This window comes from Vulcanisaeta sp. JCM 16161 (genome assembly GCF_001316285.1).
On the sequence record NZ_BBDO01000005.1, the window covers coordinates 108,406 to 218,981 of the forward strand.

The following is a 110,576-nucleotide window of genomic DNA, read 5'->3' on the forward strand; positions in this document are numbered from 1 at the left end:
TCCTCGCCTAAACCTGACAAGTAATTGGCCGTGCTTACCCCATACCCTTAGCACGTTACCTATTATTTCAGTTCCTTTTTTTCGACCTCCACACAACCCTGGCATTAATGAACTTAGCCGCATCCACCGCTGTTTCAACACCCGGCACTATTATTATCGCATCCCTTGAATAACCAATGGCACCCCTCCTTATTGAGTATATCCTTGCCTTAATACTCCTTACCTGCGTCGACACGGTACATACCACAACCCAGAATTTTTAAATGCTACTTTCGTGAATAATCGTAGCCAGGTCTTTGGAGGAATAATGCTTAAATTCTACAATTAACCTTTGCCTATCGAATGCCGATAGCGAGACTCATTGAGTATAAGATTGCATTGCCATCAGAGCATGCCTTTGACCTATTGATGAATATCGGCAATGCCGGATACTTCATGCCAATAACCAGGCCGGGAGTAATACCCGCGCCTAAGGTGCCTGGTAAGTATTCAGAGAAGATTAGGAGGGTTGAGGATATATCCAGGGAGTTAGGTAGGGTATTGAATCAGTACTCAATACCACCACCAGCGACCCCGCATGAGGTTAAGGTAGGCCTATTTAATGAACTTCTTGAGTACATAATTGAGGATGGTGAGGACCTACTCACGAGGGTGAAGCAATACCTGGATTCCATTGAGGGTATTAGGAATGAGTACATGAAATTGAGAGGCATCGTCGATGTCGTGTCATCCGTCGGCAGCATCATTATGGAGAGGTTAAGGCATTTTCTAGTCGATATAGTTCCATTAAGTGAGGAGGACTTTAGTGAATTTAGAAATGCCATTGTTAATTATGGCGCTGAGGCGCTGCCTGTGAAGGTTCAGGACAGGTTCTATGTACTGGTGATATACCCTGAATGGGCTAGGCAGGCTTATTGAACGCATATAAATTGTTCAATACGAACCGCTTGAGGTGCCTAGCAGTATTGACATAAATTCCATGAGGAATAAACTGGCGGAGTTGGAGGGTAGGTTGAGGAGGCTTGAGCAGGAGTTCCGGGACTTCCTGGTCAAGGTTAGTGATAGGGCCTACGCAATTATTGACCTTTCAGATACAATAACAAACATAGTTAGGCAATACATGGATTCAGCAATACCTGAGGGCAAGGACGTGGGTGATAGGCTAATGCAGTTGGTTAATTCCGTAAGTGACACTAGGAATAGGATTAGGGAGTTGGAGGTAATACACGAGGCCCTGGGGTATATGAAAAAGGCCGGGATATCCCTTGAGGGCCTTAGTAGGCTTAGAATTAGGGTGTTCGCAGTTAGGGGTGGTGTGAATGAGGATTACATTAAAGGGTTTATGTACATTAAGCGTGATATCGAGAATACAGACCTATCAATACTCACGCTCATAGAGCCTCCGGAGAACCTAGACGTGAGGTCACTGGGTAAGGAGGTTTATGAAATAAGTAAGGATTACCTAATCGATATTAAGTCAGCCTTTGAATTAACGGGTAGGGAGTTAACGGACTTAAGGTCGAGGCTTAAGGACCTGGAGAGGGAGTATGAGGAGTTTGTGAGGGAGTTTAATGAGGTCTCTACTTATGGGGTTGACGGCATTGATAAGGTCGGTAGTGATATCGTGACGATAGCTGGTTACGTTAAGGAGAGCCTATCGAGCAGGTTCGATGACTTGCTAGCATCATTACTTAGTAAGTTAGCTATAGATGCCAGGGTTAGGAAGGAGAGTAAGGTCGTGTATGTCAAGGAGATAGAGCCGGAGAAAGCACCAACGCTTGAGGAGTATCCGAAACCCATCGATGCCTTTAAGAAGATAACGTACATGTACGGAATACCTAAGTACACGGAGATAAGCCCCATAATACTAACCTTCATATTATTCCCAGCCTTCTACGGCTGGATGTACCCAGACCTGGGCCACGGCATAGTACTATCCCTATTCGGCTATGCCCTATACAGGTCGCGCTATAAGGGCCCCAACGCTTCCTACGATCAATATTCGGCGGAAAGTACTCAATGTGGGGGTTGGTATTCCTGATGGCTGGTATTTGGTCAATAGTATTTACATTTATTGAGAGCGGCACAATATTTGGGATAGAGGTATTACCTGCACCCTTTAGGCTAGTCCACGTTAGTGGTACGGCATTGGAGGTCCTTTCAAACTCGATCTATGCCATGTTAGCGGTATCGATTATGGTCGGTATAGTATCGCTGCTACTGGCCTTCATTCTTAAGGCCATCAACGCCTACAGAGGTGGTGAGAGGGATTTGGCCATCGGATTTTACGTGCCACTGTTCTTCTTCTTCCTATTCCTCGTTCTAGCCCTTATGGGTCCCGGGTTCGTACCAGTCATAAGGATTGGTGAGAAGACTCCATTGCTGCAACCGCTGTATCCCCTGTTCAATGCAATAAGCGGTCTAGTGTGGTATTGGGTGTATGCCGTATTTGCAATGCTTGCAGTACTAATTTATTCATTGTTTTACTTCAGGGCTAAGTATAGGGGTGTTCCTGGGTTTAGTGCCGCCCAGTTGGCTGTTGAGGTTAGTGCCGAGGCTGCGATACCGAGCCTCACAAATACCATATCATTCATGAGGCTGAGTATTGTGGCTATTATGCATGCGGTGTTCACGGCAATGACCTATGCTGGGCAGTCTCACTGGGGCTGTTCACGCCGGCTGGCTTAGCCGTGTTAATAATATTCAACTTATTAATAATACTTGGTGAGGGATTCGTGGCCTTCGTGCAAAGCCTAAGCTTCACTCTACGAAATGTACACCAAGTTCTTCAGTGGTGCCGGTATACTATTCATACCATTCACGCTTGGCCTGAGGTGGGTTAGGCTCCTCATAGTCTAAATCTAAAAAGTATATATAATGCCCTAGTACTTATTAATTAATGGCAATTCCACGCGTTAGGGATGTGATGAAGGAGGTCCCCATAACGGTGAGGGATGATGAGCCATTGACCAAGGTCATTAAGATTATGAATGAGAGAAACATTGGGTCAATAATAATAACTGATGAGGAGGGAAAGGCCATTGGAGTATTTACCGAGAGGGACTTACTAAGGTTGGTCGCGAATAACATAAGCCTCGACGCATTGACTGTTGGTGATGTTATGACGAGAAACGTCATAGTTGTTGAGGAGGATGCAAGCCTCATAAAGGCTGTTCATATAATGGCTAAGCACGGTATTAGGCATTTACCGATCATTGACGAGGGTGGTAAGGTCATCGGCATAATATCGATTAGGGACGCCGCAATAGCGCTGGCGAGATTACTCGTTGATATGGATGTGGAGAAGCTGGGCGTTACAGAGGAGGAGGTGGGCATGATTAGGGATCTCATAAACATTGATGAGGGGATTTAGGGTCATTCGATCGTGATTACATAAGGTAACAATTCAGGAAGTACCATTGTTATTACGAAACCATTAATAAACGCTATGAAGCCGCCTGTCTCGCCCATGTAAAGCCTATAGATTGGTAGTGTGTCGTCCATGGTCGTCGCACCACCAATCGACACTAGGGACGCATCCCTAAAACCGGCAATTACTATTAAGGGAACCAATAGGTATGTTAATTGCTCCCTGAGGAAATTAGCCAAGAAGGCCAGGTGCCCAAGGCAGGCCCGAACCTAACACTAAGGAGAGGCCCAGCCAGTGAGTACCAGCCCATCCCCATTGATATTCCAAGGGATGCCGCCAATGGTATTCCAACAAGGTAATGCAGTATTAAGCCACTAACGGAACTACCCAGTAATGATGTGGTCGCGATTACTATACCGAGATATCCCTGGGCGAGCAATGACGTGTTTACTGATGAACCAATGTCAAGGCCGATCACCAGTATCAATATGAATAGTTCAGACGCTATTAGGTAGTTGAGGATATTGTTTACCGGCTTAGGCTTAACGTAATAACCAAGTATCCAACCAATCATTAAGATAATTAGCAGTATCAGTGGTAACCTAGTATTGGCATTAGAACCATTACTTAGGCTAACCTCACTTACCCATTTCATATTAATGACTAGGCCTATGGGAATTGTAAAGACTAGGCTCATTACTATGGAGAGTATGGCGTAAACCACTGAGTAAAGTATTATGTAAAGGACGTAGTTACTGGCCACAATACTGCCGGCCCAAAGGGCCATTGTGAATATTAATGCCATGACTACGTACTGCAGGTAATTACCAATACCGAGTCTCCTAACCCTACCCCTAAATGCATAACCAATGGCCATGGTTATTGGAAACACCACCAGGAATAGACCACTAATTATGCCGGCGATGTTCAGCACATGATCCTTCTAAAGACCTTACTTTTAATTCTTAACAAATACCTATTTATTGTTGGATTGCGAATTAATAAGTTGAGGAGAAAATGCCCCAGGAAAACATGGATCTGGAGGATTTGGAGGGTATTGGACCAAAGACGGCGCAATTACTTAAGTCTAAGGGGGTACTCAGCGTTAGGCACCTGGCGCTTTTCAATCCTGAGGAGCTCATTGAGTTAACCGACATGACGCCTGATAGGGTTGAGAAGATACTAAGGTCCGCAAGGGACATAGTATTCGGCAGTAATAGGGTCTCAAGGGCAACAGACCTTGCCAAGAATTTCGAGGGTATCACTAGGTTGAAGACCAACGTTAGGGCTATCGACGAATTACTGCAGGGAGGCCTGGAGCCCAAGGCTATTTATGAATTCGCCGGTGAGTTCGGCACTGGTAAGACCCAGCTTTGTCATCAATTGTCAGTGACTGTTCAATTAGGCCAGGATAAGGGTGGTGTCGGTGGTGCCGCTGTTTACCTGGACACTGAGGAGGCCTTCTCACCAAATAGAATTATCAATATAGCCCAGAGGTTTGACCTGGACCCTAATGAGGCCCTGGATAATATATACGTCATCAAGGTGGTCAATGCCGCGGACCTTGAGGATAGGATTAAGTTCGATGTTGTTAAGCTCGTTGAGCAGGCGAATGTCAAGCTTATCGTAGTCGACTCAATAATAGCCCTTTACAGGGCTGAGTTTAAGGGTAGGGAGAGACTTGCCGAGAGGCAGCAAAGGCTTAATTACATACTTGATTGGCTGATGAGGATTGCCAAGGTTTATAATGTATACGTCGTCCTCACAAACCAAGTCCTCGACGTCCCAATGGGCTATATTGAGGTTAAGAGACCTGCCGGTGGTAATGTACTTGCCCACGCAGTTACACATAGGCTCTTCCTCAGGAAGTCTAAGGAGGATATTAAGGTCATGGAGGTCCTGGATTCGCCAAGGTTACCATTTAAGGCTAGTGCCATGTTTAGGATCACGGATAAGGGGGTTGAGGACGTCTAGCTTCGGTTCGTAAATTATTTAATCCATAAATTAATTATATAACCCTAGTAATGCCTGCGAACCTGCCGCCTGAGGCTAAGGCTAAGTGGTTGAAGGTAATGGAGGCTAAGACGCCTGAGGAGAAGTTGAAGGCGCTAGAGGAATTCCTGAGCGCAGTACCTAAGCATAAGGGTACGGAGAACCTAGTCCACTGGGCCAGGAGGAGGATGGCTCAGCTTAGGAGGGAGATTGAGGAGAGAAGGGTTAAGGAAAGGTCACTAAGGTCTGGCGGTGGTGCTAACATCTATGTCGAGAAGGAGGGTGATGCCAGGTGGTTATTATTGGACCGCCATCATCGGGTAAATCAAGTCTCCTTAGGTGCCTAACAAACGTTAAGGTTGAGCCTGACGATATACCATTCTCGTCAATGGAACCCATACCTGGCATGTTCATTTACGACAATGTCTATTTCCAACTTGTGAAATTACCCTCAATTAATATTTATGATGTGGACTCGGACGTGAACTCAATGGCGCTCTCGATGATTAGGAATGCGGATAGTGCGGTAATAGTCCTTGATGCGAGTAGTGACGTTGAGGCTCAATACAGCGCCTTAAAGAGTATCCTGAGGGAGAATGGAATATACATAGTTAGGCCTAGGGGCTTCGTGACCATAGAGAGGAGACCCACAGGTGGTATTCAGGTTATTGGTAAGTTAATTAATGGAACTGCCGATGACGTGAAGAAGCTATTGGTTAGTTACGGTATAAATAATGCCCTGGTTATGATATATGGTGAGGCCACATTAGATGATGTTGAGGAGTCCATATTCAAGGACATGGTGTATAAGCCTCCCTCCTAATAATTAATAAGATCGATCTGGCAGACAGCGACTATGTAAAGGATATTGTTGCAAAGCTAGGCAGTGAGCTGTTGGTATTAACTGCATCGCTTAAGAATTGCATCATTGATCCAAAGGTGCTTGGTGAGTCATTATTAAGGATCATGGACTTAATAAGGGTCTACACAAAGGAGCCAGACGCCAACACATACTCGCCAAAACCCTTCGTACTGAAGAGGGGCTCAACGGTGGGTGACCTGGCCAGGAGAATTCATAGTAGGTTTTATGAGGGGTTTAGGTATGCCAGGGTTTGGAGGATTGATAAGTACCCATCAGGCGTCAAGAGGGTTGGTATCAACTACGTCCTTAATGATGGCGACATCGTAGAGATTCACTCATCGCTATAATTATTTAACTACTCCTTAATTAATTAGCCCAGAGTGAATTAGGTAATGAGTTCGCAGTACAATGAGTGCATTAGGTTGATTAGGGAGGTTCTTGAACGTCTCGAGGCGATTGAGGGAGAGCTTGATCTCATTAAGGAGGAGTTAAGGGAATTGCGTGGTCAGGGAGTTACGCGGTCTCAGCAACCGCGGTCTCAGCAATTGGGTGGTGGCTTACTTAAGGCAATAAGTAATAATCTATTTCTTGATACGAGGGATATAATGGCTAAGAGACTCCTTAAGAGGTTAATAGATGAGGGGAAGGTGGTGCTGCTCAGGGATGAGACGGCGAATAGGGAGGTTGTCACGACTAAGGAAATTATTAGAAAATTGCTTAGTAAATTACCAATATCAATTAATGAAATTGATAAGCTTAACGATAGGGAGTACGAATTATTAACAATACTGAACAGATTAGGCTATGTGTTACTTAAGGATAATAAGTATGTGGCCTCAGAGGCTGCAAAAGAATTTATTTAAAGAGAAGAGATGTGAGAGAAAGAGAGTAGTGCATGTCGTCTGAGGAGGTACTGTGGGTTGAGAAGTATCGCCCTACGAGGATTGACGATATTATTGACCAGGACCACGTTAAGGTCAGGATAAAGGAGATGCTGGCTAACGGCAATATACCACATTTACTATTCTTCGGGCCGCCTGGTACTGGTAAGACTACGATGGCTCTTGCGATTGCCCGTGAGCTTTATGGTGATGCTTGGCGTGAGAATGTTCTCGAACTCAATGCAAGCGACGAAAGAGGTATTGCAATGATTAGGGAGAAGGTTAAGGAGTTCGCAAAGACCATGCCTACGGTTAAGGCCCCATTTAGATTAATAATCCTTGATGAGGCAGACAACATGACCCCAGATGCTCAACAAGCCCTTAGGAGAATAATGGAGATGTACACAACCTCAGTCAGATTTATCCTACTTGCGAATTACCCATCCGGCATTATTGAGCCTATACAATCAAGGTGCTCCCTATTCAGGTTTTCCCCTCTTCCTAAGGATGCTGTTCTTGGTAGGCTTAGGGAGATTGCTTCGAGGGAGGGTGTTAAGGTCACGGACGACGCACTCGAGGCAATATGGGACATAAGCCAGGGAGACATGAGAAAAGCAATAAACACATTACAGGCTGCGGCTTCATTAGGTGGTGTGGTTGATGAGGAGGCGGTTTATAGGGCGTTGGGCAAGGTCAGCCCAACCAGGGTTAGGGCAATAGTTACCGAGGCGTGATTGGCGATTTTGGTAAAGCGTTAAGGAGATGATGTCACTAATAAGGGATGAGGGTGCTGACCCGCTTGACATTATTAAGATAATTCATAGGGAGGTTGTTTCAGCAACATCGCAGTTGAAGGTCCCTGAGGAGCTGAAGCCTAAGGCCATCTATATCGTTAGTGAACACCACTATAGATTGCTCAGGGGGTCAAGTGGTGAGTTGCAGGTTTACGGTTTGCTAGCCAGAGTTAGAAGGTTGCTTCGTGAGGGTTATAAATAATTTTTTTTACGGAGAGAAAGGTTTATAAATAATTAAACAATACGCGAAAAGCTTTAATAGGGGATATTTATGTCTAACCCCGAACAGGAAAGGAAGGATCAACAAGGTAGTTCTAATTTATTAAGTAAGTTGAGGGTATCAGGTAAGATTATAGAATTCAAATCTGAAGGTGAGGAGAAGCTCGTATGCCCGTATTGCGGATCAACCACATTCATATTTGACTATGAGAATGGTCAGGTAATCTGTGCCAAATGTGGTTCAGTTGTTCTTGAGCATGTCATTGATTTAAGGCCTGAATGGAGGGCTTTCACGGCTGAGGAGAAGGAGGCTAGGGCGAGCTGGTGGTCCACTTAATAGGTTAACCAGTGAGGCGTTAACGACAACAATTGATTGGGCTACGAAGGATGCCAGTGGTAAGGAGCTCGACATTAAGAGGAAGCTTGAGATTTTGAAGTATAGGAAGTGGCAGCAGAGGGTTAGGGTTCAGACGAGTTATGAGCGTAACATCATACAGGCAATGAATGAGCTGAGTAGGATATCATCACAGTTAGGTATACCTAAGGCCTGTGTTGATGAGGCCATGGGCATTTACGAGCAGGTATTGACCAAGGGCCTGGTTAGGGGTAGGAGTGTTGAGGCTATTGTGGCTGCATGCCTGCACATGGCCTGTAGGAAGATCGGCATGCCAGGAGTCTTGATGAGATTAGTCAATACACTAGGGCGAGTAGGAAGGAGGTCGCTAGGTGCTTCAGGCTTATTGCTAGGGAGTTGGGTGTTAGGTTGCCGCTTAGTGACCCTAAGCTTTATGTTCCTAGGATTGTGGAGCAATTGAAGCTAAGTGGTGAAATACTTAAGGAGGCCTTGAACATACTCGAGCAGGCAAAGAGGAAGGGTTTAACGGCCGGTAAGGACCCGGCTGGCCTCGCCGCAGCCGCCGTATACATAGCATCCCTACTTAAGGGTGAGGTCAGAACTCAGAAGGAGGTGGCCATGGCAGCCCAGGTCACCGAGGTTACGGTTAGGAATAGGTATAAGGAGTTGGCTAGGGAGTTGAACATTAAAATACCAATAAAGTAGGTTAAAATCCTTAAAAATCAATAATTTTCTTAATCCCCCTGGGATCTAGGTGGGTTGTGAGATTTGTGAGTTGATGAGTAATGAGGAATTGATAATAATGAAAAACGAAAGAATAATAGTACTCCACAACCCACACCCATTTAATAATGGGCACTTAATAATAGCACCAATTAAGCACCAATCAATTAATGAAATAAACTTATCATTGCTTATTGAGCTCATGGACATGGCTAAAAAGTTCATTAGCATCCTAGGGAGGGTTTATAACCCGCATGGCTTCAACGTGGGTATTGCACTGGCACCTCATGTGAATATTCAAGTGGTTCCTAGGTGGAGTGGTGATGTCAGTTTCATGACACTCTTTTACAACGTTAAGGTTGTTCCAGAAACAGTTAAGGAGTCTGTGAGTAAGATAAGGAGTGTGGTGAGGGAATACGGTCTTTGAAATTATTGATTTAGTAATATCGATAATAATATTGATTATTGGATTTTCCATATTCACGGCATTAGTTAATGATTATAGGATTGTAGTAACAACATCGAGAATACTTAAGAAAAGGGTTAAGGTTTCGGCCTTTCGAGAATTGGTACTGCCGATATACCCATCATTGATCCATATGAGGATTGTCAATGTTAAGTCATTAACAGAGAACATAGATGTTGAGGTTCATGGAAATACGATAAAGGTTATTAATAAGGGAGGCATCATTAGCGACTCTGAGATAAAGATATTAATTGAGGCAGTGATTATTGGCCGTCTTGGGGATTACCCAGTTAGGGGCACTATCGTATTATCTCCTTACTAACTCTATTATCGTGACCGTCACGAGCACGTCAAGGATTATGTTTATGAAACATGCTGTGTATAATCCAATGGTGGATGCCGATGGTGTCATTATAGCTAAGACAAGCAATGCCGTGTCTGCACCTGCTACCGCCAGTACAAGTATTAATGTTATCCACACATTCATAATGAAGGAGTAACTTGCCACAGCCAATAATGAGTAAACAATCGCGGTCATCAGTATGGCTATTAAGAACTTATTTAATGGATTGAGCATACCCAGGTATGCGAAATCTAGTACTATGAGTATGAACTCCACGTACCGAATTAAGGCCATGTACGTGAATAACCTATACATTGCCCTAGACCTAAGGGCACTGCATTAATTAAGCATTCTCTCAGGTAATGCCATGGGCAGTATTAATACTTATAAAGGGGGTGTTGGTTACGTACGTGGGATGTCGCAGACAACGCAACCACCAGTATTACCACCACCGGACCCACTTGTTAAGCGACCTAGGTTGATTAGCAGTGGTGGCGTTTTAGGTAATGAGTGGAGGGTTGGTAGGGGTTACTCAATTGGTGAGGTTAGGGCCGTTGGCTTGACGGTTGATGAGGCTAGGTTATTGGGCATTAGGGTTGATGCCAATAGGGACACCGTTTGGGATATCAATGTTCAAAGGCTCAGGGATTGGTTAAATAAGATAATCAGGGGCGAGGCACTACCGCCCGAGCCCGCACTGCCCAGGGCTATTAGGATTAAGCGTAAGAAGGTAGAGTATTCAGAGCACTGACACCCGCTGGACGTAGAATGAGAGGTCTGATGAGTGTTGGATTAAGGGAAACCCATGTTCATAAGTGGAGGAAGAAGGCTAGGGAGAGGGCTGAGAAGAGGAGACATGAAGCCGTTAGGGCTAAGGGTGGTCATTAGATTAAGTGAGCTTACTTATTATCTCAGGCAACTGAGTCAATGAATCTATCTCGTAGAAGGGCTTGACCGGCAATTGCACATTTGTTCTCCTCACAAACACAACCTTTAAATCGAGGAACTTAGCGCCAATGACATCCTCAATTAAACCACTAACGATTAGTGCATCGCTTGGCGAAACACCAGCCCTGTTTAGGGCTGCCTGGAATATCTTGACGGCTGGCTTACCGACCTTCGTTAGGTCTGAGCTTACGACACCCCTGAAGTACCTAAGCAGGTTATTCCTTAGTAATATCTTCTTCGCAACGTCGTTATCTAGGTTTGTGAGTATGTACATGGGTATATTCATTTGAGACAGCGTGTCTATGGCGCTCACAACGTCAGGGTATAACTCCGAGGTCTCAACAACGAGTGATGATATTGCATTACCAAAGTAGTCAAGCTCCGCCGGGCTTAGGCTTAACGAGTACTTCTTTAGTAGTGATATCATGGTCTCCCTCGCCAATTGCCTTAATGACCTGTAAACACCCTTACTTATTAACATGTTATACTTATCCTCCCACTCCTTCCTGAATTGATTGGTCAACTCATCCAATGAGGCCTTTATGTTCAATTCATCCTTAATTAGCCTGGCACTTTCAGCCTCAAAATGCGTCAACCTAACCAATGTATTGAGTACCTCGAAAAACAGCGTCTTCATACGAAGACCCAAAACTCTAGCTGAATATTTAAAGATTAATGTGCATGGCACCAAACTCTTAAAACGCCGTATTATTAAATAACCATGTGAAGGCTGAGGTTTGGGTTGAGGTTAGGCCGACGGAGGATGAGGAGAAGGTTAGGAGGGCGTTAAGCAATGTATTTATTTACGATGAAATAAGGATTGAGGAGAGTGAGGGTAAGAAATACATAGTTGCCCTTGGGAATGGCTTCAAATCATTAATTAAAGTGCACAACCTAATCAAGGAGCAGGGGATCGAGGACAGCGCACGCACGGTCTTAATGAAGGGTATTGATGGGAATAGGGTTGTCTTTCACCTACATAAGCAGGCCGCATATGCAGGTGTTCTTACGTTTGTGACCGAGGAGAATGAGAGCCCATTAGGCCCCATAACGTTTATAGTCGAGACTAACGACCCCAAGAGACTCATTGATTGGTTGGCGCCTAGAACATCGAGGGGTAGGAGGCTCTATGAGGTTCAACCTCCTGATGATCCGTGAAGATAAATTCTAAAAAGGTAGTGGGTTACTCATTAGTCGTGGTGAAGTACCTAGTCGCGTCATTTCCCTGGTCCTCGGACGTGGGTAATGACATGGCTAACGCGCTGGGATTAACGCATGTGGTGCTTGAGACGAAGCAATTCCCGGACGGTGAGTCATACATTAGGTACCCAATCGATGTATCGACGTATGACGGCTTAATACTCATACAGAGAGCTTATCCCGAACAAAACACCAGGCTTATTCAGGTAATGCTTGCAGTACATGCAGCGCGCGACTTAGGCGTTAAGCAGGTCCACGTTGTTCTTCCTTACCTGCCTATTCAAGGCAGGATAGGAGGTTTAGGATGGTGAGCCAGTAAGCCTACAAACAATGCTTTCATTACTATCATCGCTTGGTGTATCATCCATAATTACCGTGGATGTCCATAAACCCGAGGCCTTCAGGATAGCCAATACGCAATGCATCAATATTGAGCCCTTCGAATTATACGCGAATAGGCTTAAAGGAGTTGAAAATGTGGTACTGCTAAGTCCGGACATTGGCTCGCTGTGGAGGGTTAGGAAGGTTAGTGAGTATTTAGGGGTCCCATTTAGTTATCTTGAGAAGTTCCGTGATAGGGTAACCGGTGAAGTTACCATGAAGCCTAAGGAGCTCGACGTCGCGGGTAAGGAGGTTTTCATAATAGATGATATAATAGCGACTGGAGGCACGATAATAGAGGCCACGAAGATCCTAAAGTCCCTTGGTGCAACTAGGGTTCACGCAATCGCGACGCACTGCCTATTACTTAATATGGCTGATTCAAGGATGTTTGAAACTGGGGTCTCCTCAATAACCTGCTCAAACACAATACCGACAAGGTACTCTGAGGTTAATGTGAATCAATTAATACTTAACGTGGTTAGGGGATTAATCACTTAGTGCCTTATTAACCATGTTGGGAAGTAGATTATGTGAGGACACTAAGGCAGGCGGTGATGGATTACCTAAGCAGGAAGGCGCTTGTTGGTGGTTATTCATGGAATATTAGTAAGATATCGTCGTTCATCGAGATCTTGACGTACTCGTTAATACCGGCGCCCCTCATCATGTACCTAATCACTAGGTCATTACTTCTATCACTAATTCTAACGCCAATACCAGCATTGCCTATATTACTTACTTTAACCTGGGCTTCATACTCTGTGGATGCCGTTAAGGAAAATATTGAGTGGGAGCTACCATTCTTCATAGTCCTACTGGACATAATACATGATGTTGGTGGTGATATAACCCACGCATTTGAGATAAGCGGTAGGGTTGGGCTTAGGTGGTTTGGTAGGGAATGGTCATTGATAAGGAGGTATTCATTAACTACAAATTCAATAACAAGAGCCATGCAATTGAGGGCAAGGCTCCATCCAAGTATTGAGTTTCAGAGGTTCATAAATGGTTACGTATCCGTATGGGGCTATAGCGGTGATGTGAGCAATTACGTGAGGAGTGTCGAGGGTACGTACCTATCAACGTTAAGCAACAGGCTATCCTCACTATCAAAGCAAATAATAGATATAGTGGTAGCCGTGGTATCATCATTGATAGTGCTAATACTCTTTGTGATAATAACAACAATACTCGGCATGAGCTACGCAATACTGTATATAATGCCCGCCATAGCATTGCTACTACCAGCAGTCATAGTGAGGGTGTATCAATCAATACCATATATAATACGTATAGACCTAACGCATGATAAAAACACGTACATCACGTTAGGCGTCTCAGCATTAATTACTGCCCTCCTAATAATGTACCTTGGAATCAGGGGGGTAATATCACTAATGCTACCGCCATTATTACTCTCCGCATTAGTAACCCGCAGGGTCAATGAATTGAGAAGTTCAATAATGGCATTACCTGACTTAATACGTGACGTGTCAGAGATGGTTAAGGCTGGGGTGAGCATAGGTGCGGCGCTTGAGAGGGTTCTTGACAATCCATACCCGCGTCCTTTAATTACGTATTTACAAAGGATTAATCAACTAAATAGTGACGCCAGGGTTGATGGTCCCTGGTTAATGAAGTTCGCAATAGGGGTCCTAAGGGAATTATCCAACATTGGCTCCCCATCAAAGGCTCTTGATAGGCTTGTTGAGGTGCTTTTAGAGCTTAAGACCATAACAATGGGTATTGAATATGGATCAAGGTCGTTACAATTACTTAATTATTCATTACCAGCAATATTTGCTGGGGTTACGTATATAAGCAGGTTCGTCGTTTCAACAATAAGTTCTATTCTCAATAATGCGCCTTATGCATTGGTTGGTTTGTCAATACCCAGTATTAACATGGTACTAATGCCTCTGTTAATCACGGCATACATAATAAGTCTATCCGTATCACTACTCACATCATTACTTGGTAACCTAACCATAAACCCAACAATTAAGCACGCGCTCCCAATACCACTAACGCTGGCCCTGGTCTTCATGGCCGTGGAAATACCCGTGTTGGCGTAAGACTTTAAAAGAGCTGGGAGTTAAGCGTAGTTGTGTACGTACCAAGGACCCTGGTTATTGGTAGATGCTGGAGATGCGGCAAGAAGCTTTTTAAGTATGATGATTACTACGTATGCCCCAAGTGCCATGCAATGTATTGCCCAACATGCGCAAAGAAGACCTTTTATAAGTGCCCAGCGGATGGAACACCACTAGAGGCTAGGTGACATGGCCGTCTTAACGGGCTTGATGTCCTTTACAAAGGGGCATGGCATTAGAGCGCTGAGTATTATTGGACCTAATGGGTTGTTCATATCACAGGCAGTGAATGGAGTATTACTCTCTGCGATAATTAATGAACGTAATTACGTAAAGCTTGATGGCGAACAATTTGAAAAGTTATTATTTGCATTCTCACCAATCATTAGTAAGGTAATCAAGTTAACAAACACGAACTATTACACATTCCTCGGCAGGTATACGTATAACGGTGAGAGATTCATATATGAGCCTTATGTAGACCTCATGAAGACCGTCACGATAAGTATTACGAGGAAAAGTGTGAGGATAGCGTATGGTGAGAATAAGGTACGTTTAAAGAGGACCAGGAAGGGCTACACGCCAAGTAGCATGCTTGAGACGTTGGGTTACATAGTCAGGAGGTTGCATGGTGGTAATGCTTAAATCATGTCACAATGATTAATCACAATGTCCCAGGGCATAAAGTTCGAGGTAATAGACGTACCAATCCCAGAGGGTACAAACGTAATAATAGGCCACAGCCACTTCATAAAGACCCTCGAGGATATCTACGAAGCCCTTGTAAACTCAGTACCAAACATAAAGTTCGGCCTAGCCTTCTGCGAGGCATCTGGTAAGAGGTTAATCAGGCATGAGGGCACAGATGAGGAGTTAAGGAAACTGGCCATAGAGCTCTGCAGAAGGATAGCCGCTGGCCATACGTTTGTAATTTACCTGAGAAATGCGTGGCCAATAAATGTATTGAATGCCTTAAAGCACGTGGTTGAGGTAGTGAATATACACGCCGCCACTGCAAACCCTCTTTCAATAATTGTTGCTGAGATAGCCCCTGAGAGGAGGGGTGTGGTTGGCGTTGTTGATGGTCACTCACCCCTTGGCGTTGAGGGTGATGCCGATATTAAGGAGCGTAGGGATTTGGTTAGGAGGTTTGGTTATAAGCTTTAGGGCATTGGGACTTAACGGCATTAATTATTGAAATTAGTCTCTCCCTAAAACCCTCCAGCTCCTTCATTAATTCATTAATCGCCTGCTCAACCAGGGCACCTGGAGCTGCATCTGAGGGTAGGGACCTGGCAACACCATCAAGGAATTCCCTGATGTCCGGCGGTAGCATCGGGTAAGCATTTATTAATTGACGGGCAACGGCATCATAACCCTGAACCCTCATTAACTCCTTAATGAAATACCTAACCCTGCTCTCCGTATTATAATACTCATCCAGTAAGTTCGTTAGGAATTCTAGGTCGAGGTTTACGGAGCACTCCTTGTAATTAAGGTCGATAAACCTCAACAACGTAACAATATACCTAATGCCTCTCTCACCAACCGCATGCCTAAACCAACCCTTACTGATTAGTTGAGCTACGTAATCCCTAGCCTCAATAACCTCATCAACCACGCAATGCCCAGTTAATGCCCAGTTAAATTCCTAACCATGGCTAAGCAATTCAGAAAGGGCCATGTGCGTGCTCTGCGTAAGTGCGTAGTCAAGGAAATCCCTAATACCATCAGGATAACCCTCACTCCTTACACCCTGCACATGCCGATAATTAGCATTATAATTATTGTGGTGAGTAAAACGGCCATTACATTACCAATGAGCCCAAAGGCAATGTTATTCTTATCCTCAAAATCATCTATGTAATTCCTAACATCATTATAAACAGTCACGTAAACACCGTGATCAACCTCAACAGGTTTCAAGAAACCCGGCCTAGCCCTCTCCTCTTCATTACCATAAATCAACTTAATCATGTAGGTCTCAGAGACTACACCAGCGGCATCAATGGCATCATCACCATCACCCTGAGAAGCAAAGAGAACCTCGAAGACGTCTCTCATGAAGCCTGCATTGAATATCCTCGATAATGAAATAACCAGGGAAAGCCTAGGGCCTTTACCCTCCCTCATGAGTGATGCCATGCCGTAGATGACGAAGGAAGCAACAGCATAACTAATCCTAATAACCTCCTTAACAACGCCATCACCAGCATTGCCAATTAATCCCTTAATAAACTCATCAACGACGGAACTACCCATCAAATAACTCTCGAGAACAGCAAAATAAATCTACCGCCCATATTCAATGAAAAAAAATTTATTTCCCCATAAACAATGCAAGAACAGGGACCAGGCCTGGAGGGCCTACCCAGCCCTCCCCTGGGCAAAACCCAGGCCGATGGGTTCGGAGGCCGAAACCCACGTACTGCCCTATGTGGTAGGTCAGGGACCGCCGGTACCTCGATGATAGCCGGTCCCCTGGGGCGTCCACGCCGTAGCCGGTCAACCGTAGGGTTGACTGGTTACGGAACCCGGCGAACCGGGTTAGGCCCGGGAGGGAGCGGCCCTAAGTCGGGGTGGGCGCGTTCAGGGGGTTGCCGGTTGGAGAATGGGCCGGCGAAATCCCTGGCCTGCCGTATAGGGTGGTACGTGGGGTTGGGTCCCGCCTTTATCATTTGATTAATCATGGGCATAATAATTCATGGCTCTCAATAGTAATTGGTTATGTAGTCCTTGTATTGAGATTTCTAAATAATTATTTATTGTTTCGAATTATTGAAATATAGAGCGTAGTTGGGTTTACTATTCCTTACTTAGGGTTATTTCCTCGATTTCATAATCATCATTGCCCTTCCTAAGTAGGTCTTCTCTTCTTGTTATTTCCTCGATTATGTTTATTCCGTAGGCTTTACTCAGCATCTTTAATTTAATGCTCCTCTCAATATCTATATCACCCGTGCTCGTTAATACGTTCCTAAACTCTATCGTACCATTATTTACCACCGGCTCAACAATGCTGATAACGCTTCTTCTACCGTTTCTTATGGTCATGAAGACGACGCTCGAGAGTAACTGTAGGTTGCCAACATTGACGTTTAATGGTGGGTTTGTCAGCCTTATCAATAGTTCCTCGGGTGTTGATGCGTGGAATGTGGTTAGCATGCCGTGACCGAGCGCTGAGGCTTGGAATAGGGCGTGAACCTCCTCACCCCTGACCTCACCAACTATTATGTAATCCGGCCTATACCTCACGGCTAGCTTAACAAGGTCGAACATGCCTATCCTGGACTTCTCATCCTCACCCTCCCTGGTGAACATCCTAATCCAGTGCGGATGCGGTAGTCGTAATTCGGGCGTGTCCTCTATCGTCACAATCTTTGAGTACGTGGGTAACTTACTGGCTATTGCACTGAGTAGTGTTGTCTTTCCGCTACTCATTGGCCCACTAATCATTATGAAGCCCTTAAGCTCAGCAATCAACCATAAGTAGGCAGCCGCACTAGGCTTAAGTGTGCCCCTTAGTATTAATTCCTCAAGGGTTAGAGGCTGTGGTGGAAACTTCCTTATGCTAAAGGTTGGCCCTATCGTTATTTCGCCAATAGTCCCAGTAAATCTATGACCCTCAGGGAGTATAGTCTCTAGGTATGGCTTTAACAACGAGACAGACCTTGGCAATCCCCTCTTACTAATGCTCATTATGAAGTCCCTAGCCTCAACCTCAGAGTTAAACCTAATGTTAGTTACTAACCTAACCCCTGGTAACTCCCTATGTACCACGGTTATTGGTACGTCCAATTATTGAGTTCGACCTCCTCAATATTTGGGTCGAAAAGAGGCACCGTTATTGGCCCATAACCCCTCAAATCCCTTAACAAGTGGTAAATCACCGACTCCACTAATTGCTTATTACCTAAGTCCTTCACCGACTCATTAATGGCATCAAGTATCGCCATACCTCTCTGCCTCATTAAATCAATGACCTTACCCCTTAAGTCCATGCACTGAGTATCGCACCTAGGTTCCTTAACAATGTAGTAATACGTATCGTCTTTCGTAACTATCGAGACAGGTATTCTAAAGGTAAACCCGTCTATACTAACATTAACTATGTAGTTGCTCATCAGTCATCATATCTCAATTGAAGATATAAGCCACTAACATGATTTTAACATAGAATGATTTAATTTAATGGCATTTTATTGAGAAATAGCTATACTCTCGGCCGCGACCTCCTGCCCACTACCCGTGTATCCCTCAACGACAACTATGTACTTATCACCCGTTATAAACTGTGTTGTTGATGTACCGACAATGCTCGTTGATTGCCCTGGATTTAACACGGTACTTAGTGACTGCGTTACTATGGGTGTTTGTGAGTTTTGTGGGTATATTGATATTGAGGTTATGGTTATTGGTGTTGTGCCTATGTTCTCTACGGTTATTGAGTAGACATTACCCGCCAGTTGCGGGTTGACTATGCTTATTTGTGCCTGTGTTGTTAGTACGGATGTTCTTGATTGGAAGTAATTATATAGCATTATTGCTGCTACTATTACGAAAACTATCATGAGTATTGTGTATATTGGTCCACTCAGGTCTCCTCTTTTTTTTGTCTGTTTATTTTTCTTGTATTATTTCCGTAATACATCAGTAGGTTAGTCTCAGGTTAATATTTAAGTCACTAATGGTTAATTAAGGCTGGGAAATCACGTATTGCGTTGTGTTTGTTTCGTAGATCATGCATACCGTGGTATTTGCAATGCAGAATTCGGTGTTGATGACACATTGCTGGTAGGGTATTTGCCTGGTGATTATTACGTAATTTCCAGGGGCTAGGTACGTGTCGTTCATGCCCATTTCCATGGCGTTGCCTGGCATTCCATGTACACACTCTTTAGATTTATTGATGTATGCCCATTATTATAGATTACAAGGTATAATTGGTTATTTGTTCCGTTAGTCACCACCACCGCGTCTGGTATGTATATGCTTGTGCCTGCTATTTGGTTTATGGAGTTCATTAACGAAATTGCCAGTCCCATGTGGCTGAGCACCATGAATAGGGCGTAGCAGGTATATCGAACCTATCAAGAGCATTACCTCGGCGATTAACCTATCCATCGCCATATCACTAATAATTCCCAACGCGCTTAATAAGGGACTGCTGTGTTATTTTCGGGTCCATCACCGGTGCGTGGTGTAAATGTTTTTAAATGGTTTAGTTATGCCTTTGCTCGATGAGTACTGAGTCTGTTGTTGAGGCTTGGCAGCCTAGGACATGGGTTGGTAGGTTGGTTAAGGAGGGTAAGGTGAAGTCGATAGACGATCTCTTCAGGCTTAACCTACCCATTAAGGAACCCGAGATCATTGACTTCTTCCTACCCAACCTCAAGCATGAGGTTGTTAGTATAAACATTGTGCAGAGGCAGACCGATGCTGGTGAGGTTAGTCAGTTCCAAGTAACTGTGGTTATTGGTAATGAGGATGGCTACGTAGGCGTCGGCATGGGTAAGGGTAGGCAAGTTAACCAGGCAATTGAGAAGGCTATTAGGGAGGCGAAGCTGAACATAATACCGGTCAGGAGGGGCTGTGGTTCATGGCACTGCTCATGTGATGAGCCGCATAGTGTCCCGTTTAAGGTCGTTGGTAAGAGTGGCAGTGTTAGGGTCATGCTCATACCCGCGCCTAAGGTGTTGGGCTTGTGGCTGCCGACGCCGCTAAGGTCGTCCTTAGGCTAGCCGGTATTAAGGATGTTTGGTCATACGCGTGGGGTGAGACGAGGACTACGCACAACCTTGTCAAGGCAACCTACGACGCCCTGAGAAAGACCTACGCCTTCTCCATCTAATTCCGTGGGGCTAAAGCTTAATAAATCATTGGTTTATTGGGCATTGACTATGCAGGTTCAGGAAAGTGCGCAGGCCGTTAAGGAGTCCCCATATGCGCGGATTGCCGTAATTAGGCTTAAGGGACTGGCGGATATGCCGCCCGATGTCGAGAAGGCACTCGACCTACTCAGGCTGAGGAGGAGGTACACATGCGTCGTCATTGATGAGAGGCTGTCATACATAGGTATGCTCAGGGTCGTTAAGGATTGGGTCACCTGGGGAGAGATAGACGCTGACACCCTAGCCGAGTTATTAAGGAGGAGGGGTAGGCTTATTGGCGATAAGCCCTTACCGATGACTGGGTTAAGAAGTATGGATGGTCAAGCATTGAGGAGTTTGCCCTGGCCTACATAACGGGCGAGGTCAATCAATTATCCTGCCCAGAGAATAAGCCGTGGCCGAGATCCGGGAATAAGGTACTCTGCATACCAGGCCTAAAGCCCTTTTTCAGGCTTCACCCACCATCTGGTGGTCTCAGGAGCGTTAAGAAGGGATTTAACGAGGGTGGTGATTTGGGTTATAGGGCATTGCCATTAATGAGTTAATACTCAGGATGCTGTAATAAGTTCGAATTCGAAAATAAACAATTTAATTTTTAGGGGTTCAATAACCCACCGTTATGTCTTGAGTACGTGCATAACATGGAGATATCACTCTTTATATACGTGATGAAGGGAAGGTCATAAAATTTATTAAGGGTTTCAATAGTCAATCGTAGTCATGGTTAGGCGATTTGAGAAGAAGTCCAGGAAGTATAGGGGTTCGAGGACGCATGGCTGGGGTAGGGTTGGCCAGCATAGGAAGAGCGGTTCCAGTGGTGGTAGGGGTAGGTCGGGGCTTCATAAGCATAAGTGGTCACTTGTGATGAAGTACGCAGAGGATTCAAGTGGTTACCCATTCTTTGGCAAGCATGGTTTTAAGCAGCCAGAGACAATCGTCGCCGCCAGGCTCGGAATTAATGTTGGTGAGCTTGACTCAATGCTCGATGAGTTGGTTAGTAAGGGCTTGGTGCAGGTGGTTGATGGTAAGTATGTCGTCGATTTATTAAAGATTGGCTTTAACAAATTGCTGGGTAGGGGTAGGGTTAGTAGGCCCATGATTGTTAGGGCCGTCTGGGTTTCGAGGAAGGCCGAGGAGAAGATCAGGCTGCTGGCGGTTCCGTGGAACTGGTGCGGGGGGTAGTGCATGGCTAGCGCTGGGCGTAGGTTCATTGATGTTGTGGAGCCGATACTACGTTACGTACCTACCGTGCCCAGGCCCAGGGAAGCACTGAGCATGGGTTCGAGACTATTCTGGACATTCCTCGCCGTAACCGTTTATCTACTGATGTCGATAACCCCACTTTACGGGTTAAGTCCCGTGACACCATCCTTCTTCCTATCACCGGCCATAGCGGCAATACTGGCATAACCTTCGGCACACTCGCCCAGTTGGGTATAACGCCGATAGTCGTGGCCGGCATAATACTTGAGATCCTCGTCTTCTCGGACATGATAAACATAGACCTCGAGGACCCCGAGGATCAGGCAAAGTTCAATGCATTATTGAAGCTCCTCGCAATAGTCTTTGGGCTCCTCGAGCGATTGCCCTGGTGACGAGTGGCCAATTAGTGCCAGTTAATGCCCTTGGCGGTGCATTAATAGTCATTCAGTTGTTTATAGCCACAATAATAATAATCCTAATGGATGACATGATATCCAAGGGCTGGGGCTTGGGCAGCGGTATATCGCTGTTCATCCTAGTGACAATTGTTAAGCAGATGTTTGCAATGGCATTTTCACCATTCACCCTGCCGGGTTCCGTAATACCCTATGGCGCAATCCCCGCGTTAGCCGCGGCAATCTACTACGCAATCGGCGGTAAGCTAACATACCTAATGAGCATACTATACCAGGTGAATCTACCGAGCCTAACGGGCTTGATAGCCACGATAGCCCTCGCCCTAATTGTACTCTACCTAGAGCTCATGGAGGTGTCAATACCGGTGGCGCTGGTGCAGTACAGGGGTTATAGGTACTCAGTACCACTGAAGTTAATGTATGTGTCAGTACTGCCCATAATATTCACGGCATACACTGTGTACCTAATTGGTGAGGGCCTAACACTCCTCTGGAGCGCCTACAATAAAGCCAATGCCAACCCACTCCTTAATTGGCTGGCATGTGCTCACATGACCTCGGTGGGCCTAGTACCATGCCCCAACTCACTACTTTACTACTTCACGGTGGTCCCCAGGAATATTGATGCCGCATACATAGCGGTTCACATAATAATGTACGCGGTATTATCAGTGGTATTCGCCATAGTCTGGGTCAACCTGGCGGGCCTGAGCGCCGAGGATCAGGCTAAGTACATCGTTCAGGGTGGCATGCACATACCAGGCTTTAGGCCCAGTCCTAGGGTAATCGCAAAATTCCTGGACAGGTATGTCAGGATGCTCACGATAATTAGTGGTTTGATTGTCGGCGTGATTGCGGCCCTCGGCGACATTGCCGGCGTCTTTGGCGGTGGTATTGGCTTGATACTTGTTGTGGAGATAGTCATACAGTACTACACATTGGCGCTGCAGGAGCAGTTATTCGAGATCTACCCAGGACTCAAGAGGCTCCTTGGTAAGGAGTAAGCTAAACGTGAAAAAGCTTATAAATCAAGGCCATACCTGTAATCCTCGTGGGTGGCAGACAAAGGACTAGCCTATTCATGACGAGCGAGGAGGAGGAGAGGAAGTTGGGTAAGGCATTAACCGAGACCGGTGGTTCATCACAACAACAGGGTAAGCAGGCCAAGGGAGGTAAGAAGTAATTCAAAACCATTATAGCCTTCTAGTGAGTTCAAATGAGGGTATTGAGATTAAAACCAATAATTGACATAGCAATACCCAGCGACTTCCTTGCAGAGTCTCCTGACGATAGGGAGGCCGTTAGGAAGATTGGCTATCTCGCAGAGGCGCCGCAATTTTCCAAGTGAGTAAGATAATAATTTATAGGCATAAATTAGCCGGTGAGAGGGACAGGGCAAACTTCATCCTGAAGAACCTTCAGTACCTGGCAACACCACCATACCTAAGGAAGGACCTCTTCAAGCTCGATAGAGACCTTAGGTACGCCGGGTTACTACCGCCGCTAAAGACACCCAACCACGCCCCAGAGGGCGTGCCACAAAGGGGTGAGTATAGGGAGGGCATTGTCGTTAGGTGGGACGGTTACTTCTCAATAATTAAGATTGGCGATGGTATCTACGCAAAGGTACCCAGGCCAATGCCCCTAGGCACCAGGGTTGTCGTTCAAGTGGATACTCCAACCACGAGGGGCGATACGTACAGGGCCCACGTCGTCCCCAGGGATCGCCTAAGTATTTACTGGGGCTTTGAGCCTGAGGTTGTGGAGCTTAGTGGGTTGTTCAGCGATTATGATTACGTAATCCTGACGGGTAAGGAGGGCATCAGCATTAGGGATGCCATGGAGCAGGTAAGGAATGCCCTAAGTAGAGACAGGGTTCTCGTGGTCTTCGGTTCTCCCTATCATGGTGTTGATGAGATCCTTAGGGCTGAGGGTATGGAGGACGCGCTGAGGAGGTACCCATTTATTAATTTCATACCTGGTCAGGGCGTCGAGACCGTGAGGACGGAGGAGGCCGTGATAGCGGTATTATCGATACTAAACCTGATTAGGTATTTGCATGGCTCGTCACCCTAGCCAGGGGGCTAATAATTTTTAAATAGGGTTGTGACTACGTAGGCTGAACTATGGTTTAAAGATTCATAGGCCCAAGCGCGGATCCATGGCCTACTACCCAAGGAAGCGAGCCGAGTCCCTAGTGGCCAGGTTTAGGGTATGGCCAGACCCACGACCTGGCAAGCCCATTCTGCTTGGTTTTGCGGCCTATAAGGCGGGCATGGCCCATGCCGTGGTCATCGACGACAGGCCCACCAGCCCATTCTACGGTAAGGAGATCGTTAGGCCTGTCACCATACTCGACGCACCGCCAATTAAGGTAATAGCCTTTAGAGCTTATACATATGATCCCTGGAAGAACCTAAAGCTGAGCCTCGGCGAGGTTTGGATGCCTGACGTGCCTAAGGATATCCTAAGGAAGATACCGGTACTCCCTGAGAAGTTCAATAAGGAGGAAATGATGAAGAAGATCCTTGATAATGTGGACGTGATAACCGAGGTAAGGGCCATCATAGCCACGCAGCCAAGGCTTAGTGGCATTGGTAAGAAGACGCCGGAGATCCTTGAAATACCGATTGGCGGTGTTGATGACATTAACCAAATAATCAAGTTCGCAGACTCCATACTTGGTAAGGACATAAACATCAATGACGTGTTTAACGAGGGCCAGTATGTAGATGTTGCGGCAATAACCAAAGGCAAGGGCTGGCAAGGCGTTGTGAAGAGGTTCAACGTTAAGATACTGCCCAAGTGGCATAAGCATAGGAAGGGCTATAGAAGGATTGGGGCCATTGGCCCGCAGAACCCTGCCCTAACATTCACAACACCAAGACCTGGGCAAATGGGACTGCACAAGAGGACTGAGTATAACAAGAGAATACTTAAGATAGGAGTGAACGGCGCCGAGGTAACCCCAAGCTCCGGCTTCCCGCACTATGGCGTGATTAAGGGGCCATACGTAGTCCTTGAGGCACAGTGCCTGGCGTTGTGAAGAGACTCGTAACGCTTAGGTTCCCCGTGAGGCCCAGGCCACCGACATACCCAACCGGTAAGGTTCAAATAGTCTGGTTATCAACACAGCCATTGCAGGGTGCATGAGCATGGTGTCCCTAGACCTATCGCCATTAATAAGGCCGAAGTACACCGTACCAACGACAGTGAAGGTACTCGACTTGAATGGTAATGCCATTAGTGACGTCTCATTACCTCAGCAATTCCTCGAGCCAGTGAGGCCGGACCTAATACTTAGGGCATACATTAGTGCCTTAACAGCCCGACTACAGCCCAAGGGCACTGACCCAATGGCTGGCAAGAGGACTACAGCGGTGAGTTTCGGTACAGGGCTTGGACTGGCCAGGGTCCCCAGGGTTAAGGGTAGCCTATGGCCCACGGCGAGGCTCGCACCAAACGTTGTCAAGGGTAGGAGGGCTCACCCACCCAAGGTTGAGAAGATCCTTCATGAGAGGATTAATAAGAAGGAGCGTAGGAAGGCCATTAGGTCCGCCATAGCCGCCACAGCCATTAAGGACCTAGTCATTGCCAGGGGCCACATTGTTGATAAGGTTCCCCAGATACCGCTTATCGTAAGTGATGATTTTGAGAGGATAGGCGTCATGGCCGATTTAAAGAAGGCCCTCACGTCACTGGGCCTTTGGGAGGATATTGAGAGGGTTGCCGAGAGGATTAGGATTAGGTCTGGTAAGGGCAAGATGAGGGTAGAAGGTATAAGGAGGGCAAGAGCCTGCTCATAGTTGTGTCAACGACCGACGCGCCAGTAATCAAGGTCGCCAGAAACCTGCCCGGCGTCGACGCTATTCCCGTGAGGAACCTTAGCGTGCTTTACCTAGCGCCTGGCGGTGTTCCTGGCAGGTTAACCGTATGGACGTTAAGCGCGATCGAGGAGTTACGTAAGGGGTTATTCATGGGGTGAGGGCATGATCGTGAGGTTCGTACTAACAGAGAAGAGCCTTAGGCTTGCTGAGAGGGAGAATAAGATAACGATTATTGTGCCGAGGAACGCAACTAAGAAGGAGATTAGGGATTACGTGGAGAAGACGTATAATGTTAAGGTTGAGAAGGTTAATACCTTAATAACGATGACTGGGGAGAAGAAGGCCTATGTGAAGTTAACACCCGAGTACAACGCATATGACCTACTTAGTCGTTTAGGCCTTGTATAAATCCCTCCTCAACCTCCCTGAGTAGTACTAATTCGTACACGGAATCTTTACCGTGTTGAGGTTTCGTCAGGTCGTGGGTTCGTCGTCACCAATCAGCACTTAAGTCCTTGCATCACTCAGAAGCCCTGTACTTATTAAGTATTATAAAAGTATTTATAATCCTAGGCGTAATGCTTTACCGCGTGATGATGCTTCACCCCCCTGAGCAGTGAGGAATTCTTTAAGTTCTGATGGCGCATCTAGGTAATGTCTATGTCATTGGATAAGGTTTATTAGTGCTTTTTAGTTATCGATGCCGTGGACGTGATTAGGGAAGTTGGTAATGATGACCTGAGGTTCATCTTTATTAAGGATGAACAGGCGGTCCTGGTGGAGGCTTTATACATTAAGGGATTCAGTGAGGAGAAGTATAAGAAGTTGAGGAGGTATATTAAGGAGAAGCTCGGTGAGGAGTTTTCAGGGATTATTAATCTTAATTCAGGTAAGGCATTGGCTAGGGTATTACTGGTGAGTATGGACCAGGTTGGGCAGTCATTTGTAAATGATGTTATAGATAATGAGGTTAGTAAGGTTGATTCATGGATTTCCAACGGCGTAATTAAGGAATTGATCGATAAAGTCTCAAGCGAGGTGAAGGAGACGAAGAGAAGGGCTAGGAAAAAGAAGAAAAGCAGAAAGAGTAAGAAAAAGGCGGGCAAATCAACGAGTAAGTCCAAGAGCAAGAGAAGGAGAGGGACTAAGAAGAAAAAAAATCCGGCGGCTCGAGGAGTAGTTCATGAACACCCTTAATTATTGAAAATAATGGGAAAAAAAGGCTTTTTATAGGGGTTACTTCCTACGAAGATAGAATGTCCGCAACACCCTTCGAGAAGCCACAAGGCACAGTAGAGGTACCACACATAGAGGTTGATGAAGAGACCAAGGAGATAATTAAGGAGATACTGTCGCAAATGAAGAATCCAGTCGAGATACTATTCTTCACAAGCAATACCTGCGGTAATAGGGATACGAACTGGTGCGTACCAACGGAGGAATTACTAGACCTACTAGCCGAGTTGGCACCACCGGGTAAGCTAATACTAAGGAAGATTAAGTATGAGGAGAATAGCGATGCCTTCACCAAGTATAATGTTGAGCCACAGAGGGTTCCCGTAATATACCTACTCGATGGTGCAATCAAGTACTTAGGCGCACCACTTGGTGAGGAGGTTAGGGCATTCATAGAGACTATAGTGAGGATTTCCGTTGGTGAAACAAAGCTAAGGCCGAGGACCAAGAAGGGACTTGAGGCATTAGTGAATTCTGGTAGTAATAAGAGGGTTGAGGTAATGACTGTCGTTACACCATCATGCCCATACTGCCCATACGCGGTCTTGATGGCTAATATGTTCGCCTATGATAGCAAGGGTAAGGTTGTTTCAATAACGGTTGAGGCATACGAGGAGAGCGATATTGCGGATACGTACCAGGTAACCGCCGTACCGACTGTCGTACTTAAGAGAGAGGATCAGGAGGTTGGTAATGTGGAGTTCATAGGTGTTCCTCCAGAAAGTGACTTATTAAAGAAGGTCCTTGATTATAGCGGCGTTAACCTACAGTAAGTTCCTTAAAATACTAAAAATCCTAAAATGATAGGTATGAGGATATTCTTCGTAACAAGTAATGAGGCTAAGTTTCGTGAGGCCTCCCTGGTACTTAAGGAATTCGGCATAAACCTCTCGATCGATACCAATCATAGGAAGGTCGAAATTCAAAGCGATAATCTTGAGGACATTGTTAGCAATGCTCTAAGGGGGATCTGTAATGGCGAGGTTAGTGACTATTTCGTCGTTGAGGATGATGGCCTATTCATAAATAAATTAAATGGTTTCCCAGGCCCATACTCATCCTATGTCTATAAGACAATAGGACTCGCAGGAATTTTAAAATTAATGAGTGGCGTTGACGATAGGACTGCGTACTTCAAGTCCGTGGTTGGCCTATGCGGTCCTAAGGTTGATATTAAACTGTTCACTGGCGTTGTATATGGTAGAATAGCGGTGGAACCTAGGGGTACGGAGGGCTTTGGCTTTGACCCAATATTCATACCGGACGGTTATGACATGACCTTCGCTGAGTTAGGTATTGACGTTAAGAATAGGTTATCCCATAGGGCCAGGGCGTTTAGGCCCTGGGTAACTGGCTATTGAGTAATCTCTAGGCGGTTAACTCTCGTAATTATTACTATTGCCTCATAAATCAATGCCGCGGCTATGCCTATGAGTAACGCCATTAGTAGGTAACTGCTACTTAGTGTTTGACTGTACCTACAAAGCATTGATGTTATTGGCTTGGTTGGCTGTACTACATAGATTATGGGCCTACCTAGGGCATACACTATATATATTGGTATTGATGGGGAGCCCGTATTGCATATTACGTTGCCCGTGATCGTTGGTATCACAATTGCGGAGTTTATCCTTGTCCCGTAGGTTAATAATGAACTTGAGCTGTTCGTTATTATGGGCGTTGATCCACTATATGATAATAACTCAATGAAGTAATTGACCCTTTGGATGGCGTAGTTATACGTACCCGATGCACTACTTATTGGTATTGTTGTTGAGTAGCAAATAACTGAATTACTATTTATCACTGTTATATTTACCTCATTAATTGGTAATTGATCATCAGCAAGTCTCATTGTGATTCTAACATTGTAGTTATTGCTCAGACTTAAGTCGAGTATTATTGTCGTGTTTGTCGTGGTGATGGTTCTCGTTACGATGAACGTTGTCGATGGGTTTATCCCACACCTGCTTAATGCTTCGTTAATGCTATTGTTTATTTGCATTATGAAGGAATTACTTATGGAATAACCCGTTAATGGTGAGGTAATTATGATTAGGGCTACTGTAAATAGGGCTATTGCGGTTATTAATCTATACCTAGTCATCACTAGGGAGGTGCGTTTCTCTGGTTTATTATAGTTTCCTCACTAGGGATCTGCGTAACCCTCAACATTCACTATCGATGTTATTAATCCCTCCCTCTTCATGTTCAATAATGTCCTTACTAGGTGCGTTCTCAGTATCTTGGCCCCGCAGTATGTGCAGTAGGGCTTTCCATTTATTAAGACCGTCACCTTCGTCGAACCACAGGCACTGCACTTAAGCATTAATCCACATCTTATGCCGGGTTAATATTAGGTTTACGTGATCATCAAAAGATAATATCTTAAGTAGATCTACACTTCTTATTTATAAGTTTCGTGGTTTTGACTTTCACTTTAACTGAAGCAAATGGTTTAAAACGGGTAGGGTTCATGGTGTTAATTGTATAGTGTCGGTGCAATGAGCAATTACGAAGTTAAATCCTCCACGTCAACTAAGGAGTTGGACGATGTTTATAGGTTACTTCACCCTATAATTCAGTCAGCGCTCGTTGAGAAGGGGTTTCTAAGGGCTACGGAGCCCCAGAGATTGGCTATTCCAAAAATATTGAGTGGCCGTAACGTGTTAATAATCGCGCCAACGGGTAGCGGTAAGACCGAAGCCGCAGTATTGCCAGTACTCTCAATGCTCAGGTGGGGTATGGATAAGGGCGAGTTTGCTGATAAGGGCATATACATACTCTACGTCACACCGCTTAGGGCGTTGAATAGGGACCTGCTTGATAGGCTTGTTTGGTGGGGTGAAAGGGTTGGTATTAAGGTTGGTGTTAGGCATGGGGATACTGACCAGAGCGATAGGGTTAGGCAGAGTAGGGACCACCCCAGATGCTCATAACAACCCCTGAAACGCTCCAAGCCATATTAGCTGGCAAGAGGTTGAGGGAACACTTAATGAAGCTTAGGTGGATAATCGTTGACGAGATCCACGAATTCGCCGAGGATAAGAGGGGTACGCAGTTAGCGTTGACTCTTGAGAGGATTAAGTGGTTGATTGGTAGGAAGCCGCAGATAATTGGTTTATCAGCAACCGTGGGCAGTCCTGAGGAGGTTGCGAAGTTCCTCGTTGGTGATGGTGACGATTGTGATATAGTGCAGTCAAGCATTGTTAGGGAGATGAAGATGGATGTTCTGCATCCAGAGCCTACGAGGGAGGATGAGGAGATGGCTAAGAACGTCTACCTATACCCAGACGCAGTTGCTAGGCTTAGGGTAATTAAGGACCTTGTGAGCAATAACGGCGCAACAATAGTCTTTGTCAATACGCGATCAATGGCTGAACTACTAATGTATAGATTCACAATGCTTGGTTATGACTCTGTGGGCATACACCACAGCTCCTTGTCCAAGGTTTCGAGGATAACCACGGAGAGGGCCTTTAAGGATGGTAAGTTAAAGGCCGTAATAGCAACGTCAAGTCTTGAGCTGGGCATTGACATTGGGCATGTGGATTTCGTGATTCAGTACTTATCGCCTCACCAGGTAATTAGGCTTGTTCAGAGAATTGGTAGGAGTGGCCATAGGCTTGATAAGGTTCCGAGGGGTGTGGTCATAACGGAGGACCTGAATGACACACTTGAGGCCGTGGCAATAATTAATAGGGCTAAGTCAGGGCTTCTTGAGGCTACTCAAATACCTGATAAGCCTACGACGTGCTTGTTCACCAAATAGTCAGTTTATTGATGATTAAGAATAGGTGGACCATAGATGAACTTTACGATTTAATAAGGAGGGCTTACCCATACAGGAAGTTATCGATTGAGGAGCTTAAGGGCGTGCTTAGGTTCATGAGTGAGGTCCTCAACCCAAGGCTTGCCTACTTCATTGAGGATGAGGGCGTCGTGCTTAAACCCAGCGGTGTTAGGGCTAGGAGGGAGATGTATAGGTACTTCTTTGACCAGATGTCCATGATACCTGACGAGAAGCACTACCTAGTCATTAATCAGGTGAATGAGGAACCCATTGGAGTGCTTGATGAGGCTTTCGTTGCTGAGTACGGAGAGCCTGGCGTCAAATTCGTATTTAGGGGCGGTGTTTGGGTTTTGCAGAAGATAGTTGGTGATACAGTCTACGTAGCGCCGGCTAAGGATACGATTGGCGCAATACCTTCATGGGTCGGTGAGGAGATACCTGTACCATTTGAGGTTGCCCAGGACGTTGGTAGTATTAAGGAGGAAATGAGCAATTACATAACTAAGGTTGGGCCTGAGGTGACGGCTGACGTATTCGCAATGAAGCTCGGCGTTTCTAGGGACACGGTTAAGTACGTGGTGGATAGGATAATGGAGCACATGGAGAGTGGCGTTCCAATACCATCGCACAGGCTCATACTCCTAGAGCGTGTTGGTGACTTAATAGTGCTTTATACTCATGGTGGTACGTTGGTTAATAGGACGATAGCAGGATACTCGGTGAGATATTAACGGAGAGGCTTGGTTACCCGGTTGGGGTTCAGCAGGATGCCTATGCTGTTATAATACAATTGCCAAGGCTGGTATTGATACGGCATTAATACTCCATACGATAATGGATGTGGCGAGTATGGATGAGAGGACATTCATTGACTACGCCATGAGGGCAATAACTAGGACGGGCATCTTCAAGAGGAAGTTTGTTCACGTGGCGAGGAGGTTCAATGTTGTTAGGAAGGACAGGGAATTGAGTGATTTAGCAATAACGAATTTGATCGAGCTTTATAAGGGGTCGCCAGTATTCACCGAAACACTGAAGGAGGTCCTTACGAGGGATTTCGACCTAGACAATACGTACATGTTCCTGAAGTCATTAATTAATGGTGAGAGGAAGCTAGTGACTGTTGAGAGGAGTGAGTTTAGCCAATGAGTAGGGAGATTGTGGATAAGATAAGCCATAGGCTCGAGGTAATGGCCCCAGAGAGACTTGACAAGTTGGTTAGGGAGAGTGTTAAGGCCAGACTATTAAATGAGTCAATGACACTTGTATGCCTCAACTGTGGCTGGGTTAGCTCGGTCAGGAATAAGGACCTACCGGACAGGCCTAGATGCCCCAAGTGCGGTTCAGAAAGGCTTGGTGCATTGAAGGTTGATGAGGAGAAGGTCAGGCAGGTCGTGGAGAGGTGGAGGGAGGGTAAGGCGAGGTCTGAGGATAATGAGGTCATTGAGTACATAAATAGGACAGCGGAACTCGTTAGTAAATACGGTAAGTTAGCCGTGCTCGCACTATCCAGTAGGGTTAGGATCGACGATATTGAGGAGTTCCTGCCAAAGATAGGCGACATTGATAAGCTGGTACTCGTGGTTCACGAACTCGAGAAGAGGGAGTTAAGGAGGAGGTTCATGGAGTGATATTTCGTAAACGGCCTTAATCAATGCCTCCTCATTTTCATTAGCCCTAGCCCTCCTCAATCCAACGAACCTCCTATAAACCTCCACGGCCTTATCTACCCTAAACCTCTCACATTCATTATTCACGCACATGCTGAAGGGCGGTATATCCCTCCTAATCAATCCAATAACGCTACTTCCCTGCCCGACGTACTTACCGCTCATTATTGACGTATTAATCCCCACCTTAACCCAATCACCTATTATTGAGCCCAGCTTAATCATGCCCGTGTCAACACCCATATACCTAATAGTGCCTATGGTATTCTTCAGATTCGAAGTTACCGAACCAGCCCCGATATTGACCCACCTACCCACGTAGGAGTCACCTAAGTAACTAAAGTGCTCCTTAAGACTATGCATGTCCATTATTGAATTCTTAACCTCACCACCAACAGCATTGTTCATGTATAGGACGGTACCCTCCCTAACATATGCATGAGGTAGCACTCGGGAACCTGGACCGAGTAGTGATGGACCTCTGATGTAGGTCAATGGCTCGATGATGGCGTTTATTGCTATTACATCACCTGCCTTCTCATCAATAATGGCATTACTCGGTATATCTGAATTAATTGCCTTATCTCCAATGATCCTTATTAAATACTTGGAATTACTACGGAGCAACTCGGTATTCCACTTAATTATTGACCAAATACCATCTGCCATGGGCAGGTCACAATTATTAATTGAATCCTTCATGCCCATCCCACGATCATTAACAATGCTGAGAAGTCCTATCACCGCATTTGACCTCGACCCCCACCCTTAAATCATTAATCAACCTATTCAGTAGGTCTATCTGTGGGACTAATGACGTATGTATGAGTAGGTTTACCCCATTAATATCATCAATACTACTTACATACCTTATTGAGTGCCTAAGGTTGAGTTTGGATAATATTGAATCTGCAATTCCCTGCCAATACCTAGCCAGGTAATCGCGAGTAACAACGTATATGCTAGCGTCATACCCCAGGTTCATAAGCCATAGCGCTACGTGTTCGTAGTATCGAAGGCCACCAATTATCACATCACTAAGTGGGGTACTTATTGATAGTGGATAGTAATTCCTATAATTATCCTCTGTTATGACGACATTATCGAACTGCACAATAGGTATTATAGACGTAATTATTAAGGTTTATTCACGCCCTGCTTCTCAAGCACCAACTCAAGGTATGTTCTTCTCTCAATCCAATCCCTCTTAAGGCCAAGCTTATCCCCGAGCTGAAGGACCTCTTCCGTGGCCTTGTCTATCAATTCCTTATCATTAACCATAGTCTCAACCTCAACGAAATTGCCTAGTCCCTCAACGGTATCGATATAAATCGTGAAGTTCTCATAGTTATAAATATCTCTCCTCTTCACCACCTTGGCCACCTCCTTAAACTCAAGTTTCCTGAGTATCTCAAGGAGGCTTTCAAGGTCGTTAACGGTAACGCTCAACTCCTCACGAGTTTTACCAACGTTACCAATACGTGGACCCTTATACGTCAATACCACGGTCCCATCCCCATACACCCTAACCCTAAGAGCCTCATCGGTCTTTGCAAAGTCCCTAACCGGACTATTAAAGTATATGTCAGTCTCCTCAGTATGCTCGAGAAATTTAGCATTTAACGCCTTCAATTTATCCCTAATTACGTCATGACTTGATACCTTATATTTAACCTCAACCTCAAACACGAAGGCAGGTAACACTTACTGGCTTATAAGTTATGCTTAACTTATTATTTAATAATTTGATTAAACAATAAACGGGAATTATGAACGGAGGATTTATAAATTATTTAAAATAACCATTATAACGATGGATAGGGAATACCAGGTCTTCGTTAGGGAGTCCACGGGCTTGGTTAAGGAGGCTGGTTTTTGGGATGCCGTTTCAATAAACATAGCCAACATGTCAATAGGCGCAGCCCTCGCATCAATAGGTTTTACCCTGGCGGCATTACCGACCGTGGCAGGTGCGAACCTCGTATATGCCTCACTTATTGCCGCCCTCTTTGCAATACCGCAGGTAATCGTCTACTCAACATTAATTAGATACATACCCAGGGTAGGCGGTGACTACGTATGGCTAGGCAGGGCATTAGGACCTAGGCTGGCTTGGCTAACTAATGGCCTAATTTTTGGCTTCATAATAGAAAGTCTCGCCTACTACGCACTAATAGCCCTCGCAGCAGCCTCCCAATTAGGATTAATATTACCAATACTTGGAATTAATGCGTCCCTTTCCACAATCGAGGAGGTGGCCCTAGGCATTGGCTTCTTCGCGGTTATAGTACTTACGAACATACTAAGTACTAAGTATGGCATTAAATTAATGACTGCATTAACAGCATTATCACTACTCGGCTTAATAGTGGCGATAATAGTATTATTCACAACACCTAAGGCTCAAGCCATTAGCGCCATATCCTCATTACTACCGGCTGGTTATACATACTCGAAAATAGCGGGTAGTTATACAGGGCCCTACTTCTCCATGAATACCATGTTAATGCTTCTGCCCTTCTTCGCAATTTATGTTTATCCATGGTTAAACGCAGGACCTGCAATAGCCTCTGAAATAAGAGGTAGGAATGCCCTGCATTGGAATATACATTGCCTTCCTATTCTCGCTATTATTCCTAACGCTTGGCTTTGAGGCTTTGTATTATTCGCTTGGTTTTAATTTCGTTACTGCCGCCCTTTCCAACCCAAACGTTAATGGGTTAGTGGGTGGGTATGTAAACTTCTGGACTATTGCCATGGTCATACCGCACAACACATTACTGAGTTGGTTCATTGGCATATCGTCAGTAGCTTGGTACCTGGCTGTTTTAGCGTATGGCGCCATCGTGGTTGTTAGGTACTGGTTTGCCCTCGCCTTCGACAGGGTCTGGCCAAGCCTCTTCGCCTACCTAAGCCCGAGGTTCGGAACACCAATATACGCACACCTATTCGACCTTGTGATAACGGCGGCATTAGTCGCCGCGGCCGGCTTCCTCTATAGTACATTCACTGCGTTATACGGCGCTGTTGTTGAGGCTATAATATACTACATGGTTGTTGGTATCGCTGCAATTATAATAGCAACCCTTAGATACGCGTCGTTCAGCATAAGCAATAGGTCAAGGATAATCCTAACAATATTTGGCGCATTAATGGCAGGCGTAATGGCGTATTTAACCTATGAGTTCCTTGCATACCCACAGATCTGGGTGGCAACTGGCTTGCGTACGGCGTCGAGCTCAGCGCCGTGGCGCTGGGCATGATTGTGTATCTAGTATCACGTCATGTTAACCTTAGGAGGTACGGTATAGATATATCCGTGGCATATGCCGAAATACCCCCAGAATGATTCACGGCTTATTTTGAAACTGAAAATTAATTATCAATTATCTGATATTTGATAAAACTTTAATACTAAGTTAAAATGTCTATTACGTATGGCGAGCACGACGGTATGGTTAGTCGTTGGTTTAATAGTGGGTCTTGTTATTGGCATAGCAATAGGTTATGCCGTTATGCCGCCTAAGGTCGTTACTATCACCAAATACGTCAATGTAACAACCCCCGTCACTACCACCACGACTACGGTATCAACGGCCCCCTTCGCAGTTGGTGCTGCTGGTACTCTAAAGTTCGCCTTCACGGACATACTCAACGTAATGCAGAGCATGTACCCAAGCATAACAATAGCCCCTGCCATGTTCAAGGGCAGTGGTGAGGTTGCCCACACTGAGGCAACAACCCAGCAGTTCAGTGTTGTGGCTTCTGCGGACACGACTACGATACCATCCGTCCTATTCCCCAACTACACGAATTATGAAATAGCCTTTGGAATAACGCAGATGGTCATAATAGTTAACCTAAACACCACGGCTGGCCAAGAGGTTTATCAGTTATGGAAGCAGGCACAGTCGTATCCACTAATGTCCGCGCAATACAACGAGACTTGGCAGAAGATTTGGCAGATAATAGCCTTAATCCAAGCACGGTTGTGGGTGTTTCAAACCCATTCACAGATCCCTCCGGCTACCAGGCCCAGTGCGTAGTCAAGCTAGCAGGCCTTGCGTTCTTCAATAATGCCTCATACCTATACGACGCGATTTACGGGAACCCAAGCAAGTACATGATGAGGAATACGGAGATAGACCTACTAACATTAATGGCCTCTGGGCAGGTGGACTTCATATTATCGGCTTACATGAGCAATGCAATACCGCAAACGCAGACCTATCACAATACTGTATTCATAACACTACCGCCATTCATAAACCTCGGCGATCTAGACTATGTTAATTATTACCACCAGGTCAGTGTTACCTGGACTGAGAATGGGGTCACAAAGACCTTCACGTGCAATCCTGTGGTTTACACAATAACAATACCATTCCAGGCACCGAATAAGCAGGCCGCGGAGTACTTCCTACTACTGCTCTATAGTCCAATTGGCCAGAAGATACTTAAGGAGAATGGTATTCAGCCCATAGTGCCCGGCATCGTCTACGGCAATTACAGCGCTGTGCCTAATGTAATTAAACCCTTTGTTGCGCCCCTAAGCCAGTACCCACAGTATGCGTCCATATTCCCAAGCCAGGGCTAAGGGAGTTAGGGGCATGAATTTATTAAAATCAAATATTCCCATAATCCTAATCCTACTGATCTCCATATTCATCTTCTCAATCCTCATAATATACCCACTGGCCCTACTTATAATTCTGGGCTTCCCAATGATACCAAGGGCCTTATCCGTGATTAGCTTCATACAGGCTATTGAGGTCACGGTGGTGATGTCGACTCTCTCAGCCATAATAGCCGTAGTCATGGGGACTCCAATAGCCTACGTAATGGCTAGGTACGATTTTCACGCGAAGAGCGTCATTGATGCTGTGATCGACATACCAATAATGATACCCCACATAATCGTTGGAATAATGGTCGTGCTAGCCTTCGCGTCTTACTATGGTCTCGGCCCATTCCTGAAGGCTCATGGCATCAACTTCATAAACACCCTTTGGGGTGCGACAACCGCTGTTGCGTTTCTATCATCCACATACTACATAAGGGTTGTTGAGGCATCAATCAGGATGATAAACCCTGAGATGGAGGCCGTCGCAAGGACCCTAGGCGCAAGCCCGTTGAGGGTCTTCACATCAATTATACTTCCCAGGGTTTGGAGGTCCATGGCCACGGGCGCCATATTATCATGGGCCAGATCCGTCTCTGAAGCAGGTGCCCTATTTATTGTTGCCTACTACGTGTTATTTGGCAAGAACCTCGTTTATCCAGCCTCGGTTTATATTTACGAGAGTTACGTGGGAATTGGCTTGGTAAATGCCGTGGAGTTTTCGGCAGCGCTTGTCGCCGTTATGCTCGTAATATTCATCGTCTATAGGGTCTTGGTTAGTTTGGGTGGTGGTCATGCCTGGTACGGTTGAGTTGAGGAATGTGATTGTACGGCTTAGATACTTCACGCTAGGTCCTGTAAGTACCGTTTTTGAGCATGAAACATATAACGTAATTCTCGGACCCACGGGGTCAGGTAAAAGTACGTTACTTAAGACAATAGCAGGTATTCATAGGGTTAATGAGGGTAGTGTGGTAATTGATGGTGTTGATGTAACTAGGGATCCGCCGGAGGCGCGCAATGTGTCTTACGTACCCCAGGGCTACGCAATTTTTGATCACATGACCGTCTATGAAAATATCGAGTATGGGCTCAGGTTTAGGGGTGTGCCTAGGCAGGAGAGGCGCAGGCTTGTTATGGAGATCGCCAAGGACCTTGGCATCGATTACCTACTCGATAGGAGGGCCATTAATCTTAGCGGTGGTGAGCAGCAGAGGGTTGCGTTGGCCAGAGCCTCGTTATCAAACCCAAGGTCCTGCTTCTGGATGAGCCCCTCTCAATGCTTGATAGGGAGACTAGGGATAGGATAATGTTGATACTTAGGGAGTTGCCTGGGAGATACGGTATTACTGTGGTTCACGTAACGCATGATTGGGATGAGGCATATTCACTGGCTGATAGGGTATACGTTATGAGCGTGGGTAAGATAATAGAGGAGGGAGAGCCTGAGCAGGTATTTAATAGGCCAAGGAGTGTCTTTACCGCTCGTTTCCTCGGCTTCCAGAACATCATAAGGGGTATTGCAAGGGGCGACCTTGTGATTATTAATAATGAGGTTGAGCTGAGCATTAATGGGAATGCGGATGGTGAGGTTTATGTTTGCATTAGACCTGAGTGGATAAGGGTTATGCCCTATGGCGGTATTGACGTGAAGAATCAAAATGTTCTTATGGGAGTTGTTAATGAGGTCATTAGGAGTAGAATTGGGTATCAACTATCGGTCTCGGTGAGTAAGGACCTGGTACTGACTGCATTATCTGCCACAGCCTTTAAACCTGGTGATAAGGTCCTGCTGGTCATACCGAGGGAGAGTATTCATGTTATTGGCGTCAATAATGCGGTCAAGATGTAGGTAATATTCAGTTAAATATTTTTCATGCAACTTCTATATTGGTCGATTGTCGAATTCATCTTCAGAAATTAATATAAAACCTTAGGCTTAATGTTGCGTGATGGGTGAGGAATCAAGCAAGTGGTTTAAGATAGCTATCGAGGCATCGAGAAGGTACGGAGGTAAGATAATGGTATTACCCAAGGTACCAGTTAGGAGCCTGCAGGACTTCTCGATCTGGTACACACCAGGCGTTGCCGCGGTCTCAAGGGAGATAAGCGCGGATATTGATAAATCCTTCGAATATACATGGAGATGGAATGCAATTGCGGTTCTTACTGACGGTAGTAGGGTACTTGGCCTTGGTAACGTTGGCCCAGAGGCAGCAATGCCAGTCATGGAAGGCAAGTCCCTCCTCTTTAAGTACCTTGGTGGCGTTGATGCAGTGCCACTACCCATTAGGCTAAGTCGCAGGATGACATCATTAATGTTGCAAAGGCCATAGAACCTGCCTTCGGCGGTATTAATCTCGAGGACATTGAATCACCAAAGTGCTTCTACGTACTTGATAAGTTGAGGGAGGAATTAAGGATAGCCGTTTGGCATGATGATCAACAGGGAACCGCAGGCGCGATACTCGCAGGTTTAATAAATGCCTTTAAGATAGTCGGTAAAAAGCTTGAGGACTCAACAATAGCGTTCATAGGCGCTGGCGCATCTAACATAGCCGCCGCAAGGATTTTAATTAAGTATGGGGTCAAGCCGGGCAATATAATACTCGTCGATAGTAAGGGAATACTGCACCCGGAGAGGGAGGATATGGATAAGTTAATGCTCACTAACCCGTGGAAGTATGAATTGGCGATAAAGACTAATGCCGAGAGGAGGAAGGGTGGTATTAAGGAGGCGCTTGTTGGTGTTGATGCGGTCGTTGCCGCATCGGTCCAGGGACCAGGCGTGATTAAGAAGGAGTGGGTTAGGGCAATGAATAAGGACCCAATAGTCTTCGCCCTTGCCAATCCAATACCCGAGATATGGCCTTGGGAAGCTAAGGAGGCTGGTGCTAAGGTCGTGGCGACAGGTAGGAGTGACTTCCCCAACCAGGTCAATAATTCCCTGGTATTTCCAGGTGTGTTTAGGGGTGCGCTGGACGCCAGGGTTAAGACGATAACTGACGAGATGATTATTGCCGCCGCCCAGGAAATCGCTAATTTCGTTGGGGATAAACTGAGTGAGGATAAGATATTACCAACTATGGAGGAGTGGGACTTCTATCCAAGGGTTGCTGCGGCGGTTGCGTGAAGGCTTCGGAGCAGGGTGTTGCCAGGAGGTCATTGACCTGGAAGGATGAGTATAACATGGCTAAGGAGATTATTGCCAATGCCAGGCTAATGATTGAGACACTTTATGGTAAGGGATTAATAAAGGACTTACTTAGTGACTTAGCGTAAAATTATACGGAGTCCTTAATTTGCTCAAGTAGTGAAATAACCTGCCAGAAGATAACCCTGCTAAAAAGTGGCATGTTTGGGTCTGCCAATGCCTCATCAAGTATACTTATGACGGTTGATGCCTTAAGACCTGGGCTCATGTTTGGATCCATTAAAACCCTAACAGCCTCGCTGGCTGCCCTCCTAATATTCCTGGGAATACCCATGTCCTGAACAACCCTCGTCAGGTAATACAGCGCCTGCTTTATTCTCTCATCCGTCTCATCCTTACTCAATCCAGGTGTTTGCCTGCTTGACATGACGCATCACCGAGAAGGGTTCTCTTTGCTGAACAATCGTTGATAGCCAATATAAAAACATTTTCTTTGCTTAATTCATTGAATACCCCATGATATTCATATTTTTTTCAGGGATTAAGCATGCATGAATTATTTATGTCTTTATGAACATCATAATGATTAATTGGTTTTTGAATAGGTGCGTGAGGAAGATAATTATGTAAAGTGATTAGGTGCGGTATGAATATTTTTATAACAAGCGAATGTTTTTTTAAATGAGTTCAGTGGGTACTTCATTGATGTCGATAACCGAGGAGATAGACCAGACTGATATTGAGATTTTAAAGATGTTGCAGGATGATTGCAGGATAACCCTTGATGAAATGGCTAATAAGTTAAAGATTTCAAAATCAACGGTTTACTATAGGATTAAGAAGCTTGAGAGGCTCGGCATAATACTTGGCTGCCATGCTAAGTTAAGCCTGAGAAGATGGGTAAGGATTACGTGGCCGTGATACTCGTTAAGGCTAAGTATGGCCCTGGTTACCACGAGAAGGTTGGTCAGAAGCTGGCGAGTATTGGTGGTGTAACAACGGTTTACTACATATTTGGTGAGTGGGACTTTGTGCTTCAGGTCAGGGCTAGTGGTAAGGATGAGATTCTCAGGATCCTTGAGCAGATAATGAACATGGAGGAAGTTGAGAGGACATCAACGTTAATAGTCGCTAAGGTCATCAAGGAGGATCCAAGGTTACCGATTTAGGGGCGATATTGACTAAGGCTATTTATTAAAAAGTCAGGAAGAGTAAGCTTAACATATTTGTTCTCCAACTGCTTAGTAATGGATCTGACATTTTGGTTGCTGGATATTACCTACGGCGTCGTAGGTAGTACGCCGGAGTTAAGGTTATTTGGTATTACTGACGATGGTAAGAGGGTTCTCGTTTTAGATAGGTCGTTTCGACCATACTTCTACGTAATACCCTCGGGTGATGTTAATGCCGTGTTTAATAACGTTAAGAAAAGGTTGGAGGGTAAGGTATTGAATGTGGAGGTTGTTAAGCGTAGGTTGTTTGGTAGTGAAATTGATGCAATTAAGGTGACTGCAACAATACCCGAGAAGGTTAGGGAACTTAGGGAACTCGCTGCCGAGGTTCCTGGTGTTGAGGATGTGCTTGAGGCCGACATTAGATTCTCACAGAGATACCTACTGGATATGGGCGTTAAGCCAAGTAATTGGGTTGTTATTGACCAATGCGAGGAGGTTAAGGGTAATTACCAGGTTGACCTGGTATGCCTTGCTAAGACAAGGCCTAGGATGATTGAGGAACACAAGCTACCTAATTTCAAGGTTCTCGCTTTTGACATCGAGGTTTATAATCCAAGGGGCATGCCTAACCCTGATAGGGACCCCGTAATAATAATATCAACAATGACGAAGGAGGATGGCGTTAAGATGTTTGTGGCTGATGATAATAGGAATGATGCTAAGGTAATTAGGGAGTTCCTAGATTACTTTAAGAAGTACGATCCTGACATCGTGGTTGGCTATAATAATAATGGCTTTGATTGGCCTTACCTAGTTAATAGGTCATCAAGAGTGGGTGTTCGATTAGCCCTATCTAGGATGGGTAATCCACCCGAGCCTAGTGTGTATGGTCACTGGTCAATAATTGGTAGGGCGAATGTCGACCTCTACAACTTCATTGAAGAGATTAATGAGATAAAGGTGAAGAGCCTTGATAGGGCTGCCGAGTTCTTCGGGATAATGAAGAGGAGTGAGCGTGTCTTAATACCTGGCCATAGGATACATGAGTATTGGGATGATAGGAATAAGCGTGAATTACTTCTTAAGTATGCCAGGGATGACGTAGTTAGTACTTATGGATTGGCGGAGAAGCTACTCCCATTTGCAATTCAGTTGTCCTCGATATCAGGGCTTCCACTTGATCAGGTCGGCGCGGCGAGTGTGGGTGCTAGGGTTGAGTGGATGATATTTTACGAAGCCGTTAAGAGGGGCGAGCTGGCGCCCAACCGTGAGGAGAGACCTTACGAGACATATAAGGGCGCGGTCGTGCTTGAGCCCAGGCCCGGCCTTCATGAGGATATAGCCGTAATAGACTTCTCGAGCATGTACCCAAGCATTATGATGAAGTACAATGTATCGCCAGACACATTGGTACTTGGTGATTGTAAGGACTGCTACGTCGCGCCAGAGGTTAACTATAGGTTTAAGAAATCGCCTGAGGGGCTATACCCTGGCCTACTTAGGGTTCTTGTTGAGAGTAGGCGCAGGGTGAGGGATTTAATGAAGAAATACCCTGAGAATAGCCCTGAGTGGGTCTTACTTAATGAGAGGCAGAGGGCGCTTAAGGTCATGGCTAACGCCATGTATGGGTACTGCGGTTGGTTGGGGGCCAGGTGGTATAGGCGTGAAGTGGCTGAGGCCGTCACGGCATGGGGCAGGAACCTGCTCAAGACCGTTATTGAGAAGGCCAGGTCTCTGGGCCTACCAATCATTTATGGTGATACTGATAGCCTATTCGTTAAGAACATTAGTGATAAGGTTGATGCGCTGATTAATTATATAAATAATGAGCTTGGTTTTGAGGTTAAGGTTGATAAGGTATATAGGAGGGTTTTGTTCACGGAGGCTAAGAAGAGGTATGTTGGCCTGACGGTCGATGGTGAGGTGGATATTGTAGGTTTTGAGGCTGTTAGGGGTGATTGGGCTGAAATCGCTAAGGATGTTCAGGAGAATGTCGCCGAGATAGTGCTGACGACGGGTGATGTTAGTAAGGCTGTTTCCTACGTGAAGTCCGTGATTGATAAGGTCAAGGCCTATCAATTTGATATTGATGATGTAATTATTTGGAAGACTCTTGACAAGTCATTAAACGAGTATAAGGTTTTAACGCCTCATGTTGCTGCGGCTAAGCAGTTGGTGGAGGCTGGTTATAAGGTTGGTAAGGGTGACATGATTGGTTACGTGGTTGTTAAGGGCGGTGGTGCTAAGTTAGCTTATAAGGTTAAGCCATACATACTTGTTAAGGATATTAGGGAGATTGATACTGATTACTATGTCGAGAAGCAAATAGTCCCTGCCGCAATGAGGATACTCGAGGTCTTGGGAATTAAGGAGTCACAGCTTATGGAGGGTAAGGCAGGTAAATCAATACTTGATTACTTCTCATAAAATTAAAAATCATCATCGCACCAATTTTTAATCCTAATTAAATTACTTCGTCCCTGCACTAACCTTACTTAGGTACTCGTCAATAGTCATTATTAGCATGTCAGTGGGTACCTTCGTTATATTACCTACTCTCGACATTATTAATAGCTTGACTCCCTTACTTGATGCTACGTCCACAAGGCGTTGTGTGCAAACTCCATCAAACACTACGGCATATGCATTGGGTAACTGCTGTAGTGTGTCAACGAGGTCCCTCACGGGTATTCTCTTTACCTCAGTCCAATGATCATCATATATTATTGCCTCTAGGGTTCCCCCAAGCTTCTTCATCTCATCAATAACGTTTGGAGGTAATTGTGGGAATTCAGGACTTAGTTGCTGAGGCTGGGGTACCTGCTGTGGTGTTGCCTGTGATTGTGCCGTCAGCGGCGTTGATTGTGCTGGTTGTGGCTGTGGCGTTACTTGAACCTTCTCTACCTGCTGTGGCTGTTCCTGTATTGGAACTTCTATGGCCTGTGCCTGCGGTATCTCCTGCTGGGCCTGCGCCTGCCTTGCCTCCTCAATCATCTTCCTCTCCCTCTTCTCAAGGCTTGCCAGGTACTCCTCAGCCGGTATCTTATTCCTGAGGGCCTTCGTTATCTCCTTAGCCGTTAATTGTTCAACCTCCTTACCCGGCGGTGCCTGGCTATGTAATCAATATCTGCATACTTGAGTAACTCCTTAAGTAGCATCTCGCCGCCTCTATCACCGTCAACAAACGCTATTGTTGTCTTCTTCTTGCTTAGCTCAATAACCGTCTTAGGAACACCACCACTTGAACCACCAAGGCCTATCACGTTCTTAAACCCATGCTTAACCAGGTTTAGCACGTCGGCCCTACCCTCAACGATTATCACGGTGTCCGCCGTATCAACCTCAGGCCCCGCAGGTAGTTTCTCCGGTCCATATTCAATGACCTCGGTCTCCCTAATGCTCTCCATGAATTTCGTAATTAACTCCTTAGTGTCAGGCAAAGCCTCATGCTCAACAAGCTTAAGCAACTCCCTTGCTCTATCAAAGATTTTCTTCCTCTTCTCCTCCCTCAGGTCCTTAATTTCAACTACCTGGACCCTCGCGTTGTAAGGCCCCACTTTATCCACGGTCTCTATCATCGCAGCCACGAGGGCGGTCTCATACCTATCGAGATTTGATGGTATATAGACCTTACCAACGGTCTTATCACCCTTATACTCAGTCTCAACCTCTATTCTGCCAATCCTACCACTCATTTGAAGTTCCCTCAGGTCAAGTTCATTACCCAGTAGGCCCTCCGTTTGACTGAATAGTGCGCCTATTATGTCATACTTCTCCACTGTTCCCTGAACCTCCACATTCGCGATTATCAAATACTTAGCCACTATGGTTAAGGCTCCCATTACGACACCAAGTACTTCATGACTAAAGCAGATTAAAATAGTTTCTCTTGACAAAGCCGATTACTAACAGGGCAAGGCTATTTAAAGGGAATCAGTGCGGCATACTACGTGTCCACGGACTTACTGAAAATTTATGAAAGACTCGGCGCATTGCAAGGGACGCCCTTAATTACGCAATGTCTATCGTGGAGCCAGGAATGCCAATACTTGAGCTATGTGAGAAGGTTGAGAATAGGATTAGACAGAGTGGTGCGAAGCCCGCGTTTCCTGTAAACATAAGTATTAATGAGGTTGCCGCCCATTACACAGCCACGATAGGCGATAAGTCGGTGATACCAAAGGGCGCCGTAGTGAAGATAGACCTTGGCGCCCACATTGATGGTTATATAGTGGATACCGCGGTCACGGTCACGTTTAATCAGATGTACAATCAATTAATTAAGGCATCGATGAAGGCGCTGGAGGCGGCGCAATTAAGCATGAGACCTGGAGCCACATTAACATCAATTGGTGCCCAGATAGAGAGGGCCATAAGGTCCTTTGGGTTTAAGCCGATTAAGAACTTAAGTGGTCATTTAATAAGGAGGTACGTGCTTCATGCTGGTAAGTCAATCCCTAATTATGATAATGGTGACAGGCAGAAAATAGTTGAGGGTGAGGTATATGCCGTTGAGCCGTTCTCTACGAATGGCGCTGGTTACGTAGATGATGGGCCGCAAGTCACGATATATCACTTATTCAAGAATCCAAGCCCTAAGGATCCTCATTACGACTTATTATCATACATAAGCAGTGAAATTGGTCCATTACCATTCACCCCCAGATGGCTTGTCCCGAGATTTGGCGAGGGAGTTGGTAATGTAATAAGTGAGTTGTTCATGAAGGATTACATTTACGGTTACCCGGTATTGATCGAACATGGTAAGGGCTTGGTGGCCCAGGTTGAGGATACATTCATAATAACTAGGGATGGGGCCATCCCGGTCGTGAACGTCCTCTCACTACTGAAGTGAGGAGGTTACCTACCAAATCTTCTTTCTCTCCTTGCGTAATCATCAAGTGCCTGCTTAAGGTCTTCCTTTGTTATTTCCGGCCAATACTTATTCAGAATGTATAACTCGGAATATGCAGTCTCATAGAGCAGGAAATTACTTATCCTATGCTCCCCACCGGTCCTAATTATTAAGTCAGGTTCTGGGTATGGCTCGTCACCAACGTATAGGTACTTAAACATTACATCCTCGTTAAGGTCACTAATGTTTAGCCTACCACTATTGTAATCAATGAGTATTCTCCTAACAGCATCAATTATCTCCTGCCTACCGCCATAAACCACTGCTAGGTTAGGTAATGATCGGAGTAATCTGCCGTAGCTTCCTCGGTAAGTTCAATTTCTCTACGAACATCCTCGGGAAGAAGCCAGGTCCTACCAATGACCTTAACCCTAACCCTATTTCTATGGATTCTATCATCTTTTCTAACCTTAATCAACTTTTCTTTTAATAATCTATACAATAGGTCCAACTCCAACTTGGATCTTCTAAGGAAGTTCTCGGTGGATAGTACGTATACGGTTACGATCCTTATTCCAAAATCCAGTGACCAGTCTAGGAATTCCTCAACCTTGTCTGACCCGATCCTATATGCCTCCGTTATCGATATTCCAACCTTCCTAGCCCACCTCCTATTTCCATCTGGTATAACGCCAATATGCACCGGCACTGTGGCTGGCATTCTATTTGCATTCTTGAGGGCATATTTACCCTTTTAAAGTTATGCACTACCTAATCTATGGTCTTAATCACTGAGTAATACATTTAACTTAAAGCATTAGTCCTGAGAATGACTGTGTAATGAGGGTGTTAATACTCGGTATTGATGGATACCTAGGCTGGGCGTTGGCGTTAAGGCTCGTCAGGAGGGGTCACGAGGTTATTGGCATTGATAACTTCTACACGAGGAAGGCTGTGACTGAGGTTGGCTCTGACTCTGCATTACCAATACTCCCAATGCAGGATAGAATTAGGGCCGTTGAGGAGGTCTTCGGTGCTAGAATTGAGTTTATTGAGGGTGATGTAACTAATTACGATCTTATGAGGAAGGTTATTGATAGGTATAAGCCCGACACCATAGTTCACTTTGCCGAGCAGAGGTCAGCGCCGTACTCAATGATTGATGTTGATCATGCCAAGTACACGATCATTAATAACCTGACATCAACACTAAACGTGGTGTATGCTGTCAGGGAGGTTAGGAGGGATATACACATACTGAAGATGGGTACCCTGGGTGAGTATGGTTACCCAGCCTTTAGGATACCTGAGGATGCCTTTATCGATGCTGTCATTCAGGGGGTTAGAGATAGGATTGTCGTACCTAGGTGGGCCGGCTCATGGTATCACTGGAGTAAGGTATTCGACTCATACATGCTCCTCTACGCAAATAGGCTGTGGGGGTTAACAATAACGGATTTTCACCAGGGCCTGTGTATGGGACTAGGACCACGGACATAGTTTCTGAGGAGTTATTCACGAGATTCGATGTTGATGATGTATGGGGTACCGTGATTAATAGGTTCTGCGCCGAGGCCGTGGTTAACCACCCATTAACGATATACGGCAGTGGCTTACAGAAGAAGGGCTTTACGTCACTTGAGGATACAATAACCGCATTAGCCGCATTAATAGAGAACCCGCCAGAACCTGGTGAGTTTAGGACGGTCCATCACTATAGGGAGATAAAGACTCTGAATGAGATGGCTGATTTAGTTAGGAGAGCTGCCAAGCAGGTGCTTGGTTATGAGCCTGAGATAGAGCACCTGCCAAACCCGAGGGTTGAGCCTGAGGAGGATCTCCTTTATGAGCCGGAGAAGAAGGTGCTACCTAAGCTGGGTATTTACAGGCTTACTAGGGTTATGGAGGATGAAATAGCCACAATACTTAAGGATCTCAAGCCATACGCCGATAGGATTAGGAGGATTGAGGCATTGTTTAAACCGAGGATAAGGTGGAGATGAATTCAATGCCTAAGTAACTAAATAAATTAATATTAGTTATTTCTGCCGTAGATTGATGAGATTATTATTCATACATGCAGAGGACTTCTCATACCAGGTTAGGGATAAGGCTGTTGAAAACCCGGAGCCACTAACGCCAGAGCTTGAGAGGGGCTCCGCTAAAAACGCGTTGGTGGTCTTCATGAGTGTTGAGGAGAGCGATACTGAGGATCCCAATTACGTGAATTACGTGGCTGATGAAATACTGGACGTACTCAATAAGGTTAAGGCCTCGCAAATAGTTCTCTACATACGCTCACTTAAGTCCCAACCTAGCCAAGCCTGGTAAGGCATTGAGTGTGTTACTAGCGGTTTATGACAAGCTGAGGGAGAAGTCGCCAGTCCCCGTGTCAAGGGCGCCCTTTGGTTATTATAAGGCGTTTGATATTAAGTGCTATGGACATCCACTGTCAGAGTTAAGTAAGTCCCTTAGTCCAGGCATGGTTAGTGCCAGGTAACCCAACAGCAGGTGGTTAGTAGGGATTACTACGTGATATTAACGCCGAGTGGTGAGGAGTATGATGCGACAAAATACCCATTCAAGCCCAATGAGGATGACCTAAAGGCATTGGTTGAGAAGGAGGTCTTGAAGAGAGAGCTTGAGGGTGGTAGGGAGCTAGGTACATTGATTACTGCCGTAAATTCGGCTTTGAGTGGGAGCCCATGAGTGACGTGGGTCACATGAGGTATGGACCAGCGGCTACATTAATGATGGAGCTCGTTGAGGACTATGCATGGAAGCTGGCTAATGAGCTCGGCATACCCGTGTTTAAGATTAGGGGCACCAACATGTTTAGGCGTAGTGAGAGGGCTATTGATGAGCATGCCAGATTATTCAATGAGAGGATGTACACGATCGAAGGTGACAAGGACGAGTTAATAATGAGGTATGCAGCCTGCTTCCAGCAATTCGCAATGATTAAGGACTGGGTGCTGAGCTATAGGGATATACCGATTGGAATGCTTGAGGTGGCCGATAGCTATAGGTATGAGCAACCTGGCGAAACGGTGCTATGCTTCAGGCTGAGGAGGTTCTACATGCCCGACCTTCACATATTCACAAGGGATCTCAAGAATGCCATGGAGGTTGCCCTGAAACTTCACGAAATTATATTTAGGGAGATTAGGAGGTTGGGTAGGGATTACGTGAGCCTGTACAACGTAACTAAGCAGTTCTACGACGAACACAGGGACTACCTAATTGAGTTGGCCAAGCGTGAGGGTAAGCCAATACTTGTCAGGGTAATGCCGGAGCAGAAGTACTACTGGGTCCTTAATGTGGAATTTCACATAGTTGATGAGTTGAGGAGACCTAGGGAGATAGCCACGTTCCAGTTCGACGTTGGTAATGCCCAGAGGTTTGGTATTAAGTATAGGGATGAGAATGGCGAAGTTAGGTACCCAGTGATTATACACACAGCCATAATAGGCAGTGTTGAGAGGTACATATACGCACTACTGGATACTGCGGCAATCGCGGAGTCAAGGGGCGAGGTTCCGAAGCTACCAACGTGGGTCTCGCCAATACAGGTTAGGGTGATACCAATTAGTAAGGAGCACCTGGCCTTCGCTAATGAAATAGCCTCAAGACTCGAGGATAGGATGATTAGGGTGGACATTGATGATAGGTTTGACGAGACGCTTGCCAAGAGGGTTAGGGATGCTGAGACCTTCTGGGTGCCTTACATCGTGGTTATTGGTGATAGGGAGGTTAAGACCGGTAGATTAAGCGTTAGGGTCAGGGGTGCTCAGAAACCCATCGAGTTGGGTATTGATGAGCTTATTGGCAGGGTTGAGGAGGAGATTAAGGGTTATCCAAGGAGACCACTTACAATGCCTAAGTACCTAAGCATGAGACCTGCAAGTATAATAACCTAGTCAGCACTCTTCCCAATCATCACGGAGATCAGGCAGCAGCCCTTATCCTCACCAACCCAGGTAATTATAAGGAGGAAAAATAAACTTTAATTTTGAATTTGAAGTAGATAGAGAATTGTTTACATTAGCCTGACACGCCATACCAGGGGACCCATTTACTCCAGATTAACGTATGCTTAAATACAGCGCTTACGCCTATGAAGAATGCCAAGATACCGGATAGGATTAGTAAAACCATGACAAGGACACCCACGTACCTACCCACATTACCCCTAGGTAGCATGGCACCTGGCTAATTAGCATGGCAAGTCCAAGCAGTATATACATGGCACCAGCGAATAGGGGCTCCGTAGTTAACCATGCACTAATATATCGGTCCCATAAACAATGACGGGTATGCTGAATAATGCGATGGGTAATGCTAAATACCTCAGGTCAGCGCCGACATACATAGCAAGACCAAGCATTAGTGATACTAGGCCAAATATTGGCCAAGCGTCAGAGAAGACCAGGTTATACGGACCTGGAAGTGGCCAGGTCATTGTAGCCCAAAGACCTGTGGCGAGTGCGTAAATCCCAACACTAATAAAGAAGAGACTTAAGCAATTATTCACATTAATGCAAACAGCGACCCCCTGAGTCCTCTCCACAGTCTCAACCCTAGATCCATCGGTGACTATTCTAGGTCTCCTAACAAAGTTCACGAAAACACCATACGCGGCGGTTATCAGTGTTATTCCAAGAATCATTAACCAGATGTCCAGCGTGTCCATGAATAGGCCTGCCATTTTAATCACCAACATTATATAAATCAGTAAATAGATGCATTTAATGCACTTATTTTTTTATGCTTAAAAAGGCAACATTCTATATTATATTAAATAATATGTAAATGAATGTTTATGAGCATAAAATTATTCATATGTATTCTTAATTATTTCGTATTTATGGCGAATTGATTTAAATTTCCTGGGTCTTAATTATTCTTAAGTGGTTAGGTTTAGTGAATTACCGCCTGAATTCTGGAGGGAGTTTAGGCTTTGGCGTAGTGTGGGTAATGAGTTTAATGGTTTGTCGCCACCTGGGAATTTTGTTGGTTCTGTGAATTACCCATACATTAATGTTGGTGCATTGGTTAATGATGGGAGTGATGATGCGGCAATACTCGATAATCCGGAGGAGTGGTTTAAACGTGGCTTTACCCAATGGGATATTGTCAGGTTAAGGTCTAGGATAATACTCAGTAGGACGAGGGCTTCAGTTAATTCACTTAATAATCCCATAATTAGTAGGATTCAGGAATTAAGTATTGGGCGTAATTCAGTTGATGTTGAGGTTAGGTTGAGGAAATTGGTGCTTAGGGCGTTGGCTGATGATTATCACGCACCGCTTGGTAATATTGGTGAGTTAAGGGATTTGAGGATAACGTCTAATGTCAGTGCCGAGAATATAGTTGAGCGGTTAATCAATGACTATGACGTGGACGCCGAGACGGCAGTTATTGAGCTTTACCGTGGTTCAATACCTGTATCCCGTATACAGCGCATGTTCGCGATTGGATTGTTAGGCAGTAGGAGATTTAGGAGGTTGGTACCAACAAGGTGGTCTATAACGGCTGTTGATTCAATAATTGGTGATTACCTTAGGAACAGGATTATTGAGTATAATGAGGTTGGGCAGGTAGAGGTTCACAAAATGGAGTACATGGGAAATAGGTATTTCGTAATACTCATACCTGGTCCCTGGAGATATGAGCTTATTGAATTGAAAATGCCTGGTTCAGTATGGAATAGAAATGATAACTCGCCTAGGGTGTTCACGGATTACGAGAGGACAAGGGGTATGAAGGGATACGCAGAGGATACAGGTGGTGCGTTTTATGCTGTTAGGCTTGGTGTCCTTGAGTATCTCGATAGGGTTGGTAGGCAGGCATCGGTGATAGCAATTAGGGAGGTAACACCAGAATACAAGGTTCCTGTCGGCATTTGGCAGGCAAGGGAGACTATTAGGAATGGCATGGGGGTTAACGTGAGGAGGTTTTCAGACGTTAATGAAGCAATTAATTACGTGAATGCTTCATTACTAACGGGTAGTTTATGGCTTAGCCATAGTCGCCTCATTAGGGAGTTCAGGAGTGACCTGGTTAGGTTCCTTATCTAATGAGTGATAGTGCCATACCGATTATTAGGAAGACCGTTAGTACGGGTGAACTCGCCTTAAACATTTGCCAGAATACCTCCCTACTGGCTTAATCATGGCCTTAACACTGTAATAACTGCTCCAGGCCGCCGCAATGAGTAGTATGATTAACCCAATGAGGTTTTTGAGAATGAGTATGTAGAGGAATATCATGTATATGTTCGAGAACACGTTGAGCAGCGCCACCATGATCATGGCCTTTTCCTCACTCATCTCGAGGGGTAGCATCTTAATGCAGGTCCTTGAGTAGTCATCCTTAGCCCTAATCACGAGACTCCATATGTGCGCGGGTATCCATAGGTATATGGCCATGGATAGTAGGAAGGCCTCGAGATCCAGGGGCCTCGCTACAGTCCACCCAGCCAGTAACGCTGCATTACCAGCAACACCACCAATCAGTATATTACTCCAGCTTCTGCACTTTAAGAACACCGTATAGATTATTGCGTAGAAGAGCCAGCCAAGCACTACGAAGATTGTGGGCCATAGGCCAAGCCATACGTATGATAAGGCGAAGCTGAGGATTGATAAAACCAGGGACTCTATTAACGCATTGCCTGGGCTCACACGACCTGCAGGTATTGGCCTATTCCTAGTCCTGTTCATCTGGCATCAATATCCCTCTCATAATACATGTTGAATACGGCAGAACCACCCGTGCTTAATAACCCAACAATAGCTAATTCACCTATGTAGGTTATGCTTATACTCGGTGCTGCTGCGAATACGTAACCGGCTATTGCGGCGAGTATGAGTAGCCAAATGACCCTGGGCTTCATCAGAAGTACGTAATCCTTAATCGCCACATTTAGCAATGATTAATTATTGCGTTAAAAACTTTATTTCAAAATCCGTGTTAAAGTAATTGGTAAGTCTCTGTTCAATTAATTTAACAGAAACAGCCCTACTCCTTATTTTATTTAATAACAATAAAGCCTAGGCAGTGCTCATTGCTTGTGTGAGGATTGGTGTTGTAATTAAGGCGCAGAGTCCCAGGGCATTTTGGTTTAGGGTATTTGACAATGTTGAGGATAGGGTAAACGTTGGTACATTCGTAACCCTAGACAATTATGAAAATATGGCTAACGGACCAATACTTGCTAGGGTGACCAGGGTCATTAGGCATAATTACCTAGTCGATGATAGGGTCATTGCCCAACTTGGTAATGAGGACGTAATAAACACATTCAGGGACTACGGGATAGACATTCAATACATTGCGCAATCAACGCTTGCCAGGGCATCAATCATTGGTTACAGTTGGTACACGATTCTCCAAACCACTAAAGCCTCCAAAACCCATGGATTTCGTATACCTACCAACAGAGGGTGAGTTGGGTAAGTTGCTTAGGATGAGTGATGATGGCGTTAGGCTGGTCATTGGCAGTATTAGGTCACTATCAATACCCGCAGAACTGGATGCCAATAAGTTAGTATCGCACCACTGCGCAATATTAGCGGCCACAGGCGGTGGCAAGTCCTGGCTGGCTGGTGTCATAGTCGAGGAATTGACGCTGAGGGCTGAAATACCGGTAATAATCATTGACCCTCACGGAGAGTACTCGGCAATGCAGGTTCCCAAGTCGTTAAGTGATGATGCTAAGTACGTTGCTGGCCTCGTTAGGGTATACGTACCTGGTAAGGTAGATACCACGAGTTTAGATGATTATTTCAGGGCTAGGTTTGGTGTTGAGAGGAGGTACGTGAGGTTTGGTATTAATCCGAGGTCGTTATCGCTGAGGCTCATGGAGGGATTGCTGGATCATTATTACGGACTTACCGACGCTCAAAGGAGAATTCTTGAGGAGGCTTGGCAATACATGGGCATGGATAATGAATTAACAGGCCTAGACGAGTTCCTTAGTGACCTGGAGAAAAGCGGTAGTAAGATTGTTAGGGGCTACGGCAATGAATTAGCCCTATCCACATTGCTGACTAAGGTTAAGATGCTCATTGAGAATAGGCCATTCTTCATAACAAGGCCTGGCGAGTTCTACGGGAATGAGCAATAAGGCTCTTGGACATTAAGGACTTAATGGAGTATGGAATACACGTGCTAGACCTTAGTGGTTTAGATCTAATAGATCAACAGGCCCTAGTGGCCCTAATACTCAACAATGTATTTAGATTATCAGCAATGAGGAGGAATAGACCAGTCTTCATAGTTGTTGAGGAGGCCCATAATTACGCGCCATCGATTGGTTCATCATTAAGCACGTCAACGTTGATAAAGATTGCTAGGGAGGGCCGTAAATTCGGTGTCGGACTATGCATAATAAGTCAAAGGCCATCTAAGGTACACCCAGATGTATTGAGCCAATGCCTGACCCAAGTCTTTAAGAGGATAATAAACCCGGTTGACCTCAGATACGTGAGAAATGTGGTTGAGTTCATATCTGATGAGGACCTATGGGAGGTAAGGGTACTTAATGAGGATGATGCCTTGGTAACGGGGTTGGCCGTGCCAATGCCGTTACCCGTTAAGGTTAGGGATAGATTAACAGAGCATGGAGGAGTAACACCAACTCTCACGCCGAGAGGTAATATTACTAAGGTGTAATTCAAGTATAATTTGGGTATAATAGGGTCAGGTAAAACTTTTATTGTACTCTCGTGATCGGTTGTTGTGCGTATAATCCTTGGTACGCCGGTGAATTCGAGGCCTAAGCCCTGGCTTTATTTTCGTGTACCGGCCATAATGGTTAATGCCTTCGATATTATGAGGAGTAGAATTGGTAAGAAGGAGCACGTTATAAAAAAACGTATTACAGTATGATGGCGAGGTTTGGATGGATAGTGGTGGTTTTCAATTTCTAAGGCATGGCAAGATACCAAACATTGAGGATTTAGCTAGGGTTTATGACCAGTACTGGGATGTTAGGTATTTCCTAAATCTTGATTATCCGCCAAGCCCCACCGATGATGAGCATGATCTAGAATTAAAGCTAAGGAGGTCACTCAGTAATTATGAATACCTAATTAAGAGGTTTGATAATGTCCTGCCAGTAATTCATTATCATTGGAGAACCGACGTAATTACTAAGTATGTGATCAAGTACCTGGACTTCAACCCTAAATGCATAGCAATAGGTGGCTTAGTACCATACGTATTAATAAGTAGAGGTGTGCCCAAGGACTCACGGAGATCAGCACTGAGGTTCTTACTAAGGGTTAAGCGGGAAACTGGCATGTGCATTCACGTGCTCGGCCTTGGATCACCGGTGATAAACCCAATACTTAAGCTCATTAATATTGATAGCACCGACACGAGTACCTGGAGGGTTAAGGCGGCCTATGGCAAGGTCGTCATGCCAGGTGGTGGTGAGAGGCATGTTAGTGGTAGGTCCATAAGTTTTGGGGGTAAGAAGGCCACGAGTGACGACTTAATGAGACTATACGCATTTCTTAAGGCTACGGGCTTTCCGATGACTGATCAATTTAACGAAATCGTAACAAGCTTTGAGTATAGGGCCCTGGTTAATGCGTGGGTTGTGCTTAACAGTTTTGAATTACCGGGCAGTGGCGTGTTTAGGTCCATATATGATGAATTGGCGGGAGAGGTTTCGGAGCGGGTCATCGAAAATGCACATTAGGGATTACATTTATTAATGCGTTTCACCTCTACGTAATTACCGTGAGGAAGGTTCAGAAGAATTGCTTAACGCTTGTTGTAGATGTGTGTAATGACACGTTGGATAGGTTTAAGGGATTCATGAATACGGTCATTAGGAGGGCTGGTTTTGGTGGTGCGGTGAGGGTCCTCGTTTATAAATGTAGGGAACTCGACTTCAATAAGTATGTTAGGGAATTGAATTCTGTGGTCGCCAATAACTTCTCCGTGTCGATATTTGTTTATGAATTCGACGATATTAATTCATTAATTAATGAGCTTAATAAGAATATATTTAGTGGTTGCGATAGTTACAGTGTATTATCAACAATTGATTTACCGATAGGTAATTATGAGAAATTGAAGTAATCAGCTTAGCCCAGCACATCATTGCTCAGGCCTTGCAAGCATCATCACTCAATACTGCTACTCAATCCAGTAATAATGATCTATAGACCTATTAAGTACTGGGTCGTAGAGCTCAATCTCGAAGTAACCACTGGGCTTTATCTGACCCTTTACTGTTGGTATTGTACCTGAGAAGACAACGACATTCTTTAGGTCAGGTACAACCTCACGTATTAGGTCAACGAGCTTTTCAGGTGTGAGTAGGAACTTCATGGTGCCCTCCTGATATAGAGTCTTCTTATCATCCTCAAGTATCCAACTCCTCAGTACCAAGTCATCCCAGTGATCCTCAATCTCCCTAAGTGGCCATGCCCTCCTCGCGACAATCTTTGGGTACATGTGCTTACCAGCAAGTATGCTGCATCTCTCGGCCTCCCTATCCGTGTGGTCGCTACCGACGGTTACGTAGATCTCATCCTCATTCTTAATTAACAATACATACTCAACCTCACCACTATGCAGGTCACTTACCTTCCTGATGTAGTTGCTCGTGGTTACCAGGTACGGCTGTAGTATGTATATTTCGGGTATGTTCTTAGGCCCACTAATGCCTATCCTACTTAACTCCTCAACCTCCTTCTTGATTATGTCCGTGGTCCTCCCAGACCAGACAAAGATTACTAAGTCGCTAACGGCAATTTCGATGTCTCTCTCATTACCGTTCTTGAACTCTATAGTTACATTAAGTCTATGCATAGACGAGCTCTGGTTTATAAAGCAATTACCTTATTAAATTTTTAGTTCCATATTCTGCCTAGGTGAACGGAAATACTAATAAAATCCTAACCCAATACTGGCGAGATGATTTCTGAAATAGTCAGGGTTGGCCTTGTCTCGGAAATTAGGCTAACAATACCAAGCGCCGATGACGCACTTGATTACCTTAGACTAATGCTAAATAACTTGATAGGCTGATGGCGTCAATACCCCCAGCCCTGGCCCAGAGCGTTAAGCCTGAGATACCAATATTCGTGAAGTCCGTTAATGGCGAGGCTGAGATATCAATACACTACTCACCCCTAATGCCACTAATAAGGATCAGGACGTCCAAGGACTTAATAAGTAAGGTGAGTGGTATCAATTTCATAGGCGTTGTGCTGGACTCGGGGGGTACCGTACTAAAGATGTATAGGGGCAAGGATGAAATGAGTAGGGATAGGGAGAAGATACTCCTTGTCTTCAGGGTATTCATGAACTCCGACATTGAGTTACAGCCATTACCAAGCGTGCCCCGGGGACAGGGCAGCGTCATTATTTAATGGCTTAATGAAATCACCAGTAGAAATGCTTTTATTTAGTTAAATGCTATGGTCCTTAATGCCGTTCAGCCATACAAAGATTGTAGGGCCCACGGGGAGGTACGGCGCTAGGTATGGAATGGGTGTTAGGAGGAAGGTACTGCAGATTGAGGTTAAGCAGAGAGGTAAGCATAGGTGCCCAAGGTGCAAGTCGCTGGTTAAAATGGAGAGGATAGCCTTCGGTATTTGGAGATGCCCTAAGTGCGGTTACACCTTTGCTGGCGGTGCCTGGGTTCCACAGACAATAATGGGTAAAACACTGGCGACAGAGGCCGCGGCCAAGCAAGCTACTAAATGAGTAGCCTCATAATGGGCCTTGTAGTACTAACGTCATCTAGAGATGCCAGTATTAGGATGAGGCAATTCCTCAATGAGTTGGAGTTAGTAATTCCGAACGCGATTAAGGTGAATAGGGGTAAGTCATCAATAGTTGAGATTGCTGGTAAGGCGTTGAGCCTGGGGGCCAATAAGATACTCTATGTGGGTTCTAGGGGTGGTAACCCAGGCTTCATACGCTTTTTAAGAGTTAGGGAGGGAATTATTGAGGTGATGCCGTACTTAATAAGGATATTTGGTGTTAAATTGTTGATGGACATGCCCGTTAGCATCACTAACAAGCAAAGGGCACGTAATGGTGTTATAGTGTCCCTGGGAGAGTACGTGGAGCTCATGGACGTACTAAGCGAACAACTTGAATTACCAAGCATGAGGGTTTATGATTTTGAGAGCATTAGGGGCATGTATGATGTTATTTTCCTAATTCACAGGGTTAAGGATGCCTACGAACTACAGGTACTGAATGGTAGAGACCTGGGCCCTACGGCCCATTTATGAGGATCAGTGATGTCATATACGTGAGGCCTAGGGTGATTCGAATTGAATGAGTGCGAGTTTAAAGCCGTATTTTCCCTGGAGCATGTAGATAAGGAATTGATAGTTAAGTCATTTAAGACGCTTGAGAAGGAAATGAGGTTTGGAAGAGGGTTTGTGAGTATTGATGTACGTAATGGTGATGTGGTAATAACGGTTTGTGCCAAGGACTTAACGAGCCTGAGGAGCCTAGTTAGTGGGGTTATGAAGTCATTGTACTTAATATTCAGGGTTGAGGAGCTTGGCTAATACTGCAGGTTCCACGCATGATTATTAATGTAGTACTGCCTATAACCACATGCGGATTAATATTTATTAAGGCTTAGATCAATGGCGCCTTAATGAGTTCATTACCACCATCACTACAGTCAGACCTGGAGAAACTCCAGGCACTGCAGGATCAATTAAATAGTGTTAGGGTCAGGAAGCAGCAATTTGAGAGCGAGCTTAAGGAGGTTGAGAGGGCTATTTCTGAGATTGAGAAGATCCCGGCGGAGAGCAAGGTCTATAAGATCGTCGGCTCGTTCCTAGTCCTGGTAACTAAGGACCAGGCACTTCAGGAGCTTAAGGATAGGAGGGAGCTCCTTGAGCTTCACATAAAGACTTTATCTAGGCAGGAGAGTATGCTTATGAAGCAAATCGAGGACCTAAGGACAGATAAATGAGGCATTGGCTAAGCTCCAGGGCACTGGCGGAGTCGCGAAGGGTGGTGGTTAGGGGTAATGAGTAGTAGTGATGAGGTGCTTAATGAAATAGTTAATGTGGTTGCTGAGGAGGTTTACAAGTACTTAATGCGTAGGCTTCCTGAGAAGCTTCTTGAGGATATCGTAATTAACGTGGGATTCACGGACATTAATAATTACACCCTCGAGATCAGCGTTGATGCAATGACAAGCCCACTATTGAGTGGGCTTGATGAGATCATTAATGGCGCCATCGAGTTTGGGTTTAAAATAGCTGACTACCTAATGGATAAGTTCAGGAGAGGTGAATTGATTGGCTTATCAACTGGAGAAATTGAGAGAATTGCTGAGGAATACGCAAAAAGCCTGCGTAATAACGCATAGACATGCCGACATGGACGCATATGCATGTGGAGTCGCCACCAAGGAATTAATTAATAAACTTGGTTACAACGCGTTCCTCGTAATCCCTGAGGGTCCTTCCCGCGAGGTTAAGTCCTTCATTAATAAACTCGGCATGAATTACCAGGGATTAGACAATTGCGATGAGGCGAATCTAGCATTTTTGGTTGATGTTAGTACGTATGCTCAATTGAATGAGTTTAGGAGCGTAATTGGTGATAAGCCCGTGGTGGTTATTGACCATCATGAAGTACGTAACATAATCCCTACGGTATCTCTCGTGGACCCAAGCGCTACGAGCTGTTCTGAGATAATTACACAGGTATTTAGGGAGTTTGGGTTTGAGCCAAGTGTGGAGACCGCCATCTTGCTCATTGGCGGTATACTGAGCGATAGTGGTAGGTTGAGTAGGGCTAGGCCCGAGACCTTCGAGCATTGGCCTGGCTACTTAGGTTGGCGGGTAGGGATTATAGGGATATTATCAATGCAATGACCGAGGAGGTAACATTTTCCGAGAGAATGGCTAGGGTTAAGGGCTGCTCAGGATGAGGCTTATAGAGCCGGTGATTACATAATATGCTTAAGTAATGTAAATGCCTATGAGTCATCACTTGCCGACATGCTGATCAAGTCAGGTTGTGATGTTGCATTGGTGGTTTCAGAGCATGATGGGGAAACAAGGCTATTCGGCAGGAGTAGTAAGAGGATTGCCGAGAGAGTCTCACTTGCCGAGGTCTTTAATGACTTAGCACGATATTTCAATGGCGAGGGTGGTGGTCATGCAATGGCCGCCGCCCTGAGCATTAAGGCGAAGATTGACCCAACAACGATATTGATAAAGGCTTTGGGTAATATTGAGGAGAGACTTGGTGTTAAGGCATTAAGAATAACTGATTAGTTTTTAATTACAGCCTTAACACCCGACCGGTTACACTCTCGATCTTATTTCCATAATGATCCTACTAATTAGGGGCATGTGCATGGCAGGTCTTCGAACTAAGTGCACGCCAGCATTAATGGTTACTTCATTAACGCTTACCGCAGTAACACTAACTCCGGTATTTACATTACCTGTTGCTTGGGCATTAATCACCTGGCCCGCCCTGGTGGCATCACCATTAAATACCTGCAACATGCACCATGAAACCTCACTCACCTGTGATTGATACGTAGGTAATAAGTATTGCGTGGGGGTTATCGGAATTACTGATTTATTAAAGAAGTCGTAAGCCTGTAAATAACCTCCAAATAATAATGAACCATTGAGTAGGTATAGTCCCATTGGGTAATTCTCGGTTTCATAAACTGGTATTGAATAACCGCTCTGCGTCACGTAATTAACCTGGAGCAGGTAATAAGTACCTGGTAAACAGGTTGGGTTTATTATCGTGCCATTGGGAAGCAGGAGTATTGGCGATACGTATATCACGGGCCCAAAGGCACAAGCCTCGGTCTTTGATATACCGTATAGCCGTAATTCGTGGTCTCACCAATGGTCGCATTAGGACTAAGGGTTAAGTGAGTGATTAATGATGAATTAACGTACTCATTAAATGAGTAGCTAAGGACCTGAAGCACCTCCTGGAAGCCCGAGCTAGGCCATGAACTTGCATTAATGCCCTGCCCAACCCACATGGTGAAGAGGCTTAGACCGGGCAAACCAACCTCGTAGTACTCACCAATACCTCCAGTGACTGGGTTATAACCATAGTAATAATTCCATAGGTGATACGGCTCACCATTAAGGGCTATTAGGTAACCGCCCACCGTACTTAGACCATTTAGTACTTGCGTAAGGCTTTCATTGCCTGTTTCGAAGGCGAAGACCACGTATTCAGCGCCATTTACGTCCTCGGTTATTATCACGTACCAATTGGCGTATACAGGCTGCGGATATATTAGGTATAACGGGACTTTTAGGGTCCATGTAATACCGCCAGTATCGTTGGTCAGTGCCGTTGAGTTAAGCATTACTTCCTGCTGTATGGTGGTTTCTGATGCATTGACTATGTATAGTGTAAATTCCCTATTGGCTGTGGCGACCCAAACAGGCGTTGTATTGGTGATTAGTGAATCTTCACGGTATGTTAATGGGTACTCATTAATTATGCTACTTAGGAACTGTGCTGTTGGTCTTGAGTCTGTCAGGTTCATAGTTATTACGTATGTCCTGTAAACTACGGGTGTAGGTGCTGGGCCATAAATAGTACCTGCGTAAGTAATAAATGAGACTAATATTAATATTATCACTAGGTATATCGCAAATATTATCCACTTATTAGTCATCATCACCATTTAATATTGCGCTACAATTATATATAAGTTTCTAATCATTAAGAGTTACTGAAATTATGAAGCAGAAAGTATTTTAGGGGGTTTGTTCCTTAATAAATTGAATGAGTTTAGACTTTCAGTTAGTAAAACCGGTTGGTCAACTCAAGGAGTTGGAGAGGTACCCATTATATGAGCCATTCGCGTATGCTTCAATAGTTCAGGATGAGAAGACTGGAGACATAATGTATTATCTCGAGGAAATAACGCTTGACCCCACCGAGCAACAGGTGTATAAGGAGTTGGTGAGGATTGTCATGCTTGAACTACCACCACCTGAGGAACTGATGAAAATGGGTGATGTGAAGAATTACCTACTTAATGAACTGAAGAAGATTGTTGGTAGGTATAGAAGGCTCTTTAGGAACGTGACTCCATCATCATTTGCCAAATTCCTATACTACATGGAGAGGGACCTACTCGGTTATGGGCCATTGATGCCCTAATGAGGGATGAGAATATTGAGGATATATCATGTGACGGCGTTGGCAGACCCATTTACGTATTTCATAGGAGGTATGAGTCCATACCCACGAATATTGTCCCAATGACTGATCAAGCCCTTGATGACTTAGTCGTTAAGCTGATACATATGTCAGGTAGGCACGTATCAGTAGCAACACCGATAGTTGATGCCCAGTTACCTGATGGTTCCAGGATAGCCGTCACATACAGGAGGGAGGTTTCACCAGGGGGTTCTACATTCACGATAAGGAAGTTTAGGAAGAACCCATTAACATTCACGGAGCTGGTTAGGTTCGGCAACATTAGCGCTGAGATCGCTGGCTATTTCTGGGTTATGTTGGATAATGGTAGGTCATTCCTAGTACTTGGCGTTACCGGTGCTGGTAAGACGAGCTTCCTCAATGCCATGGCAACATTCATTAGGCCTCACATGAAGATAATAACCGTTGAGGAGGTCCCAGAGATAAACCTACCGCATAAGAACTGGGTTAGACTCGTCACTAGGCAGAGCTACGGGGCTGAGAAGATAAATGAGATTACACTATTTGACCTGGTCAAGGCGACGCTTAGGATGAGCCCGACTACCTTATTGTTGGCGAGATTAGGGGTGAGGAGGCTTACGTCCTGTTTCAGGCGGTGAATACAGGCCATAGCGGTATATCGACAATGCACGCGGAGTCCTTTGAGGCCGCCGTTAATAGCTCATGAGTCCGCCAATGAATATTCCGCCAGCCTACATACCTGCCATGAACATCTTCGTAATGATTAAGAGGGTTAAGATTGGTGGTAGGTTGACGAGGAGGGTTACTGAGGTTGGTGAGGTTTACATGGATGGCGATAAGATTAGGTTCAACACAGTATTCAGGTGGAATCCAAGGACTGATACCCATGACTCATATGTTGAGAAGAGTATTTTGGTTAGGCAGATTAGTGATATGACGGGTAAGGACGTTGATGAGATCCTTAGGGAGATAGATACGAGGGCAAAGATTGTTAGTTGGATGGTGGAGAACGGAATATTCAACTTCGAGGATGTCTCAACATACGTACAGACGTACTATACAAACCCAGATAAGATACTTAATCAGGTCTTTGGAAAGGTGAGTGAAGTTGAAAGTATTACTCAGGTTTAAAGATCTCAACTCCTTGGTTAGGTATTTAAATGAAGAATTGAATAAACTACTAATAGCTAAGAAGATACTGGATGAGGAGGTAAAAAGGGATTCCCTCGTGGACATAATCGAGATAGGAACAATGGTAATGTTAATATGAGGAGAGATAGAATGTCGGAAATAATGAAGGGAGTAATTAATGAACTTGATAAAAGGATTGAATACATCAATTTACTACTTGAGGAGTTAAAAGATGAATTTAATGATAATAATTTCACGGGTATTGTATTGCTAGAATTCAATAATGGAATACCAAGCCGAGTGCTATTATCACAGCCTCTAGCCCTGGGTGAGTGTTCATGATAGTGCTGATACCTATATTAGTGATAATAATAATGATTGGAATGATAATACTAGGCCTAATTAGGCCTCCCCTGACGGTAATACTGCCTCTACTTGGCATTTACGTAATACTAATGTTGATACCCTACATATTACCAAACCTAGTAATTAATCAATACCTTAGCATTAAATACATAATACTCCCGGTAGTGGGTTTAGCCATAGGCTATGGATTATCCATATTAATGAGTAAGTACATGAATGTTGATGTACGTTCATTACTTGGGTTAGGGCAAAACAAAAGGAGGGTTAAGAGACAAAAAAACCGTAAGCAAGCAGAAGATTGAGAAGAAGCCTGTTCAGCCTGAGGATTTGGATAAGCTCATTAATGAATCAATCAGTGCATTGAGACTTGGCATATCAACTAACGAGGCATTGGGTAGCTGGGTTGAGTATTATGATGGATGGACAGACGCCATAATAAGTATTTCCAGGAGATTTATGGATATTAAAGAGAGTACCGAAGCCATCAATAAAGAGGCATTATTCCTATCGAGGATTAAACAGTATGAAAGTAGGGCATTAACGCTTGGCTTATCCCTTAGGAGGAATCAACCTTTAAGAAGCAGAGGAGATCGAGGGCTAAAGGCAGTGAGGAGAGGTTGGTGACCTACGTTAGACCCGAGGAACTAGCCAGTGAACTAATGACCACTGCGCAATTAATGAGCAGTTATGTTGATGAATTTAACAAAATATTTGAGAGATTAATTCATGATAGTGAGATTTCTCAGTACATGGTTAACTCACGAATACTCGTTCTCTATGTGGATGGAATACCCAGGAAATTCATAACAGTTAATAAGGGTGATTAGGTACCTCCTCATTCTGCATAATAATCATTGCGGGTATTGAATCAACGAGCAAAGCAATTATTGGGCGATTCTTATCAACATTAAGCATCTCTAACCTGTCAATTACTGACTTTATGATTGCTGACCTCCTCTGCACATAACCTGCAACGTCATTAATAACATTACTTTTCGTATTAGTACCTGGTTTATAAATAATCCTTAGGGAGAATACCTCTGAGGAACCATCAATAAACCTAATGTTCTCCGAAATCTCACTTGCTAATGCAGTATTGTTTTCGGAACCAAGTACCTCATTCCAATTCTGCTTAAGCATGTACATGAATCTATATGAATTGCTTAACTCACCCTTTAACGCCTGGATTAATTCATTCAGTGATTTAAATCTCTTAATTTCAATAATCATGGTAAACCACCAACCGCCTCCTCAATCTTCCTAAACTGCTCCGGATAATTTATATCGCTTAATTTAATCGTTGTTTCAAAACTCCTCGAATTATTATTGATTGCCGAAATTGCGTCGTCAATCATCTTCATAATCTTCGCCAACTCATCGGCCGTCAAACCAACAATGCCACTTAAAATACTTGGTACCTCAGTCGTCTCCCTAATGCTGGGTAAGTATAATAGTGATGTATCCGACATGTCAGGTAATGAATAACCTATTACAACGTCTGTCGATGTATCATCAATCATGACTATATAATCATCATCTATGCCGAGCTTCTCGGCAAATTCCATGACCTGCTTAATGGACATGAGTACGTTTGTGTAATAATTAATGGCATCCCTAATCACCTCCTTATAGCCATTAGCCGTTAATACGTATATTACCTCAACATCATCAACCTTCGTTGTTGTGCTTGAATTACCCCTAACATACGTGGTCTGTGACTTACTCCTTAATTCCCTAATTAGTTTATTTATGGTCTCATTATCAGGATTATACGCGTATATCTCATTTATGATCTGCATTATCTCGTTAAGCTTATTACCAAGATCCAGGGCTATATCCCTTAACCTATCACTTCTTAGTACTATCAAGGTCAATCACCACTAGATGGTACATCGCTGAAGTACCTAACCATGGCCTTAAACCCGTGATCCTTAAGCTTACCCAACCTAGTTTCAAGGACTTCGTAAATTGCGTATTCTAACTTGAGAAAATGAATAGCCCTTAAAAACAATTCCCTATAAGCTTCCTTTGACGGTTCTTTATATAGAATTATCGATATTGAATTAGGTATATCAATGACCACCCTCTCGCTCCTATCAGGTAGATTACTCTCGTTACTAATTTTACCATAAATTTCGTATAAATTCTTAACGTATTCAGTGACCCTCCTTTTATTCTCGAGTACCCTCCTGTATAATTCCCTCAGGTCAATGCTTACGTCAAGACTGGCGCTCATGGCATTATCACCAACTTCGTCTTCTTACTTGTGTAATCTATCATAATCATTACGGACGCATTTCTATCCTTAATCCCACTTAAATACTTACTTACCTTATCAATTTCGCCAACTACGTAGTTGATATTACCATCTATTGCATTTAACTTACTTAACAGCCACATTGAGTGGGGTGTAATGTGTATATTCAGTGCGTGTGGTATAGCCTGTACCGTTATTACCTGGTGGGATGGTTGAAAACCAAGTTTCGCAAGTTTCTCCTCTATGTCGGCATTTATTTTCAGTTTCTCCCTAATTATACCATAGCGTTCCCTTAGGTTTAATAATTGTTCTTTAATTATGTTCAATTTAGTTAATGCATCCTCAACAGTATTGAATAATAGCACTAACATTCAGATTCTCATTAATTAAGCTATATTTATTCTTTACTTGTGAAATTGATGGCGCATCCCCACGCAGGCAAATATACTAGGTCTTCTCCCTAATTAACCTAGAGATCTCACTTACGGCTTTATTTAAGTCCCTAATGTCATTGTGTATGGCCATTATTTCCGCTATTATTAATGAATTATCAAGACACTTAATCAGCAGATCGGCCCAACTCTTTGAATGATATATTTGCTTAAGCTTCTTTAATTCTTCATATTGCTGCTCATCAACCTCTATCACAATTCTCTTCCTGCCATTCTTAGCCATGCAGCCAATGGACCATTAACTAATTTTAAAGTTAACCTTCTAGAACTACTTGCTTCTTTTTTTGCGATTTCGTAACGCTGATCATGAATTCTGGTATTTCGACATACTTTACATAGTATTGAATGAGGACTTTAACTACCTCTCTAAGCATTAGCATAAGTGTTGACTTCCTAATATTAAGGACCTTAGCCGCCTCCCTCCATGGCCTCGCCTGCAACACCTTACAAATCAGCGCCTCCTCATAGAACTGGGGTAGGGCAATATTATCAATGCCTCTCCTTAGGTAATAAGTCTTCACTAGCTCTGTTATTGCATCTGCCGTGTTCTCATAGGTCATCGGACCCATGAATAGCTATTAAACGCCGGGTCTGGGCTTCCGTGAGCCTGGGATTATACTCAGGGTCAAGGGCTTGACCCCAGTCAGTAAGTAACATCCTAACGACGTCAGGTTCCATGTCATGAAACGGCCCCTGCAGTGAATTAAGCAACCTCAGCCTGAACTCCCTATTTGCGTAGATGGCGGCGTCTTTAGCCTATCACTTATTGGCTTAACAAGCAATACACTATACTCACCACTTATTGGATTCCTCTCAGGGCTTATGTGGACAGGCATGTAGCCATTCTTAATCCAGAAATTCAATAATTTGGCGTTAACGCCAAAGCCAACACCAACCCAGTCAATGCCCTTTTCCCTGGCCTCCTCCTCAATCCTCCTAAGCATCTCGGTGCCTAAGCCCTATCCTGAAGCTCAGGGTGTGTGGCAATCCTTATGATTCTCCAGCCCCTTAATTTCGCGAAGTCCGTGAGACCCCAATACTTAATCAACCTATCCGGTATTATATTTCCGGGCAATTTCAGCCCCCTCACAACCATGTCAATCAAATCATCGCTTATGCCACCCTCCTCAGCCAACTCCACCGAGACTACGATCTTCCCATTACTAAGTGTTAAAGCCCTTACGAAGTGGTGCGGCGCATCCATCATCATGCCGAGGTCATCAGGTTCGTTCCTATAGTGAGCCTGGACGTAAATGCCAAAGAATTGCCTAAGCTTATCCTCACTTTCCAGGAAAAACTCCCTGAGATTGGGTATTAGGTATTCGAATTCGTGCTTACTTATTAACTCATAATCCTCATCGGTTATCTTCGCGGGCTCAGCATCAAGTAATAAAGTATCAAACAACCACTGCTCCACCGGGTCATTTGGCGCGTACCTAATTGGTTCCTTGAGTTCGTACTCAACAACCTTCGTGTTCTTATCCTCACGCAAATACTTAAGGAACCTAAGACTAAAACCCCTACCTGCGCCCTCATAACCGTGTATTGTCGATGCGTATACAACCCTACTAAACCTCTCGTGTATTCCATAAAGCACGGGAAGCGGTATCATTGCAGCCTCATCAACAACCACGATATCCCTACCCTCCTCACTGAGCATGTCATAGGGCCTCACGTAATCTATGAAGATGGAGATGCCGACCTTAACCGAAACGACATCACCACCCCAGTAGCTCACGTCTACGTCGTAGTTCAATGCCTTGAGACCCTTTATCACGAACTCCATTAGTGTGGATACGTTGCTTGGGTTCATTGCCGTGACCGCGAACCTGGCCCTACCCTTAGCCTTCCTAAGCCTATGAGCAAGAGCCGCCAATGCCAAGCCAATGATTGCCGACTTACCCCTACCCCTATCTGCGATCAACACGACATTTACCTTCTTACCCTTCGGAGGTCTCTCCAGCAGTATCTCCATAGCCCTGAGAGCCTCAACCTGGTCCTGGGTCTTGGCCAGTTGGTATATTGCCTTTGAGAACCTAATCCTCTCAGGCATTACTATCTCCCTTGGCTTCCAGGCTGTGAGTCGCCGATGACCGGTTCCTTGATTAATTCATCATTATTAACATTAATTATTAACGCCTTACCCATACCCATTAACTTATTCCAAAACCTAATCTTCAGGAAATGCCTAACATCCTCAGGCCTGTACTGGGGAACCAATAGGCTTTGCTGAAACTTCGTTAATTGCCTAACCCACTCATCCAACGGCGGTACCATGAATATGTAAATACCGCCACCCCTAACAATACCCCCCAGCCTACCAACATCATTTGGCTTTAGGTCATTCATTAAGTCCAGGATCGCGAAATCTACAGTGGTGCCGAGGAGCTTATCCGTATCCTTATACGGCCTATAATCAATACTTGCGGAAACCCCCTCAATAAATTCCTTAAATTTGCCCATCCTTCTCTGTGCATCGGGATACTCGGGTTGATACATGTATAGTCCATGCGGCTCCTTAACAATTGATGAAAATACCCTGAGGACCTCGGCGGCATACTTGGCGAGTTTTTCCTCATCAGTACCTACGAGGACCACGAGCCTCCTATGGTTTGAGGATAAGCCTCCTTAACCAGGCCCTGCAGCAGCTCGGTCCAGCCCATATCCTCTGTACAACCCTACAACGCGAATTAGGGCTTATAAACATATGCGGGTAGTAATCATTGATGATTAGGCGCGTTGGTTCTGAGTAGTGATGAGTGACGGGCGAGAAGGATGACTCACCTCCTCGGGAATATTGACTTGCAGGGCACCTGACCCTTCCTAAGCATGCTCATGAATTCAACATACGAGTCATAGACATCCCTAATCCACGTATTAATACCCTTAAAGTACACGGGCTCCGTATTCAACAACTCGAGTAACTCATCAGCGCTTAGCTTATTTACGTAGTAACAGGGATCCTTAAGTAGTAATACCCTACGGTACTCCCTAGCCATAATCTCGGTCACCGGCGTCCCCACCTCATAATCGACATGCCTAATCAATGCCTCAACATCACTCAACGATATGTTATTCACGAAGCCCCTACGCTCCCACTCATCGATAACTGAGTAGAAGTACTTAACGAGATCCTCTAGGTATGGGCGCCCATTATTGAAGTACATGAGGACTATTGGGTGGTTGAGCCAACCAGTCCTGCCATCCCTAAGAATACCTAGCTTCCTAAATATTGCGAGTATCACCTGCTTAGTCTCAACCTCTGCTTACCAAGCCTTAAATCATCAAGAAACCTAGCCGACCTCCCATGGTCTATGTACGGTCTAAATACCTGCATTGATTACGTAATTACTGAATACCCTATTTTTAGCCCTTAAGGTAATAATTAATGAAGAAGGTAGTACTTAAAAATACGGTCTCTCCCTAAGGCACGTATGCTTATGAATAGTATCCAATTACATAGATACTACGTAAAAAAATGCATTAAAGGACCCATTAAATAATGGTGAATCGAACCAAGGTGATGAAGCATGATCCCAATACATAGCGACCCCGTATTAATAGCGTCATTAGCCTTACCCTTCATAGCCTCAGTAATAGCTGGGGCAATAGGTAAAAAAATTTAGTAAAGCAGCCATGATAATCACCTCGGTTTCTTTTGCACCACTTTTCGTATATGCATCATACCTACTAGCGCTCAGTAAAACTTACTTAATACCCCTTGGTTCCCTACCGAGACCAATAGGCATGATATATTTAATAAGTGACGGCCTTAGCAACGCCTTTGGCTTAGCAATAGCGCTTGTGGGGGTTGCACTAGAGATTGCCTCTTATCCATACATGAAGCATAGATTTCATGTTCTGGAACTACCTGAACAATTCGACGTATATTACCTACTCTTCACATTATGTGCTGCGAGCATGGAATTACTAATATACTCATACAACCTACTATTAATATATATAGCCCTTGAAGTATCATTAATAACGCCAGTCATACTAATCTATTACTATGGCTATGATACCCAGGGCAAATCAAGGCGCTGGATAGCACTTCTGTACTTCGTATATGGAATGCTAGCGAGCACATTATTCTTAATAGGCGCGGTCCTGGTAGCTTTGGAGAATAATACCATGGACCTCGCCACGATAAAGAACATATCACTCGTAGCATGGGCGCTGATGTTCATTGGGTTACTAATTAAGTTACCAAGCTTCGGTCCTCACGTGTGGATACCCTGGGTCCACGGTTCCCACCCAACACCAGTTGCAGCCCTGATATCGGGTCTCGTTGGTTTAATGGCTTACGTATTAGCAAGGATCTACATAATTTCTCCGTACTTCATTAATGAGTTTAGATTACCAATACTTATTTACGCCATAGTTGGTGGCATCATAATAAGCCTTGGCGTAATTAGGCATCAATATCATTATAAGTGGTTACTGGCGTATTCAACGGCGGCAAACTCCACATACCTACTAATAGGACTGGCATTGGGTTCTTACGGAATACTTGGATTAACAATGCATTATATATCACACTTATTCGGCAAAACAGTCCTCTTCATGACCGCTGCCTCAATAATTGTTTACTATGAGGAGTTTGATATAAGGAAGATGGGTGGGTTACAAACATACATGCCATCAGTCGGCGCGGCCGCAGTGCTTGGTTGGATGGCCCTCTCTGGAGTACTAACTCTATCGATGCTCGCCGAATTCTACCTATTTCTTGGCTTAGTGAATGTCATATTACCATCATACCCACTGTGGGTATTTATTGGTTTAGCCGTTGGTTTAGCCACAATATTCGTATTAACGGGATACTACGGATTTTGGACTCTGAAGCAGGTATTTTATGGACAACCTAGGGGTAATTATCATAGGGTTAATGTTGATCCTAAGCTCGTGATACCATTATACGTACTTGGACTAGCTGCAATAATACTTTTATTCCCACCAGCGTCAACGTATATCGTGCATTCAATATTAATGAGTATTAGTATGATAATGAGGTGATGAACATGTTCGAAACCTTACTTGGTGAACTAATGGGATTAATGCTATTATCGCCTATAATACTTGCTGCACCCATAGCTATCTATTGGTTATTTAACCAAGACCCAAGGAGGGCTAGACCGCTGGCCTACTTAGCAGTTACTGGCCTTGGAATCTCTGCAATAATAGCTACGTACATAGAGGTCGTATTCCCGTGGAAAATTATAGCTTATAATATACCATGGATGGCCTTACCAACCTCAGGTGGTGGTATTACCATATATGTGTCATTCGTAGTTAATTTCCTCAGTCGAAACATGGGCCTACTAACGGCTTGGTTAGCCTTCATAATCGGCATTTACAGCCTTGATTACCTAGCCAATGATTACAGGCTTGGTTGGTTCTGGTTCTTCTATAATCTCTTTGCCGCATCTATGTTACTCACGGTATATGCTAATGACTTATTGTTCATGTTCATTGGATGGGAAGGACTTGGTTTTAGTTCATGGGCATTAATAGGGCATTGGTACAAGGATGATGATGAGCTATCCTATGTTGGTAGATTTGGTGAGAAGTTAATTCTTGATAAACCGGCTTGGACAACGCCATCTTATGCAGCATATAGAGCTATAGCCACTATAAGGTTTGGTGACATGCCAATGCTCGGTGCAATAGCCGCAATAGGCATATTAGGTGGCTCCCTAATACTAACTCCAGTAAGTGGTGTTTCAGCCATAAACTGGTCTCATGTGATTTCAACACTCGGTATTGGCGGTACTGTTGCATTATTACTGGCATTCATGCTTGGCCCATACACCAAGAGCGCGCAGGTTCCGTTTAATGACTGGTTACTCACCGCAATGACAGGCCCTACCTCAGTCTCAGCATTACTACACTCAGCAACTATGGTTGCAGCTGGTGTCTACATATTTATGAGATTGACAGAGTCATTGTACATGGCTAGTGCGTTAACGAGTGCAGGTGTTGAAATAGTTTATTTAATAACCGTGTACATAGGGCTATTAACGGCATTGTTAGGGGCGCTGTTCGCGATAATGATTGATGAGAGGAAGGTTATCTTAGCAGGATCGACAATGTCCTCACTGGCTTTATGATGGGTGTGACCGCATTAACGCCATTCATACCTCAGGTGATTCATGTGGGTGAGTATATCGTGCCGTTGGCGGTATTAGTCGCGTTCTCATACTTAATAGTCCATGCCCTATCAAAGGCTACGTTATTCCTGGTAAGTGGGCACTTGATACATGTAACGCACACGAGGTTCAACATGGGCAATCTAGAGTTGGGTAGAAGGATGAAATTGGCCTTCTACGCAACATTAGCCGCAGCTATATCCCTTGGCGGCGTGCCGCCATTAGCTGGTTACTGGATTCATGCAGCAATGGATGAGGTGGCTATGGAGACTATATCAGTGGTTGGTTACGGCGCATACGTACTAATGCTATTGGCTAGCCTGGCCTATGTTGCCTTCCTGGCGAGGTTCACATCCCTAAACTTCATTAAGGGTGAGGCGCCGCACATTCATGAGGAGCATGGTAAGTATCCATTAATGGTGGCTGCCTATACAATTACGGGCACCACAGCATTAGCTGCCCTAGCAATACCCTTCGTATTAACTCCCTACGTATTTATTGAGGCAGGTGTAGATCCCGTGGTTATTGCCATAGGCATTGTTTTATGGGTAATTTTCGTAGTTGCACTGATGAAGCCTAGGGTTGGTAACTTAGGATTAATAACGAGGATTTTCGAGAGGAGGTATTATATACAAGCCTTTATGGATGTGGTTTTGGCAGGCTTAGGCTCCATACTAACGTTGGCCGCATTTTACATCTACAGGGGCATTGATATATTCTTCAACTTCATTATACCGGATGCAACGACTGCACTATCGAGGTACATAAGAACGATGCAGAGAGGCTACTTAAGGACTTACCTTGAGATGATTCTGGTTACGTTGGCCGTGGCGATACTGATAATATTAATAATAATTGCATTACTTTAAGGTTAAAGAACCTTAAATGATTACTTCTTCATTATTTGTTTTAGATATTCATTCTTAACATATAGTATCAATTTAGGTAAGTCAATGCCCATTGGACACACCTCCCTACAATTACCAGAATGCGTGCAAAGCATTGCGGCGGGGCCAGCCTCCATTATGCCTCTGGTCACCGCTGTCCATGGTATACCCATTGGTCCCGTATAAGGCGGCTTACCAAACCTCGGCCCTATTGCCCAGTAGGTTGGGCAGTGCATACTGCACCTGCCACACCTTATGCAGAGCAGTATTTCCCAAAGCACTGGATCCTTTGCGGCCTTTCTCCTCCCATTATCCACAAGGACCATGTGGAACTCCTTAGGTCCCTGGCAGGTGAGACTCTGTACATCTCAACATCAGCCGTGCTACTCGGCCCAGCGGTTAGGTTTACATAGGTTGGTGGGTAAAGCCCGGCGTATGCAGCCTGTACGAGGGTCTCGATCATCGCATGGTATAGAGTCGGTACTATCTTCTCAATGCCATCATAGACTATATGCACGGGGGGTAACACACTCGTCATCCTTATGTTACCCTCATTCTCAACAAGCAGTACAGCGCCCGTATCAGCCGCAATAGCGTTTGCGCCCGTAATACCCACATTGGCCTTAAGGAACTTCTCCCTGAGGAACTCCCTAGCCTCTGCGCAATGGCCACCGGGTCTGGTGGGACGTCTATCCCAAGTCTCTCCTTCATTACCTGGGCAATCCTCTCCTTGGTCATGTGCAGGGCAGGCGCCAGTATGTGGCTCGGCTCCTCATTGGCTATTTGCACCAGGAATTCGCCTAGGTCCGTCTCCCAAACCTCATTACCCAGCTTTTCCAGGTACGGTCTAAGCCCCGTCTCTGAGGCCACGTTATTCTTACTCATAACAATGACCTTACCATTACCAACTATTCTGCCCACTATTTCCTTAGCCTCATCAGGTGTCTCGGCCAGGTAAAACCTACCGCCTATCCTCTCAACAGATTTCTTTGTTAAGTCTATGTAGTAATCAAAGTTCCTAATTACCTCCTCCTTAGCCTTCCTAAGCTCCTTAGCTAGGTCCAACAGGTATGGATGCCTTTTTAGTATGTCGAAAACCGATGGTATGTTTGATGCCTTAGCCCTACCTATGGCTACGTCCCAATTCGGTGGTGCCAGGGACTCCATATAATTATCGCTGGTTATCATATATTTAAATGTGAAATCTAACAGCATGCATTACTTACCGTACTTTAAATGCCACAGTCTCATAACGTCATCCTCAATAAACCCATGAACCTCTCCCAACACCCTCCCATTACTGAGTAGGTCAATACCTGGCTCGCCATTTATAGTCTCACCAATCACCGAATAATTAATGCCTAACCTATCCAATCTACTTATAGCAACCTGCGCCTTCTCCCTCGGAACAGTGGCTATCAACATGCCAGAGCTCAGGGATTTAAGCGGATCAATGCCCAGCACGTTGAATATCTGGCTTGTCTCTGGCAATATCGGTATCTTATCCACGTTAATTCTCAATCGCACATTGCTAGCTTCAGCAACCTCAAGTAATCCCTGAAGTAAACCGCCCTCCGTTGGGTCGTGCATCGAGGTCACAACATCGGCAAGCTCGAGTGCCTCCCTAACAACGCTAATCTCCCTTAACAAACCTCTCGATCTATCAATAACCTCCCTAGAAACACCCCTACTCATTAGCTCATCTTCAAAATCACTGGCTAATACTGCCGTTCCCTCCAAGGCCACGTATTTAGTCACGAGTACTAAATCGCCTGGCCTGCGCCCGACGTGGTTACGTAATGATTCCCAATGCCTATGGCCGTGGTTGACGCAATAACCCTATCAAGGCCTGGCGTATACTCAGTATGACCACCAATCAGTGAACCGCCCAACTCGGTGAGTGCTTTATTAACGTCGGTCATTATCGTCCTAATACCGTCTTCACCAACATCGCGCGGCAGTAATAGGGTCAGGAGAAACCACCTCGGCTTAATACCCCTAACCGCTATGTCGTTTGCCACGATATTTATCGCCAACCAACCAATGCCCTCAACAGCGCCCGTTATCGGGTCTGTATGCACCGCCAAGTACTTATCACCAACCCTAACTATCGCCGCATCCTCACCAACCCTAGGCCCAATAATTACGTCATCGTCCTTGACACCCAAGTTCGTAAAAATAACCCTCCTCAAAAATTCATTACTAAGTTTAACCATTACTTAAGGCTCGCATTTAAGGTCATTTAAGTGTTCAGGTTAAGGTAAGGTTAATATAGATAACCAACGTATTAACTAGGTATGGTGACACCACGTGAAATATATGAAAGATCCCTTGAGGCTCTTAAGGTTATTAAGGAGGCCCAGGCTAAGGGTCTCATACATAGAACACCATTAATAAGGTCTGAGACCTTAAGTAATATAGCTGGTGCAAATATCTGGTTGAAGTTGGAGGCTCTCCAAAAAACAGGATCATTTAAGGTTAGGGGCGCCTATTTTGCAATTAGCAATATCGTTAATAAGCTCGGTGTTAAGCACGTGATTACGGCATCCGCGGGAAACCACGCACAAGGTGTCGCATACTCGGCGAGTCTCGTTGGTATTAAGGCGACGGTGGTCATGCCCCAGTACACGCCATGGATTAAGATAGCCAGGACCAAGAGGTATGGAGCTGATGTTATCCTTCACGGTGAATCCTACAGTGAGGCTGAGGAATACGCAACTAAGTTGGCTAGGGATTTAGGTGCGTATTACGTCCATGCGTACAATGACCCCGACGTGATAGCTGGACAGGGTACGATAGGCTTTGAGATACTCGAGGATCTTAAGGATGTTGACTACGTAATAGTACCTGTCGGTGGTGGTGGACTAATATCAGGAATAGCCTCTGTAATAAAGACGGTGAACCCTAAGGCGAAGGTCATTGGTGTTCAATCGGATGGCGCTCCAGGAGCGTACTTAAGCCTAAAGAGTGGCAGGATAGTTACGATAGAGAAGGTGGACACGATAGCTGATGGTATAGCCGTTAAGAAGATTGGTGATTTAACGTTTAAACTAATGAGTGAGTTACTTGATGATATAGTGTTGGTTAATGATCTTGAAATTTCCAAGGCCATATTAATAATAGCGGAAAGCGTTAAGGTAATCGCCGAAGGCGCAGGCGCGGTTGCAGTTGCTGCATTAATGAGTGGTAAGGTTAAGGTTAGTGGTAATGTTGTGGCTGTGGTTAGTGGTGGTAATATAGATATGAATATGTTATTTAGGGTAATAAGCAAGGCCCTGGCCTTAGAGGGTAGGATTGTGAAGATAAGTGGCTTATTGCCGGATAGGCCTGGAATGCTTGGTAAGGTGACATCGGCATTAGGCGAGCTGGGGGTTAACATACTCGATGTTTTTCATGAGAGGTTTGACCCAACAATAACGCCAGGTTATGCTGAAGTATCATTCATTGTGGAATTGCCTCCTGAGGAGGATGCCGCGAATAAGGTGATTAAGAGACTTAGGGAGCTTGGCTTCAATTTCAGTATTGAGAAGCCGTAATGCTTTAAAGTACGTAGCTCTATTCCCTAATAATGCCCAGGACAGTAGTATTCACGGAGAGGGCGCCCAAACCAATAGGTCCTTACTCACAGGCTGTGAAGGTCGGTAATACATTATTTGTTAGCGGTCAAATACCCATTGATCCATCTACAGGGCAATTAGTTAAGGGTGGTGTTAAGGAGCAGACCGAGAGGGTTCTCGAGAATATTAAGGCCATTCTAGAGACCGCTGGATACTCACTGGGTGACGTGGCCTGGGTTTTCGTGGCACTTAAAGACCTAAGTAGGTTCTCGGAGTTTAATGAGGTTTATTCAAGGTACTTTAAGGAGAATCCACCTGCACGCATCACCGTTGAGGTAAGCAACTTACCCGGTGGCGCCCTGGTGGAGATATCTGTTATAGCCATTAAGGATTAGGTGGATTTAGATTAAATCACAATTATCATGATTTATACGCTATTCTTATTAATGGCTTGGTAATTAACTGGCGTTGCTTGGCAAGTAACCTAGTGATTAGGTTTAATAGGGATTATGTAACGGTCTCCGAAATAGCCCAGCAACTATACTGCGAGTATAAATTGCATCTATCAATAATTGAGGGCAAGGTTCAAACGCCAGCCATGGAAATGGGAATAATAATACACGATGAGGTATTCAGGGGAAGGAGGGTTAATGAGGAGGAGTTCGTGAATGCCGTTAGGAATAACGAGGTTGTGATCGCAACATTACCATTAATTGCCAATATAGGTGGAGTTAATATAATCGGTATACCGGATGCCGTGGTATTCGTAAAGGGTTTTGCCAAGGCAGTCATTGAATTGAAAACAAGTAATAGGTGGTTAGATAGATTATTTGATAGTGAGTACGTACAGGCGCAGTTATATGCGTACTTAATTAACAAACTGGGCCTGGGCATTGATCCTCTCGTCATGGTAGTGAAGGTAAAGCGTGATGTGGGCATTACGGAGAGGCTGCGCAGGAACATATTCTCCACCGCAATTAAGTACTTAATGAATGCCGTGGAATTACCTGCCAAGGTTAGGTTCAGGGACTTCACAATATATATCAATGGGTTTGATAGATCAATAGAAATGCACCTTAGGTGGGCCCTTGATTATTGGTTAATGCGTAGGGAACCCAGGGCCGTTCCATCGTTTGGCAAGTGCGCCGTGTGCGAGTTTAATGATAGGTGCCCATTTAGTTTATAACCCTAGTACGGTGAACGCCTAATGAATTACTTCACTCCTCAGTAACTTCGTTGTACCTTTGGACTCGTTTCAGGTTCATGCGCCTCAGCATTGACAAGACCTGGTCAATGTATTTATTCACCTCACCTTCACTCAGCCTCTATCCTTAATTATCACATCCATAACCTTGGCATAGCTCTTGTACTCCTCATTTAATTTTCTCCAGGGTATACCCTTCAAAGAATTCATCAACTCCTCATTAATTGGCAATAACCTCTTAACCATTAGGAATGAAATTATTGGATAACCAACATAACCCCTATGTACTGTTCCATTATCTGTACTATCAACCTCCCTCCTAGATACATCCACATAGACCTTATACACCTCGTACCATCTGAGGACCTAACCACAGCCTCCTTATCATTAATTACCTCAACCCTACCATCGGCGAGTGCTCCAAGGGCCTCAAGGACCTTAATCCTGGGTGGCATTCTTAAATATGTGGAACTCACATAATTAATTATATCACCCTTATTTTTAAGTCATTTTAATAATCTGATTAAAGTTAAATGGCATAACAGCACTGGAGCTTTAGCATGGGGTTTAAGGAGACGAAGACCATTGATCAGGTACTTAATGAGGCCATTAAGTACATCAGGCATGTACCCAGGGTAATCGAGGTAAACTTAAGTGAGGCACTTAATAAGTACATTGCCGAGGATGTAACGGCAAGGTTTGATGTACCTGGATTTAACAGGTCGGCCGTTGATGGATATGCCGTGAGGAGCGCGGACACATTTGGCGCATCACCAACGAACCCAATAATGCTTAGGGTTATTGGCTTTATGGCCGTTGGTGATGAGCCAGGTAAGTACTCACTAAACCCAGGTGAGGCTGTCGAGATAAGCACAGGTGCGCCATTACCCATTAATGCGGATGCCGTGGTTATGTATGAAGATACACGTAGGTCCGGCGATTACGTTGAGGTGCTAAGGCCCGTACCACCCATGGGCAATGTATCAAGGAAGGGGGAGGATGTTAGGGCAAATGAGGTAATGTATAGGAAGGGTATGAAGATACTTCCTTGGGATTTAGGCGTGTTAGCATCAATGGGTATTTATAGGGTTAGGGTATTCTCACCGAGAGTTGCGATAATAAGTACGGGCAATGAGCTTATAGAGGTAACGGATGTACCAACTAGTGGACCACCACCCGGTAAGGTAATTAATAGTTCCAGGTTCGTGATTGAGGGGTTGCTTAAATCCCTTGGTTGTGAGCCCAATTACTTAGGTATCGTGGGTGATAATGAGGATGAGATAGCAAAGGTCGTAAGCGACGCCCTTAAGGATTATGACGCGGTCATTACGACGGGCGGCGTGTCTGTGGGTAAGGTTGATTACACTATAAGGGCCGTGTCGAGATTAAACCCTGAGTATTTAAATCATGGTCTTTCAATCAGCCTGGAAGGCCTAATAGCATTGCTGTGGTTAGCGGTAAGCCGGTATTCATGCTTAGCGGCTTTCCCGTGGCCGCGGCCACGGGGTTTGACGTGTTAGTACGACCCATATTGCTTCACATGATGGGCGCTATTGATGATCCTAAGCCGGTCGTTAAGGGCGTATTAACTAGGAGGGTTTCAACGCCCGTTAATACCAGGTCCTCGTTAGGGTTAGGGCTTACCTAGGGAGGGATGGTAAGGTATATGTTGAGCCATTGGCGTTGACGGGTAGTGGCATACTCAGTACTTTAGTTAGGGGTAATGGTATCCTCGTAGTGCCTGAGAATAGGGAGGGTTTTGATGAGGGTGATGAGGTTGAGGTCGTGTTAATAAGGTCGTTATTCATGGAAGGTCCGTAATAAAGATAACTTTTTAACCTACCCATTTAGTCCTTCCTCTTAGAGACGATGTCATCTTCTATTCCTGAATATTTGAGGCAGTCAGTTAAGGTTAAGGAGACGGTTGATGGGGTAGAGATTAACTCATTTAAGGTGCCACCGCACAAGTTCTTTGTTAATGAGGAAATAACATACCTAACATTACCCCTCAATGTCGATGATAAGGTAATCATAAATAAGATAAATGAGTTAAAGCTTGGGAGAAAGACTATCGAGAAATTATACGCGATAAGGCTGGATACAGAGCCGTGGCAGTACAGCGAACTTGAGCTACCAGACCTACTTAATAATGAGGTTGATGGCACGTCAATGGAGGGTAAGGGTAACGTCGTATACTCAGCCTATATTCACGTGAATGGCATTAAAAACTTCCTTAAAATAATAGCGTTTAAGTACGTAAGTTATGTGGAAGTGGACATAGTAAGGCTTGCCGGTTATAAGGGCATTGTTAGGTACCTCATACACTTCTAGAGTAAGTAAGTGAGATATTACGAGGTTAGTATTGTACGTCCTCAGCCTGAGGATTTAAATCAATGTTAAATGCCATGCCGAACCTCCTCTTTGTCTGAACCCTCAATTTATTTACAGCCGCCATGGCGTACTCAAGGAATTGATCCTCACCAAAATCAGCATACTCATGAGCAAGCCAAAGCAACTTATTATAATGTATTGGGTCCCTATACATATTCATTAGTAAATTTATGTGGTCATTAATGTCAACCTTATCATAAAATAGTTTCCAGGGAACTCCCTGATTAAACATTGGCCAGTCATAGTACGGAATCTCCACAGTAAGTGGTGTATCACTTTCATGGAATTTAACGTACATCATCACTATTCTTGGGAAGTTCATTAATACCCTCCTGACCCTATTCAATTCATCATTTATATCCAGGTTCCCATAATCATCAACAGCCCTCAATCCCTCACTATCCTCAATTCTATCCCTGATGAACCTCAGGAGGTTGTCCAATTGAATTAATGATTTATGGTTTAGGTACGCATCCATGGCTCCAATTAACAACTTCCTAGTCACGCCGACCCTGATACCCTGCATCTTCGCTAACTCCTCAAGAAGCATAACATCAGATATTGACTGACTAAGGGCGGTCCTAATGCCAATCCTTATCAAGTCCCTATGAGCGCCATTGTAACTCCGTGCCAACTCTATTAACTTACTCCTATAATTCCTGATCCAGACAATGCTATACCAATCAATACCCCTATTAAGTATGTCAAGCAACTCCTTACTGACATTAATAAATGGCACGTCGCTGAGTATTATCTCCTTAAGAGCCTTAAACAATATGTAGTCCTTAAAGATCTTCAACTTTGAGTCCTTAGCCACAAAAACCACATTAACATTAAGCTCCCTGGCCCTATCAAGCACATTGTATAGGCTCTCCAAAGTCCTTATGACCTCGGGCACGTAGTAAAGATCCAGGAAACCCTTCGTTAGTATTAACTCATGTATTAACGCAGTAATCTTAGCGTACAAACTACCATCTAGTAATAGGAAATCATATTTACCACTCTCCATTGCTCTCAACGCAACCTCACTCTCTATATATGACAGTAACACCCATTTAATGGCTGGCGTGAATACGGGAACCCAATTAACAATGACATCCCTTATTGGTTGCTCACCGATATTATTAACCGCGATAGCCCTCGCAATAACAATGGCACTCCCATCCCTAAGCTCAAGCTCCCTAACACCTCCATCAACCGCCGTCACCCTAACATCGCTGGACTTATTAGTTGTTAGGAGTGGTTTCCAGAGATCCTTAACATCACCTGCATCAACTATCTTACTTAATATACCATGCATTGCATTGGCTTTCCTTAATCCATGGTCACTACTCAGCTCCATTAATCGCCTATAATAAATATCATAGAATATGTCAGCCACTGAGCCATTAATGGCTCAACGCTATAATAGTTTTCGCTTACCCAAGTACTGCTGGGTTCAGCGTTAGTTTTAGAGCACTATGCAGTAGGTAAATATTTATTAATAAGGTCTGTGCGGGGCACCTGGTAATTAATTATGAATTTAAAGTACGTGGCAGTTGCCGTGGTTGTAATAGCCGTGGCAATAATAGGCGTAGTTCTTGCATTGCGTATGTTTTATAAGCCAATGGGGCCTACGTTCAATGAGTTATTCGCATATGCAAGTAATAATACTTATACGGCCAATTATAATTATTACATCTACTCGAACATAGCTGGGCAGGTAAGTACTGAGGATTACCTCTTCACGTATAGTCAGAGGGGCTTACGGATAGTACATAGTCGTCACAACAACGAGCGCTCCACAAATGAGTCTATACATAGTAACTACCAAATTAAGTAATGGCACCATAATACAATGCATAGCCGAGCCCCTATACGCGGGTTGTTCCTCCACCAACCAAACATTCAATTTAGTATACTTAGCACTCCCCATAGTTAATGCATCATCATTTACATTAATTGGTGAACAGAAAATACTTGGTTACAACGCCTACTGCTACGTATCGAGGAACACGACAATGCTGGGTAACGTGATGCCCAGTGCCGTACAGGCAGGCCTTGGTTCGGTACCCGTAAACGTAACGAGTGAGGTGTGCATGACGCAGGATGGCGTACCACTCCTAATAAGGCTGAGCGTGTTCACCACACTGAGTATAAGTGGGTATTCAGCGCCAATAAATATAACCCAGTCATTGCAAGCCATTAATGTTGAGGACGGCACTTACCTTAGTGGTAACGCCACGGCATTACTTAAGTCTCTAGGCGTTAATGAGACAGGATGAAAAATTTAATGCGAGGCGCCATTAGTTTAAAAATAGGTGTTTATTAATCGTGATGCCGTGAACACGTCTAATGTGGAAATATTCATACACCCAACATGCAGTACCTGCCATACATTAATTAAGCTATTAAAGCAGTGGGGCTACCTGGATAAGGTTAAGGTAGTGGATACGTCTAAAGACCCGTACACGGCAATGGAGAGGGGGGTTAGGTCTGTGCCGAGTATATTCATCAACGGCGAGTTGGTGTTTGCCGGCATAGTCGATTTCAAGAGGCTTAAGGCAATACTTGATGGTGAGTACACAGGTAATAAGTTCGAGGGCGACCTGAAGGAACTTGAGGAGAGATTCTTTAGGGGTGTCCTTGATAGTGTTGCGACTGCGCTGTGGTTATACGTTAATGAGGACTGCAATGCCTTCCTCAGGGATAGGGATTTCACGATGGCAATAATGAACATATCCATATATAGTAATCGTGATGAGGTCTACAATGAGCTACGCAAGTACTTAAGCAATCCAAGCACGTGTAGGGATGCCATAAAGAGTAGGGAGGATAGGTTCCTAACGGTGATAACAAAGAACTTCGCTAGGGAGGTATTCTGGTTGCATAACAAGTTCCTGGGTTGGAACGAGGTCTCGAAGGTATATAGTAAGGAGGTCATTGCCCACTGGATGATTATACGAAGCGCCCTTGGTAGGGTTGGCCTTAGGGCATACCCAATTAGTAATGAGAGGTTTAGGGAGAAGGTTGAGAGGGTTTATGACTTCATGAGTCGGAACTTTGATGAGTACATGAGGCAGGTCGTTGAAGAGCAAACAAAAATATTCAGCGATTCGGAGTATGTTGAGGTTATTGATAATGTGATGAAAAGCATAAAGGGCACCTAACCCAAATTTATAGGAGCAATGGATAGGGTAGTAATACTTGACGGCTATACCGACGAACCCGCTGGACTTGGAGTACCGCCTTACCTAGATGTTTATCCACGCTATATTGCCGGGGCTGTGTGGAGTGTCGATAAGTCAATAGATGTTAAGTACTTCACCATAGACAAAGTCAGGGCTAACTGGGCGGAATTCATTAAGATCGCCAACGAAGCCCGTATACTCATTGTTGTGGCAGGCATTGTAACGCCGGGCAAGTACCTCGGTGGTGAGCCGATAAGGCTTGAGGAAATTGAGAGGATTGCGAACATGGTTACTGGACCCATAAAGATCCTTGGTGGTCCAGTGGCTCGGTTCGGCTATGGTTCGGCGGGCGGCACAGTGGCAATTCCAAGGAGTAGGTTTCGGAGGTATTACGACCTAGTGGTTACGGGTGACGTGGACCTGGTGGTCTATGAGTTGCTGAGGAATAATTACCAATTATCGAAGGTCTCGCCAGCCTGGTACACATTGACTATGGATTAATCAACAAATTCGCAGTGCTGGGCTCACGCATAGTTACGCAGCATCCTAATTACGGTAGGAACCTAATCATTGAGCTTGAGACCTATAAGTCCTGCCCAAGGTATATCTCGGGTGGTTGTTCCTTTTGCGCTACGGTTAGGTACGGCCCGGTTAAGTATAGGGATGCTAAGGCCATTGTTGCGGAGGTTGAGGCATTATATAGTATTGGGGTTAGGCACTTCAGGCTTGGTAGGCAGGCCGACTTCTACACTTACATGGCTCACGACACAGGTAAGCTGGAATTTCCAAGGCCTAACCCAGGGGCTATTGAGGAATTACTCGTTGGCATTAGGAACGTGGCACCTGAATTGGAGACCCTGCACATCGACAATGTTAATCCAGGCACCATTTATCACTGGCCCAGGGAGAGTATTGAGGTTACGAAGATATTGATGAAGTACCACACGCCCGGTGACGTGGCTGCAATGGGTATAGAGACTGCTGACCCTAGGGTTGTCAAATTGAATACCTAAAGGTGATGCCTGATGAGGCTTACTTCGCGGTTAAGACGATTAGTGAGTTGGGTAGGGTTAGGGGGTGGAATGGAATGCCTGAGTTACTTCCTGGCATTAACTTTATCATTGGCTTGCCCGGCGAGACCAAGGAGACCTTTAGGCTAAACATTGAATTCTTAAGGAGGTTGCTTAATGATGATGTTTGGGTTAGGAGGGTTAACATTAGGCAGGTCCTTGTGCTACCACCGACACCGCTGTGGAATCAAGCCGATGAGATTAGGCAATTACTGAAGGTTCACAGGAAGTACTTCCTAGCCTTCAAGTACTGGGTTAGGAGGTATTTCGACCATGAGATGCTCAGGAGGGTTGTGCCAAAGGGCACAATACTAAGGAGGGTATTCACAGAGGCTCATTATGGAAATGGGACATACGCAAGGCAGGTAGGTTCATATCCGCTGTTAATTTACATACCCGCCAAGATAGAGCTTGGAAGGTGGATCGACGTTGCCGTGTCTGAGCATGGCTTTAGATCAGTGATAGGCGTGCCATACCCAGTGAATGTTAATGAGGCGCCAAAACGATTACTTAAGTATGTCCCAACATGAGCAGGGACGTACTTAATAGGATAATTGCCTCAAGGCCTATACGAAGTTATGAGCAGTTAAGGAGCATAGTTAATAACAATTACGAATTAAGTAAATACTTAACATTATGAGTATTTCTATTAATTTTTATTTTTATTTTTATTTTTATCATTCAATAAATATAAACGCCTTAAAATTAAGGTAAAATTAAGAAATGCGTGAGGAGACAGAGCAATGGTTGAAGGAGGCAATTAAGGAGCTTGAATTAGCACGGCATCTTCTTGAAATGGGTTACCTTAATTATGCGGCATTCCACTCGCACCAAGCCGCGGAGAAGGCTTTGAAAGCATTAATAATCGAGAAGCTAAGGGTATTACCGCCAAGGACCCATAATTTATTAGAATTAGCTGATAGGTTAAGGAGCAGCGGTGTACTTATTGATGAGGTATTTGATGATTTAAGGGACTTAAATCCTCATTATCTGGTTTCTCGCTATCCTGATGCCGCCAATGGAGTGCAAGCGAGGTTTACTCAAGGAGGGAGGCTGAACATTGCGTTGAGGCCGCCTCTCGGGTGGTTGAATGGGTGAGGAAATCATTAATGAATTAAGGAAATACGTCAGATGCTTGGTCGAGCATGGTTACAGGATAAACTCAGCCGTATTATTTGGGTCACGTGCGAGGGGTGACTGGCTAATTAATAGTGACGTTGACCTACTAATCATAATACCAGGTTCGGAGAAGAGTTTCCTTGATAGGGTACGTGACTTCATGGCCTGTTGGGACTTAGGGCTAGCCCTTGAGGTATTTCCATACACGCTTGATGAGGTTAAGAGACTAATGAATAGAGGCTCGATCTCGCTGTATGATGCCCTGGACTACGGTATTGTGATATATGATGATGGGACCTTTGAGAAATTGAGAGAAATCTTCAAGAGGGCGATCAACGAGGGTATAATAAGGAGGGTGAATGGTTGGTGGACAATACCTGAGAAACCATTAATGGAGTAGATAAGAACGAGTATTTTAAGTGAACAGCCAGAACAAAAAAAAGCTCGCCAAAATGGTAGAATGGTGATTCGCATGAGCTCTCTACCAAACTGGAGGGTAGGTGCAGCGGTAGTAACGATGGTGCTAGCCTTGGCCATGGCCATTGTATTGATAATATATGGAACAAACCCAATAAGTATTTACAATTCATTAACATCGACCTACTCCTTCAGCGTTATCGCGAACTTCAGTAATGGAAATATCAACCAAACAATGATGCAGGAAATGATAAAGAACACGTTTAGCAGCGCCCTGAGGGGGTTCATTACTTTAGCCAAACCACCATACCCAATAATTAATGTCAAGCCCTTTGAAAATACACTAGTCACGTTCCAATTACCCAACGGCTATGAATATAAATACGCATCAATTATAGTTCATGAGGGCGGGCTATACGTGTACTTATGGAATAATGCTAACGACTATAAGCTGTATGCCGTTGTAAGACGCCCGATGGCCAGTGTGAAGGTGGAAATTATCTATCCACGTGAAGGGAACTTCACGCCAGTGGGCATATTCAAGATTGAGAAGTTCATGGTACCATTGCCTGGCTTAAGCAGCGCTAATGACCCAGAGGTGTATTTTGAGCAATACTCAGCGGTTTGGTACATCGGCGGTGCCGTTGCCGCTAACACCACTGCCGCTGGCTGGTTCTTCATAAACCCTGGAGTGTCTGTTGAGAGTATAATAGACGATGGAAACGCGCAGCCAGGCTTTGGGTATGCGTTATGCACAACAAATGCGCCAGGGACTAATTATGGCGTTGGTTCAATCGCTGCCCAGACTCAAACCGACGCGGGCTACGCATTTTATGATTGTGGGATTACCGTTGTATTAAGTAATTGGCCCTGGGTTGGTATGGACGCTTACGGCCATGTTTATTACCCAACGTCATTCCCTGGCGCTAAGTCCGTGGAGGCGGCATGTATATGCGCCGGTGCGTCATTCTACTTTGAGTTACCGCCGCCCTTACCTGGAGAGGGGTAATCATTATTACTCTACATTGTTGTTAAAAACGTTGTTACGGACTTTTAAGGCACTTCAAACGTAATGCTTTCATAATTACCAACCTTAAGGCCCTTCCTCACGATTAGCCTCAGGATGTTTCCACCACCCATTACCGAGCCCTCCCCAGCAAATTCATACTCAATAATCCTGAAACCCGGCGGGAAGAGCCAGACAATCTCATAATCATACTCGGCAACCTCCTCCTCATAATAATCCTCATACTTGTTAATACCTTTCCTTAAATTGCCCTTGAAGTATATGTAAAACTCTAGGTAGGGCCTATCAAAGGAGCCCCTAAAGCCGAGACTAATATCAATAACCCTGGCCCTAACGATCTCGCCATTAATCTTAATAGTCTCCTCATCCAGGAAGCCCTGCATATTCCCCATGACAGTCCTCAACTCATTAAGCAATCCCTCCCTATTCCTCAGTAGGTCCCTGTAGTAATGATCCTTATCCAGGTACTCAAAAATGAGGTTCTCCCACACACCGCCATCAACCCCCATCGTGAATATGCCCTCGGCATGTATTGGCACCGGCTCGCTCATTAAGGGTTAAGATGCGTTTAGATTCAAAAGTGTTGCTTGAGGGCATGATAGGTTTATTAAGGATTTGTTAGTAATGGTTATTGTGGATGAGCTTATTTATGTAATTGGTCTGTTGGTTACGATAATAGCCTACCTGGCCTCATTCACGTATTGGCTGGGTAGGAAGTTTGAGGGCATTGATTGGAGGTTTAGGGATTTGGAGGAGAAATTGAGCAATAGGATTAAGGAGGTAGAGACTAGGGTAGTGGGCTTGGAGAATAGGATGAATAATTTAGAGAGTGGGCTTAAGTCAGCGGTTGTTAATGTTAATTCACTCCTTATTGAGTACATGGGGCTTAAGGGCTTGTTCTCGCAGGATGAGGTTAGGGTATTGACTAACGAGGTTAGTAGGGTTATTGGTATGGTTAGGGCTAACCCAATTAGTAAGGAGGAGCTCGAGTTCATCAAGTCCGTGTTCTCCAAGGACCCTGAACAGATGAGCATTGAGGAGCTTGAGAGGGTTATCGAGATTGCAAAGCGTTGGTGGTGGGAGGACAACTCCGAAATAGCCTTCAAGGTATTTCAAGTGGCCAGCATAGTGAGGGCATACAAACTATACGGAAGGAAGAAGCAACAATGATGAGAACACATATTTACTTAATCGATTAGTTAGAACGACCTTAGCTTACCAAAAGAGGATAGGATACATGGAAGTGGAGTTTCATAAATTTAAGTACTGAAACTACGTACGTATTAGTACCCTCGGACATTTAGCAGCTGGATCCCTCGAAACCTGGTGGATGGCCGCCCCTGTACGAGACTATTAACGCCACGGCCGGCGTCGCAAATATCGGCGACCCCTCGTCTGGTAATTACATATGTAATTACATGCCTCCGATCGGCGTCACGGTCGATGTATACACTACAAACGTAGTAGTCCTTCAGGCGAACACCTAGGTTTTATATTAAATTAAGTTTATTTCGTTTACAAATATAGATTAAATATAAATTTTATATGATAGGCTCGTAGAATCCTACGCTATATTATTTAGTTTATCAATGTATTACATGTCATAAATCTTACAATAGATCGAGCCGATATATATATATTAGTTAAATTTGAGTTACCTATGCCAAAGATAATGAAAAGAGGAATAATGTATTTAGTGCCCATCCTCGTCATGATCTCCGTAATATCCCTAATGGTACGTTACTTAGTATGGGCATACCCACTACACCGTACATGACAGTAACGGTCTTAACCCCGCAAAACAGGACCGTGGCAAACGCGTACGTCCAGGTCTTCGCGTTACTACCACCTGGTCATAGGAGGTCATTGATGGAGGTTTGGAATGGCACTACCAACTCGCTTGGGCAGGCCTACGTGCCGTTAAGCAATATAGCCCCAATAGCCAGGGAGTGGGTTGAGGAGGCTTCGGTAATGCCGGTGTTGGTCTGGAGGTGGTAGTGACCTATGTTAATGGGACGACGCTATACTCGAGATTCTACTTCATAACGTATAACCCCAAGGACCTACTCAACACGGCATCATTGGCAATACCATTCCTAAACTATAGGACCATAAGTATAAGGCTTGAAAGGCTAGGAAGCATCAATATAAACAACGGGATAACCTTAAACATACCAACACCACCAGGACCGCCAGGCTACCCATTCTGCCAGTGGAATCTCGTTTGGAGTATGCAGACGAACACAACGTATATACCGCTCATATTTGCCGTGGACCAATACACCAGCAACACAAACTTTGACGGTACTGTTAACGCTGGTGTTGCGCAATCGCAATCAACAACGCTATACTTCTACGCATCAGTTGCCACAGAAACCACAGAACTCATATATGAAATTGGTGGCCAATCATTCTATCAATCCTTTAGTTATAGTTACACCGGTGATGGGTTCAATTATGAGTGGCCTATAGCCGCTGTTTATGTACAGGGTACACTGGGCACGGCAGAGTTTGTGGACTCATGTAACTCTAATTATCATGCCTATGAGGCCTACGTACAAAGCGCAAATTTAAATGCGCTCTATACGACGCATGAGGTCGGTACGCAATACGTGAGTAATGCGTTGAATACTCTGAACCAATACGTAGGTATAGTTACAGTACCCTTCGATGAGTTTGATCTATCATCCTCTGGACAGGAATATGAGTATAGTTATCTATACATGCAGGAGTACTCACAGGACTATCCATTCCTCTACGCAATACCTGTCGGTGCCATAATTGACCTACTAGATCCTGAGCTCATACCATTCAGTCTAGGTATAGAGGCCTCGCTGTTTGCTGAGGTGCAGACGCAGTGACGAGCGTTACATATAGCCTTATTGCGATTATCGATAATCAAAATACGTTTATTTATGGCGATTTATTAGGGATTGGCGCTAATGTCCAGTATCAGTATAACGGTCAAACCTTCTACCCAGTACTGAGCGGCTTCTACGTCGAGCCGCCGGGTAGTTACTCCACATCGACAAACATCGTTGCCTGGGGTCCCAGCAGTGTTTCGGCGCCCGAGTGCTTACCTCCGCCGACAATTACCTACGATATAAATGTCTATATCGATAATTCCCCACTGCTGGTGCCTGGAGGTACGATTACGTATTACGTTTATAACGAGGTTAATGGGCAATTGGTCACCTCGGGCACCATTAATGCGCCCTTCCACCAAACGGCTCAGTTAAGTATATCATTATCGCCGGGTCAGTACGAAATTGAGTTTTACTATAATGGTTATACGACGCAGAGTGGTACAATTACGTTCTATTCCTCGGGACCCGCGATTGTGTATACTAACGTGCAGGCAACACCCTGTTAATTGATAAGTGGGCAATTGAATTTTAAAGGGTTAAAATCATGCTATATGTAGTGATTCTATGTAGTTCGTTACTCCCGTTAGTATCATCCCTATGGCGAGCGCGGCTATTATCAGGCTCATGAACCTGCCAAGGACCTTAAGCGTGTTACTACCCAACCTCTTCAATAGTGGTTGTGAGAACCTAATCACCACGTACGTGAATGCCGAGCTCAGGAGCGCCGCTACTATAACCTCGTAAATGGGGTATAGTGCCGAGAATAGTATTAACTCCGTGATCGTGCCCGGCCCAACAAGTAACGGCGTCACTATTGGCACTAGCACGAACTCCTCGGGCTCCTTAACGGCACCAACAGCCCTGGGACCGCCGGCCATTAGGGTTTCCATGGCAATGCCCATGAGGAGTACGCCGCCTGCTATTCTAAAGGCGTCTAGGTTTACGCCGAAGGCCTGTAGTATGTACCTGCCGCCGACCGCGAATATCACCATTAGTAGGGGTACGCTAATACCGACTAGTTGGTAGACCCTCCTTAGTTGTTCCTGTTCCATGTTTATTATGTATATAGATAGTGTTGGTATTGCACCTATTGGGTTGAGTATTGCTATTAATTGACCCGTCATGTTTAGAATGTCTATTAGGCTCCAGGCACTGTTAATTAACGCGTAATAACTATAATAACCTTTCACTCAATTATTGATTATCATCACATGCTCAGTGGGGGGCAAGTGGCTCATTGATCACCGGTAATATTAATGCATAAAAAAACCTACTTATAGTCCTTACGGTGTTAAGTGGTTGGTGATGATGAATTGGGAACCGACCAGTGACGATGGGTATCCTAACTGATTAAGGTCATTCAGCAAGGATAGCATTCTTCATTTTTATCAAGCCGGTCCGTACTCATCATTTAAGGGCAAGACCTACTTCTCACCGTATTTCTTCCTTAAAATCTTTGCGGCCTCGGTCATTGAACGCACCTTGGCAAAGGCTATCCTCCTCTCAAACTTCCTGTACATGCCAGGTGCAAAACCACAGTCTGGGTTTAGCCACACCCTACTTGGATCGAGGACCTTTAGAACTCTCTCAACTCTCTGCACGACGATTTGCGGATCCTCAACCTGCGGATTTCTAACATCAATAACCCCAAGCCCAAGCTCCTTATCGCTGCAGATCCTTCGCAAAGACTGCCGGGTCACCACTGCCTGGCTTGCGTACTCAAGTACGTACTGCCTAACCTTTATATCATAGACCTCGGGCGCGAGTCTCTCAAAGCCTATGCCGTAGAATGGTGAGTCTGGGTTTGGCCATCTATCCATGTGCATCCCTATCCTCACGCCATCGATTCCCTTAATAGTCTCGTTTATTAGGTCCCTGGCTAGATAGAGTTCATTCTTGAAGCCCCTGTACTTCTGCCCGTGTATTGCCTCAATGACCTTCCTATACCTGTCCGGCTCGTTCTCCTTGGCCTCGACTAAGTCGCCGAGCATGGGTTCATCAAGTTGTATGAAGTCTACGCCAGCGTCCCTGAGCCTAATTATTTCCTGCCTAAGCACCTTTATGTAGTCCTGGGCAAGGTCCTCAGGCTGTGGGTATACCTGCTTGAGTACTTTGCGTCCCAGGTCTCCCACATGATTAGGTATGGGCTTGGTAACGTGACCTTAATCCTCTTACTAGTGACTGACCTGGTGAACCTGAACTCGTCAAGGGCTATCACGGCATCCCTAATCTGCTCAACAGCCACGGCCCTCCAGTAGGTTAGTTGCGCCTTGTATTGTTTCATTATTTCTATTGCTCTTGGATTTATATCAGTAACGTAGATCAGCTTAAAGCCAGGTATCTTCTGGCCAACGAACGCCACGAAGCTAGTCCTCCTCTGCTCCCCATCAGTTATAACATCCAGACCAGCCAACTCCTCCTCCTTAACGGTCAGCTTAACAGCGTCATCAAGGTATTCATCAAGCTCCTCCTTGCTTATTTCACCCCTATTGAATTTATCGAAGGCTTCTATTAACCATTTAGGCCTTGGAAAACTACCAACCACTGATGTTATGAAGGTTTCCTCGGGCATTATCAGTTGGCTCTAGAGTTTATTTATAAATTATTTCCTGTAACAGATTAATTTTAGGGTGTTGGTCCAATACCCGCCAATTTTGGGTATGGTCTAGACTCCCAAACAGCTCTTAACCCACACACATACCTCGTTAATCGCTCAATGCCAATGCCAAAACCAGCGGTTTGCAGTGGGTAAAACTCCCTGAGCATCATTAAGTACCACCTATACTTGTTTGGGTCTTCACCGCCCTCCCTCATCCTAGCTATAACCTTGACTGGCTCGTACTCACGCTCAGCACCACTAATAGCCTCACCGAAGCCTCTGGGTATAGCATGTCGAAGTCCCTGAGTATGCCAGGTCTTTGTGGGTCTTCACGGTCGTAGAATCCCCTGGCTCCCTTGGGATAATCAATTATGAAGAATGGATTCTCATGATAAGCCGACAATAATTTCTCGCACTCCCACCTTATTTCAGTATTTGGTGGATTCTTACAGCCCAATTCATTAACGAGCTCCACAGCCTCCTTGTGCGTGTACCTCTTGAATGGCTTCCTGAAGTCGGGCAGTTGCCTGTTGAGTTTTGTCTCAAGTTCCTTACCGTACTCTTCCTTGACACGTTTAACTACATAAATAATCATGTCCTCGGCTAGGTCAATAACGTCGTTATATGTTGCGCCATAGACCTCGAGATCCAATTGATAAAACTCAACTAAGTGCCTTCCCGTGAAGACACTATCGTTTGGTTCAAATCTAATGTTTGGACTTAGGAAGTAAATCTTGCCAAGTGACGCGGCCATGTACTGCTTATAAAGTATGGCGCTCGACATTACCTTATACTCCATCCCGTAGAAGTCCACAGTGGCCTGCTTAGCGCCTCTAATGCCTGGATCAGTCACTGGACCTATTATTGGAGCCAGGACCTCAGTAAATCCCCTGGAATTCAAGAACTCCCTCAACGCATCAATTATCGCCGCTTGAACCTTAAAGACCAGCTTATACTTATCCTCCCTAGCCCACCTCCATGAATAGCTAAGCCACTCTTTAATGAATTCAAGGTATTTACCTTGATCTGAAACCATCTTCTCGAACTCCAAAACAGCTGGGTGGAAATAGGGCTCCTTCCTCTCGGGCCACTTATCCATATAGTGATCCCAAGTGGTAATTGCCCCTTTTAAATATGCCTTAAAAAAATGACAATAAAAACCGAATTAACACTAACGCATTATACATCACTAATCATGAAATCAATGTCCAAAATATCCTTAACTATTGAGGAAAATCTGTCAATTTGCCTCATTAATAAGTCAATGCTTGTTAGGCCCGCTGAATCGCGCTTAGGTAGCCCGGCGACCTCCCTCGCCATGTTGAGTACGAAGCCCCTAAAGTTCGGATCACCCAGTGAGTCATGCAATGTTATTCCAATCACCAGCTCCTTCTCCCTAAACACCCCATCCATCTGCTCCACAGGTCTCCCATTCCTCTCCCTAATCATTATTAACGGCTCATCACCGACGTACTGAGGAATACCCCTATGTATCTCATAACCCCTAACCTTAACACCCTCCAACTCACCCCTCAACCCGACAGCCCTTGACAGTGACACAACCTTTTCGGTGCCATATACTGTATTAACATTAACGAGGCCAAGCCCGTTATAATTACCTGGAGTACCTGCCTCGAGGCCGTGTGGGTCGCTCAATACCCTGCCCATCGCTTGAAAGCCACCACATATCCCCAAAATAACTGCTGAGCCCTTAATCCTCATTAACGCCTTATCCAGGCCAACCCTCCTCATCCAATCAAGGCTCGCGACCACATTCTTAGAGCCAGGCAGTATTACAAGGTGGGGATCACCCAATTCCTTCGGGCTCCTAACTATCCTAACCGTGACATCATCCTCAAGAATCAATGGGTAAATATCATTGAAATTAGAGATGTATGGATAGGCAATCAATGCGACATCCAGTGGTCCATTACCGATTGGTCTTAGGTCCATGGAGTCCTCAGGCCACAGCCATAGGTCATCGATGTACGGTAAAACCCCGAGGACAGGTTTACCCGTCCTTTCCTCAAGCCACTTTATGGCAGTATTGAGTAGCCTTTCATCACCCCTGAACTTATTAATAATGAAGCCCCTAACCAGCCTTCTCCATCTAGGTGGTAGTGATTTCATTAAGCCAAGCCCCTGAATGAAGGAACCCCCTCTATCGATGTCGAGGACGACGAATACATTGGCACCAAGCCACTCAGCCGGTCTGAAATTGGCTAGGTCCTTACTGGCGAGGTTTGGCTCGTAAGCGACCCAGCACCCTCACCAACCACTATGTCATACTCCTCAATCAACTTACGTACACTAGCCTTAACGGCATTGATCGCGAGACGGCGTATTGAAGAATCATTGAGGTAATGATTGAAGGATAATTGAGCCCTTGGTTTACCAAGTATTATGTATTCAGCCTTATCACCCAGCATTGGCTTTATCAGGATTGGGTTATGGTAAACACTGGGCATTAAGCCGGCCACGTACGCCTGCATCGCCTGAGCCAGTGCTATCTCGCCACCCTCAATGGATGGGTAGCTATTAAGCGACATGTTCTGCGCCTTAAATGGTGATGCGCGAAAGCCCTTAATGCTAAGAATTCTCAATAATGCGCTCACTATCGCGGTTTTCCCTGAATCGCTCATTGTCGATACTATGTATATATTCACTGATATCCCTCCTTAACCCTAGGGCAATAAATCTTACCTCATCTAAGGAAGAAAATTTAAGTACTTCACATGAGTAAATTAATTAAGTGATGCATGTATGACCGAGTGGACGACAATGAGGAATTATAAGCTATGGGTTGGTACTGCGCTCATGGCATTATCCATATACCTAATCATCAAGCTTTATGATAACCTATTCCTAAGTCTCAAGGTGCCCATAGTCGCGGTAGGTCCCGACGGCGTGCTAAAAATCATTGGTCGATCCAGCCATTCACAAGCCCTGTCCTTGCATACGATATTATACTTAGCATGGTATTAACAGCCATCCTGTCATCCCTAGCCTCAGTACTTATCTACTCCTCAATAATGAACAGTAGGTATAGGGGCAATGCCGTTTATCAGGGTGGTTTACCCGTAAATAATGATGATAATGACAATGCCATAAGTACCATTGCCCTATCAAACCTAGAGAAAAGGGCTCTGCAGGTAATACGTAAGAGGGGCGGTATGATAACCCAGGTAGAGTTAGGGCGTGAACTAGGGTTGAGTAAGTATCAGGTGTCGAGACTTGTGAAGAGACTTGAGACTAAGGGAGTTATTGAGAGGAGGAGGGCCGGTGTTACTAATGTTTTGATTCTACGTAATGGTTTTAGTACCCTGGACAAGCCCAGAAAGGATAAGGACTAGATTATCCCTATTACTCTGGGCGTTAATCAACGCCTCCAATCCCTTCCTTGTGAGGTAAACCCCTGAGTATGGCTCCCACCTAACTAAGCCCAGGTTCTTCAGTTCATTTAAGTAACGTATTAACCTATCGTAAGGTACGCCAACCATCATCGCAAGCCTACTCAACTTATCACAACTCCCCATTTTATCCAGTGAGAGTAGGATATCGGCGTATATCTCAACCCTGGTCCTTGGTTTCTTCCTGTACATCAAGAGAGTTAGTCTCTGCAACAGTCTTTAACCATATCGTAAAGGCGCACAGGCAACTAAACGGCAACCTTATTGCAACCCTTAGAAAGGGTTGCAAAATACGGCAATTATTTTAAACGATTTTAATATTAATGGAGGACTTTATAAATGCTTCCTAACCGATACATGAATCACGGGTATTACCACGCACTTACCATTACCTGTAATAACAACATTATTCACCGCGCCAAAGTCCACATTAACATCATAGCTGGTGCATTAACGATAATGGGGCTTAGCCCAAGGGGTATTTCGAACTTACCACTCGGTAATGTGCAGTTGTATGTTTGCCCATTAACTACGGCCTGAACGCCAGTAACGTATAATCGTATTATGTTGTACGTGCCATTAGTTAACGAGCACTGAGCAACGAGTTGACTAGTATTAACTAGCTGTACCAGATCAAAGGTTGTTTGCGCTAGGCTACAGGTTACCCAAGTATTGTTGCCACCACCCTCCCTATGAAAGGCTATTTCACTTATTGTCACGTATAGGTGATTAACCTTAACGGTTTATCGGTTAAGTATACGTATACCTGGCTTATGGTACCTGTACTTCCACTTATTATGCCTATGCCATGCCCACTAAGCATTAGGTAAGCAACTACTCCTATTACTACCACTACAACCACTATTGCGCCTATGACCCAGCCCTTCACCTTAATCACCAGGTGTATCGTGACTTCGTTATTTAAAAGGTATGCCGAAGAAATCACCGTGAAATTTCCGTGGAAAGTCCCATTCACTATTTTTAAACATTAAAAACCAGGTGAATTAACCTTAATGACTGAAAGAATTACATGGCTGAAGAGGGACCTAAGCACGCTAGAGTTGCTGGCTCTTGGGTACTCAGACGTATCATCAACCTACTACTTCACGCTAGGCATAGTCGCATTTAACTCAGGACCCTTACTACCAATAACGATGCTCCTGGGATCCCTATCCCTATGGCTCGTTGGGCTGGCATACGCGGAATTCGGTAGTGCAATACCAAGGACCGGCGGCGCGTATTACTACATACGCCGTGAACTGGGCAACACCTGGGGCTTCATCGCAGGTTGGTTATTGAGCTTTGACCAAATACTAATGATTGCATACGGCGCCCTGGGCACCATTAATTACCTTAGTGTAATCATCCTCCAGCCTCATGGTGGCCCATTAACTCCGCATTATCAGTTTTAATTATAATAATGATAATGGTAATAAACATACTTGGGATAAAGGCCTCCGCACGTTTTAACCTAACCCTGCTAACAATCGACCTGCTTGGGATACTGACATTATTAGTGTTTGGTTATTACCTGGTAATTGGTCACGGAGTCCTTTTGCCCAGGTTGTCATTCAATTTTGATTACCTGATTCATGGATTAACATACTCATTTAGGGGTTACACGGGCATTGACGTAATAGCGCAATCAGCGGGAGAGGCAGTGACGCCCTACATATCGGTCCCAAGGGCAATAATCGGCGTATCCACATTATCAACTGCTATTGCATTACTGCTGTCATTATTGACGATATTATCGGGTGCATTAACAACGGTCTCCAGTAATGTTGGTGATCCCATAGGTGCCCTGGCCAGGTACTTACTTCATAATGCGTATTTATCCACCTATGTCTCAATATCAATAGCAATAGTTCTCCTAATATCTGTAAATGCAGGCGTTGTGGACTTTTCGAGAGGTATTTACGTAATGAGCGAGGACGGCTTGTTACCGAGCAGGTTAAGTAGCGTTCATGGTAGGTATAGGACGCCTCATTTAGCGATAATAATCTCATCACTAATAGCAATATTATTTGTGCTACCTGGTAGCGTTGAGCTTATCGCGGATTCCTACGCAATAGCATCGACGATTGTGTACCTAATGACCATGATAGCACTAATAATGTTTAGAAATAAGGAACCGCACTTAGTGCGTTACTTCAGAATACCCAGTGTAACCATAAAACGAATAGAGGTGCCTCTCGTATCAATCATTGGCCTCATTATATATACATTCTCGATTATTCTCATAATCCTCATTAAGTTCATGTATGTGTTAGTGGTGCTGTCATGGCTATTCATAGGCATGTTACTGCACCTACTCAATAAATCTTCTCGACGCACCTAACCACGGAGTCTGAGGCACCGACGATGAATAATTTATCGCCTGCCTCTATCCTAACTTCCTCATCGCTAATTATCACGTCCTCACCCCTTATGATTAACGGTATTGCAACACCGCATTTCCTGGCAACATCCTTAACCTCCTGATTTATGTATGGAGAGTCCGAACTAATTACGACGTAGTACGCCTGCACCTTATCATCTGAGTAAAGTAATTGCTTGAATGGTAACTTTAGGTAATGGGCGATCTTAGACAGTATTGCATCCACAATGGGTATTGCGTAAACGCCCAACTCAATGAAGGCGTCGAGATACCTCTCCTTATTACTAACCAATGCTATTATTGTTGGTACACCCCTCGACTTAGCAGCCCTGGCAACCTCTAGGTTAGACTCATCATCCATAGATAGAATCACAACCTCACTCTCATCAACACCTGCATTCCTGAGTATTGATTCATCCTTGGATCGCCCACATAAACGTAGGCGGGGACACCCCTACCAAGCCTTGCCTCATTCTCATTATTCGCTATCATGCTCACCTCATAACCATTACTAACCAGTAATTTGGCAACTACGGTGCTAATGTCATTTATTCCAACAATCAATGCCTTACGCACAGGCAGTAAGCAAGGCTGTATTTAAAAACCGATTTACCTAAGGTCAACCTGCCTACCATAACCCTCAAGAAACCTCCTCAGATCATCCTCCCTAGGCAGGTTCTCCTCATCACCCCTAACCATCACGACCATGGCAGCCGCAGCCGAGGCCCTCCTCATCGCACTCTCCACATCGTGACCCCTAAGTATCGATGCAAGAAAAACCCCTGCATAGGCATCACCGGCGCCAATCGGGTCCTTCACAGGGACCCTAAATGCATCGGCCTTAACGACCCTACCTCCCAGTACGCCATTGAACCCTTAAGGCCGAGCTTAAGCACGATCTTATCAATGCCAAACCTTGAGCGTAACTCCCTAAACACATCGTCGACTGCGGACACGCCAAGTAGCAAATTGGCCTCTTCCTCATCGAGAAATACTATATCCACGAAACTAAGCGCCTTCGAGAGCACATTAACGGCGTCCTCCACGCGCATCCATAACTTCCTCCTATAATTAACGTCAAATGACGTGGTAACGCCCCTACCATGAGCAACCTCTAAGCCCCTAAATGCCGCTGACCTAGCAGTATCGCTGATGGCCATTGTTATGCCCGTCGTGTGAAAAACCCTGGCGCCACCAACGTAGTCCGGGTCCACATCCTCGGTCCCAGGGCCGAGGCTGCAGAGCCTCTCCTGTAGTAAAGCACGTCACTAACGCCGGGTATTGGGTAATTCCTCTGGACGAAGTATATACCCGTGGGTCTCTCAGGATCGAACTTAACGTGGCTAACATCAACACCCTCACCCCTAAGCCAATTGTATATGAATAGGCCGAATTCGTCAGCACCAAGCCTAGTTATCAATCCACAACTAACGCCAAGCCTTACCAGGGCAACGCATACATTAGCCTCAGTACCCGTGGCATGCTTCTCGAAGTAGGTAACATGCCTAAGAGCCCATCAGTAACGGCATTAAACTGAACCAGGGGTTCACCCAAAGCCACAACCTCAGGCATTGGAGATTTAATAACCACGGCCTATTAAGGAATTACTCTAACAAATTCAAGGAAGCTAAAACCTTAAAAACAACACAGCTAAGGAATCAACGGGCCCGTAGTCTAGCCTGGTAGGATGCCCAGGGCTCGCGCCCCGTACAAGCCTGACGCGCGGGAGATCCCGGGTTCAAGTCCCGGCGGGCCCACCACGCGGATTGATAATGATTGATTACGTTTTGTTTGTTTGGGTCCGTGGGCCTTGGGTGGGGCAGCTCAGTCTCGCCATCGCCCTTGTTATTGCCTTTATCCTCCTCTCCTTTCCTTTGTTTACCGCCTCCTCAAGCATTCTTTTCAATACTTCGCAGACCTTCCTCGCCATTTCCTGGTCCCTCTCGATTACGTACATGCCCATGTGGACCTCGAATTCGCCCTTTGACGGCTCAACCCAGCGTCGTAACCTGCATCCCTAAGCATTTCCTGAACAGCCTTGGCCTCCCCATAGTCCTTACGCCAGGTCCTAAGCTCAACAGTGCCGTTGTTGTTCACGTGAACATTCATACTCACGCCGGCAACCTCGATTGATGAACGGCCCAATGGCCTGGGCTCCATGCCCGATAGCTCGATTAGTCGCCTAGGCTTCTCGGCATCGGGCAGTTGGACCAAGTCCTTAACCAAAGTCTTAATCGCCGAGTCGCCAAGCATTTTCTTGGCTAACTCAATGGCTTTTGAGGACTTAACTATGTAGACTACGGCATGCTCATAATCACTGTCTATCCTGAATCCAAGGTTCTTTAGTCTCTCGATTATGTTATTCCACAACTCTAGCTTTGAATGGCCCATGATGAGCCTAATTCTCTTCTTCTTGATGTTCACATCGCCGTCGCCGAGTATTGCGTACAACACGAACATTGGGAACTCCTCATCACTGAGCCCGCTAGCCACTTCGACAACCTCGGACTTGTCCTTGAACACGCCCTTGTGGTCAAGAGCCATTAAGTGCCACATGGTGCTCACATCACCATCATTGAGGCTCAAGCCGTTTATGTATACGTGGTTCTTCCCTGGCCAAGCCAGTGGCCAAATGATGCTTGCCAGAGCTGGTTAGTACTCATCACTGGGTAGCCCTCCTCATCGATCGTGCCATCTGTCAATAATAAGCCGTATTGCATCGCCCTAAGCTTATTATCACCAAAGAGCTTGGGCACGATAACGTCAACGCCCCTAAGACCAGCGAGCGATATCTACATCGTTATGCTCCCCGACTTAGCGACCCTGACTAACTCAATCGCCAAGTCCTCCGTGTATAGGCGGACTGTGAAGCTTTTGCTCTTATCAAATGGTTTACCGCTAATGATTACTTTAGTTTCACCACTCTGTATCTTTTTAATCAACTCCTCGAGCTCTGGCTTGTAGGCCTTGAGCCATTTCTCGCATGCTTGGTTTAGGAGCTCGAGCATTCTCTTTCCGGCATTGAGCATTGCCCTCCTCAGGTTGGCAATGCCCTCGTCATTGCTTTCCCCAATCCTAGTCTCGATATTTCTTAACCAATCATTCAATGCATTGGTTGCGTTGTCGAATGGAGTTGCCGATTCGCTGAGCAACACGCCTCTGCGCTTTTCTACTCGGTCAATGAACTCGTTGATTAACTTCATGACTTCCTCAATGATTCTTGGGTCTTTAACCTCCTCACCGCACTCAAGCCTCCTCAAGCCCTTAACCTTCCTACCCCAGCAAATCCTTAAGCCGTTGAGAGCCACAATGCATCCATAGGACTAAATCAGCAACAGAGCTAATAAGCCACTGCCGGGAGGTGGGAAGTATTGATGCCCGTGTTTCAAGATGGGCTGAGGAATGAGGAGGAAGAGCGAGATTTGCACCCACATAGCGGCAGTCATTCTCTACCGAGAATACTCAAAGCTAATGCAACCAATATACGCAGCCGTAATAAACATGGAGTGCCAAGGTGACTACCACCTAGAAGTCATGGACAGGGATGCGGAGGTCATCAAGGACGTGAAGGCAATGAGCAGCGACATCCTCAAGCCAAGGTGCGGAGCGACATGTTGATGTGACCCATTAGGTTTGTCATTCGTGGCTCATTAGGCTCATCGCACGCCCCTCCATACACCGCGAAACCACAGACCACGCACGGCGGATAGCGATTGGGCATTAAGCCAAGGCACGCATCAAGGAAGCACCGCCTGAAGGGGCACCACCACACTTATTATCTTTACCATATCTCTAACAATCTTGCGTTCCTTATCTAAGTCGGCCCATTATATGGTAATGGCATTTTTACCCATGTCTAAATTTTATATTTTATTTTACATGCATCATATTCTAAGCTTAGATCTAAAGTAAGATTTATAAGTGGTTAGGTAAATAATGGTTATGCGTTTCATTAGGGTTTTCCGTCAACCATGATGGACGACTATCCATTGAATGTTCACGCAATAATAAGGCATGCCGCGTTATATTTTGGTGAGAATGAGGTTGTGTCTAGGGACGTTGATGACAATATCGTTAGGTTAACGTATCGTGATGTCTATGATAGAGTCCAGAGAATAGCTTCAATGCTTGAGGGTGAGTTAGGCGTGAAGCCTGGTGATAGGGTTGGTGCATTGGGTGTTAATACCCATAGATATTACGAGTTATATTATGCTGTGTCAGGAATTGGCGCCGTCTTTGTTGAGATGAACTTCAGGCTCTCACCCATTGAGATAACTCACGTGGTTAATCAAGACTAGCACTGGAAAGTTCGATAAAAAAAAGTACTAAGGAATCAATACAAGAATTACTTCAGCAAGGATCAATAAAGTAAGGTTTTAATAATATCGTTAATTCTCATGTTATTTGTTTATGGTCATACCCATTACTGTTTTGAGGATTTTGAGGAGGTTTCGTAGGATTACTCGAAGCGTCATTTTTTTTACTCCTTAATCCTATTCCTAATAGTCCTATTCGTGGGGGCCCTCGCCATGTACCTAATCGAGCACGGGAAGAATCCTGGATTTAATAATTACTTTAATGCTGTTTGGTTCGTGATGGAGACCATAACCACCGTTGGTTATGGCGATATAGTCCCTAACACGTACCTTGGTAAAATAGTTGACATGGTCATAATGCCCGTGGCATCGCCGTAATAAGCCTGTTAACTGCATCGATAGCTACGGAGTTGACAAACGCAGCAATAGCAAGGAGCATGGGTCATCACACAACCTCAAAGGGTAGGCATGTTGTTGTGATTGGTGATGCTGATAGGGCCTGAGGGTTATTAATGTTATTATTGAATTAATGAATAGGAGAGGTGAGCTTATAGACATTCTCTACATGAATGATGGAGATAAACCACCGTCATTACCTACTGACGTTGAGTTTATCCGTGGTGATCCATTTAACACCAATGACTTAATTAGGGCTGGTGTGAATAAGGCGTCTACGGTGATTATACTTCCATTTAGTGATGCTGATGTTAGGACTGCTGATGCCAAAGTCGTGCTACTGATCATGAGTGTTAGAAAGCTGAACCAAGCGCCTACATAATTGCCGAGGTTCTTAATGAGCTGATAGGGATTACGCCTTAAGGGCTGGTGCAACTTCCGTGATTTCCCTGGCTCATTCACCACGGTTATGATAGCCAATGAGGTCTTTAATCGTGGTTTATCCTCAGTATTAATAAATATAATTAATAAGGGAGACCTGGGCCTAATGGAGGCTAATGACTATGTTGGGAAGCGGTTTATCGAGGTTGTGCAACTGATTAAGTCCGAGTTAAATTACTTAGTCATTGGCGTGGTTAGGGATGGTGAGGTCATACTCAATCCAGGTAATGACTTTGTAATTCAATCAGGCGACTCGTTACTCGTAATTAGGTGATCCATTAATAGCTTCAAAACACCGTTAAGTGTGTACTCACTTGGAGTTAGGGGATTTATACCGTCACTCCTTATGCGATTCTCCGTGACCCTACCAATGGCTATCGCAGTCCTACCCCTAAGTGCGTCCTTAGCGCAATTCCTCACGGCCTCGTAGGTCATGGGCTCATGAAAACCACGTAATCAACATTGCCGATGAGTCCACAGGCAATGTCGACACCCACGGGATTCGGTCTCACGTCATAAATACCATACTCAAAAACATCATAGCCAAGTCCCCTAAGCTCATTAATAATGTAATCATTGCCCCTCAATGATCTTAACACTACGACCTTACCACGTGGTAGGTTACGCATCATATTGACTATGCCGTAGCTTGAGAATTCCCTAGGCGTAACACATGCAATGCCTAACTTCTCAACCTCGTTACATGTCCGTGGGCCAACGCCAATAACCCTCACATTACCGCTTAATTGTCGTAACTTATCACCTACGTATTTCACGGCAACGGCGCTCATTATAACCACATAATCAGCATTGTTAAGCGATATCCTACTAATCAATTCCTCATTGGGTACAATATCAATAACCGGTATCTGAATTACATCAATATTATTAAGGTGGACTGGCCTTATCTTCCCCGAGGCCCTAAGTATGAGGACCTTAGTCATTACTAACACCAAGTTCCTTAATCAGTGACCTGGCCGTGAGTTCAATGGCCTCCCTACTGCTCATGCCCGGTCTCCAACCGACTTCCCTAATAATCCTATCAATGGAAAGTAGCATTCGCTTAACATCGCCAGGCCAACCCCTCCCATCCGGCGTAGCGGGCTTATAGATTATTCTCGGGTTAAAGCCTGATGCCCTAATGACTATGCCCACTATATCCCTAACACTTATTGAATCCTGGTTACCGACATTATACGTGTAAACACCAACGCCATTCTTCACGGCATGCTCCCAAGCCATTAGTGTGGCGTTTATGGTATCCGTTATGTATAAGTACGACTTCTCCTGAGTGCCATCGCCAAGAACCTCAAGTTCGCTTGAGTTCTTTCTGAGCTTCATTAGTAGGTCATATATGACACCATGCCTAAGCCTAGGCCCAACAATATTTGCGTACCTAAGAATCACGCAATTGATCCCATAAAGCCTCACGTAAGTTCCGCACATTACCTCACCAGCGGCCTTGGCAGCGCCGTAGACGCTTATTGGCTGTATTGGGTGATCCTCAGGTGTTGGTATTATCTTGGCATCGCATATACCGTGCTTGATGATGCATATACCACGGTTTTAACCCCGTACTTACGAACCAGCTCAAGAACATTGAATGTGGCTAAAACATTCTCATCAAAGTGAACCCTGGGTTCTGTGACTGATACCCTAACCTCCGGGTTTGCCGCCAGGTGAAACACGGTATCGACATCTCGAAATACGTCGGGATTACTCGGGCTTTTTAAGTCATCCTTAACGAACCTAATCCTATCTATCACATTCCCCAGCCTACCTAGGTCTCCTGAACTTAAGTTATCAATAACAACCACGTCAAAGCCCATTTCAACAAGTCTCTCCGTTAAGAATGAACCAATGAAACCAGCACCGCCAGTCACCAACACCCTCACCACTAATCACCTCATCAACGCTATACTAACTAAACCAATTATTAACCCAAGAAGGAGACCGGTGTTACCAAGGACTATCTGTATCAATAATAAAACCAGCAATATAATTCTCATGGACCTACTTACCCACGTGCTTGATTCTGCAGTGTACCTGTTACTAAGTACATCATTATTAAGGTTAGTATTATCGATATGGTGCCTACTAACCCGATATAACCTCCCTGTAGGCATTACTTATTTGGGATGTATATATTGATGGGAATGCGGACATCATTGACTTAATGAAACTTGGGCTTACATAATACTCAAATTGAAGATATATCAGTATACCCGCATTAATCAAGTACAATAGTAGGCTTACCCCATATAGTATATGCCACGCCCTAATCCCCTGCGCCTTACTCATTGGGTATAGACACCACCCCTTAGGTTATAAATATTGCAATGATGACCCCAGCGAGCATGCTTATGAAGTGACCAAGCCTATTAATGCCAACGCCGTCTATCACGAGCACAGGCGGTATTGGTATTAATAGCCATAGCGACCCATAAATCGTGTATAGTATTATTAAGAAGTTGAGGCATGCATCGGCCTAGTAGGTCCCCTAACCGTATTTATTAATGAGGACGTTAAAACAACCCCCATTAGGCCCATAGTCATTGCCGATAATCCATAGGTTACGATAACCCTATTATACATTAGGGATAGAACTACGGTAGAAACCCCAATACCTACTACGCCCGTTAAAACACCGGCCAATAAGTAATACCTCAACCTAAGCTCTAACACGGCAATGGCAGTCACGAAAATAAAAATGGGCAATGTACCAACCAGGTCAGTAACACTATCCGGTAATAGTGATACGAATAGGTAAATAATGACGTAGAGGAAACCCCTAACCACGCTCTGCCTCATCTCAATAAGCGCCTTATTCAAAATCAGCCCTGGCCTTATTAGGAAGATTGAGGCATAGCTAATCAGTACTATCAACGTTATTACCGCTATGTAGGAGTAACCAATACCTAATCCCTTACGTAACCTGGCCAGTACGTAAATAAATAACATGGATAATATGAATTCTGGAATTAAGGCGTAGTAACTTGGTATTAATGCTGCGATTAGAGTACTTATCGCCGCAATTATTAACGCGGCTGGGTAATAAAGCACAAGGCTGTCGCCTTAACTCTCATGATTATTCCTGATCCATGAGTATTAAGCTTTTAATATGTATTACATTATGTGATTAACGATACCGTGTGAGGGTTGTTATCGTACTTCACGGCTCACAGGACCCCGATTACATAGATAGTGTAAGGCATTTTGCGGAGAATGTCGGTCTTTATTACGCGTTTATTTCGTACTCCAAACCGTCAATAAATGATGTTGTTGGTGATGTATACATACCATTATTTATTGGGTATGGTAAGGATTATGAGAGGGCTGTAGCCGTAACCGGCTTTGAGGCGCCACCACTGCTTGAGTGGCCGGGCGTGAGGGACTTCCTTCTAGGTCTTGGTCCTGGCTTATACGTATTTCATGGCGAGAATGATGTAAGGTTCATAAGTGATTTGGGTAAATTGAATATTCGCGACGTCGCCTTCCTCAAAATCGAACCCACACTTAAGAACTACCTGATCAATCACTGCCCAGGGAGGGTAATTCCCGTGGTCTTTACCCAAGGCGTGATTTATAAGGAGATCTTGACCGCGGTATGGGATTCATGCCCTAGAACTGAGGTTCTAAGGCCTCTCTTTGAGCTTCGTGAGTTCATGAATTACTTTAAGGATTTATTACCGTGGTTAATACGAAGCACTAGGCGGGTTAGATAGATGGGAGGGCTATGATTGAGACGATAATATTGTATTACATCGCAATATTAGTAATCTCAGTAATGCTTGACTTAATACTTGGCGAGCCAAGGGCGTCTTCATGAAGGTGCATCCCGTGGTTATTACAGGTAGCATTGCATTTAAATTATTTAGACTAGGCAATAAGCTCTTTGGAATATTTTTATGGTTTATCTCCGTGGTTCCAATAATAATTATTTATTACATAATATCACGTGCGTTAATTATGTTTAATATTATCATCGGAATTATTGTTTATGCCTACTTCCTGAAATTAACATTTTCAATAAGGTTAATGAGGATTATGCCAAGAAAATATTAAGGAGCATTGAGTTGGGGGATTTAAATAATGCCCGTATACTGACTCAGCAGATTGTTAGGAGGAATGTTTGGGAATTGGACACGGCGCACTTAATATCTGCCGTGATAGAAAGCCTTGCTGAGTCCTTCGTTGATGGTCTTCTATCGCCTCTTTTCTACTTTGCATTACTTGGACTACCTGGAGCCCTACTTCAAAGGTTATCCAACACCATGGACTCAATGGTCGGTTATAGGGGGTGGCCCTATGAAAATGTTGGTTGGTTCTCGGCTAAAGTCGATACCATACTAAACTATATACCCGCAAGGTTGTCCTCAATAATCATCTTAATTGCATCTGGATTAATGGGGTTAAACTGGAGGGGTAGTATTATGGTTGCTCTTCATGAACATAATAACGTAAAGAGCATTAATTCTGGGTGGCCCATGTCATCCTTCGCGGGTGCGTTGGGGATCATGCTTGAGAAGGTCGGTGCCTATAGAATAAATGATGGTATGCCTAGCCCTGACATGACTAGGTTGGGATTAGCTCTTAAGTTGTTTGATGCTTCCGTTATCATTGCATTAATATTTACTTCAATTTTCCTAATCTTTAGAGTACTTTTTATACCATTATTTATTTAATGAAGACTTTCAACAGAATAAATAATCAAATTATTACCCATATGTAATTAATGGCCTTTATTTTTTTACGGCCAGTTATATGACGGGTAATATATAATATTTAGGAATAACCTTTTTATACTAGTGCTATCAGGGATATTTTGGTAGATTACTATGTCTTCCATAACCACATCAAGTGGAGAGTCAACACCGGCTGAAATTGAGAGGCAATTAACGGAGAGGCAACTCCAGGTTCTTCAATACCTACTTAAAAAGGCGGTCCCACTTAAGGTATACACGGTATATGCGGATCAGGATGAGTTGGCCAGGGAGTTGGGAATGACTAGGCAGGCGCTCAGTGTTCATCTTAAGAAGCTTAAGGACTTTGGGCTCATAAGGACTGGCCGTGAGTTCGTTGACGTCACTGATAAGGCTCTTAAGGTACTGAGGATGAGTTCCAATGAGGCGATAATACTCGTTAAGGTTCAGCTAGGTATAGGACAATAATTTACGAGAAGGTTAAGGAGTTGCCGATTGAGAAGGCCTACAGGGTGTCCGGTGATTATGACCTGGTACTAATAACGAGGGAGGTTAACGTTAATGATATACTACGCGTACTTAGCATGATGGAGGGTATTGAAGACACCAAGACCTTCATATCCCTGGAAACCCTCAGGGAGTGAGCGCATAATTAAGAGTTAGGCGTGGTTAAATATTACGGTATTAATCTCATTATTACTACGCTAGAAGGTTTATTAACCATATATTGATTATGCATTCACGTAGCATCATGGAGTACGTAAGCCCTGAGGTAAGGATTGATGCATACATAAGGAATGTTGCAAACGCACTTGATCAAATAGAGAAGGAGGGAGTTAAGAATGAGGTGGTGGAGATAGCCAGGGCATACCTAAAGGATTCAATCTACTACCTATCAAGAGGTGATCAATTCAATGCACTGGCAACAATAGCTACGCAGAGGGCCTACTCGATGCATTGAGATTCCTTGGAATGACCCATTTCAATTGGAGTAGGACTGATGACCTAATCAGGAAAGCCCAAAATAAAGTGTTTGTTGCGGGTACGTTCGAAATAGTCCACCCAGGACACATAGCCTACCTAAGGCATGCCTGGACCCTCGGACGCGTCGTTGCAGTGATCGCTCGTGACTCCACGGTTAAGAGGATCAAGGGTAGGGACGTGGTGATACCCGAGAATCAGAGGTTGGAGGTTATTAGTAATATTGTTTATGTTCATAAGGCTAGGCTCGGCTACGAGGGCGACATGTTTAGGGTTGTTGAGGAGGAAAGACCAAACATAATACTGCTTGGACCTAATCAACCATTTAGTGAGGATTCGTTAAGGGAGGAATTGAAAAAGAGAGGTTTAGGGAATATCGAGGTAATTAGATTTAACGACTATGTGGACTGCCCACTCTGTAGCACGACAAAGATACTCAAGGCCATAAGTAGTAGGTTTAATCAGGGTAATCAATTACCCAATAATTACTAAGCTATTAACGGGAAAATGAATTAAATTCATGTACCTCACCTCGATCTCGGCATAAAATATGGTGATTAAGGTACGAGTCCTCTCGTTACCTGCGAGAACTCCTGCTGATTAAATGTGAATGAGTAGTTTACTAGG

General features: G+C 44.7%; 134 protein-coding genes, 1 tRNA gene, 1 other RNA gene and 32 pseudogenes (2 of these 168 only partly in view). 101 read left to right on the top strand and 67 right to left on the bottom strand.

Translation table 11 applies throughout. The features are described 5' to 3' along the window. On the bottom strand, positions 1 to 54 hold the 5' portion of the coding sequence (locus tag JCM16161_RS16815; protein ID WP_243670456.1) for a hypothetical protein. 45 nt of this gene lie to the left of the window's left edge; the window shows 54 of its 99 coding nt (coding positions 1-54); its start codon is at positions 52 to 54; the stop codon falls past the left edge of the window. A 13-nt stretch (positions 55 to 67) separates the two neighbouring features. Beyond that, on the bottom strand, positions 68 to 235 hold the full coding sequence (locus tag JCM16161_RS16820; protein ID WP_243670458.1) for a hypothetical protein: 168 nt from the start codon (positions 233 to 235) through the stop codon (positions 68 to 70). Between the two features lie 107 nt (positions 236 to 342). Here JCM16161_RS16820 and JCM16161_RS07500 point away from each other — a divergent pair, with 107 nt between their 5' ends. The 4 genes from JCM16161_RS07500 to JCM16161_RS07515 all read left to right on the top strand — a co-directional run bounded on the left by JCM16161_RS07500 (position 343) and on the right by JCM16161_RS07515 (position 3,373). Beyond that, on the top strand, positions 343 to 918 hold the full coding sequence (locus JCM16161_RS07500) for a hypothetical protein (RefSeq protein WP_054855477.1): 576 nt from the start codon (positions 343 to 345) through the stop codon (positions 916 to 918). A 34-nt stretch (positions 919 to 952) separates the two neighbouring features. Continuing rightward, positions 953 to 2,041 (top strand): hypothetical protein, encoded by a 1,089-nt coding sequence (locus tag JCM16161_RS07505; RefSeq protein WP_054855478.1) that lies wholly within the window; start codon positions 953 to 955, stop codon positions 2,039 to 2,041. Then, positions 2,041 to 2,688, top strand: a complete 648-nt coding sequence (locus JCM16161_RS07510) for a hypothetical protein (protein WP_243670461.1) — start codon at positions 2,041 to 2,043, stop codon at positions 2,686 to 2,688. The genes JCM16161_RS07505 and JCM16161_RS07510 overlap by 1 nt, the downstream gene beginning before the upstream one ends. A gap of 211 nt (positions 2,689 to 2,899) precedes the next feature. Next, positions 2,900 to 3,373 (top strand): CBS domain-containing protein, encoded by a 474-nt coding sequence (locus JCM16161_RS07515; protein ID WP_054855480.1) that lies wholly within the window; start codon positions 2,900 to 2,902, stop codon positions 3,371 to 3,373. A gap of 2 nt (positions 3,374 to 3,375) precedes the next feature. On the opposite strand, the gene JCM16161_RS16825 is transcribed toward JCM16161_RS07515, so the two are convergent. Together JCM16161_RS16825 and JCM16161_RS07520 are read right to left on the bottom strand one after the other, a co-directional pair. Beyond that, positions 3,376 to 3,609, bottom strand: a complete 234-nt coding sequence (locus JCM16161_RS16825; protein ID WP_243670463.1) for a lysine exporter LysO family protein — start codon at positions 3,607 to 3,609, stop codon at positions 3,376 to 3,378. Then, positions 3,582 to 4,304 (bottom strand): lysine exporter LysO family protein, encoded by a 723-nt coding sequence (locus tag JCM16161_RS07520; RefSeq protein ID WP_243670466.1) that lies wholly within the window; start codon positions 4,302 to 4,304, stop codon positions 3,582 to 3,584. Before JCM16161_RS07520 ends, JCM16161_RS16825 begins: the two co-directional genes overlap by 28 nt. 98 nt (positions 4,305 to 4,402) lie before the next feature. Between JCM16161_RS07520 and radA the strand changes: the two genes are divergently transcribed. The 7 genes and pseudogenes from radA (at position 4,403) to JCM16161_RS07555 (ending at position 9,984) form a co-directional block, all read left to right on the top strand. Beyond that, positions 4,403 to 5,344, top strand: a complete 942-nt coding sequence (gene radA / locus JCM16161_RS07525; protein WP_243670473.1) for a DNA repair and recombination protein RadA — start codon at positions 4,403 to 4,405, stop codon at positions 5,342 to 5,344. Between the two features lie 50 nt (positions 5,345 to 5,394). Next, positions 5,395 to 6,571, top strand: a pseudogene (locus JCM16161_RS07530) (TGS domain-containing protein). 45 nt (positions 6,572 to 6,616) lie between these two features. Further along, positions 6,617 to 7,087: a hypothetical protein gene (locus tag JCM16161_RS07535; protein ID WP_054855482.1), complete on the top strand. Its 471-nt coding sequence runs from the start codon at positions 6,617 to 6,619 to the stop codon at positions 7,085 to 7,087. Between the two features lie 32 nt (positions 7,088 to 7,119). Continuing rightward, positions 7,120 to 8,101 (top strand): annotated as a pseudogene (locus tag JCM16161_RS07540) (replication factor C small subunit). 69 nt (positions 8,102 to 8,170) lie between these two features. Then, positions 8,171 to 9,178, top strand: a pseudogene (locus JCM16161_RS07545) (transcription initiation factor IIB). A gap of 49 nt (positions 9,179 to 9,227) precedes the next feature. Further along, complete coding sequence (locus JCM16161_RS07550; RefSeq protein ID WP_243670476.1) at positions 9,228 to 9,623, top strand: HIT family hydrolase; 396 nt, start codon at positions 9,228 to 9,230, stop codon at positions 9,621 to 9,623. A 31-nt stretch (positions 9,624 to 9,654) separates the two neighbouring features. Further along, the gene (locus JCM16161_RS07555; protein WP_243670485.1) at positions 9,655 to 9,984 is read left to right on the top strand and encodes a hypothetical protein; all 330 of its coding nucleotides are present in this window, start codon (positions 9,655 to 9,657) and stop codon (positions 9,982 to 9,984) included. Here the strand turns inward: JCM16161_RS07555 and JCM16161_RS07560 are convergent. After that, positions 9,970 to 10,320, bottom strand: coding sequence for a hypothetical protein (locus JCM16161_RS07560; protein WP_054855484.1), 351 nt, complete (start codon positions 10,318 to 10,320; stop codon positions 9,970 to 9,972). The two genes, JCM16161_RS07555 and JCM16161_RS07560, sit on opposite strands and share 15 nt — an antisense overlap. 100 nt (positions 10,321 to 10,420) lie before the next feature. On the opposite strand from JCM16161_RS07560, the pseudogene JCM16161_RS07565 reads away from it, so the two are divergent. Beyond that, a pseudogene (locus JCM16161_RS07565) lies at positions 10,421 to 10,893 on the top strand (ribosomal protein L13e). Between the two features lies 1 nt (position 10,894). Here the strand turns inward: JCM16161_RS07565 and JCM16161_RS07570 are convergent. Next, positions 10,895 to 11,590 (bottom strand): HAD family hydrolase, encoded by a 696-nt coding sequence (locus JCM16161_RS07570; RefSeq protein ID WP_054855485.1) that lies wholly within the window; start codon positions 11,588 to 11,590, stop codon positions 10,895 to 10,897. Between the two features lie 86 nt (positions 11,591 to 11,676). On the opposite strand from JCM16161_RS07570, the gene JCM16161_RS07575 reads away from it, so the two are divergent. Genes JCM16161_RS07575 through JCM16161_RS07595 form a run of 7 tightly spaced genes read left to right on the top strand, consistent with a single transcriptional unit; the run spans position 11,677 to position 15,797 of the window. Then, complete coding sequence (locus JCM16161_RS07575; RefSeq protein WP_054855486.1) at positions 11,677 to 12,111, top strand: hypothetical protein; 435 nt, start codon at positions 11,677 to 11,679, stop codon at positions 12,109 to 12,111. A 20-nt stretch (positions 12,112 to 12,131) separates the two neighbouring features. Further along, positions 12,132 to 12,464, top strand: a complete 333-nt coding sequence (locus tag JCM16161_RS16830; protein WP_243670487.1) for a ribose-phosphate pyrophosphokinase-like domain-containing protein — start codon at positions 12,132 to 12,134, stop codon at positions 12,462 to 12,464. Positions 12,465 to 12,483: 19 nt separating this feature from the next. After that, entirely contained in the window at positions 12,484 to 13,035 is a 552-nt protein-coding gene (gene prs / locus JCM16161_RS16835; RefSeq protein ID WP_243670496.1) for a ribose-phosphate diphosphokinase, read from the top strand. A gap of 32 nt (positions 13,036 to 13,067) precedes the next feature. After that, positions 13,068 to 14,612: a type II secretion system F family protein gene (locus JCM16161_RS07585; RefSeq protein WP_243670498.1), complete on the top strand. Its 1,545-nt coding sequence runs from the start codon at positions 13,068 to 13,070 to the stop codon at positions 14,610 to 14,612. Positions 14,613 to 14,644: 32 nt separating this feature from the next. After that, on the top strand, positions 14,645 to 14,818 hold the full coding sequence (locus tag JCM16161_RS16840; RefSeq protein WP_243670506.1) for a hypothetical protein: 174 nt from the start codon (positions 14,645 to 14,647) through the stop codon (positions 14,816 to 14,818). Between the two features lies 1 nt (position 14,819). Further along, a complete protein-coding gene (locus JCM16161_RS07590) occupies positions 14,820 to 15,275 on the top strand; it encodes a hypothetical protein (protein ID WP_243670514.1) in 456 nt (151 codons plus the stop codon). Between the two features lie 24 nt (positions 15,276 to 15,299). Further along, a complete protein-coding gene (locus tag JCM16161_RS07595; protein WP_054855488.1) occupies positions 15,300 to 15,797 on the top strand; it encodes an adenosine-specific kinase in 498 nt (165 codons plus the stop codon). On the opposite strand, the gene JCM16161_RS07600 is transcribed toward JCM16161_RS07595, so the two are convergent. After that, the gene (locus JCM16161_RS07600) at positions 15,772 to 16,251 is read right to left on the bottom strand and encodes a hypothetical protein (protein WP_054855489.1); all 480 of its coding nucleotides are present in this window, start codon (positions 16,249 to 16,251) and stop codon (positions 15,772 to 15,774) included. The two genes, JCM16161_RS07595 and JCM16161_RS07600, sit on opposite strands and share 26 nt — an antisense overlap. Before the next feature lie 128 nt (positions 16,252 to 16,379). Continuing rightward, positions 16,380 to 16,892 carry a hypothetical protein gene (locus tag JCM16161_RS07605; protein WP_243670529.1) on the bottom strand — a complete coding sequence of 171 codons (513 nt, stop codon included), beginning with the start codon at positions 16,890 to 16,892 and terminating at the stop codon, positions 16,380 to 16,382. 84 nt (positions 16,893 to 16,976) lie between these two features. Here JCM16161_RS07605 and ffs point away from each other — a divergent pair. Further along, an RNA gene (gene ffs / locus JCM16161_RS16845) (signal recognition particle sRNA) lies at positions 16,977 to 17,299 on the top strand. Positions 17,300 to 17,435: 136 nt separating this feature from the next. On the opposite strand, the gene JCM16161_RS07610 is transcribed toward ffs, so the two are convergent. From JCM16161_RS07610 to JCM16161_RS16860, 5 genes are all read right to left on the bottom strand, one after another. After that, positions 17,436 to 18,428 (bottom strand): type II/IV secretion system ATPase subunit, encoded by a 993-nt coding sequence (locus JCM16161_RS07610; protein ID WP_243670544.1) that lies wholly within the window; start codon positions 18,426 to 18,428, stop codon positions 17,436 to 17,438. After that, the gene (locus tag JCM16161_RS16850) at positions 18,413 to 18,754 is read right to left on the bottom strand and encodes a hypothetical protein (RefSeq protein ID WP_243670546.1); all 342 of its coding nucleotides are present in this window, start codon (positions 18,752 to 18,754) and stop codon (positions 18,413 to 18,415) included. The genes JCM16161_RS07610 and JCM16161_RS16850 overlap by 16 nt, the downstream gene beginning before the upstream one ends. A 75-nt stretch (positions 18,755 to 18,829) precedes the next feature. After that, entirely contained in the window at positions 18,830 to 19,201 is a 372-nt protein-coding gene (locus tag JCM16161_RS07615; protein ID WP_243670554.1) for a hypothetical protein, read from the bottom strand. Positions 19,202 to 19,325: 124 nt separating this feature from the next. Beyond that, positions 19,326 to 19,511, bottom strand: coding sequence for a hypothetical protein (locus JCM16161_RS16855; protein ID WP_243670562.1), 186 nt, complete (start codon positions 19,509 to 19,511; stop codon positions 19,326 to 19,328). Between the two features lie 78 nt (positions 19,512 to 19,589). Next, entirely contained in the window at positions 19,590 to 19,760 is a 171-nt protein-coding gene (locus tag JCM16161_RS16860; RefSeq protein ID WP_243670565.1) for a hypothetical protein, read from the bottom strand. Positions 19,761 to 19,870: 110 nt separating this feature from the next. Between JCM16161_RS16860 and JCM16161_RS07625 the strand changes: the two are divergent. The 13 genes and pseudogenes from JCM16161_RS07625 (at position 19,871) to JCM16161_RS07675 (ending at position 28,564) form a co-directional block, all read left to right on the top strand. Then, positions 19,871 to 20,481: pseudogene (locus tag JCM16161_RS07625) on the top strand (30S ribosomal protein S5). A gap of 49 nt (positions 20,482 to 20,530) precedes the next feature. Further along, a pseudogene (locus JCM16161_RS07630) lies at positions 20,531 to 21,083 on the top strand (50S ribosomal protein L30). Positions 21,084 to 21,241: 158 nt separating this feature from the next. Next, positions 21,242 to 21,714, top strand: a pseudogene (locus JCM16161_RS07635) (50S ribosomal protein L15). Next, positions 21,707 to 21,931, top strand: a complete 225-nt coding sequence (locus JCM16161_RS16865; RefSeq protein WP_243670586.1) for a hypothetical protein — start codon at positions 21,707 to 21,709, stop codon at positions 21,929 to 21,931. Before JCM16161_RS07635 ends, JCM16161_RS16865 begins: the two are co-directional and overlap by 8 nt. Positions 21,932 to 21,951: 20 nt before the next feature. Next, the gene (locus JCM16161_RS16870) at positions 21,952 to 22,116 is read left to right on the top strand and encodes a hypothetical protein (RefSeq protein ID WP_243670588.1); all 165 of its coding nucleotides are present in this window, start codon (positions 21,952 to 21,954) and stop codon (positions 22,114 to 22,116) included. Then, on the top strand, positions 22,113 to 23,144 hold the full coding sequence (gene secY, locus JCM16161_RS07640; protein WP_243670591.1) for a preprotein translocase subunit SecY: 1,032 nt from the start codon (positions 22,113 to 22,115) through the stop codon (positions 23,142 to 23,144). The genes JCM16161_RS16870 and secY overlap by 4 nt, the downstream gene beginning before the upstream one ends. Before the next feature lie 212 nt (positions 23,145 to 23,356). Further along, a pseudogene (locus tag JCM16161_RS07645) lies at positions 23,357 to 24,216 on the top strand (hypothetical protein). Between the two features lie 85 nt (positions 24,217 to 24,301). Further along, positions 24,302 to 25,293 (top strand): annotated as a pseudogene (locus JCM16161_RS07650) (50S ribosomal protein L3). After that, positions 25,290 to 26,125: pseudogene (gene rpl4p, locus JCM16161_RS07655) on the top strand (50S ribosomal protein L4). The pseudogenes JCM16161_RS07650 and rpl4p overlap by 4 nt, the downstream one beginning before the upstream one ends. A gap of 4 nt (positions 26,126 to 26,129) precedes the next feature. Then, on the top strand, positions 26,130 to 26,375 hold the full coding sequence (locus JCM16161_RS07660) for a 50S ribosomal protein L23 (protein ID WP_054855493.1): 246 nt from the start codon (positions 26,130 to 26,132) through the stop codon (positions 26,373 to 26,375). A 297-nt stretch (positions 26,376 to 26,672) separates the two neighbouring features. Beyond that, the gene (locus tag JCM16161_RS07665) at positions 26,673 to 27,164 is read left to right on the top strand and encodes a hypothetical protein (protein ID WP_054855494.1); all 492 of its coding nucleotides are present in this window, start codon (positions 26,673 to 26,675) and stop codon (positions 27,162 to 27,164) included. A gap of 59 nt (positions 27,165 to 27,223) precedes the next feature. Further along, positions 27,224 to 27,976 carry a thioredoxin family protein gene (locus JCM16161_RS07670; protein WP_054855495.1) on the top strand — a complete coding sequence of 251 codons (753 nt, stop codon included), beginning with the start codon at positions 27,224 to 27,226 and terminating at the stop codon, positions 27,974 to 27,976. Positions 27,977 to 28,012: 36 nt separating this feature from the next. Further along, on the top strand, positions 28,013 to 28,564 hold the full coding sequence (locus JCM16161_RS07675) for an XTP/dITP diphosphatase (protein ID WP_054855562.1): 552 nt from the start codon (positions 28,013 to 28,015) through the stop codon (positions 28,562 to 28,564). On the opposite strand, the gene JCM16161_RS07680 is transcribed toward JCM16161_RS07675, so the two are convergent. Both JCM16161_RS07680 and JCM16161_RS07685 read right to left on the bottom strand, forming a co-directional pair. Then, positions 28,558 to 29,310 (bottom strand): hypothetical protein, encoded by a 753-nt coding sequence (locus JCM16161_RS07680; RefSeq protein ID WP_054855496.1) that lies wholly within the window; start codon positions 29,308 to 29,310, stop codon positions 28,558 to 28,560. The two genes, JCM16161_RS07675 and JCM16161_RS07680, sit on opposite strands and share 7 nt — an antisense overlap. 42 nt (positions 29,311 to 29,352) lie before the next feature. Then, positions 29,353 to 29,532, bottom strand: a complete 180-nt coding sequence (locus JCM16161_RS07685) for a hypothetical protein (protein WP_054855497.1) — start codon at positions 29,530 to 29,532, stop codon at positions 29,353 to 29,355. Positions 29,533 to 29,707: 175 nt separating this feature from the next. Here JCM16161_RS07685 and JCM16161_RS07690 point away from each other — a divergent pair. Further along, positions 29,708 to 32,627: pseudogene (locus JCM16161_RS07690) on the top strand (DEAD/DEAH box helicase). Here JCM16161_RS07690 and JCM16161_RS07695 read toward each other — a convergent pair. From JCM16161_RS07695 to cyaB, 3 genes are read right to left on the bottom strand one after another with little or no spacing between them, the layout of a single operon-like run. Then, complete coding sequence (locus tag JCM16161_RS07695) at positions 32,604 to 33,410, bottom strand: hypothetical protein (protein WP_054855498.1); 807 nt, start codon at positions 33,408 to 33,410, stop codon at positions 32,604 to 32,606. The pseudogene JCM16161_RS07690 and the gene JCM16161_RS07695 overlap by 24 nt on opposite strands. Beyond that, a complete protein-coding gene (locus tag JCM16161_RS07700) occupies positions 33,385 to 33,780 on the bottom strand; it encodes a hypothetical protein (RefSeq protein ID WP_054855499.1) in 396 nt (131 codons plus the stop codon). Before JCM16161_RS07700 ends, JCM16161_RS07695 begins: the two co-directional genes overlap by 26 nt. A 23-nt stretch (positions 33,781 to 33,803) precedes the next feature. Next, complete coding sequence (gene cyaB / locus JCM16161_RS07705; protein WP_054855563.1) at positions 33,804 to 34,355, bottom strand: class IV adenylate cyclase; 552 nt, start codon at positions 34,353 to 34,355, stop codon at positions 33,804 to 33,806. A gap of 124 nt (positions 34,356 to 34,479) precedes the next feature. On the opposite strand from cyaB, the gene JCM16161_RS16875 reads away from it, so the two are divergent. From JCM16161_RS16875 to JCM16161_RS07730, 7 genes and pseudogenes are all read left to right on the top strand, one after another. After that, on the top strand, positions 34,480 to 35,319 hold the full coding sequence (locus JCM16161_RS16875; RefSeq protein WP_243670593.1) for an amino acid permease: 840 nt from the start codon (positions 34,480 to 34,482) through the stop codon (positions 35,317 to 35,319). Further along, positions 35,255 to 35,929: a hypothetical protein gene (locus tag JCM16161_RS16880; protein WP_243670601.1), complete on the top strand. Its 675-nt coding sequence runs from the start codon at positions 35,255 to 35,257 to the stop codon at positions 35,927 to 35,929. Before JCM16161_RS16875 ends, JCM16161_RS16880 begins: the two co-directional genes overlap by 65 nt. A gap of 405 nt (positions 35,930 to 36,334) precedes the next feature. Then, a pseudogene (locus JCM16161_RS07715) lies at positions 36,335 to 37,263 on the top strand (substrate-binding domain-containing protein). A gap of 13 nt (positions 37,264 to 37,276) precedes the next feature. Continuing rightward, positions 37,277 to 38,098, top strand: a complete 822-nt coding sequence (locus JCM16161_RS07720; protein ID WP_054855564.1) for an ABC transporter permease — start codon at positions 37,277 to 37,279, stop codon at positions 38,096 to 38,098. Further along, the gene (locus JCM16161_RS16885; RefSeq protein ID WP_243670603.1) at positions 38,082 to 38,597 is read left to right on the top strand and encodes an ATP-binding cassette domain-containing protein; all 516 of its coding nucleotides are present in this window, start codon (positions 38,082 to 38,084) and stop codon (positions 38,595 to 38,597) included. The genes JCM16161_RS07720 and JCM16161_RS16885 overlap by 17 nt, the downstream gene beginning before the upstream one ends. Then, the gene (locus tag JCM16161_RS16890; protein WP_243670611.1) at positions 38,567 to 39,139 is read left to right on the top strand and encodes a hypothetical protein; all 573 of its coding nucleotides are present in this window, start codon (positions 38,567 to 38,569) and stop codon (positions 39,137 to 39,139) included. Before JCM16161_RS16885 ends, JCM16161_RS16890 begins: the two co-directional genes overlap by 31 nt. Positions 39,140 to 39,239: 100 nt before the next feature. Further along, positions 39,240 to 40,569 (top strand): annotated as a pseudogene (locus tag JCM16161_RS07730) (NADP-dependent malic enzyme). A 2-nt stretch (positions 40,570 to 40,571) separates the two neighbouring features. Here the strand turns inward: JCM16161_RS07730 and JCM16161_RS07735 are convergent. Beyond that, entirely contained in the window at positions 40,572 to 40,868 is a 297-nt protein-coding gene (locus JCM16161_RS07735) for a UPF0147 family protein (protein ID WP_054855500.1), read from the bottom strand. Between the two features lie 278 nt (positions 40,869 to 41,146). Between JCM16161_RS07735 and JCM16161_RS16895 the strand changes: the two genes are divergently transcribed. From JCM16161_RS16895 to JCM16161_RS07745, 3 genes are all read left to right on the top strand, one after another. After that, a complete protein-coding gene (locus JCM16161_RS16895; protein WP_243670613.1) occupies positions 41,147 to 41,362 on the top strand; it encodes a winged helix-turn-helix transcriptional regulator in 216 nt (71 codons plus the stop codon). Further along, entirely contained in the window at positions 41,338 to 41,610 is a 273-nt protein-coding gene (locus tag JCM16161_RS16900) for an Lrp/AsnC family transcriptional regulator (RefSeq protein ID WP_243670622.1), read from the top strand. Before JCM16161_RS16895 ends, JCM16161_RS16900 begins: the two co-directional genes overlap by 25 nt. A gap of 78 nt (positions 41,611 to 41,688) precedes the next feature. Beyond that, on the top strand, positions 41,689 to 44,043 hold the full coding sequence (locus JCM16161_RS07745; RefSeq protein WP_054855501.1) for a DNA polymerase II: 2,355 nt from the start codon (positions 41,689 to 41,691) through the stop codon (positions 44,041 to 44,043). 42 nt (positions 44,044 to 44,085) lie between these two features. Here the strand turns inward: JCM16161_RS07745 and dnaG are convergent. After that, positions 44,086 to 45,458, bottom strand: a pseudogene (dnaG, locus tag JCM16161_RS07750) (DNA primase DnaG). Between the two features lie 176 nt (positions 45,459 to 45,634). On the opposite strand from dnaG, the gene map reads away from it, so the two are divergent. Then, complete coding sequence (gene map, locus JCM16161_RS07755) at positions 45,635 to 46,471, top strand: type II methionyl aminopeptidase (RefSeq protein ID WP_054855502.1); 837 nt, start codon at positions 45,635 to 45,637, stop codon at positions 46,469 to 46,471. Positions 46,472 to 46,476: 5 nt separating this feature from the next. On the opposite strand, the pseudogene uppS reads toward map, so the two are convergent. Continuing rightward, a pseudogene (gene uppS / locus JCM16161_RS07760) lies at positions 46,477 to 47,192 on the bottom strand (polyprenyl diphosphate synthase). A 119-nt stretch (positions 47,193 to 47,311) separates the two neighbouring features. On the opposite strand from uppS, the gene JCM16161_RS16905 reads away from it, so the two are divergent. The 3 genes and pseudogenes from JCM16161_RS16905 to JCM16161_RS07770 all read left to right on the top strand — a co-directional run bounded on the left by JCM16161_RS16905 (position 47,312) and on the right by JCM16161_RS07770 (position 50,391). After that, entirely contained in the window at positions 47,312 to 47,971 is a 660-nt protein-coding gene (locus JCM16161_RS16905) for an NAD-dependent epimerase/dehydratase family protein (protein WP_243670630.1), read from the top strand. After that, positions 47,944 to 48,474, top strand: coding sequence for a hypothetical protein (locus tag JCM16161_RS16910; protein ID WP_243670639.1), 531 nt, complete (start codon positions 47,944 to 47,946; stop codon positions 48,472 to 48,474). The genes JCM16161_RS16905 and JCM16161_RS16910 overlap by 28 nt, the downstream gene beginning before the upstream one ends. 55 nt (positions 48,475 to 48,529) lie before the next feature. Continuing rightward, a pseudogene (locus tag JCM16161_RS07770) lies at positions 48,530 to 50,391 on the top strand (threonine--tRNA ligase). Positions 50,392 to 50,515: 124 nt separating this feature from the next. On the opposite strand, the pseudogene JCM16161_RS07775 reads toward JCM16161_RS07770, so the two are convergent. Next, positions 50,516 to 51,140: pseudogene (locus JCM16161_RS07775) on the bottom strand (DUF981 domain-containing protein). A 241-nt stretch (positions 51,141 to 51,381) separates the two neighbouring features. Between JCM16161_RS07775 and JCM16161_RS07780 the strand changes: the two are divergent. After that, on the top strand, positions 51,382 to 52,551 hold the full coding sequence (locus tag JCM16161_RS07780) for an Nre family DNA repair protein (protein ID WP_054855503.1): 1,170 nt from the start codon (positions 51,382 to 51,384) through the stop codon (positions 52,549 to 52,551). Between the two features lie 36 nt (positions 52,552 to 52,587). On the opposite strand, the gene JCM16161_RS07785 is transcribed toward JCM16161_RS07780, so the two are convergent. Both JCM16161_RS07785 and JCM16161_RS16915 read right to left on the bottom strand, forming a co-directional pair. Then, on the bottom strand, positions 52,588 to 53,196 hold the full coding sequence (locus JCM16161_RS07785) for a UbiA family prenyltransferase (protein WP_243670641.1): 609 nt from the start codon (positions 53,194 to 53,196) through the stop codon (positions 52,588 to 52,590). Then, complete coding sequence (locus JCM16161_RS16915; protein WP_243670649.1) at positions 53,193 to 53,396, bottom strand: hypothetical protein; 204 nt, start codon at positions 53,394 to 53,396, stop codon at positions 53,193 to 53,195. Before JCM16161_RS16915 ends, JCM16161_RS07785 begins: the two co-directional genes overlap by 4 nt. 152 nt (positions 53,397 to 53,548) lie before the next feature. Here JCM16161_RS16915 and JCM16161_RS16920 point away from each other — a divergent pair, with 152 nt between their 5' ends. From JCM16161_RS16920 to JCM16161_RS07800, 5 genes are all read left to right on the top strand, one after another. Further along, a complete protein-coding gene (locus JCM16161_RS16920; RefSeq protein WP_243670651.1) occupies positions 53,549 to 53,923 on the top strand; it encodes a hypothetical protein in 375 nt (124 codons plus the stop codon). Then, the gene (locus JCM16161_RS16925) at positions 53,892 to 54,602 is read left to right on the top strand and encodes an ATP-binding protein (protein WP_243670654.1); all 711 of its coding nucleotides are present in this window, start codon (positions 53,892 to 53,894) and stop codon (positions 54,600 to 54,602) included. Before JCM16161_RS16920 ends, JCM16161_RS16925 begins: the two co-directional genes overlap by 32 nt. Before the next feature lie 5 nt (positions 54,603 to 54,607). Next, positions 54,608 to 55,150: an ATP-binding protein gene (locus tag JCM16161_RS16930; RefSeq protein WP_243670664.1), complete on the top strand. Its 543-nt coding sequence runs from the start codon at positions 54,608 to 54,610 to the stop codon at positions 55,148 to 55,150. 229 nt (positions 55,151 to 55,379) lie between these two features. Continuing rightward, positions 55,380 to 56,183 (top strand): hypothetical protein, encoded by an 804-nt coding sequence (locus JCM16161_RS07795; RefSeq protein WP_243670672.1) that lies wholly within the window; start codon positions 55,380 to 55,382, stop codon positions 56,181 to 56,183. A gap of 41 nt (positions 56,184 to 56,224) precedes the next feature. Next, a complete protein-coding gene (locus JCM16161_RS07800) occupies positions 56,225 to 56,569 on the top strand; it encodes a hypothetical protein (protein ID WP_054855504.1) in 345 nt (114 codons plus the stop codon). 57 nt (positions 56,570 to 56,626) lie between these two features. Here the strand turns inward: JCM16161_RS07800 and JCM16161_RS07805 are convergent, their stop codons facing one another. Next, a complete protein-coding gene (locus tag JCM16161_RS07805; RefSeq protein ID WP_054855505.1) occupies positions 56,627 to 57,304 on the bottom strand; it encodes a DUF2848 family protein in 678 nt (225 codons plus the stop codon). Positions 57,305 to 57,522: 218 nt separating this feature from the next. On the opposite strand from JCM16161_RS07805, the gene JCM16161_RS07810 reads away from it, so the two are divergent. The 8 genes and pseudogenes from JCM16161_RS07810 (at position 57,523) to JCM16161_RS16940 (ending at position 60,759) form a co-directional block, all read left to right on the top strand. Beyond that, on the top strand, positions 57,523 to 57,867 hold the full coding sequence (locus tag JCM16161_RS07810; RefSeq protein WP_243670673.1) for a hypothetical protein: 345 nt from the start codon (positions 57,523 to 57,525) through the stop codon (positions 57,865 to 57,867). 58 nt (positions 57,868 to 57,925) lie between these two features. Continuing rightward, the gene (locus JCM16161_RS07815) at positions 57,926 to 58,204 is read left to right on the top strand and encodes a 50S ribosomal protein L37ae (RefSeq protein WP_054855565.1); all 279 of its coding nucleotides are present in this window, start codon (positions 57,926 to 57,928) and stop codon (positions 58,202 to 58,204) included. Beyond that, positions 58,201 to 58,740, top strand: a complete 540-nt coding sequence (locus tag JCM16161_RS07820; RefSeq protein ID WP_243670675.1) for a ribosomal biogenesis protein — start codon at positions 58,201 to 58,203, stop codon at positions 58,738 to 58,740. The genes JCM16161_RS07815 and JCM16161_RS07820 overlap by 4 nt, the downstream gene beginning before the upstream one ends. A gap of 42 nt (positions 58,741 to 58,782) precedes the next feature. Then, entirely contained in the window at positions 58,783 to 59,025 is a 243-nt protein-coding gene (locus JCM16161_RS07825; protein WP_054855506.1) for a CTAG/PCC1 family protein, read from the top strand. 92 nt (positions 59,026 to 59,117) lie between these two features. Beyond that, positions 59,118 to 59,493: pseudogene (locus JCM16161_RS07830) on the top strand (prefoldin subunit beta). 5 nt (positions 59,494 to 59,498) lie between these two features. Next, a complete protein-coding gene (locus tag JCM16161_RS07835; protein WP_054855507.1) occupies positions 59,499 to 59,843 on the top strand; it encodes a DUF3194 domain-containing protein in 345 nt (114 codons plus the stop codon). Beyond that, entirely contained in the window at positions 59,803 to 60,354 is a 552-nt protein-coding gene (locus JCM16161_RS16935) for a DHH family phosphoesterase (protein WP_243670677.1), read from the top strand. The genes JCM16161_RS07835 and JCM16161_RS16935 overlap by 41 nt, the downstream gene beginning before the upstream one ends. 126 nt (positions 60,355 to 60,480) lie before the next feature. Then, positions 60,481 to 60,759: a DHH family phosphoesterase gene (locus tag JCM16161_RS16940; protein WP_243670684.1), complete on the top strand. Its 279-nt coding sequence runs from the start codon at positions 60,481 to 60,483 to the stop codon at positions 60,757 to 60,759. Positions 60,760 to 60,789: 30 nt separating this feature from the next. Here JCM16161_RS16940 and JCM16161_RS16945 read toward each other — a convergent pair whose 3' ends face one another. Further along, positions 60,790 to 61,290, bottom strand: a complete 501-nt coding sequence (locus JCM16161_RS16945) for a hypothetical protein (RefSeq protein WP_243670686.1) — start codon at positions 61,288 to 61,290, stop codon at positions 60,790 to 60,792. Further along, positions 61,287 to 62,150: a hypothetical protein gene (locus JCM16161_RS16950; RefSeq protein ID WP_243670695.1), complete on the bottom strand. Its 864-nt coding sequence runs from the start codon at positions 62,148 to 62,150 to the stop codon at positions 61,287 to 61,289. Before JCM16161_RS16950 ends, JCM16161_RS16945 begins: the two co-directional genes overlap by 4 nt. A gap of 107 nt (positions 62,151 to 62,257) precedes the next feature. Between JCM16161_RS16950 and JCM16161_RS16955 the strand changes: the two genes are divergently transcribed. From JCM16161_RS16955 to JCM16161_RS07870, 7 genes and pseudogenes are all read left to right on the top strand, one after another. Continuing rightward, on the top strand, positions 62,258 to 62,638 hold the full coding sequence (locus JCM16161_RS16955) for a hypothetical protein (protein ID WP_243670697.1): 381 nt from the start codon (positions 62,258 to 62,260) through the stop codon (positions 62,636 to 62,638). Next, positions 62,638 to 63,365 (top strand): annotated as a pseudogene (locus JCM16161_RS16960) (type II/IV secretion system ATPase subunit). Before JCM16161_RS16955 ends, JCM16161_RS16960 begins: the two are co-directional and overlap by 1 nt. Before the next feature lie 8 nt (positions 63,366 to 63,373). Further along, complete coding sequence (locus JCM16161_RS16965; RefSeq protein WP_243670704.1) at positions 63,374 to 63,790, top strand: hypothetical protein; 417 nt, start codon at positions 63,374 to 63,376, stop codon at positions 63,788 to 63,790. Positions 63,791 to 63,925: 135 nt separating this feature from the next. Beyond that, the gene (locus tag JCM16161_RS07855) at positions 63,926 to 64,132 is read left to right on the top strand and encodes a hypothetical protein (RefSeq protein WP_054855508.1); all 207 of its coding nucleotides are present in this window, start codon (positions 63,926 to 63,928) and stop codon (positions 64,130 to 64,132) included. A gap of 2 nt (positions 64,133 to 64,134) precedes the next feature. After that, on the top strand, positions 64,135 to 64,458 hold the full coding sequence (locus JCM16161_RS07860; protein ID WP_243670709.1) for a hypothetical protein: 324 nt from the start codon (positions 64,135 to 64,137) through the stop codon (positions 64,456 to 64,458). A 25-nt stretch (positions 64,459 to 64,483) separates the two neighbouring features. Next, entirely contained in the window at positions 64,484 to 64,780 is a 297-nt protein-coding gene (locus JCM16161_RS07865) for a hypothetical protein (protein WP_054855510.1), read from the top strand. Continuing rightward, the gene (locus JCM16161_RS07870; RefSeq protein WP_054855511.1) at positions 64,777 to 64,983 is read left to right on the top strand and encodes a hypothetical protein; all 207 of its coding nucleotides are present in this window, start codon (positions 64,777 to 64,779) and stop codon (positions 64,981 to 64,983) included. The genes JCM16161_RS07865 and JCM16161_RS07870 overlap by 4 nt, the downstream gene beginning before the upstream one ends. On the opposite strand, the gene JCM16161_RS07875 is transcribed toward JCM16161_RS07870, so the two are convergent. The 11 genes and pseudogenes from JCM16161_RS07875 to JCM16161_RS07905 all read right to left on the bottom strand — a co-directional run bounded on the left by JCM16161_RS07875 (position 64,967) and on the right by JCM16161_RS07905 (position 70,202). Then, the gene (locus JCM16161_RS07875) at positions 64,967 to 65,386 is read right to left on the bottom strand and encodes a hypothetical protein (RefSeq protein ID WP_054855512.1); all 420 of its coding nucleotides are present in this window, start codon (positions 65,384 to 65,386) and stop codon (positions 64,967 to 64,969) included. The two genes, JCM16161_RS07870 and JCM16161_RS07875, sit on opposite strands and share 17 nt — an antisense overlap. After that, on the bottom strand, positions 65,383 to 66,024 hold the full coding sequence (locus JCM16161_RS07880; protein ID WP_243670715.1) for a hypothetical protein: 642 nt from the start codon (positions 66,022 to 66,024) through the stop codon (positions 65,383 to 65,385). Before JCM16161_RS07880 ends, JCM16161_RS07875 begins: the two co-directional genes overlap by 4 nt. 2 nt (positions 66,025 to 66,026) lie before the next feature. Continuing rightward, a complete protein-coding gene (locus tag JCM16161_RS07885) occupies positions 66,027 to 66,392 on the bottom strand; it encodes a hypothetical protein (protein WP_243670721.1) in 366 nt (121 codons plus the stop codon). Beyond that, positions 66,389 to 66,784: a hypothetical protein gene (locus JCM16161_RS07890; RefSeq protein ID WP_054855514.1), complete on the bottom strand. Its 396-nt coding sequence runs from the start codon at positions 66,782 to 66,784 to the stop codon at positions 66,389 to 66,391. The genes JCM16161_RS07885 and JCM16161_RS07890 overlap by 4 nt, the downstream gene beginning before the upstream one ends. Positions 66,785 to 66,860: 76 nt before the next feature. Further along, the gene (locus JCM16161_RS07895) at positions 66,861 to 67,088 is read right to left on the bottom strand and encodes a hypothetical protein (RefSeq protein WP_054855515.1); all 228 of its coding nucleotides are present in this window, start codon (positions 67,086 to 67,088) and stop codon (positions 66,861 to 66,863) included. 31 nt (positions 67,089 to 67,119) lie between these two features. After that, positions 67,120 to 67,425, bottom strand: coding sequence for a hypothetical protein (locus tag JCM16161_RS16970; RefSeq protein ID WP_243670722.1), 306 nt, complete (start codon positions 67,423 to 67,425; stop codon positions 67,120 to 67,122). Next, positions 67,415 to 67,576 carry a hypothetical protein gene (locus tag JCM16161_RS16975; protein ID WP_243670724.1) on the bottom strand — a complete coding sequence of 54 codons (162 nt, stop codon included), beginning with the start codon at positions 67,574 to 67,576 and terminating at the stop codon, positions 67,415 to 67,417. The genes JCM16161_RS16970 and JCM16161_RS16975 overlap by 11 nt, the downstream gene beginning before the upstream one ends. A gap of 2 nt (positions 67,577 to 67,578) precedes the next feature. Then, a complete protein-coding gene (locus JCM16161_RS16980) occupies positions 67,579 to 67,809 on the bottom strand; it encodes a GNAT family N-acetyltransferase (RefSeq protein WP_243670730.1) in 231 nt (76 codons plus the stop codon). 8 nt (positions 67,810 to 67,817) lie between these two features. Continuing rightward, the gene (locus tag JCM16161_RS16985; RefSeq protein WP_243670796.1) at positions 67,818 to 68,918 is read right to left on the bottom strand and encodes a GNAT family N-acetyltransferase; all 1,101 of its coding nucleotides are present in this window, start codon (positions 68,916 to 68,918) and stop codon (positions 67,818 to 67,820) included. A 2-nt stretch (positions 68,919 to 68,920) separates the two neighbouring features. Then, positions 68,921 to 69,463 carry a DUF1726 domain-containing protein gene (locus JCM16161_RS16990; protein WP_243670804.1) on the bottom strand — a complete coding sequence of 181 codons (543 nt, stop codon included), beginning with the start codon at positions 69,461 to 69,463 and terminating at the stop codon, positions 68,921 to 68,923. A 182-nt stretch (positions 69,464 to 69,645) separates the two neighbouring features. Then, positions 69,646 to 70,202 (bottom strand): annotated as a pseudogene (locus tag JCM16161_RS07905) (pyrimidine dimer DNA glycosylase). A 299-nt stretch (positions 70,203 to 70,501) separates the two neighbouring features. On the opposite strand from JCM16161_RS07905, the gene JCM16161_RS07910 reads away from it, so the two are divergent. Then, positions 70,502 to 71,881 carry a complex I subunit 5 family protein gene (locus tag JCM16161_RS07910; RefSeq protein WP_243670807.1) on the top strand — a complete coding sequence of 460 codons (1,380 nt, stop codon included), beginning with the start codon at positions 70,502 to 70,504 and terminating at the stop codon, positions 71,879 to 71,881. 449 nt (positions 71,882 to 72,330) lie between these two features. Next, positions 72,331 to 73,883: pseudogene (locus JCM16161_RS07915) on the top strand (NADH-quinone oxidoreductase subunit L). Positions 73,884 to 73,903: 20 nt separating this feature from the next. On the opposite strand, the gene JCM16161_RS16995 reads toward JCM16161_RS07915, so the two are convergent. The 4 genes and pseudogenes from JCM16161_RS16995 to JCM16161_RS17005 form a co-directional block, all read right to left on the bottom strand. Beyond that, a complete protein-coding gene (locus JCM16161_RS16995; protein ID WP_243670914.1) occupies positions 73,904 to 74,182 on the bottom strand; it encodes a 4Fe-4S dicluster domain-containing protein in 279 nt (92 codons plus the stop codon). Further along, positions 74,155 to 75,068, bottom strand: a pseudogene (locus tag JCM16161_RS07920) (LUD domain-containing protein). Before JCM16161_RS07920 ends, JCM16161_RS16995 begins: the two are co-directional and overlap by 28 nt. A gap of 51 nt (positions 75,069 to 75,119) precedes the next feature. Next, on the bottom strand, positions 75,120 to 75,647 hold the full coding sequence (locus tag JCM16161_RS17000; RefSeq protein WP_243670815.1) for an AIR synthase-related protein: 528 nt from the start codon (positions 75,645 to 75,647) through the stop codon (positions 75,120 to 75,122). Between the two features lie 17 nt (positions 75,648 to 75,664). Then, positions 75,665 to 76,093 carry an AIR synthase related protein gene (locus JCM16161_RS17005; RefSeq protein ID WP_243670823.1) on the bottom strand — a complete coding sequence of 143 codons (429 nt, stop codon included), beginning with the start codon at positions 76,091 to 76,093 and terminating at the stop codon, positions 75,665 to 75,667. 105 nt (positions 76,094 to 76,198) lie between these two features. On the opposite strand from JCM16161_RS17005, the gene ilvA reads away from it, so the two are divergent. The 3 genes from ilvA to JCM16161_RS07940 all read left to right on the top strand — a co-directional run bounded on the left by ilvA (position 76,199) and on the right by JCM16161_RS07940 (position 78,644). After that, a complete protein-coding gene (gene ilvA, locus JCM16161_RS07930) occupies positions 76,199 to 77,437 on the top strand; it encodes a threonine ammonia-lyase (RefSeq protein ID WP_054855516.1) in 1,239 nt (412 codons plus the stop codon). A gap of 32 nt (positions 77,438 to 77,469) precedes the next feature. Continuing rightward, complete coding sequence (locus JCM16161_RS07935) at positions 77,470 to 77,853, top strand: RidA family protein (protein ID WP_054855517.1); 384 nt, start codon at positions 77,470 to 77,472, stop codon at positions 77,851 to 77,853. A gap of 77 nt (positions 77,854 to 77,930) precedes the next feature. Further along, on the top strand, positions 77,931 to 78,644 hold the full coding sequence (locus JCM16161_RS07940) for a hypothetical protein (protein ID WP_054855518.1): 714 nt from the start codon (positions 77,931 to 77,933) through the stop codon (positions 78,642 to 78,644). Positions 78,645 to 78,675: 31 nt separating this feature from the next. Here the strand turns inward: JCM16161_RS07940 and JCM16161_RS07945 are convergent. Beyond that, positions 78,676 to 79,138: pseudogene (locus JCM16161_RS07945) on the bottom strand (hypothetical protein). Between the two features lie 84 nt (positions 79,139 to 79,222). Between JCM16161_RS07945 and JCM16161_RS07950 the strand changes: the two are divergent. Next, positions 79,223 to 80,483: pseudogene (locus tag JCM16161_RS07950) on the top strand (molybdopterin molybdotransferase MoeA). A 72-nt stretch (positions 80,484 to 80,555) separates the two neighbouring features. After that, complete coding sequence (locus JCM16161_RS07955; RefSeq protein WP_243670831.1) at positions 80,556 to 80,993, top strand: hypothetical protein; 438 nt, start codon at positions 80,556 to 80,558, stop codon at positions 80,991 to 80,993. 25 nt (positions 80,994 to 81,018) lie between these two features. Here JCM16161_RS07955 and JCM16161_RS07960 read toward each other — a convergent pair whose 3' ends face one another. After that, entirely contained in the window at positions 81,019 to 82,434 is a 1,416-nt protein-coding gene (locus JCM16161_RS07960) for a DNA double-strand break repair nuclease NurA (RefSeq protein WP_054855520.1), read from the bottom strand. A 135-nt stretch (positions 82,435 to 82,569) separates the two neighbouring features. On the opposite strand from JCM16161_RS07960, the gene JCM16161_RS07965 reads away from it, so the two are divergent. The 7 genes and pseudogenes from JCM16161_RS07965 (at position 82,570) to JCM16161_RS07995 (ending at position 87,838) form a co-directional block, all read left to right on the top strand. After that, positions 82,570 to 82,875 (top strand): hypothetical protein, encoded by a 306-nt coding sequence (locus JCM16161_RS07965; RefSeq protein WP_054855521.1) that lies wholly within the window; start codon positions 82,570 to 82,572, stop codon positions 82,873 to 82,875. Continuing rightward, positions 82,841 to 83,317: a hypothetical protein gene (locus tag JCM16161_RS07970; protein ID WP_054855522.1), complete on the top strand. Its 477-nt coding sequence runs from the start codon at positions 82,841 to 82,843 to the stop codon at positions 83,315 to 83,317. Before JCM16161_RS07965 ends, JCM16161_RS07970 begins: the two co-directional genes overlap by 35 nt. 57 nt (positions 83,318 to 83,374) lie before the next feature. Further along, positions 83,375 to 84,202 (top strand): thioredoxin family protein, encoded by an 828-nt coding sequence (locus JCM16161_RS07975; RefSeq protein WP_054855566.1) that lies wholly within the window; start codon positions 83,375 to 83,377, stop codon positions 84,200 to 84,202. Positions 84,203 to 84,220: 18 nt separating this feature from the next. Next, positions 84,221 to 85,933: pseudogene (locus JCM16161_RS07980) on the top strand (radical SAM protein). Positions 85,934 to 86,016: 83 nt separating this feature from the next. Then, positions 86,017 to 86,391: a HEPN domain-containing protein gene (locus tag JCM16161_RS07985; protein ID WP_243670856.1), complete on the top strand. Its 375-nt coding sequence runs from the start codon at positions 86,017 to 86,019 to the stop codon at positions 86,389 to 86,391. Further along, positions 86,384 to 86,812: a nucleotidyltransferase domain-containing protein gene (locus JCM16161_RS07990; RefSeq protein ID WP_243670857.1), complete on the top strand. Its 429-nt coding sequence runs from the start codon at positions 86,384 to 86,386 to the stop codon at positions 86,810 to 86,812. Before JCM16161_RS07985 ends, JCM16161_RS07990 begins: the two co-directional genes overlap by 8 nt. A 72-nt stretch (positions 86,813 to 86,884) precedes the next feature. After that, positions 86,885 to 87,838, top strand: coding sequence for a hypothetical protein (locus tag JCM16161_RS07995; protein WP_243670859.1), 954 nt, complete (start codon positions 86,885 to 86,887; stop codon positions 87,836 to 87,838). A 44-nt stretch (positions 87,839 to 87,882) separates the two neighbouring features. On the opposite strand, the gene JCM16161_RS08000 is transcribed toward JCM16161_RS07995, so the two are convergent. After that, positions 87,883 to 88,407 carry a hypothetical protein gene (locus tag JCM16161_RS08000; RefSeq protein WP_054855525.1) on the bottom strand — a complete coding sequence of 175 codons (525 nt, stop codon included), beginning with the start codon at positions 88,405 to 88,407 and terminating at the stop codon, positions 87,883 to 87,885. Positions 88,408 to 88,480: 73 nt separating this feature from the next. On the opposite strand from JCM16161_RS08000, the gene JCM16161_RS08005 reads away from it, so the two are divergent. The 4 genes from JCM16161_RS08005 to JCM16161_RS08020 all read left to right on the top strand — a co-directional run bounded on the left by JCM16161_RS08005 (position 88,481) and on the right by JCM16161_RS08020 (position 91,229). After that, positions 88,481 to 89,026, top strand: coding sequence for a hypothetical protein (locus JCM16161_RS08005; RefSeq protein WP_243670860.1), 546 nt, complete (start codon positions 88,481 to 88,483; stop codon positions 89,024 to 89,026). Positions 89,027 to 89,605: 579 nt separating this feature from the next. Then, entirely contained in the window at positions 89,606 to 89,854 is a 249-nt protein-coding gene (locus tag JCM16161_RS08010) for a hypothetical protein (protein ID WP_243670862.1), read from the top strand. Continuing rightward, positions 89,848 to 90,717: a hypothetical protein gene (locus tag JCM16161_RS08015; RefSeq protein ID WP_054855527.1), complete on the top strand. Its 870-nt coding sequence runs from the start codon at positions 89,848 to 89,850 to the stop codon at positions 90,715 to 90,717. The genes JCM16161_RS08010 and JCM16161_RS08015 overlap by 7 nt, the downstream gene beginning before the upstream one ends. Continuing rightward, positions 90,714 to 91,229 carry a hypothetical protein gene (locus tag JCM16161_RS08020; RefSeq protein WP_054855528.1) on the top strand — a complete coding sequence of 172 codons (516 nt, stop codon included), beginning with the start codon at positions 90,714 to 90,716 and terminating at the stop codon, positions 91,227 to 91,229. Before JCM16161_RS08015 ends, JCM16161_RS08020 begins: the two co-directional genes overlap by 4 nt. 36 nt (positions 91,230 to 91,265) lie before the next feature. On the opposite strand, the gene JCM16161_RS08025 is transcribed toward JCM16161_RS08020, so the two are convergent. From JCM16161_RS08025 to JCM16161_RS17010, 5 genes and pseudogenes are all read right to left on the bottom strand, one after another. After that, entirely contained in the window at positions 91,266 to 91,847 is a 582-nt protein-coding gene (locus tag JCM16161_RS08025) for a MarC family protein (RefSeq protein WP_054855568.1), read from the bottom strand. 300 nt (positions 91,848 to 92,147) lie between these two features. Continuing rightward, positions 92,148 to 93,295 (bottom strand): annotated as a pseudogene (locus tag JCM16161_RS08030) (cobalamin-independent methionine synthase II family protein). Positions 93,296 to 93,348: 53 nt separating this feature from the next. Beyond that, positions 93,349 to 94,421: pseudogene (locus JCM16161_RS08035) on the bottom strand (asparagine synthetase A). Positions 94,422 to 94,501: 80 nt separating this feature from the next. Further along, positions 94,502 to 95,512, bottom strand: a pseudogene (locus tag JCM16161_RS08040) (cobyric acid synthase); the annotation flags it as partial. A gap of 32 nt (positions 95,513 to 95,544) precedes the next feature. Continuing rightward, positions 95,545 to 95,988, bottom strand: coding sequence for a hypothetical protein (locus JCM16161_RS17010; RefSeq protein ID WP_243670863.1), 444 nt, complete (start codon positions 95,986 to 95,988; stop codon positions 95,545 to 95,547). A gap of 97 nt (positions 95,989 to 96,085) precedes the next feature. Between JCM16161_RS17010 and JCM16161_RS08045 the strand changes: the two genes are divergently transcribed. Further along, positions 96,086 to 96,307: a hypothetical protein gene (locus tag JCM16161_RS08045; RefSeq protein ID WP_054855529.1), complete on the top strand. Its 222-nt coding sequence runs from the start codon at positions 96,086 to 96,088 to the stop codon at positions 96,305 to 96,307. After that, positions 96,298 to 96,675: a MarR family transcriptional regulator gene (locus JCM16161_RS08050; RefSeq protein WP_054855530.1), complete on the top strand. Its 378-nt coding sequence runs from the start codon at positions 96,298 to 96,300 to the stop codon at positions 96,673 to 96,675. Before JCM16161_RS08045 ends, JCM16161_RS08050 begins: the two co-directional genes overlap by 10 nt. On the opposite strand, the gene JCM16161_RS08055 is transcribed toward JCM16161_RS08050, so the two are convergent. The 3 genes from JCM16161_RS08055 to JCM16161_RS17020 all read right to left on the bottom strand — a co-directional run bounded on the left by JCM16161_RS08055 (position 96,625) and on the right by JCM16161_RS17020 (position 97,630). Further along, positions 96,625 to 96,924, bottom strand: coding sequence for a hypothetical protein (locus JCM16161_RS08055; protein WP_054855531.1), 300 nt, complete (start codon positions 96,922 to 96,924; stop codon positions 96,625 to 96,627). The genes JCM16161_RS08050 and JCM16161_RS08055 overlap by 51 nt on opposite strands. A 218-nt stretch (positions 96,925 to 97,142) precedes the next feature. Then, positions 97,143 to 97,451, bottom strand: a complete 309-nt coding sequence (locus JCM16161_RS17015; RefSeq protein ID WP_243670864.1) for a DUF4382 domain-containing protein — start codon at positions 97,449 to 97,451, stop codon at positions 97,143 to 97,145. Continuing rightward, entirely contained in the window at positions 97,448 to 97,630 is a 183-nt protein-coding gene (locus JCM16161_RS17020; RefSeq protein ID WP_243670865.1) for a hypothetical protein, read from the bottom strand. Before JCM16161_RS17020 ends, JCM16161_RS17015 begins: the two co-directional genes overlap by 4 nt. A gap of 115 nt (positions 97,631 to 97,745) precedes the next feature. Between JCM16161_RS17020 and JCM16161_RS08065 the strand changes: the two are divergent. Continuing rightward, a pseudogene (locus JCM16161_RS08065) lies at positions 97,746 to 99,073 on the top strand (APC family permease). Here JCM16161_RS08065 and JCM16161_RS08070 read toward each other — a convergent pair. From JCM16161_RS08070 to JCM16161_RS08080, 4 genes and pseudogenes are all read right to left on the bottom strand, one after another. After that, positions 99,048 to 99,485: a hypothetical protein gene (locus JCM16161_RS08070; RefSeq protein WP_243670866.1), complete on the bottom strand. Its 438-nt coding sequence runs from the start codon at positions 99,483 to 99,485 to the stop codon at positions 99,048 to 99,050. The pseudogene JCM16161_RS08065 and the gene JCM16161_RS08070 overlap by 26 nt on opposite strands. Then, positions 99,482 to 99,688: a hypothetical protein gene (locus tag JCM16161_RS08075; RefSeq protein ID WP_054855533.1), complete on the bottom strand. Its 207-nt coding sequence runs from the start codon at positions 99,686 to 99,688 to the stop codon at positions 99,482 to 99,484. The genes JCM16161_RS08070 and JCM16161_RS08075 overlap by 4 nt, the downstream gene beginning before the upstream one ends. Before the next feature lie 33 nt (positions 99,689 to 99,721). Then, entirely contained in the window at positions 99,722 to 99,931 is a 210-nt protein-coding gene (locus JCM16161_RS17025; protein ID WP_243670867.1) for a carbohydrate kinase family protein, read from the bottom strand. After that, positions 99,928 to 100,559, bottom strand: a pseudogene (locus JCM16161_RS08080) (sugar kinase). The gene JCM16161_RS17025 and the pseudogene JCM16161_RS08080 overlap by 4 nt, the downstream one beginning before the upstream one ends. 216 nt (positions 100,560 to 100,775) lie before the next feature. Between JCM16161_RS08080 and JCM16161_RS08085 the strand changes: the two are divergent. Then, a tRNA-Val gene (locus JCM16161_RS08085) sits at positions 100,776 to 100,872 on the top strand. 20 nt (positions 100,873 to 100,892) lie between these two features. Here the strand turns inward: JCM16161_RS08085 and JCM16161_RS17030 are convergent. Genes JCM16161_RS17030 through JCM16161_RS17045 form a run of 4 tightly spaced genes read right to left on the bottom strand, consistent with a single transcriptional unit; the run spans position 100,893 to position 102,420 of the window. Further along, on the bottom strand, positions 100,893 to 101,075 hold the full coding sequence (locus JCM16161_RS17030) for a hypothetical protein (RefSeq protein ID WP_243670868.1): 183 nt from the start codon (positions 101,073 to 101,075) through the stop codon (positions 100,893 to 100,895). Then, a complete protein-coding gene (locus JCM16161_RS17035) occupies positions 101,060 to 101,677 on the bottom strand; it encodes a hypothetical protein (protein WP_243670869.1) in 618 nt (205 codons plus the stop codon). Before JCM16161_RS17035 ends, JCM16161_RS17030 begins: the two co-directional genes overlap by 16 nt. 26 nt (positions 101,678 to 101,703) lie before the next feature. Beyond that, positions 101,704 to 101,868: a hypothetical protein gene (locus JCM16161_RS17040; protein WP_243670870.1), complete on the bottom strand. Its 165-nt coding sequence runs from the start codon at positions 101,866 to 101,868 to the stop codon at positions 101,704 to 101,706. Positions 101,869 to 101,904: 36 nt separating this feature from the next. Then, positions 101,905 to 102,420, bottom strand: a complete 516-nt coding sequence (locus tag JCM16161_RS17045; protein WP_243670871.1) for a hypothetical protein — start codon at positions 102,418 to 102,420, stop codon at positions 101,905 to 101,907. A 94-nt stretch (positions 102,421 to 102,514) separates the two neighbouring features. Between JCM16161_RS17045 and JCM16161_RS08095 the strand changes: the two genes are divergently transcribed. The 5 genes from JCM16161_RS08095 to JCM16161_RS17060 all read left to right on the top strand — a co-directional run bounded on the left by JCM16161_RS08095 (position 102,515) and on the right by JCM16161_RS17060 (position 104,539). Next, complete coding sequence (locus JCM16161_RS08095) at positions 102,515 to 102,730, top strand: hypothetical protein (protein ID WP_054855534.1); 216 nt, start codon at positions 102,515 to 102,517, stop codon at positions 102,728 to 102,730. Positions 102,731 to 103,083: 353 nt separating this feature from the next. Then, positions 103,084 to 103,410 (top strand): AMP-binding protein, encoded by a 327-nt coding sequence (locus JCM16161_RS08100; protein WP_054855535.1) that lies wholly within the window; start codon positions 103,084 to 103,086, stop codon positions 103,408 to 103,410. A gap of 216 nt (positions 103,411 to 103,626) precedes the next feature. After that, positions 103,627 to 103,806, top strand: coding sequence for a potassium channel family protein (locus JCM16161_RS17050; protein WP_243670872.1), 180 nt, complete (start codon positions 103,627 to 103,629; stop codon positions 103,804 to 103,806). 151 nt (positions 103,807 to 103,957) lie between these two features. Continuing rightward, a complete protein-coding gene (locus JCM16161_RS17055; RefSeq protein ID WP_243670873.1) occupies positions 103,958 to 104,206 on the top strand; it encodes a hypothetical protein in 249 nt (82 codons plus the stop codon). An 87-nt stretch (positions 104,207 to 104,293) separates the two neighbouring features. Further along, the gene (locus tag JCM16161_RS17060) at positions 104,294 to 104,539 is read left to right on the top strand and encodes a hypothetical protein (protein WP_243670874.1); all 246 of its coding nucleotides are present in this window, start codon (positions 104,294 to 104,296) and stop codon (positions 104,537 to 104,539) included. Here the strand turns inward: JCM16161_RS17060 and JCM16161_RS08110 are convergent. The 5 genes and pseudogenes from JCM16161_RS08110 to JCM16161_RS08135 all read right to left on the bottom strand — a co-directional run bounded on the left by JCM16161_RS08110 (position 104,506) and on the right by JCM16161_RS08135 (position 107,328). Further along, on the bottom strand, positions 104,506 to 104,700 hold the full coding sequence (locus tag JCM16161_RS08110; RefSeq protein ID WP_054855536.1) for a hypothetical protein: 195 nt from the start codon (positions 104,698 to 104,700) through the stop codon (positions 104,506 to 104,508). The genes JCM16161_RS17060 and JCM16161_RS08110 overlap by 34 nt on opposite strands. Continuing rightward, entirely contained in the window at positions 104,697 to 105,209 is a 513-nt protein-coding gene (locus JCM16161_RS08115) for a uroporphyrinogen-III synthase (RefSeq protein WP_054855537.1), read from the bottom strand. Before JCM16161_RS08115 ends, JCM16161_RS08110 begins: the two co-directional genes overlap by 4 nt. Beyond that, a pseudogene (locus JCM16161_RS08120) lies at positions 105,202 to 106,160 on the bottom strand (NAD-dependent epimerase/dehydratase family protein). The gene JCM16161_RS08115 and the pseudogene JCM16161_RS08120 overlap by 8 nt, the downstream one beginning before the upstream one ends. A 202-nt stretch (positions 106,161 to 106,362) precedes the next feature. Next, entirely contained in the window at positions 106,363 to 106,566 is a 204-nt protein-coding gene (locus tag JCM16161_RS08130; RefSeq protein ID WP_054855539.1) for a hypothetical protein, read from the bottom strand. A gap of 162 nt (positions 106,567 to 106,728) precedes the next feature. Further along, complete coding sequence (locus tag JCM16161_RS08135; RefSeq protein WP_243670875.1) at positions 106,729 to 107,328, bottom strand: hypothetical protein; 600 nt, start codon at positions 107,326 to 107,328, stop codon at positions 106,729 to 106,731. 89 nt (positions 107,329 to 107,417) lie between these two features. Here JCM16161_RS08135 and JCM16161_RS08140 point away from each other — a divergent pair, with 89 nt between their 5' ends. From JCM16161_RS08140 to JCM16161_RS08155, 5 genes and pseudogenes are all read left to right on the top strand, one after another. Further along, complete coding sequence (locus JCM16161_RS08140) at positions 107,418 to 107,990, top strand: hypothetical protein (protein ID WP_054855540.1); 573 nt, start codon at positions 107,418 to 107,420, stop codon at positions 107,988 to 107,990. A gap of 351 nt (positions 107,991 to 108,341) precedes the next feature. Beyond that, positions 108,342 to 108,950: an adenosylcobinamide-phosphate synthase CbiB gene (cbiB, locus tag JCM16161_RS17065; RefSeq protein ID WP_243670876.1), complete on the top strand. Its 609-nt coding sequence runs from the start codon at positions 108,342 to 108,344 to the stop codon at positions 108,948 to 108,950. A 153-nt stretch (positions 108,951 to 109,103) separates the two neighbouring features. Next, positions 109,104 to 109,612 (top strand): annotated as a pseudogene (locus tag JCM16161_RS08150) (Lrp/AsnC ligand binding domain-containing protein). Positions 109,613 to 109,719: 107 nt separating this feature from the next. Continuing rightward, entirely contained in the window at positions 109,720 to 109,929 is a 210-nt protein-coding gene (locus tag JCM16161_RS17070) for a DUF357 domain-containing protein (protein WP_243670877.1), read from the top strand. 11 nt (positions 109,930 to 109,940) lie between these two features. Further along, positions 109,941 to 110,441, top strand: a complete 501-nt coding sequence (locus JCM16161_RS08155) for an FAD synthase (protein WP_243670878.1) — start codon at positions 109,941 to 109,943, stop codon at positions 110,439 to 110,441. 65 nt (positions 110,442 to 110,506) lie between these two features. On the opposite strand, the gene JCM16161_RS08160 is transcribed toward JCM16161_RS08155, so the two are convergent. Then, a protein-coding gene (locus JCM16161_RS08160; protein WP_054855541.1) for a hypothetical protein crosses the window boundary here: on the bottom strand, positions 110,507 to 110,576 show its 3' portion. Its footprint extends 689 nt past the window's final position; only the last 70 of its 759 coding nucleotides appear in the window; the start codon falls outside the window, past its right edge; its stop codon occupies positions 110,507 to 110,509.

Bases quoted from the DNA above. Each gene is read 5' to 3' on its own strand.
- JCM16161_RS07500 (WP_054855477.1), top strand. From the start codon at position 343: ATGCCGATAGCGAGACTCATTGAGTATAAGATTGCATTGCCATCAGAG.
- JCM16161_RS07510 (WP_243670461.1), top strand. From the start codon at position 2,041: ATGGCTGGTATTTGGTCAATAGTATTTACATTTATTGAGAGCGGCACA.
- JCM16161_RS07515 (WP_054855480.1), top strand. From the start codon at position 2,900: ATGGCAATTCCACGCGTTAGGGATGTGATGAAGGAGGTCCCCATAACG.
- radA (WP_243670473.1), top strand. From the start codon at position 4,403: ATGGATCTGGAGGATTTGGAGGGTATTGGACCAAAGACGGCGCAATTA.
- JCM16161_RS07535 (WP_054855482.1), top strand. From the start codon at position 6,617: ATGAGTTCGCAGTACAATGAGTGCATTAGGTTGATTAGGGAGGTTCTT.
- JCM16161_RS07560 (WP_054855484.1), bottom strand. From the start codon at position 10,320: ATGTATAGGTTATTCACGTACATGGCCTTAATTCGGTACGTGGAGTTC.
- JCM16161_RS07570 (WP_054855485.1), bottom strand. From the start codon at position 11,590: ATGAAGACGCTGTTTTTCGAGGTACTCAATACATTGGTTAGGTTGACG.
- prs (WP_243670496.1), top strand. From the start codon at position 12,484: ATGCTTTCATTACTATCATCGCTTGGTGTATCATCCATAATTACCGTG.
- JCM16161_RS07590 (WP_243670514.1), top strand. From the start codon at position 14,820: ATGGCCGTCTTAACGGGCTTGATGTCCTTTACAAAGGGGCATGGCATT.
- JCM16161_RS07595 (WP_054855488.1), top strand. From the start codon at position 15,300: ATGTCCCAGGGCATAAAGTTCGAGGTAATAGACGTACCAATCCCAGAG.
- JCM16161_RS07605 (WP_243670529.1), bottom strand. From the start codon at position 16,892: ATGGGTAGTTCCGTCGTTGATGAGTTTATTAAGGGATTAATTGGCAAT.
- JCM16161_RS16850 (WP_243670546.1), bottom strand. From the start codon at position 18,754: ATGAGCAACTACATAGTTAATGTTAGTATAGACGGGTTTACCTTTAGA.
- JCM16161_RS07615 (WP_243670554.1), bottom strand. From the start codon at position 19,201: ATGATAGTTTTCGTAATAGTAGCAGCAATAATGCTATATAATTACTTC.
- JCM16161_RS16855 (WP_243670562.1), bottom strand. From the start codon at position 19,511: ATGCCAGGCAACGCCATGGAAATGGGCATGAACGACACGTACCTAGCC.
- JCM16161_RS16860 (WP_243670565.1), bottom strand. From the start codon at position 19,760: ATGGCGATGGATAGGTTAATCGCCGAGGTAATGCTCTTGATAGGTTCG.
- JCM16161_RS16865 (WP_243670586.1), top strand. From the start codon at position 21,707: ATGGCTAGCGCTGGGCGTAGGTTCATTGATGTTGTGGAGCCGATACTA.
- JCM16161_RS07660 (WP_054855493.1), top strand. From the start codon at position 26,130: ATGATCGTGAGGTTCGTACTAACAGAGAAGAGCCTTAGGCTTGCTGAG.
- JCM16161_RS07670 (WP_054855495.1), top strand. From the start codon at position 27,224: ATGTCCGCAACACCCTTCGAGAAGCCACAAGGCACAGTAGAGGTACCA.
- JCM16161_RS07675 (WP_054855562.1), top strand. From the start codon at position 28,013: ATGAGGATATTCTTCGTAACAAGTAATGAGGCTAAGTTTCGTGAGGCC.
- JCM16161_RS07680 (WP_054855496.1), bottom strand. From the start codon at position 29,310: ATGACTAGGTATAGATTAATAACCGCAATAGCCCTATTTACAGTAGCC.
- JCM16161_RS07685 (WP_054855497.1), bottom strand. From the start codon at position 29,532: ATGCTTAAGTGCAGTGCCTGTGGTTCGACGAAGGTGACGGTCTTAATA.
- JCM16161_RS16875 (WP_243670593.1), top strand. From the start codon at position 34,480: ATGGATAGGGAATACCAGGTCTTCGTTAGGGAGTCCACGGGCTTGGTT.
- JCM16161_RS16880 (WP_243670601.1), top strand. From the start codon at position 35,255: ATGCCCTGCATTGGAATATACATTGCCTTCCTATTCTCGCTATTATTC.
- JCM16161_RS07720 (WP_054855564.1), top strand. From the start codon at position 37,277: ATGAATTTATTAAAATCAAATATTCCCATAATCCTAATCCTACTGATC.
- JCM16161_RS16885 (WP_243670603.1), top strand. From the start codon at position 38,082: ATGCCTGGTACGGTTGAGTTGAGGAATGTGATTGTACGGCTTAGATAC.
- JCM16161_RS16890 (WP_243670611.1), top strand. From the start codon at position 38,567: ATGCTTGATAGGGAGACTAGGGATAGGATAATGTTGATACTTAGGGAG.
- JCM16161_RS07735 (WP_054855500.1), bottom strand. From the start codon at position 40,868: ATGTCAAGCAGGCAAACACCTGGATTGAGTAAGGATGAGACGGATGAG.
- JCM16161_RS16895 (WP_243670613.1), top strand. From the start codon at position 41,147: ATGTCGATAACCGAGGAGATAGACCAGACTGATATTGAGATTTTAAAG.
- JCM16161_RS16900 (WP_243670622.1), top strand. From the start codon at position 41,338: ATGGGTAAGGATTACGTGGCCGTGATACTCGTTAAGGCTAAGTATGGC.
- JCM16161_RS07745 (WP_054855501.1), top strand. From the start codon at position 41,689: ATGGATCTGACATTTTGGTTGCTGGATATTACCTACGGCGTCGTAGGT.
- map (WP_054855502.1), top strand. From the start codon at position 45,635: ATGTCTATCGTGGAGCCAGGAATGCCAATACTTGAGCTATGTGAGAAG.
- JCM16161_RS16905 (WP_243670630.1), top strand. From the start codon at position 47,312: ATGAGGGTGTTAATACTCGGTATTGATGGATACCTAGGCTGGGCGTTG.
- JCM16161_RS07785 (WP_243670641.1), bottom strand. From the start codon at position 53,196: ATGAACAGGACTAGGAATAGGCCAATACCTGCAGGTCGTGTGAGCCCA.
- JCM16161_RS16925 (WP_243670654.1), top strand. From the start codon at position 53,892: ATGGATTTCGTATACCTACCAACAGAGGGTGAGTTGGGTAAGTTGCTT.
- JCM16161_RS07795 (WP_243670672.1), top strand. From the start codon at position 55,380: ATGGATAGTGGTGGTTTTCAATTTCTAAGGCATGGCAAGATACCAAAC.
- JCM16161_RS07805 (WP_054855505.1), bottom strand. From the start codon at position 57,304: ATGCATAGACTTAATGTAACTATAGAGTTCAAGAACGGTAATGAGAGA.
- JCM16161_RS07810 (WP_243670673.1), top strand. From the start codon at position 57,523: ATGGCGTCAATACCCCCAGCCCTGGCCCAGAGCGTTAAGCCTGAGATA.
- JCM16161_RS07815 (WP_054855565.1), top strand. From the start codon at position 57,926: ATGCCGTTCAGCCATACAAAGATTGTAGGGCCCACGGGGAGGTACGGC.
- JCM16161_RS07820 (WP_243670675.1), top strand. From the start codon at position 58,201: ATGAGTAGCCTCATAATGGGCCTTGTAGTACTAACGTCATCTAGAGAT.
- JCM16161_RS07835 (WP_054855507.1), top strand. From the start codon at position 59,499: ATGAGTAGTAGTGATGAGGTGCTTAATGAAATAGTTAATGTGGTTGCT.
- JCM16161_RS16940 (WP_243670684.1), top strand. From the start codon at position 60,481: ATGCTGATCAAGTCAGGTTGTGATGTTGCATTGGTGGTTTCAGAGCAT.
- JCM16161_RS16950 (WP_243670695.1), bottom strand. From the start codon at position 62,150: ATGATGACTAATAAGTGGATAATATTTGCGATATACCTAGTGATAATA.
- JCM16161_RS16955 (WP_243670697.1), top strand. From the start codon at position 62,258: ATGAGTTTAGACTTTCAGTTAGTAAAACCGGTTGGTCAACTCAAGGAG.
- JCM16161_RS16965 (WP_243670704.1), top strand. From the start codon at position 63,374: ATGAATATTCCGCCAGCCTACATACCTGCCATGAACATCTTCGTAATG.
- JCM16161_RS07855 (WP_054855508.1), top strand. From the start codon at position 63,926: ATGAGGAGAGATAGAATGTCGGAAATAATGAAGGGAGTAATTAATGAA.
- JCM16161_RS07875 (WP_054855512.1), bottom strand. From the start codon at position 65,386: ATGATTATTGAAATTAAGAGATTTAAATCACTGAATGAATTAATCCAG.
- JCM16161_RS07885 (WP_243670721.1), bottom strand. From the start codon at position 66,392: ATGAGCGCCAGTCTTGACGTAAGCATTGACCTGAGGGAATTATACAGG.
- JCM16161_RS07890 (WP_054855514.1), bottom strand. From the start codon at position 66,784: ATGTTAGTGCTATTATTCAATACTGTTGAGGATGCATTAACTAAATTG.
- JCM16161_RS07895 (WP_054855515.1), bottom strand. From the start codon at position 67,088: ATGGCTAAGAATGGCAGGAAGAGAATTGTGATAGAGGTTGATGAGCAG.
- JCM16161_RS16970 (WP_243670722.1), bottom strand. From the start codon at position 67,425: ATGACCTATGAGAACACGGCAGATGCAATAACAGAGCTAGTGAAGACT.
- JCM16161_RS16980 (WP_243670730.1), bottom strand. From the start codon at position 67,809: ATGCTTAGGAGGATTGAGGAGGAGGCCAGGGAAAAGGGCATTGACTGG.
- JCM16161_RS16985 (WP_243670796.1), bottom strand. From the start codon at position 68,918: ATGCCTGAGAGGATTAGGTTCTCAAAGGCAATATACCAACTGGCCAAG.
- JCM16161_RS07910 (WP_243670807.1), top strand. From the start codon at position 70,502: ATGATAATCACCTCGGTTTCTTTTGCACCACTTTTCGTATATGCATCA.
- ilvA (WP_054855516.1), top strand. From the start codon at position 76,199: ATGGTGACACCACGTGAAATATATGAAAGATCCCTTGAGGCTCTTAAG.
- JCM16161_RS07935 (WP_054855517.1), top strand. From the start codon at position 77,470: ATGCCCAGGACAGTAGTATTCACGGAGAGGGCGCCCAAACCAATAGGT.
- JCM16161_RS07965 (WP_054855521.1), top strand. From the start codon at position 82,570: ATGAATTTAAAGTACGTGGCAGTTGCCGTGGTTGTAATAGCCGTGGCA.
- JCM16161_RS07970 (WP_054855522.1), top strand. From the start codon at position 82,841: ATGAGTCTATACATAGTAACTACCAAATTAAGTAATGGCACCATAATA.
- JCM16161_RS07985 (WP_243670856.1), top strand. From the start codon at position 86,017: ATGCGTGAGGAGACAGAGCAATGGTTGAAGGAGGCAATTAAGGAGCTT.
- JCM16161_RS07990 (WP_243670857.1), top strand. From the start codon at position 86,384: ATGGGTGAGGAAATCATTAATGAATTAAGGAAATACGTCAGATGCTTG.
- JCM16161_RS07995 (WP_243670859.1), top strand. From the start codon at position 86,885: ATGAGCTCTCTACCAAACTGGAGGGTAGGTGCAGCGGTAGTAACGATG.
- JCM16161_RS08000 (WP_054855525.1), bottom strand. From the start codon at position 88,407: ATGAGCGAGCCGGTGCCAATACATGCCGAGGGCATATTCACGATGGGG.
- JCM16161_RS08005 (WP_243670860.1), top strand. From the start codon at position 88,481: ATGGTTATTGTGGATGAGCTTATTTATGTAATTGGTCTGTTGGTTACG.
- JCM16161_RS08010 (WP_243670862.1), top strand. From the start codon at position 89,606: ATGGGCATACCCACTACACCGTACATGACAGTAACGGTCTTAACCCCG.
- JCM16161_RS08025 (WP_054855568.1), bottom strand. From the start codon at position 91,847: ATGACGGGTCAATTAATAGCAATACTCAACCCAATAGGTGCAATACCA.
- JCM16161_RS08045 (WP_054855529.1), top strand. From the start codon at position 96,086: ATGACCGAGTGGACGACAATGAGGAATTATAAGCTATGGGTTGGTACT.
- JCM16161_RS08050 (WP_054855530.1), top strand. From the start codon at position 96,298: ATGGTATTAACAGCCATCCTGTCATCCCTAGCCTCAGTACTTATCTAC.
- JCM16161_RS08055 (WP_054855531.1), bottom strand. From the start codon at position 96,924: ATGTACAGGAAGAAACCAAGGACCAGGGTTGAGATATACGCCGATATC.
- JCM16161_RS17030 (WP_243670868.1), bottom strand. From the start codon at position 101,075: ATGGGCATGTACGTAATCGAGAGGGACCAGGAAATGGCGAGGAAGGTC.
- JCM16161_RS08095 (WP_054855534.1), top strand. From the start codon at position 102,515: ATGAGGAGGAAGAGCGAGATTTGCACCCACATAGCGGCAGTCATTCTC.
- JCM16161_RS08100 (WP_054855535.1), top strand. From the start codon at position 103,084: ATGATGGACGACTATCCATTGAATGTTCACGCAATAATAAGGCATGCC.
- JCM16161_RS17055 (WP_243670873.1), top strand. From the start codon at position 103,958: ATGAATAGGAGAGGTGAGCTTATAGACATTCTCTACATGAATGATGGA.
- JCM16161_RS17060 (WP_243670874.1), top strand. From the start codon at position 104,294: ATGATAGCCAATGAGGTCTTTAATCGTGGTTTATCCTCAGTATTAATA.
- JCM16161_RS08110 (WP_054855536.1), bottom strand. From the start codon at position 104,700: ATGACCTACGAGGCCGTGAGGAATTGCGCTAAGGACGCACTTAGGGGT.
- JCM16161_RS08115 (WP_054855537.1), bottom strand. From the start codon at position 105,209: ATGACTAAGGTCCTCATACTTAGGGCCTCGGGGAAGATAAGGCCAGTC.
- JCM16161_RS08130 (WP_054855539.1), bottom strand. From the start codon at position 106,566: ATGAGTAAGGCGCAGGGGATTAGGGCGTGGCATATACTATATGGGGTA.
- JCM16161_RS17070 (WP_243670877.1), top strand. From the start codon at position 109,720: ATGGAGTACGTAAGCCCTGAGGTAAGGATTGATGCATACATAAGGAAT.
- JCM16161_RS08155 (WP_243670878.1), top strand. From the start codon at position 109,941: ATGACCCATTTCAATTGGAGTAGGACTGATGACCTAATCAGGAAAGCC.